The 115,343-nt window shown below is 62.1% G+C and carries 81 protein-coding genes, 3 tRNA genes and 3 CRISPR repeat arrays (2 of these 87 running past the window's edge); of the genes, 38 read left to right on the top strand and 46 right to left on the bottom strand.

The window, feature by feature from the left end; translation table 11 throughout:
* On the bottom strand, positions 1-599 hold the 5' portion of the coding sequence (locus QYE77_RS08955; RefSeq protein ID WP_315625052.1) for a hypothetical protein. It extends 409 nt beyond the left edge of the window; 599 of the gene's 1,008 nt are visible here — the first part of the coding sequence; it begins with the start codon at positions 597-599; its stop codon lies beyond the left edge, outside the window.
* Between the two features lie 3 nt (positions 600-602).
* Positions 603-1,262 carry a deoxynucleoside kinase gene (locus QYE77_RS08950; RefSeq protein ID WP_315625051.1) on the bottom strand — a complete coding sequence of 220 codons (660 nt, stop codon included), beginning with the start codon at positions 1,260-1,262 and terminating at the stop codon, positions 603-605.
* A 177-nt stretch (positions 1,263-1,439) separates the two neighbouring features.
* Here QYE77_RS08950 and QYE77_RS08945 point away from each other — a divergent pair, with 177 nt between their 5' ends.
* The 7 genes from QYE77_RS08945 (at position 1,440) to QYE77_RS08915 (ending at position 15,298) form a co-directional block, all read left to right on the top strand.
* Positions 1,440-2,720, top strand: a complete 1,281-nt coding sequence (locus QYE77_RS08945) for a glycosyltransferase family 87 protein (protein WP_315625050.1) — start codon at positions 1,440-1,442, stop codon at positions 2,718-2,720.
* The gene (locus QYE77_RS08940; RefSeq protein WP_315625049.1) at positions 2,717-4,642 is read left to right on the top strand and encodes an ArnT family glycosyltransferase; all 1,926 of its coding nucleotides are present in this window, start codon (positions 2,717-2,719) and stop codon (positions 4,640-4,642) included. The genes QYE77_RS08945 and QYE77_RS08940 overlap by 4 nt, the downstream gene beginning before the upstream one ends.
* 160 nt (positions 4,643-4,802) lie before the next feature.
* Positions 4,803-6,680: direct repeats of the CRISPR family, unit length 37 nt; unit sequence GTTGCAGTCACTTCGATCCGTTAGTGGATACTGAAAC.
* Positions 6,681-6,990: 310 nt separating this feature from the next.
* The gene (locus QYE77_RS08935; protein WP_315625048.1) at positions 6,991-8,796 is read left to right on the top strand and encodes a TIGR04190 family B12-binding domain/radical SAM domain protein; all 1,806 of its coding nucleotides are present in this window, start codon (positions 6,991-6,993) and stop codon (positions 8,794-8,796) included.
* 22 nt (positions 8,797-8,818) lie between these two features.
* Positions 8,819-9,076 carry a hypothetical protein gene (locus tag QYE77_RS08930; protein ID WP_315625047.1) on the top strand — a complete coding sequence of 86 codons (258 nt, stop codon included), beginning with the start codon at positions 8,819-8,821 and terminating at the stop codon, positions 9,074-9,076.
* A 24-nt stretch (positions 9,077-9,100) separates the two neighbouring features.
* Positions 9,101-9,901: a 5'/3'-nucleotidase SurE gene (surE, locus tag QYE77_RS08925; RefSeq protein WP_315625046.1), complete on the top strand. Its 801-nt coding sequence runs from the start codon at positions 9,101-9,103 to the stop codon at positions 9,899-9,901.
* Between the two features lie 43 nt (positions 9,902-9,944).
* On the top strand, positions 9,945-10,751 hold the full coding sequence (locus QYE77_RS08920; RefSeq protein ID WP_315625045.1) for an ADP-ribosylglycohydrolase family protein: 807 nt from the start codon (positions 9,945-9,947) through the stop codon (positions 10,749-10,751).
* A gap of 20 nt (positions 10,752-10,771) precedes the next feature.
* Positions 10,772-15,298: an AAA domain-containing protein gene (locus QYE77_RS08915; RefSeq protein WP_315625044.1), complete on the top strand. Its 4,527-nt coding sequence runs from the start codon at positions 10,772-10,774 to the stop codon at positions 15,296-15,298.
* Here the strand turns inward: QYE77_RS08915 and QYE77_RS08910 are convergent.
* From QYE77_RS08910 to QYE77_RS08880, 7 genes are all read right to left on the bottom strand, one after another.
* Positions 15,287-16,762 (bottom strand): LysM peptidoglycan-binding domain-containing M23 family metallopeptidase, encoded by a 1,476-nt coding sequence (locus tag QYE77_RS08910; RefSeq protein WP_315625043.1) that lies wholly within the window; start codon positions 16,760-16,762, stop codon positions 15,287-15,289. The two genes, QYE77_RS08915 and QYE77_RS08910, sit on opposite strands and share 12 nt — an antisense overlap.
* A gap of 33 nt (positions 16,763-16,795) precedes the next feature.
* Positions 16,796-18,448 (bottom strand): M23 family metallopeptidase, encoded by a 1,653-nt coding sequence (locus QYE77_RS08905; RefSeq protein ID WP_315625042.1) that lies wholly within the window; start codon positions 18,446-18,448, stop codon positions 16,796-16,798.
* Positions 18,369-19,898 carry a LysM peptidoglycan-binding domain-containing protein gene (locus tag QYE77_RS08900; protein WP_315625041.1) on the bottom strand — a complete coding sequence of 510 codons (1,530 nt, stop codon included), beginning with the start codon at positions 19,896-19,898 and terminating at the stop codon, positions 18,369-18,371. Before QYE77_RS08900 ends, QYE77_RS08905 begins: the two co-directional genes overlap by 80 nt.
* A 12-nt stretch (positions 19,899-19,910) precedes the next feature.
* Complete coding sequence (locus QYE77_RS08895; protein ID WP_315625040.1) at positions 19,911-20,267, bottom strand: histidine triad nucleotide-binding protein; 357 nt, start codon at positions 20,265-20,267, stop codon at positions 19,911-19,913.
* A gap of 5 nt (positions 20,268-20,272) precedes the next feature.
* On the bottom strand, positions 20,273-21,439 hold the full coding sequence (locus QYE77_RS08890; protein WP_315625039.1) for a polysaccharide deacetylase family protein: 1,167 nt from the start codon (positions 21,437-21,439) through the stop codon (positions 20,273-20,275).
* Positions 21,440-21,466: 27 nt separating this feature from the next.
* Complete coding sequence (locus QYE77_RS08885) at positions 21,467-22,552, bottom strand: inositol-3-phosphate synthase (RefSeq protein ID WP_315625038.1); 1,086 nt, start codon at positions 22,550-22,552, stop codon at positions 21,467-21,469.
* 101 nt (positions 22,553-22,653) lie between these two features.
* Positions 22,654-23,382, bottom strand: a complete 729-nt coding sequence (locus QYE77_RS08880; RefSeq protein ID WP_315625037.1) for a YceI family protein — start codon at positions 23,380-23,382, stop codon at positions 22,654-22,656.
* A gap of 125 nt (positions 23,383-23,507) precedes the next feature.
* Between QYE77_RS08880 and QYE77_RS08875 the strand changes: the two genes are divergently transcribed.
* From QYE77_RS08875 to QYE77_RS08850, 6 genes are all read left to right on the top strand, one after another.
* Positions 23,508-24,371: a TapB family protein gene (locus QYE77_RS08875; protein ID WP_315625036.1), complete on the top strand. Its 864-nt coding sequence runs from the start codon at positions 23,508-23,510 to the stop codon at positions 24,369-24,371.
* 278 nt (positions 24,372-24,649) lie between these two features.
* The gene (locus tag QYE77_RS08870) at positions 24,650-25,351 is read left to right on the top strand and encodes a TadE/TadG family type IV pilus assembly protein (RefSeq protein ID WP_315625035.1); all 702 of its coding nucleotides are present in this window, start codon (positions 24,650-24,652) and stop codon (positions 25,349-25,351) included.
* A gap of 1 nt (position 25,352) precedes the next feature.
* On the top strand, positions 25,353-27,173 hold the full coding sequence (locus QYE77_RS08865; protein WP_315625034.1) for a VWA domain-containing protein: 1,821 nt from the start codon (positions 25,353-25,355) through the stop codon (positions 27,171-27,173).
* 86 nt (positions 27,174-27,259) lie between these two features.
* The gene (locus QYE77_RS08860) at positions 27,260-29,461 is read left to right on the top strand and encodes a TadE/TadG family type IV pilus assembly protein (RefSeq protein WP_315625033.1); all 2,202 of its coding nucleotides are present in this window, start codon (positions 27,260-27,262) and stop codon (positions 29,459-29,461) included.
* An 88-nt stretch (positions 29,462-29,549) separates the two neighbouring features.
* On the top strand, positions 29,550-30,329 hold the full coding sequence (locus QYE77_RS08855) for a CPBP family glutamic-type intramembrane protease (protein WP_315625032.1): 780 nt from the start codon (positions 29,550-29,552) through the stop codon (positions 30,327-30,329).
* A 915-nt stretch (positions 30,330-31,244) separates the two neighbouring features.
* Positions 31,245-33,956, top strand: a complete 2,712-nt coding sequence (locus QYE77_RS08850; RefSeq protein WP_315625031.1) for a transglycosylase domain-containing protein — start codon at positions 31,245-31,247, stop codon at positions 33,954-33,956.
* A 113-nt stretch (positions 33,957-34,069) separates the two neighbouring features.
* On the opposite strand, the gene QYE77_RS08845 is transcribed toward QYE77_RS08850, so the two are convergent.
* Positions 34,070-34,933: a pirin family protein gene (locus QYE77_RS08845; RefSeq protein WP_315625030.1), complete on the bottom strand. Its 864-nt coding sequence runs from the start codon at positions 34,931-34,933 to the stop codon at positions 34,070-34,072.
* 70 nt (positions 34,934-35,003) lie between these two features.
* The gene (locus QYE77_RS08840; protein WP_315625029.1) at positions 35,004-35,381 is read right to left on the bottom strand and encodes a carbonic anhydrase; all 378 of its coding nucleotides are present in this window, start codon (positions 35,379-35,381) and stop codon (positions 35,004-35,006) included.
* A 270-nt stretch (positions 35,382-35,651) separates the two neighbouring features.
* Positions 35,652-37,369: a CRISPR direct-repeat array (repeat unit 36 nt; unit sequence GTCTTAATGCCCTTTCGGGCATTTGATGATTCTGAC).
* Positions 37,370-37,966: 597 nt separating this feature from the next.
* Here QYE77_RS08840 and QYE77_RS08835 point away from each other — a divergent pair.
* From QYE77_RS08835 to QYE77_RS08785, 11 genes are all read left to right on the top strand, one after another.
* Positions 37,967-38,263 carry a hypothetical protein gene (locus QYE77_RS08835; protein WP_315625028.1) on the top strand — a complete coding sequence of 99 codons (297 nt, stop codon included), beginning with the start codon at positions 37,967-37,969 and terminating at the stop codon, positions 38,261-38,263.
* Between the two features lie 8 nt (positions 38,264-38,271).
* On the top strand, positions 38,272-39,840 hold the full coding sequence (locus QYE77_RS08830; protein ID WP_315625027.1) for a phage terminase large subunit family protein: 1,569 nt from the start codon (positions 38,272-38,274) through the stop codon (positions 39,838-39,840).
* A 14-nt stretch (positions 39,841-39,854) separates the two neighbouring features.
* Positions 39,855-41,270, top strand: a complete 1,416-nt coding sequence (locus QYE77_RS08825; protein WP_315625026.1) for a hypothetical protein — start codon at positions 39,855-39,857, stop codon at positions 41,268-41,270.
* A gap of 19 nt (positions 41,271-41,289) precedes the next feature.
* A complete protein-coding gene (locus tag QYE77_RS08820; RefSeq protein WP_315625025.1) occupies positions 41,290-43,182 on the top strand; it encodes a phage major capsid protein in 1,893 nt (630 codons plus the stop codon).
* A gap of 62 nt (positions 43,183-43,244) precedes the next feature.
* A complete protein-coding gene (locus QYE77_RS08815) occupies positions 43,245-43,472 on the top strand; it encodes a hypothetical protein (RefSeq protein WP_315625024.1) in 228 nt (75 codons plus the stop codon).
* Positions 43,453-43,635, top strand: a complete 183-nt coding sequence (locus QYE77_RS08810; RefSeq protein WP_315625023.1) for a hypothetical protein — start codon at positions 43,453-43,455, stop codon at positions 43,633-43,635. Before QYE77_RS08815 ends, QYE77_RS08810 begins: the two co-directional genes overlap by 20 nt.
* Positions 43,632-44,375, top strand: a complete 744-nt coding sequence (locus QYE77_RS08805) for a glycoside hydrolase family 25 protein (protein WP_315625022.1) — start codon at positions 43,632-43,634, stop codon at positions 44,373-44,375. The genes QYE77_RS08810 and QYE77_RS08805 overlap by 4 nt, the downstream gene beginning before the upstream one ends.
* A complete protein-coding gene (locus tag QYE77_RS08800) occupies positions 44,372-44,824 on the top strand; it encodes a hypothetical protein (RefSeq protein ID WP_315625021.1) in 453 nt (150 codons plus the stop codon). The genes QYE77_RS08805 and QYE77_RS08800 overlap by 4 nt, the downstream gene beginning before the upstream one ends.
* Positions 44,821-46,155 (top strand): hypothetical protein, encoded by a 1,335-nt coding sequence (locus QYE77_RS08795; protein WP_315625020.1) that lies wholly within the window; start codon positions 44,821-44,823, stop codon positions 46,153-46,155. The genes QYE77_RS08800 and QYE77_RS08795 overlap by 4 nt, the downstream gene beginning before the upstream one ends.
* Positions 46,152-47,657, top strand: coding sequence for a choice-of-anchor R domain-containing protein (locus QYE77_RS08790; protein WP_315625019.1), 1,506 nt, complete (start codon positions 46,152-46,154; stop codon positions 47,655-47,657). Before QYE77_RS08795 ends, QYE77_RS08790 begins: the two co-directional genes overlap by 4 nt.
* A 213-nt stretch (positions 47,658-47,870) precedes the next feature.
* Positions 47,871-50,525 (top strand): hypothetical protein, encoded by a 2,655-nt coding sequence (locus QYE77_RS08785; protein ID WP_315625018.1) that lies wholly within the window; start codon positions 47,871-47,873, stop codon positions 50,523-50,525.
* A 310-nt stretch (positions 50,526-50,835) separates the two neighbouring features.
* On the opposite strand, the gene QYE77_RS08780 is transcribed toward QYE77_RS08785, so the two are convergent.
* From QYE77_RS08780 to QYE77_RS08760, 5 genes are all read right to left on the bottom strand, one after another.
* On the bottom strand, positions 50,836-51,297 hold the full coding sequence (locus QYE77_RS08780) for a rhodanese-like domain-containing protein (protein ID WP_315625017.1): 462 nt from the start codon (positions 51,295-51,297) through the stop codon (positions 50,836-50,838).
* 96 nt (positions 51,298-51,393) lie between these two features.
* Positions 51,394-54,054: a PKD domain-containing protein gene (locus QYE77_RS08775; protein ID WP_315625016.1), complete on the bottom strand. Its 2,661-nt coding sequence runs from the start codon at positions 54,052-54,054 to the stop codon at positions 51,394-51,396.
* A 182-nt stretch (positions 54,055-54,236) separates the two neighbouring features.
* Positions 54,237-55,637: a glycosyltransferase family 39 protein gene (locus QYE77_RS08770; protein ID WP_315625015.1), complete on the bottom strand. Its 1,401-nt coding sequence runs from the start codon at positions 55,635-55,637 to the stop codon at positions 54,237-54,239.
* Between the two features lie 18 nt (positions 55,638-55,655).
* The gene (locus QYE77_RS08765; RefSeq protein ID WP_315625014.1) at positions 55,656-56,408 is read right to left on the bottom strand and encodes a rhomboid family intramembrane serine protease; all 753 of its coding nucleotides are present in this window, start codon (positions 56,406-56,408) and stop codon (positions 55,656-55,658) included.
* Positions 56,405-57,040: a guanylate kinase gene (locus QYE77_RS08760; protein WP_315625013.1), complete on the bottom strand. Its 636-nt coding sequence runs from the start codon at positions 57,038-57,040 to the stop codon at positions 56,405-56,407. Before QYE77_RS08760 ends, QYE77_RS08765 begins: the two co-directional genes overlap by 4 nt.
* 97 nt (positions 57,041-57,137) lie before the next feature.
* Here QYE77_RS08760 and QYE77_RS08755 point away from each other — a divergent pair, with 97 nt between their 5' ends.
* The gene (locus tag QYE77_RS08755; RefSeq protein WP_315625012.1) at positions 57,138-57,539 is read left to right on the top strand and encodes an FmdB family zinc ribbon protein; all 402 of its coding nucleotides are present in this window, start codon (positions 57,138-57,140) and stop codon (positions 57,537-57,539) included.
* A gap of 9 nt (positions 57,540-57,548) precedes the next feature.
* Here QYE77_RS08755 and QYE77_RS08750 read toward each other — a convergent pair whose 3' ends face one another.
* The 3 genes from QYE77_RS08750 to QYE77_RS08740 all read right to left on the bottom strand — a co-directional run bounded on the left by QYE77_RS08750 (position 57,549) and on the right by QYE77_RS08740 (position 62,437).
* Positions 57,549-58,838 carry a hypothetical protein gene (locus QYE77_RS08750; protein WP_315625011.1) on the bottom strand — a complete coding sequence of 430 codons (1,290 nt, stop codon included), beginning with the start codon at positions 58,836-58,838 and terminating at the stop codon, positions 57,549-57,551.
* A 274-nt stretch (positions 58,839-59,112) separates the two neighbouring features.
* Positions 59,113-61,517: direct repeats of the CRISPR family, unit length 37 nt; unit sequence GTTTCAGTATCCACTAACGGATCGAAGTGACTGCAAC.
* A gap of 178 nt (positions 61,518-61,695) precedes the next feature.
* Complete coding sequence (locus tag QYE77_RS08745) at positions 61,696-62,154, bottom strand: iron chaperone (protein ID WP_315625010.1); 459 nt, start codon at positions 62,152-62,154, stop codon at positions 61,696-61,698.
* A 70-nt stretch (positions 62,155-62,224) separates the two neighbouring features.
* Complete coding sequence (locus QYE77_RS08740; RefSeq protein ID WP_315625009.1) at positions 62,225-62,437, bottom strand: hypothetical protein; 213 nt, start codon at positions 62,435-62,437, stop codon at positions 62,225-62,227.
* A gap of 210 nt (positions 62,438-62,647) precedes the next feature.
* Between QYE77_RS08740 and QYE77_RS08735 the strand changes: the two genes are divergently transcribed.
* From QYE77_RS08735 to QYE77_RS08715, 5 genes are all read left to right on the top strand, one after another.
* A complete protein-coding gene (locus QYE77_RS08735; RefSeq protein ID WP_315625008.1) occupies positions 62,648-64,222 on the top strand; it encodes a histidine kinase N-terminal 7TM domain-containing diguanylate cyclase in 1,575 nt (524 codons plus the stop codon).
* Positions 64,223-64,459: 237 nt separating this feature from the next.
* Positions 64,460-66,034 carry a DUF4153 domain-containing protein gene (locus tag QYE77_RS08730; RefSeq protein ID WP_315625007.1) on the top strand — a complete coding sequence of 525 codons (1,575 nt, stop codon included), beginning with the start codon at positions 64,460-64,462 and terminating at the stop codon, positions 66,032-66,034.
* 186 nt (positions 66,035-66,220) lie between these two features.
* Positions 66,221-66,309: transfer RNA gene (locus QYE77_RS08725), tRNA-Ser, on the top strand.
* Positions 66,310-66,323: 14 nt separating this feature from the next.
* Positions 66,324-66,418, top strand: a tRNA-Ser gene (locus QYE77_RS08720).
* 272 nt (positions 66,419-66,690) lie between these two features.
* Positions 66,691-70,161, top strand: a complete 3,471-nt coding sequence (locus QYE77_RS08715; RefSeq protein ID WP_315625006.1) for an HD domain-containing phosphohydrolase — start codon at positions 66,691-66,693, stop codon at positions 70,159-70,161.
* An 86-nt stretch (positions 70,162-70,247) separates the two neighbouring features.
* Here QYE77_RS08715 and QYE77_RS08710 read toward each other — a convergent pair whose 3' ends face one another.
* Entirely contained in the window at positions 70,248-71,618 is a 1,371-nt protein-coding gene (locus QYE77_RS08710; RefSeq protein WP_315625005.1) for a hypothetical protein, read from the bottom strand.
* Entirely contained in the window at positions 71,593-72,174 is a 582-nt protein-coding gene (locus tag QYE77_RS08705; RefSeq protein WP_315625004.1) for a hypothetical protein, read from the bottom strand. Before QYE77_RS08705 ends, QYE77_RS08710 begins: the two co-directional genes overlap by 26 nt.
* A 198-nt stretch (positions 72,175-72,372) precedes the next feature.
* Here QYE77_RS08705 and QYE77_RS08700 point away from each other — a divergent pair, with 198 nt between their 5' ends.
* Genes QYE77_RS08700 through rnhC form a run of 3 tightly spaced genes read left to right on the top strand, consistent with a single transcriptional unit; the run spans position 72,373 to position 76,031 of the window.
* A complete protein-coding gene (locus QYE77_RS08700; RefSeq protein ID WP_315625003.1) occupies positions 72,373-73,332 on the top strand; it encodes a DUF1848 domain-containing protein in 960 nt (319 codons plus the stop codon).
* Positions 73,333-73,349: 17 nt separating this feature from the next.
* Entirely contained in the window at positions 73,350-74,246 is an 897-nt protein-coding gene (locus QYE77_RS08695; protein WP_315625002.1) for a hypothetical protein, read from the top strand.
* 24 nt (positions 74,247-74,270) lie between these two features.
* Positions 74,271-76,031, top strand: coding sequence for a ribonuclease HIII (gene rnhC / locus QYE77_RS08690; RefSeq protein WP_315625001.1), 1,761 nt, complete (start codon positions 74,271-74,273; stop codon positions 76,029-76,031).
* Between the two features lies 1 nt (position 76,032).
* On the opposite strand, the gene QYE77_RS08685 is transcribed toward rnhC, so the two are convergent.
* Positions 76,033-78,897: a LuxR C-terminal-related transcriptional regulator gene (locus QYE77_RS08685; RefSeq protein ID WP_315625000.1), complete on the bottom strand. Its 2,865-nt coding sequence runs from the start codon at positions 78,895-78,897 to the stop codon at positions 76,033-76,035.
* Between the two features lie 194 nt (positions 78,898-79,091).
* On the opposite strand from QYE77_RS08685, the gene QYE77_RS08680 reads away from it, so the two are divergent.
* Entirely contained in the window at positions 79,092-81,368 is a 2,277-nt protein-coding gene (locus QYE77_RS08680) for a GAF domain-containing protein (protein ID WP_315624999.1), read from the top strand.
* On the top strand, positions 81,271-82,206 hold the full coding sequence (locus tag QYE77_RS08675; protein ID WP_315624998.1) for an HD-GYP domain-containing protein: 936 nt from the start codon (positions 81,271-81,273) through the stop codon (positions 82,204-82,206). Before QYE77_RS08680 ends, QYE77_RS08675 begins: the two co-directional genes overlap by 98 nt.
* 5 nt (positions 82,207-82,211) lie before the next feature.
* Here the strand turns inward: QYE77_RS08675 and QYE77_RS08670 are convergent, their stop codons facing one another.
* From QYE77_RS08670 to QYE77_RS15355, 7 genes are all read right to left on the bottom strand, one after another.
* A complete protein-coding gene (locus tag QYE77_RS08670; RefSeq protein WP_315624997.1) occupies positions 82,212-82,820 on the bottom strand; it encodes an HD-GYP domain-containing protein in 609 nt (202 codons plus the stop codon).
* Between the two features lie 70 nt (positions 82,821-82,890).
* Positions 82,891-84,270, bottom strand: a complete 1,380-nt coding sequence (locus tag QYE77_RS08665) for a glycerate kinase type-2 family protein (RefSeq protein ID WP_315624996.1) — start codon at positions 84,268-84,270, stop codon at positions 82,891-82,893.
* Positions 84,245-87,493, bottom strand: coding sequence for a diguanylate cyclase (locus tag QYE77_RS08660; RefSeq protein WP_315624995.1), 3,249 nt, complete (start codon positions 87,491-87,493; stop codon positions 84,245-84,247). The genes QYE77_RS08665 and QYE77_RS08660 overlap by 26 nt, the downstream gene beginning before the upstream one ends.
* A complete protein-coding gene (locus tag QYE77_RS08655) occupies positions 87,490-88,641 on the bottom strand; it encodes an ABC transporter substrate-binding protein (RefSeq protein ID WP_315624994.1) in 1,152 nt (383 codons plus the stop codon). The genes QYE77_RS08660 and QYE77_RS08655 overlap by 4 nt, the downstream gene beginning before the upstream one ends.
* Before the next feature lie 213 nt (positions 88,642-88,854).
* A complete protein-coding gene (locus tag QYE77_RS08650; RefSeq protein WP_315624993.1) occupies positions 88,855-90,954 on the bottom strand; it encodes a heavy metal translocating P-type ATPase in 2,100 nt (699 codons plus the stop codon).
* Positions 90,955-91,005: 51 nt separating this feature from the next.
* Complete coding sequence (locus QYE77_RS15360; RefSeq protein WP_399390574.1) at positions 91,006-91,293, bottom strand: zinc ribbon domain-containing protein; 288 nt, start codon at positions 91,291-91,293, stop codon at positions 91,006-91,008.
* 87 nt (positions 91,294-91,380) lie between these two features.
* Positions 91,381-91,575, bottom strand: a complete 195-nt coding sequence (locus QYE77_RS15355) for a YHS domain-containing protein (RefSeq protein WP_399389967.1) — start codon at positions 91,573-91,575, stop codon at positions 91,381-91,383.
* A gap of 605 nt (positions 91,576-92,180) precedes the next feature.
* Here QYE77_RS15355 and QYE77_RS08645 point away from each other — a divergent pair.
* The 3 genes from QYE77_RS08645 (at position 92,181) to QYE77_RS08635 (ending at position 94,797) form a co-directional block, all read left to right on the top strand.
* Positions 92,181-93,392 (top strand): LCP family protein, encoded by a 1,212-nt coding sequence (locus QYE77_RS08645; protein WP_315624992.1) that lies wholly within the window; start codon positions 92,181-92,183, stop codon positions 93,390-93,392.
* Positions 93,393-93,409: 17 nt separating this feature from the next.
* Complete coding sequence (gene hutI / locus QYE77_RS08640; protein WP_315624991.1) at positions 93,410-94,657, top strand: imidazolonepropionase; 1,248 nt, start codon at positions 93,410-93,412, stop codon at positions 94,655-94,657.
* Between the two features lie 54 nt (positions 94,658-94,711).
* Positions 94,712-94,797, top strand: a tRNA-Leu gene (locus QYE77_RS08635).
* 79 nt (positions 94,798-94,876) lie between these two features.
* Here QYE77_RS08635 and QYE77_RS08630 read toward each other — a convergent pair.
* The 17 genes from QYE77_RS08630 to QYE77_RS08550 form a co-directional block, all read right to left on the bottom strand.
* Positions 94,877-95,074, bottom strand: a complete 198-nt coding sequence (locus tag QYE77_RS08630) for a hypothetical protein (protein WP_315624990.1) — start codon at positions 95,072-95,074, stop codon at positions 94,877-94,879.
* Between the two features lie 200 nt (positions 95,075-95,274).
* Complete coding sequence (locus tag QYE77_RS08625; protein ID WP_315624989.1) at positions 95,275-95,742, bottom strand: GNAT family N-acetyltransferase; 468 nt, start codon at positions 95,740-95,742, stop codon at positions 95,275-95,277.
* 54 nt (positions 95,743-95,796) lie between these two features.
* On the bottom strand, positions 95,797-97,359 hold the full coding sequence (locus tag QYE77_RS08620; RefSeq protein WP_315624988.1) for an N-6 DNA methylase: 1,563 nt from the start codon (positions 97,357-97,359) through the stop codon (positions 95,797-95,799).
* Entirely contained in the window at positions 97,346-98,302 is a 957-nt protein-coding gene (locus tag QYE77_RS08615) for an AccI family restriction endonuclease (protein ID WP_315624987.1), read from the bottom strand. Before QYE77_RS08615 ends, QYE77_RS08620 begins: the two co-directional genes overlap by 14 nt.
* Positions 98,303-98,484: 182 nt before the next feature.
* The gene (locus QYE77_RS08610) at positions 98,485-98,619 is read right to left on the bottom strand and encodes a hypothetical protein (RefSeq protein WP_315624986.1); all 135 of its coding nucleotides are present in this window, start codon (positions 98,617-98,619) and stop codon (positions 98,485-98,487) included.
* A 79-nt stretch (positions 98,620-98,698) separates the two neighbouring features.
* Positions 98,699-99,871 carry a M20/M25/M40 family metallo-hydrolase gene (locus QYE77_RS08605; protein WP_315624985.1) on the bottom strand — a complete coding sequence of 391 codons (1,173 nt, stop codon included), beginning with the start codon at positions 99,869-99,871 and terminating at the stop codon, positions 98,699-98,701.
* Positions 99,872-100,178: 307 nt separating this feature from the next.
* Positions 100,179-103,979, bottom strand: coding sequence for a pre-peptidase C-terminal domain-containing protein (locus tag QYE77_RS08600; protein WP_315624984.1), 3,801 nt, complete (start codon positions 103,977-103,979; stop codon positions 100,179-100,181).
* A 76-nt stretch (positions 103,980-104,055) separates the two neighbouring features.
* A complete protein-coding gene (locus QYE77_RS08595) occupies positions 104,056-104,715 on the bottom strand; it encodes a hypothetical protein (RefSeq protein ID WP_315624983.1) in 660 nt (219 codons plus the stop codon).
* Between the two features lie 41 nt (positions 104,716-104,756).
* Positions 104,757-105,578 (bottom strand): bifunctional DNA-formamidopyrimidine glycosylase/DNA-(apurinic or apyrimidinic site) lyase, encoded by an 822-nt coding sequence (mutM, locus tag QYE77_RS08590; RefSeq protein WP_315624982.1) that lies wholly within the window; start codon positions 105,576-105,578, stop codon positions 104,757-104,759.
* An 11-nt stretch (positions 105,579-105,589) separates the two neighbouring features.
* A complete protein-coding gene (locus QYE77_RS08585) occupies positions 105,590-106,579 on the bottom strand; it encodes a ribose-phosphate diphosphokinase (RefSeq protein WP_315624981.1) in 990 nt (329 codons plus the stop codon).
* A 19-nt stretch (positions 106,580-106,598) separates the two neighbouring features.
* Complete coding sequence (locus QYE77_RS08580) at positions 106,599-107,141, bottom strand: GNAT family N-acetyltransferase (RefSeq protein ID WP_315624980.1); 543 nt, start codon at positions 107,139-107,141, stop codon at positions 106,599-106,601.
* Positions 107,142-107,177: 36 nt separating this feature from the next.
* Positions 107,178-108,497, bottom strand: coding sequence for an aspartate--tRNA(Asn) ligase (gene aspS / locus QYE77_RS08575; RefSeq protein ID WP_315624979.1), 1,320 nt, complete (start codon positions 108,495-108,497; stop codon positions 107,178-107,180).
* A gap of 28 nt (positions 108,498-108,525) precedes the next feature.
* The gene (meaB, locus tag QYE77_RS08570; RefSeq protein ID WP_315624978.1) at positions 108,526-109,554 is read right to left on the bottom strand and encodes a methylmalonyl Co-A mutase-associated GTPase MeaB; all 1,029 of its coding nucleotides are present in this window, start codon (positions 109,552-109,554) and stop codon (positions 108,526-108,528) included.
* Positions 109,555-109,571: 17 nt separating this feature from the next.
* On the bottom strand, positions 109,572-109,988 hold the full coding sequence (locus QYE77_RS08565) for a cobalamin B12-binding domain-containing protein (RefSeq protein WP_315624977.1): 417 nt from the start codon (positions 109,986-109,988) through the stop codon (positions 109,572-109,574).
* A 263-nt stretch (positions 109,989-110,251) separates the two neighbouring features.
* Positions 110,252-112,294: a chloride channel protein gene (locus QYE77_RS08560; RefSeq protein ID WP_315624976.1), complete on the bottom strand. Its 2,043-nt coding sequence runs from the start codon at positions 112,292-112,294 to the stop codon at positions 110,252-110,254.
* 302 nt (positions 112,295-112,596) lie between these two features.
* Positions 112,597-115,128, bottom strand: a complete 2,532-nt coding sequence (locus tag QYE77_RS08555) for a DUF2298 domain-containing protein (protein WP_315624975.1) — start codon at positions 115,126-115,128, stop codon at positions 112,597-112,599.
* 155 nt (positions 115,129-115,283) lie between these two features.
* Positions 115,284-115,343, bottom strand: the final stretch of a protein-coding gene (locus QYE77_RS08550) for a DNA-processing protein DprA (protein ID WP_315624974.1). The gene runs 1,287 nt beyond the window's last position; 60 of the gene's 1,347 nt are visible here — the last part of the coding sequence; the start codon falls outside the window, past its right edge; it ends in the stop codon at positions 115,284-115,286.

The following is a 115,343-nucleotide window of genomic DNA, read 5'->3' as shown; positions in this document are numbered from 1 at the left end:
GGCCGGCCCACGGCCTGGGCGCGAGCGGGGAAGTTGAGGACGAAGCGCCGCTCGGTCAATGGGGCGCCGTTCAGGCAGGCGATGGCGTTAGCGGCCTGGGTGAGGGCCTCGAGCAGGCGCCACGCCGTTTCGAGCGCGGGGGCGGGGGTTTCGATCAGGTCGCGCCAGATCTGGCGGGCGGTGGCGGCCAGGCGCTGGGCGCGGGGATAAACGTTCTCCGGCAGGGTGAATTGGGCGGTGGCGCCGGCCTGGGTAAATTCAAACCAGTGCTGGCGGTCGTAGAGCACCAGCGGGTTGTACCACAGCGCCGAACCCAGCCAGGGGTCCTGGCGCAGGCGGCGGGCCGGTTGGAAGGCTGCCGCACCCAGGCGCGCGATATCGAGCGTGATCTCATCGCTCAGGCGCTGCACCTCGCGCGGGTTCAGCGGCTCGCTATCGTGGACGATCACCAGGTCAATATCGCCGCTCCCGCCCAGCAGGGGCTCCTCGTCCAGGACCGAGCCGATGAGGAAGATGCACAGCACATCGCGCTGACGGCGGACGGTGCGTTCCGCCGTCTCGCGGGCCAGGTTGAGCAGCATCTCACGGGTGATACGCATGGGCTAATCCTTGGTCAGGGAAGGTAGGGCGGAGGCCAGAGGCAGTTCGGGCTGGTAGGGCGGCAGGCGCAGGGCGCGGCGGATGGCGGCCTCAATGGTTTCCAGATCGGCCTCGTTTTGGACGAAATCCATCTCACCGCTCTCGATGACCAGGACCGGCGGCCCCTGGCGCGGGCCGAGGAACTGCGCATCATAGGCGCGGTTGAGGGCTTCGATGTACTCGCGTTCCATGTGGCGCTCGTAGGGGCGGTCGCGCAGGGCGATGCGCCGCATCAGGCAGTCGGTATCGGCGCGCAGGTAAACGATGAGGTCCGGCAGGAGCATCTTCTCGGCCAGGGCATCGTGCAACCGCAGGTACACCTCCCACTCGTCGCCGCTGAGGTTGAGGCGAGCGAAGAGTTGATCCTTCTCGAAGGTGTAATCGCTGATCAGGGGTTGGCCGGTGGCCAGCCACTGCGCCGCCTGGCGGAACTGGTGGTAGCGGCTGAGCAGGAAGAAGACCTGGGTCTGAAAGGCATAGCGGGCGCGGTCGGTGTAAAACTGGGCCAGGAAGGGGTTCTCCTCAAAGGCTTCCAGCAGCAGGTTGGCGTTGAAGCGGGGCTGGAGCAAGCGCGCCAGGGTGGTTTTGCCGACGCCGATGACACCTTCGATGGCAATGAACATTGTTCCCTCGCAAAACTCAGAGTCGTGATGGTATGGGGTTAATATACCATAACTTGGGCGGGGGGCAGGGGGCGCGGCCGGCGGCGGAATTTGAAAACCGTTTGCAAGGGGGGCGTGGCAGCAGCGCGTCTATAATAGAGGCAATGCGGGGATATCCCCGCCGTTTTGGGGTGAAGCGTGCAGTGTGGTAAGCCTTTCTTGCGCTGTTTGCCGACGGGCTTAGGGCGTTATCGCCTGCCTGTGACGCTGCTCTTGGCCCTGCTGGCGCTGGTGGGGTATGGGATTTATACCGTGCAGCAAGTCTGGGCACGCGGAATATTCGAGTATGTGGGGATAGACTTTCGCCTGTTCTATGCCAGTGGGCAGATTGCCCGAGACATAGGCTTAAGCGCCGTATATAATCCGCGCCTTCAGGCTGTTTATCAGCAGCCTCTTTATGAAGGCTTTTCGCGTTTCGTGCAGGGGATTTCAATGCCTTTTTGGGCGCTTCCTATTCCTTACCTACCTATCTTTGTGGCGCCTTTTACGCTCTTATCCTTGCTTCCGCCACTACCGGCCTACGTGCTTTGGGTGGGTATAAACGCCGGGGGTACCCTGGGTTACCTTTACCTTTGGGTCAAGCGCCTGTCATTTGATCGGGCGGCATGGGTTGCCGCGGTCGCCCTTTTTCTGAGCGTCGCCAATTTCCTCAATCTGCTCTTTGGGCAAGTCAACGTGCTGTTGCTGATAGCGATTGGTGAGGCGCTTTTTAATCTCCAGCAGGGGCGCGAAGGACGGGCAGGTTGGTACCTGGCTTTGGGGTGGATTAAACCGCAGATGATTTTGCTGCTGGTTTTCCCCCTGTTGTTGCGTCGCACCAGGCGTTTTGGGGCCGGATTTCTGGGAGGGTCTCTCCTGATCGGCGGGGTTTCTTTAGCCCTGGGAGGATGGGAGGGCTTGAAAGGGGTGGTCGAAGGCGTGCACCATTGGCCCTCACTCTTAAGAGAAAGTGGAATGACCTGGCTTAGCGCTGTGGATCATCTCGTTTTGCGCGGTGTTCACTCAACGCTCGGCCTGGGGATAGGGATTGTGATGGTGCTGGTGGTGCTGCTGGCCTGGCTGAAGATTTTATATGCTATGGGCGGTCGAGACGATAGGGAGACCTGGGCGGATTTCTTTCTCGCCACCCTGGTCACCCAAACGATTGTAATGCCCCATGGAAACGTTCACATGGCGCTGGCATTAGGTATTCCCTGGTTACTCGTTTTACGTCACCCCTCCCGGGAGGGTATCTGGTGGGGCCTCTTTGTGATTTGGGCGCTCTTAAGCGGGATAATTTTCGTCGGATATGGGCTGTACTCGCCAGGTCATGCCCATGATCTGCTAGGAATTTTGATGTTACTGATCCATTTAGAGATACTGATCCTCCTCTACCGCGCTTGGCAGGTGAAGAGGGCATTCGATTTCTCAGAATCATGAACCCTGTCATACCCTTTGCGTTCAATGCTGGGATAGGGCTGGGGCTGCTGACCTTACTGGGGTTGAGTAGCCTGGGGGTGGGTCGGCATTTGCTGCGGTACTTTGGCGGTGAGGCGCTGCCCACTGCGGATCAGGCGCTGATCGGGGTGGCGCTGGGGATGGGGGTTGCGGCGCAAGGTGTCCTGGTCCTGGGATTGGTAGGGGCGCTGAGCCGCGCAGCCCTGGGGGCCTGGTTGATCCTGCTGGTATTCGTGGGCCTGCCCGGTGGGTGGCGCTTTTTGAGGCAGGTGTGGCCGATCTGGCGCCGTGCCTGGGCCGATGAGTGGGCAACGTCTTCGCTGCACCCGCTGCGCTGGATACCGCTGCTCCTGGGGCTGATCGGGCTGCTGCTGTTCCTGACCGCGCTGACCCCACCCTGGGATTACGACGGGCTGATGTATCATCTGGAAGGGCCGCGGCAGTTCCTGGCGGCGGGGCGGCTGATCCTACTGCCGGAGGTGTGGCAGGCGAACGGGCCTTCTAACGGCGAGATGCTCTTTCTCCTTGGTTTGAGCCTGGGCAGTGATCTCTTCCCTAAACTGGTGCATGGGCTGTTCGGCATGCTGTGGGTGCTGGTGGCGCTGCGGCTGGGGCGCTGGTGGGGTGGTCCGCGTACCGGTTGGCTGGCGGCGGTCGTGTTGGGCAGTATGCCCTACTTATTCCTGCTGGCCAGTTGGGCGTATATTGACCTGATCTGGTTCACCTGGGAGGGGCTGGCGTTTTACCTGCTGGCGCGGTGGGGGGAGAGCACGGCACGCCCCGCGGGCTGGGTAAGCCTGAGCGGAGTGCTGTTGGGGCTGGCGTTGGGCAGTAAATACACTGCTCTGGCCGCTGTGCCCGCTTTGGGTTTGTTGCTGCTCCTCCTGGCCTGGCGGGGAGGCGGACGGCGGTGGTTGGGGCTGGGGCTGCGGTTGGCGCTACCGGCATTGGTGCTGGCGCTGCCGTGGTACCTGAAAAACCTGGTGCTGGGGGGCAACCCCTTCTACCCCCTCTTCTGGGGTGGGGTGGGCTACCCGCGGGAGCGCTGGGAGGTGCTGGCGACCTATCTATATGACTTTGGCCTCGAACGAACGCCCCTCAATCTAGTGCGCCTGCCGGTAGCGCTTTACCTGCAACGAGAACGCCTGGCTACGTTTATGGGGACCGCTGATGTGCCCCCCTTGCTGCTGCCGCTGGCCGTGCTGGCACCGCTGCGGCGGCGCTGGGGGCGGCGGGAGGCGGTACTGGTGGCCCTGCTTTTGCTGCGCACCCTGACCTGGTGGGGTGGAACGCAACAGACGCGGTTTCTCTATCCCGTTTTTCTCGGGTTGAGCCCGCTGGCGGCAGAGGGGTTAGAGGTTTTGCTGGAGCGCGGACGGCGCCTGGGGCGAGTTGTGGGGCTGGGCCTGATGGCCGGTTGTCTGATCGCAACACTGGCGATCCAGGTGACCACCCTGGGGCGAATCTTGCAGCCCGGGCGCCTCTGGCTGGGGCAGGAAAGCCCGCTCCAATGGCTGGTACGCCCATGGCCGGACTTCGCCTTGCAGCAAACGCTGCGCGCGGGGTTACCGGGAGAGGCACGGGTGCTACTGCTCTGGGAGGGGCGGGGGTATTACTGTGCACCGCGCTGCCTGGCGGATGCCGATCACACCCGCGGGGTGCGGCTGGCCGAGGCCGCCGCAGGGGATGTGGCGGTATTGGCGCAGGAATTGGCTGCGCAGGGGGTGACGCACGTCCTGCTGGATCGCGAGAGTGCGCTGTTCAGCGTCTGGCATGACCCGAGCGGGCGGCAACGCCGGGCGTTGGATTTTTGGGAGGGGGTGTTCCTGCCGCGTTGTGCCGCGGTGGTGCAGACGGGGGATTGGGCGCGCCTTTACCGCCTGACGACCTGCGCCGGGGAGTAGGCAGAGAGGTTTTTTCGCAAATCCCCCCTGTTTTTAAGCAAAAACCGATTTGCGAAGCGCCGTCCGCGCGGGGGGCGGCGAAGGGGTTAAAACAGCCCTCCAGACGCACGTAGAGGCTTGATTTTTATTTAAAGTGGGCTATAATAAGGTCAAAATCGGGGTTGCAGTCACTTCGATCCGTTAGTGGATACTGAAACTCAATGGGGCCAAAGACCGTGCGAACAATTGGCACGCCGGTTGCAGTCACTTCGATCCGTTAGTGGATACTGAAACCCTCCAGCAGCCGCGCCCGAACGGTCGTCACTGGTGGTTGCAGTCACTTCGATCCGTTAGTGGATACTGAAACTTTTCAGATACTTTATAGACCGTTAGATCCATGGACGTTGCAGTCACTTCGATCCGTTAGTGGATACTGAAACGTTTGGATCGCTTAGTAATTCATAAGCCTCTTTGATCTGTTGCAGTCACTTCGATCCGTTAGTGGATACTGAAACGGATCAGATATACCCGCCATGCTGTTTCGACATCTGTTGCAGTCACTTCGATCCGTTAGTGGATACTGAAACGCTTCCACAAGATATTGTCAATGCAGCTACACTCTTGTTGCAGTCACTTCGATCCGTTAGTGGATACTGAAACCCGTGTTGGGTTTTACTTCGCGTATTAGTGAATTTAGTTGCAGTCACTTCGATCCGTTAGTGGATACTGAAACGAAACAGTAAAACCATTTTTAGATGATTTAGCGATGAGTGTTGCAGTCACTTCGATCCGTTAGTGGATACTGAAACGACGCTGAAAGTCACGCTGCATGCGTTGCAGATTAAGTTGCAGTCACTTCGATCCGTTAGTGGATACTGAAACATTGTAAACGGTATCGTTTACAAAAGTAAACTTCGTTGCAGTCACTTCGATCCGTTAGTGGATACTGAAACGGACGATTTTAAAAATCTCCCCGGCATAAATTTTCAAAGTTGCAGTCACTTCGATCCGTTAGTGGATACTGAAACATGCGGCTTCCTGGACGAACTCTGACGCGCTAACCGGTTGCAGTCACTTCGATCCGTTAGTGGATACTGAAACGTCTCCAAATCTACATACTTAACATACTGCCCGCCGTTGCAGTCACTTCGATCCGTTAGTGGATACTGAAACTTCACCAATATCGCCACGCATAGACAATGGTAACCGGTGGTTGCAGTCACTTCGATCCGTTAGTGGATACTGAAACCAGCTCGCGTTATACCACTGTGACCACCAAACAATAGTTGCAGTCACTTCGATCCGTTAGTGGATACTGAAACACCCACTCTTCATCAATTCCATTCCTCATAATATTGTGTTGCAGTCACTTCGATCCGTTAGTGGATACTGAAACATCTGGCAACCCCCATAATACAATCATCCTGAAAACCGTTGCAGTCACTTCGATCCGTTAGTGGATACTGAAACGTTCATGTAATTGCGATAAACGGGGCGGCCGCAAGAGTTGCAGTCACTTCGATCCGTTAGTGGATACTGAAACGACAATTAGGGTCGGGTGTTTATTGGTATGACGACGGGTTGCAGTCACTTCGATCCGTTAGTGGATACTGAAACGACAAGCCACAAGTGCGCCAGCCACATTTTGATCATGTTGCAGTCACTTCGATCCGTTAGTGGATACTGAAACTCACCAAGAAGGGTTGCATTGCCCTCGATCTTGTAGGTTGCAGTCACTTCGATCCGTTAGTGGATACTGAAACAGGCTTTGGATATCGGTATTGCTTTACGTGCATTGCTGTTGCAGTCACTTCGATCCGTTAGTGGGTACTGAAACAGGCTTTGGATATCGGTATTGCTTTACGTGCATTGCTGTTGCAGTCACTTCGATCCGTTAGTGGATACTGAAACGCAACGGAAGATAGGAATTCAGTCATTGTGACCTCCGTTGCAGTCACTTCGATCCGTTAGTGGATACTGAAACTATGAGGGCATTCCACATTTGCTCCAAGATGTAGAGGAGTTGCAGTCACTTCGATCCGTTAGTGGATACTGATAACCATCCGGGCCTCCTGCCGGGGCGCTCATTCTCTCATTCCACCGATACAGGCGACTACCGCCTGCGGGGCGGAGGCCTACCAGCCCCGACAACGGCACAACCGCCTCGGGGGTTGCTCATGCAATATCCCCCTGCGCCAGCCGACGTGCGTTGATGGCGTCGCCCTTCTAATTCTTTACCCCTCGCATTGTGAAATTAAGCACAATTCCTCGGGGAATATCTCGTTGGCGTGATATAATCGAACGCGTATTGCGCCGTTTCCCCGCCCGTTGGGGGAACGCAGTCCGTTCGACCTGGAGCGAGTTTAACCATGGCAACCCCTGATCTGATTTTCCTGCACGCTCCCAGTGTCTATGACTTCCGCCGCGAGGCCATCCTCTTCGGCCCGGTCAGTGATCTGGTGCCCTCCACCCCGGTTTTCGAAATGTACCCGATTGGGTTTACGACGATGGCCGAGTATCTTGAACGCCATGGGTTGCGCACGCGCATCCTCAACCTGGCCGTGCGCATGCTGGATGACCCCGCTTTTGACCCCGAAACCTACCTTAAACACCTGGATGCGCTGGCGTTCGGGATTGATTTGCACTGGCTCCCCCATGCCCATGGCGCCATCGAGGTCGCCCACATCGTCAAGCGCTTGCACCCGCACCGCGCGGTGATTTTCGGCGGCTTCTCATCCTCGTATTTTCACCGCGAACTGATCACCTACCCGGCGGTGGATTTTATCCTGCGCGGCGATTCAACCGAATACCCTCTGCTTGTGCTGATGCAGTACCTGCGGGCCGGGGGCGACCTGCACCCCGCCGCCACCGGTGCCGCCGCGCGCGCCCTGGAAGCCATCCCCAACCTGGTGTGGAAGGATGCCGAGGGCGAGGTGCACGTCAATCCCCTGACCTATTCTCCGGATACGCTGGACGACCTGCTGCTGGATTACACCCACGTCCTGCGTTCGGTGGTGCGCTACCGCGACCTGGCCTCCTACAAGCCATTCCGCAACTGGCTGCGCTATCCCATCACCGCGGCGCTTTCGGTGCGTGGCTGCCGCTACAATTGCGTCACCTGCGGCGGCTCGGCTTGCGCCTTTCGCCAGATTCACGGGCGTACCCGCCCGGCCTTCCGCTCGCCGCAAAAACTGGCCCAGGATATCCGTCGCATCGGCGAATACAGCCGTGGGCCGGTCTTCATCCTCGGCGATATCCGCCAGCCCGGCGAGGACTATGCCCGCCGCTTCCTGGACGCCATTGCCGGCTACGATAAACCGGTCTTCATTGAACTCTTCGATGCCGCCCCGGCCGAATTTTTCCAGCAGGTGGCGCGCGCCCTGCCCAACTTTACCGTGGAAATCTCGCTCGAATCGCACGATGAGCGCGTGCGGCGCGCCTTTGGCCGCCCCTACTCCAACGCCGAGATCGAAGCCAGCATGGAAGCCGCCCTGGCCGCCGGCTGCCAGCGCCTGGATATCTTCTTCATGGTCGGGTTGAAGGAACAGACCTACGATTCGGTGATGGCGACGGTGGCTTATGCGCGCGATCTGCTGGAGCGCTTCACCCCTCACTACGGCCCGCGCCTGATCCCCTTCATCTCCCCGCTGGCGCCCTTCCTCGACCCCGGCAGCCAGGCTTTCGAGCAACCCGAAAAACACGGCTACCGCCTCTTCGCCCGCACGCTGGAAGAGCATCGCCGGCGCCTGCTGGCGCCCTCCTGGAAGTACGTGTTGAACTATGAGACGATTTGGATGAATCGCGATCAGATTGTGGATGCCACCTACGAGGCCGGATTGCGCCTGAACGACCTTAAAGGGGCCTTCGGGCTGATCGAGCCGGCCCAGGCCGCCGCCACCGACGCCCGCATTCGCCGCGCGCGCCAACTGATGGCCGAGATTGACCGCATTGTCGCCACCACGCCCGAGGGCGAGGCGCGCCGCCAGGCCCTGCGCGCGCTCAAGGCCGAGGTGGATCAGGCTAACCTGAGCACCGTGTGCGATAAGCGCGAACTGGAGATCCCCGTGCGCGGCCCGCGCATCAACCTGCTCCAAGCTGCTCACACCGTGATCTCGGATTGGTGGCAGAGCCGCTTCGCCCAGCGCCAACTCCCGCTGCGCCACCCGCCGGAGTAGTTTCGCTCTCCGGGGTAAAAGCATGACCATCACCCGCCCTGGGGGTCGCGGGCCGGGGGAACGCGATCGCGTTGCTGAGGGTAGCCACGCTTGTGACCAACCCATCAATGCCTTCCACCGCACCCCTGGCGCCCCCGTGTGGCAGGGGTGTGATGGCGAACACAGCCTCAACAACCCTCGCGGCGATTCGGCCCACCGGGCCATGAGCCTCTGGCGTTGGATGCCGTCCCGGAAGGTGTTAGTAAATTGTCAGGTCATACCCCTGCCTCTGCGGGTATAATTCTTCCCAGAGGGAGATGGATCAATGACACATATCCTGGTCACCAATGATGATGGCGTAACTGCGCCGGGTCTGCTGGCATTGGCGCAAGCCATGCGCCGCTTCGGGCAGGTCACCGTGCTCGCCCCCGATCACAACTGGTCGGCATCGGGGCACGTCAAAACCCTGCACCGTCCTCTGCGGGTCAAAGAGGTTACCCTGGCGGATGGCACCCCCGCCCTGGCCAGCGATGGCGCGCCTTCGGACTGCGTCGCCTTGGCCGTGCTCGGCCTCATCCCCACCAAGATTGACCTGGTCGTCTCGGGCATCAACCCCTACGCCAATGTGGGCCATGATGTGACCTACTCCGGCACCGTCACCGCCGCCATGGAGGGCACCATCTGGGGCATTCCCTCGATTGCCTTCTCGCTGGATTCCAAAGAAAGCAACCACCTCGACCGTCTGGATTATTCCACGGCGGCCCACATTGCCACCCTGGTGGCCGAGCAGGTGTTGACCCATGGCTTGCCCCCCAACGTCTTGTTGAACGTGAATATTCCCTACGCGCCCCTGGACGAACTCCGCGGCCTGCAGATCACCCGCCAGGGCCTGCGCATCTACCACGACGAGTTGATCCGCCGCGAGGACCCGCGTGGCCGCCCCTACTACTGGATCGGCGGCGATGCGCCGGGCGGCGTGGCCGAAGAGGGCACCGATATCGGCGCCCTGGCCCAAAATTATGTTTCGATTACCCCGATTCAGTTAGACCTGACCGCGCACCAGCATATCGAGAGCCTGCGCCAGTGGCCCTGGCCGCAGTGGAAGCGGCAGCCCCCGGCGCCTTAGCACCGCCAGAATTCGCAGCACGGCTTAGGGAGGAACTGATGGCGTGAGCGAGGCGCAAGAGCGGGTCAAAGGGGTGCTGTGGGGCTTGGCTTACGGCGATCGCATCGGCGGGCCGGTGCGCATGGCGTGCATCGTGGCCGAGAGCCTGGTCGCCTGCCGCGCCTTTGACCCCGCCGACCTGCTGGCGCGCTACCTGGCGTGGTGGCAGCGCGAGGGGTTTGATACCGGCCCGACTGCCGCGGGTGTTTTTTCGCGCCTGAGCCAGGGCTGGGCGTTGGAAGCCGCGGTGCAGGTTGTGGATCGCCAGGCGGGCGGTAAGACGGCGGGGGTCAACCCGGCCCACCGCAGCGCGCCGTTGGCGCTGGCTGCCTTCCTGCCCGATGAGGCTTTGGCTGAAGCCGCCCAGGTTGAAGCCCGCCTGACGCATGCCCACCCTCTGGCCGGAGATGTGGCCGCTGCGGTTGTTCGGCTTTGCCGTGCCCTCATCCGTGATATGCCCTGGGAAGACGCGCTGGCATGGGCTGCCACCGGACGCCGCCCCGAAACCCAGGATGCGTTGTACCACCACCACGATCCACTGCGCCTCTCGCGCGGCGGGTTTGCCCCCGAGGTCTTGCGGGCGGCGCTGTACTTTTTGGAGCGCGAGGCGGATTTTTCCACCGCCATGACCGCTGCGGTGCGCTTTGCCGGCAGTGCCAACTACTGCCCGATCCTGGTCGGCGGTATCGGCGGCGCCCGTTGGGGGCTGACCGCCGTCCAACCATTGGGCGCCCACCCCCACCCGGGCTTATCCCCAACTCTCACCGCCCTGGCTGAGCAATTGGCCGCGACCTGGCGTGATTCATCCTAACCCTCAGGAGCCGTTTCTCTATGCCCGACTACCGAGCCTTGATCAACCGCGCCATTCAGAATAACCTCACCCTGACCATCCGCTACCGCAACCGCATGGGTGAGGTGCGCGAGCACGAGATCCAGCCCTTGAAGTGGAAAAATCAATGGCTGTTTGAAGCCCGTTTACTAAATACCGATAGCACCCTGACCTTTAATATCAACAACATTTTAGCCTGCCGCGAAGATGGGGGGCAGTTCGTGATGTCCCCGAACTCGAAAGACTCACCCCCATCGGCAAAATCCCCCGCCGCGATGGAAACGACCCGCACTTACGGCAGCACCGCTCGTCCCTTGCGGGTGGCGCGCAAAACGACCGCCGCTGACTCCCCCACCCCGGCGCCGCAGGTAAACGCCATCACCTCACCCGAATCCTGGGGAGCGCTGGTGACCTACCTGCGTAACTGCCTGGTGCGTGAAAACCTGCAGCAGTTTGTGATCGAAAATCACGACAATATCGTTCCCCTGCCCACTGACGAACGCCATGAGTGGCTTGAGGTCTATCATGGGCGCAAAGCCTGGGAAGTACCCCAGTTAGCGTTTTTAGGAGGTCGTCAGGGGGATGAGCCTCAAGGTCAACTGCCCTATGTGCAGTTTATCAACGAGAAAGTGCAGAACCGCCGCCAACTCTGCTTAGGACAGCACTTCCTGGTTCTGGATCACAACAAGATTGTGCCCCTGCTCTACGTGCCGCTCTCGGTCGAACGTAAGGAACGGATCGTGGAAAAGGATTCGATCGTAGCCTCTCGCCCGTTCTATCTGCTGAGCCCCGAATCCCTTGAAGTCAGTTACGCCGCGCTCAAAGAAATGGGGTTGAGCGAGGAAGAGATCGAAGCCTTCCTGGCCGAACTCGAACCTCTGGGCGGGGATTATGACGCCGTCGAACAGGCTGTGCTGAATAAAATCGCCGAACTGCTCGATTTTGAGCCACCGCAAGTGGATACCGAGATCATCGCCGGTACGATTTACCGCGGCTTGAGCCTGTTCGCGGTTTCCGATTCCAGCGCGACGATCAACCTGCTCTTGGAACTCTCCGACCTGGCTAAGACCGGGGAATGGGCTAAGATCCCAGAAGCCCTGCGCCTCCTGTTGAATTCAGTGCCTGCCCATACCCTCGCCGCTGACGATGCCCCGCACCAGGATGACCTCTTCGTCACCCCGCTGTATCCCAACCAGATCCAGGCGCTGCATGCCGCGCGAAGCGAGCCGGTGCTGGTGGTAACCGGCCCGCCCGGCACCGGCAAGTCCCAACTGGTGCTCAACCTGCTGGTGGATGCCTTCCTGCGGGGTGAGCGGGTGCTCTTTGCCAGCCGCAACAACCAGGCGGTGAACGTGGTGATGAACCGCCTGACCGAGACGCTGAAATTTCCCGGCGCGGTGCGCGTGGGTAACCGCCAGTACCTGCGCGAAGCGGTTCAACGCATGCGGCAGGCGCTGAACGAGATCGGGACCACCGCTACTCAGTCTCCACCGCGGCTCAAGGATGAGGTGGATGCTACCTGGGTCGCCTGCCGCGCCGCTCTGGATGACATGCGCGCCGATGAAGAAAACCTCAAGACGGTGCGCGACCTGAAGGGCCGTCTGGCTTCGTACCGCGAAGAGCGCGCGTTATATCTGCGGCGACTGCCCCCCGACCTGCAAGCCCTTTTTGACCCCGCCCAGCCGCTCCCGCGCCTGCCCCGCCGGGATGCCGAAGACCTGGAACGCGAACTGAGCGACCTGCTCATCACGGCGCTGCGCCTGGCCGAGCAGCAGCAAACCCTGAAATCCCACCTGGCGGTGCGGTTAGAGTTCACCCCACCCGAGGAAAGCCCCATCCCCCAGCACCCCCTGGTCGCCGCCCTCCATGCAGCGCGCCAATATCACGGGGAAAGCACTGCCTGGTTAGACCTGGCGCCCACTCCGGAACCCCTTGCCCAGGAACGGACGCTCGTCCAGCATTGGCTGAACCTGATCGGGCGCATTGAGGCTGAGGGGCAAATCTCAGCCCTCACCCGCACCTTGAACGACCTTCAGCAAGAGCAACAAAAGGCGTGGTCACGGTTGCACCACATCGGCGACGATGAAACCCCGGCGCGCCTGGAGTCCCTCCCTGCAGAGGTGATCCAGCGCATCGAAACGACGGCGGCGGCGACCCTCACCCTGGCGACCGATGCTGTGGAAGGGCGCATGCCGTGGTGGTGGCGTCTGGTGAACCGCTTGAGCGGCAACGGGCTGATCAAACGCGCCGGACGGGCGTTAGCCCAGGTGCTGGCGCCGCTGCCCCTCCCCGCGCTCACCGCGGCCCTGCCCACCCTCACCCCGGATGACCTGCGCACCTGGGCTGAAGATGCGCTCACCTGGGCCCACCTGGCGCGCCTGACCCAACAGATCCACCAGACGCAAGCGGCGCTTGCTGCCGCCCAGGCCGAGACTGAACACTATCGCGCTGCGTTGCCCGCCGCCGGCGAAGCGCTGCTGGCTGACCTCGCAGGCGTGTTCGATCCCCTTCAGCCCACCGGCCTGCGGTTTGATCCCACGCCGCTGAAGCAGGAGCTGACTGCCGCGCTGGCAACGTTGGACCAGTTACACGCCGGGTTAACACGCCTGGCGGAACAATTGAACGACCTCATCGGGCGCAATCGGCGCGGGCTGGTGGCGTTGAAACAACTGGCCGCATCCCCCGCCTGCGCTGTGTCCCGGCTGTGGCGTTTTGATGGGTTTGAACACCCCCAAGACGCCGTGCAAGCCGTGCAGGATTGGTTGAATTTTCTGCGCGCCTGGGATGTCGAGTCCCTGTGCCGCGATGATCAGGCCAAACTGGAACAACTGGGTGAGGAAGAGCACATCATTCAGCGCCTGAGCGCGACGCAAGAGCGCTTGTTTACCCTCAGCCAGCAGGTTTTACGCGCGGTGTGGCTCAAACAGGTGTGCGACCTGCCTAATGAGGTGATCAAGCAGGTTAGCCAGTACGTAACCGCTCTGGAGACGTTGAACGATCCGGATCTCCAACCCTTCGAAATCAATCGGCGCGAGTTGAGGGCCATAGTGCATAGCCACTTTGAGGCCGCTCAGCGCGTCTTCCCCATCTGGGCAACCACGAACCTGAGTGCGCGGCAGAGCATTCCCCTGGAAGGCGCGCTTTTTGACTTGGTGGTTATTGACGAGGCCTCGCAATGCGATATTGCCTCGGCCTTGCCCCTGCTTTTCCGCGCCAAACGCATCGCCATCATCGGCGATCCGCAGCAATTGCGCCATGTGGCCACCATTCAAGCCAACGTTCATCAGGACCTGGCCCAAAAAATCGGCATTGATCTCAGCACCTACAATTATCTCAAACAATCGCTCTATGACCTGGCCGAGCGCAGTATCGGCACCCAGCCGGGGGTGATCCTGCTCAACGAACACTATCGCTCAGATGAACGCATCATCACCTTCTCCAACCAGAATTTCTACCAAGAACGGCTGCAGATCAAAACCGACTTGCGGCGGCGCTACCGCGATCCCGAGTTTATAGTTCGCTGGGGCGGGGTGTACTGGCTGGATGTGCCGGCGGGCGATCTGATGCACCGGGGGAGCAGTTGGGGCAATCCGACCGAAAGCGAGGCGGTGTTCCAACTCATTGCCCGAATCCGGGAACGCTTGCAAACCCGGGGCCTGGAGCGCGACATCAGCCTGGGGGTGGTAACGCCCTTCCGCTTGCAAGCCGATCACCTGCAAAACTACTTGCAAACCCTGGATGGCGCGATCACGGTGGGCACGGCGCATACGTTTCAGGGGGATGAGAAGGACATTATCCTCTTTTCCACCGTGATCGGCCCGGGGATAGAAGAAGGCACGCTGAATTGGCTGCACAACACCGAGAACCTGCTCAATGTTGCCGTCACACGTGCCCGCCTGGCGCTGTTTGTGATCGGCGATTACGAGTTCTGCGCCCGCGCGCTCCCTGAGGCACATCCCTTCCGCAAACTCGCCGATTATGTGCACCAGCGCGGGCGGGTACACCGCGATCCCGCAGCGTTATTGGAGGCGCACACGCCATTCGAGATTGTCGGCCTGCGCACCGATCCCAGCGACCCCGAGACCACGCGGGCAACCCTGCGCCGCTTCCTGACCAGTTGTCAGGATTACATAGATTGGATGGATCCCTATTTCAACGACCGCGTCTTTGATCTGCTGTTGGATGTCTTCCAGGAAGGGGCGCCGCGCGTGCGTTCGGTCCGCCTGCTGACGGCGCGCGAGCAGACCCAGCCGCGTGATCCGCACCCGCCGCAGATTACACCAGAGAAATACGCCACCACCCGCGCCGCACTGGCCCATAAAGGGGTGTGGTTGGAATTCCGCTTGCTGGGGCGGCGCGACATGCCACACGACCGCTTCTTTTACAGCGTAGGGCGGGCGGTCAACATGCCGCCGTTCGACGCGGCCTACGGCAAGCACATCCGCCTCAGCGAATACACCCTCTCCACCACCGACCGCTCGCTGTTTGAAACCTACTGGCAGCAGGCGGAAGAAATCTCACGGCCGTGATTCCACCTGGCTGGCGCGGTCGGAACAGAGGCAAGCGCGGATGCGCTGGCCGCGCTGCACCAGGTAGCCCTCATAGGGCGCTGCGCCGTTGACGGCCACCCAGCCTTCCAGGTTGAATGCCAGCGGGCCATCGGCAGGGATCCACTCGCCGTTGTAGCGGCGGGCGATGTGCACGTGCGTGCCGGTTGCCGTGCCCCCTTCGCATGAGGGCACCCCGATCGGGTCTCCCGCCTTGAGCACCGTGCCCACGGCGGGCAAACTGGCCTGCGCCAGGTGCAGGTAGTAGATCGTCCAGCCAGTGCGCTCATCGCCATCCCCGTCCAGGTCGAGCACCAGGCTGGCCGTGTCCACTCGCGCAATCACACCGTCGGCCACGGCCGTTGCCCATTCTTCGCTGGGCTGGCAGCCCCCCACCACTGCCGGCGGGGCAAAATCCAGCGCCGCCAGCGGTTCACCACTGCCCCATGCCGTATGCGGGCCACCGGTGAATGACCAGCGCTTGCCCGGCGCAAAGGGGAAACGCAGTGCCGGCTGCTCCAGACTGCCAGGCAGGTGGGGTTGCACGTCCTGCCAGGGATCGCCGAAGAGGGCGCGGTAGGTTGCCGCCAGCCCCTGCGGGCCGATAGCGCGATCGTAATCCGTGCCGCCGAGCAGGCGCGAGAAGTAATAGTGTAGCGCCGCGCTGGCCGCGTTCTGCCAGGGGTCAATCGTTTCCTCCCGCCCGTCCGGCAGTTCGATGCTGATCAAATAGCCGCTGCGCCAGGCGTAGTAGCCGTTGTTGAGGGTATTGGCCGCCCAGGTCAGTTGCTGGCCCAGTCCCGGGTAATTGCGGTCGGCGTAGCCCAGGGGATACGGCCCCAGGTCGGCCGGCATCTCGGGCTGGGTGAGCGCGCCGGTGTGATACTCCAGCAGAGCCAACAGCAAGCGCGGGCTGAGGCTGAAATTCTTGGCGATATGGGCGATGATCTCCCCCCCGCGGCGGTTCTGGCCGCCCAGATACGCGGTGTAGGACTTGAACCAGCCGGGTTGGGCATCTACGAAGGCAACCACGTCAAACCCTTGCTGGGCCGGCCCGTTGATGAAGAGGCTGTCCGGTAAAATCTGGTAGGGGTTTCCCCACAGCGGGCGGTAGTAGATGGGAATTTTCAGCGGCAAGCCCGGCGGCAGGGTGGTGACGCGCTCGGGCAGGATGGGGTTGGCGGTGCGAATCTCGGCCTCGGTGGTGTTGAAGCGCGCTGCCAACGCCGGCAGGGTATCGCCGGTTTGGGCGGTGTAGTCCACCAGGGTGCCGGGCGGGTAGGGCGGGCGGGTAGGGAACGCTGTAGCAGTCGTCGCCGGGGTAGGCGTCGCGGCCGCACGGCGGGTGGCGGCCAGGTCGAGCAGGGGGGACGGCATCGGCTGTGGCGCACACGCCACCACCGCGCCGATCAATAGAATCACGCTCAGAAGGCGAAATCGGTACATAATTCGGTGGATCCCTCGCCGCGCCCAGGACGCTCAGGGGGTGCGGCGGGTAATATGGGTTTCAAATGACGCGCAGGTACAGGCTTCCACGACCTCATCGCCTCGCACCAGGCGGCCCTGGTAGGGGGCACGGCCGGCTTGGGCTTGCCAACCGTCCAAAATGAACGGCAGGGGGCCATCGGCCAGCACCCATTCGCCGTTGTACTTGCGCGCAATGTGGATGTGGGTACCGGTGGCCGAGCCGCCCTCGCAGGACGGGTGCCCGACCAGATCGCCCTGTTCCAGCCAGGTGCCGACCGGGGGGCGGCCCTCGCTGGCAACGTGCAAGTATAACACGACCCAGCCGGTTTGCTCGTGCCCGTCGCCGTCCAGGTCGAGCACGACCACCCCCTTCTCCGAGCGCACCACCAGCCCTGCGGCGACGGCGGTCGCCCATTCCTCAGAGGGAGAACAGCCGCTCTGGGTGGAAGAGGGGGCAAAATCGAGCGCAGCCAGGGCGCTATCGGGGCCCCAGGCTGAATGCGGCCCGCCGGTGAACGCCCAGGTGTGCCCGGGCAGGAAGGGCAGGATGAAATCGGGCTGAGTGGTGCCCGGCGGGATCAGTGGCTCCACCGTCTGGGCGCGCAGCCATGGACTGCCGAACATGCGCTCGTACAGCGCCGGGAAGGACTGTTCTCCGTAGAGCACCTCGGCCCAGCGTGGATAAGGGTAAAGTTGGGCGAAGAGGTACTGCAATGCCACCGAGCCGGCGTTCAGGTTGGGCGCCAGGCGCAACGTACTGCCATCTTTGAAGGTCAGGGTGGTCAGACGGCCCTCGCGCCAGCGGTAGTAGCCGATAAACAGATTCTGCACCGCCCAAGTGAGTTGTTTGTAAAGCCCCTTCCGCTCCAGGGCTACCCATCCCAGCGGGTAATCCACTTTTGCCGGAGAATCGGGCTGTCCGTAGACCCAACCGCTCTGATATTCCACCAGCGCCAGCAACAGGCGCGGGTTAACCGAATTTTCAATCGCCACCCGCTCGATCACCCCGGCGCCGGTGTAGGTGCGGTCGGTGAGGTATTCGCGGTAAGCCGCCAGGTACCCCCCGGCGGATTTAATGTAAGCCTCCAGATCGAACCCCAACGCCGAGGGGGAGTACACCACCTCGCTATCGGGCAGCAGGGGCTGATCCGGCCCTAGGCCGTCGAGGCGATTGGGGATGACCAGCAACTGCCCCGGCGTGATCAACCCGGTTGGGTCAAGTGGATCGGGTGAGGTGATCTCGTCCGGCGCGACGCCGTAGCGCACTGCCAGCGCCGGCACGGTATCCCCGGCCTGGGCATGATAGAGGATAGGCGGGCGCGGGGTGCCGACTTCGGTCGGGGTAGGGCTGAGGGTGCCCGTGGGGGTGGGGGGAAGCGCTGTCGGCGGCATGGTGGGGTCGGTTTGCTCGCCCTGGCCCGGGGTGGGGAGCACCGGCCCGGGTGGCGTGATCTCACTGCCGCCACCGGCACTGCTGTGCCAGGCTGCGGTGGCGGTCAATTCGGCCGCGCTGAAGTAGGCCTGTCCCCCGCAGGCCAGCGCGCTCACCAACCAGACCATCAGGATAGCCAAAACCCCCAGCGGCCTAGCGCTGGATTTGATTCTGGGGGCTGCGCCGTTCTGAGGCTTCCAGGACCACACCATCACGCACCAACGTTCCTTCATATTCTACCCCCTTCCCCTGCGAAATCCAACCATCCAGGTTGAAGGGGAGCGGGCCATCGGCAGGGATCCACTCGCCGTTGTAGCGGCGGGCGATGTGCACATGTGTACCGCTGGACACCCCGCCCTCGCACGAGGGGTGGCCGATGCGGTCGCCGGCTTTGAGCTGCACCCCCGCGGCCACGCGGTCAGCCGTGGCAAGGTGCAGGTAGAACAGGCTCCAGCCGGTTTGCTCGTAACCATCACCGTCCAGATCAAGCACCACCACCGCCGGCTCGGAACGCACCACCAACCCATCCGCGGCAGCGGTGACCCAGGCATCGCTCTCACGGCAGCCGTACTGGCCATCCGAGGGGGCAAAATCCAATGCTGCCCAAGCCGAACCATCCCCGTAGCCCCCGTGCGGCCCGCCGGTGAACGACCAGGTCACTCCCGGCTCGAAGGGCAGGTGCAGAGGCGGTTGGGTCAGGGCGGGTGGGAGCAGCGGTTCAATTGCCCAATCGAAGGGGTAGCCGAAGAAGCGCGCGTAGGTGGCGAACAGGCCGTTCTCACCCACCGCCGCTTCCCACTCGGCCCGCCCGTAGAGCAGGCCGAACAGATACTGCACCCCAGCCGTGCCGGCGTTGATCGTGTTGGCTGCCGGCACGATACTGCCATCCGCCAGCAAAAAGTGTCCCAGCCCATTCACCCGCCACAGGTAATAACCGCGGTTGAGGTTGTTGGCAGCCCAGGCTAACTGGCGATACAGCCCTTTGCGGCGGGTGTCCACGTAGCGCAGGGGGTAATCCAGCCAGGCCGGATCGGGTTGGGCCTGCGTCACCCAACCGCTCTGATGCTCCAGCACGGCCAGTAACAAGCGCGGGTTGACCGAGAAATTGCGCGCAATCTCGCTCACGATCTCCGCCCCGCTCAGCGTCACCTCGCCCAGGGTTTCCTGATAGGTCGCCAGGTAACCCCCTTGCGCGGCAATCCAGGCCGCCACGTCAAAGCCTACCGTAGCCGGGCCGTAAACCAGTTCCGAATCGGGGATGATCTTGAAGGCCGGCGCGCTACCGGCGGGGGTGGGGGCGGGGATGACCAGCACCTGCCCCGGGTAGAGCAGGTCGGGGTTGGTGATCTGGTTAGCCGTGATCAGGGCCTCCAAGGCAAGGCCGTAGCGGGCGGCAATTTGTCCCAGGGTGTCGCCGGACTGCACGGTGTAGGTCTCTTCCTCGACGCGCAGGGTCGGAAGCACACGCGGGGGGTCGGGGGTGGGGGTGTAGATCGGCGCTCCCGGCGGGCGGGTGGGGGGTTGAAAGGGCAGGGGCGGGGTGAGCGTTGCCGCGGCAGAAACAGGAACCGAGGTCGAACCCGCCGGCACCCAGGCCGGAGCGCGGTCGGCATAGCGCACGCAGGCCAGCAAGAGCAGGCCCAGCCCCCACAGTAACGTGATCCAGACACCCTTTCGCCGCATGCCCGATCTCTTTCAGGCGCGGAACGGCATGTGCCGCCCGGCGATGAAGTGCATGTGCAGATGGAACACCGATTGCCCGGCGTGCGGGCCGGTGTTGACGATCAGGCGGTAACCGCTGTGGGTAACGTGGTAGTCTTCGGCCAGGCGGCGCGCCACGCTGAACATCCGCCCCAGCGCCGCTTCATGCGCCGGTTCAACCTCGTTGACCGACTCCAGGTGCACGTTAGGCACGATCAGGAAGTGATAGGGCGCAATCGGGCGGATATCCGGGAAGGCGGTGACCAGGTCGTCCTGATACAGGATACGGGTGTCGGTCTCACCGCGCACAATTCGGCAGAAGGGACATCCGTCCATCCAGGCATCGGTCATGGCGCTCACTCCACAGGCAAAGGATCCTCAGCCGAGCAGTTCTGGCGGTACCAAGCCAGTTCCTGCTCGCGTTGAGCGGCGGCAAAAGCCTGCGCGGCCTCGGCAATGGCGACCGCCGCATCCAGGTTGACGTAGGCGGTGGTGCCCCAATAGCGGGGCAAGACCATCAACGGGTCGTGCATGGCTTGCTCCGGCTCACCCAGGGGAACCCAGTTGAACATCAGCGGGCCGCGGGCGTAGGCCGTAAAGCCCAGGTCGTAGCCAGCCTGACGGGCAATCTGAATGGCGCGGGCGGTGAAGTTGCCGCCGGGCCAGATGAAGGCGCGGGGGCGGGTGCCCAGGTGGGTTTCCAGCGCCGTGATCGGGCCCTCGATTTCCTGATGCAGGATGTCTTCCGGGGTGGTCTCGGTGAAGTAGGTTTCAGCATTGTGCAGGAAGCCGTGCGCCTGCACATCCACCCGCCCGGTGGCGACCAGGTCACGGATCTCTTGCCATTCGCGGTCATTTCCCACGCCGGTGATGTAGGCCATGGTCAACGTCCAATCGTATTTTTCGAGCAGAGGTAGAAAATGGTTGCGCACGGTGCCCTGCGAGCGATCGTCCACAATGATCAGCAGGGAACGCGGCGGGATGTAGGCGTTATGGTGCAAGAAAGCGGCCAATTCGGCCATGGTGATGGTCTGAAAGCCCAGGTCGTGGGCATGGTTGAGGCTTTGCGCCAGGTAATCGGCGCTGACGGTGATGTTGTCGCGGATGGGGCGACCGCTCTGGCGCACGCTGTGGTACATAAAGGGCACCACGATCGTGCCCGGCGCGGCGTTGCCGGGCGTCCAGCGCAGGCGCAGGTAGGTGCAGGGGTCGAGATAGCTCTGGGGGATAACCCCGCTGAGCAACTGGCGGGTCTGGAAGAGCGGCGGCGGGGATGAGGTAGGACGGGCGGTGGGAGAAAAAGAGGGGGTAGGGGCCAAAGTAGGCGGGAGAGAGGGTGTGGGCAGGACCGAACCGTGGGCGGCCGTAGCGCTGGCCGTTGGCGGCGCCAAGGCGGTGGGCGTCACCCACGGCGTTGCCCCCCAGGCCGTGGCACAGGCGCTCAGCCCCAGGCTGATGACCAGCAGGAGCACCCCCCAACCGTAGCGCCTGTGCCCAGGACCCAGAAAGGAGAGGCCTTTCATCGTCGTTACAGGATGCCCAGGAAGAACTTAGACCTTCTCGCCGCGGATGAAGGCTTCGGTCATCTCGCGCGCGATTTCATCCTTGAACTGCTTGGGCGGGGTCTTCATGAAGTAAGCGGCCGGGCCGTAAAGCGGGCCGCCGATGCCGCGATCCAGCGCCAGTTTGACGCAGCGAATGGCGTCAATGACCACCCCGGCGGAGTTGGGCGAATCCCACACTTCCAGTTTGGCTTCCAGATTGAGCGGCACCTCACCGAAGGTGGTACCTTCCATGCGGATGTAGCACCATTTGCGGTCGGTCAGCCAGGGCACGTAATCGCTTGGCCCGACGTGGATGTTCTCCTCCGGCAGGGTGTAGGGCAGCATGCTGGTTACCGCGCCGGTCTTGGAGATCTTCTTCGATTCCAGGCGCTCGCGCTCCAGCATGTTCAGGAAATCGGTGTTCCCGCCGAAGTTGAGTTGATACGTGCGATCCAGGCGTACGCCGCGATCCACGAAGAGGCTGGTGAGCACGCGGTGCAAGATCGTAGCCCCCACCTGGCTCTTGATATCATCGCCGATAATGGGCAGGTTCTGATCCACGAAGCGCTTGGACCAGTATTCGGAACTGGCGATGAAGACCGGGATGGCATTCACGAAACCACAGCCGGCATCCAGCACCTGCTCCACGTACCACTTGGTCGCCATTTCCGAGCCCACGGGGAGGTAATTGACCACGACGTCGGTGCCGGTATCCTTGAGGATTTTGACGATATCGGCGGTCGGGCCGGGCGCTTTGCGCACGATCTGGCTGAGGTATTTGCCCAATCCATCGTGGGTCATGCCGCGGTAAACCGGCACGTTAAGGTGGGGCACATCGGCAAACTTGTAGGTGTTATTCGGGTAGGCGAAGATGGCTTCCGAGAGGTCTTTGCCTACCTTTGTATCCACCACGTCGAAGGCCGCCGAGAATTCGATGTCGCGGATATGATAGCCCCCCAGGTTGACGTGCATCAGCCCGGGAATGCGGTCGGTATCCGCCGCGTTGCGATAAAAATAAACCCCCTGCACCAGGGATGAGGCGCAGTTGCCAACGCCAATGATGGCCACGCGGACTTTTTTGCCGTCACTCATCGGTTACTACTCCTGCACGAAGATTATTAATTTGGAAAGGGGTGCTGAGCCACAGCACCCCTTGATTATACCCTCCGCCGGAGGGGAACGGGAGGGCGGATCTAGGGTCGGGCGACGAATTTCAACGTCAGTTTCACCTCATCTTCGGTGCGCAGGATGCCCACCAGGTCAATCGGGCCGACATCGAAGTCGCTCATGCGGATCGTTGTGGTGGCCGTGCCGCGCAGGGTCTGGCCCTCCAACCGCGCCGTCACGTCAAAGGTGACCGGGCGGGTGATTTCGCGCACGGTCAGGTCGCCGCGGACGCGGAAGGTGTAATCCTGCCCTTCGGCGTAAGTCGTGGGCAAACCCTCAATGGCGGTGGGAACAAAGGTGACGATGGGGTAGCGCGCCGACTCCAGGGCGTTATTGCGGAGGTAGTTATCGCGGCGCGTGCTGTCGGATTTCAATTGGCTGACGTCAATCGTGATCGTCCCGATGCGGCTGGCCGGGGGATCGGCCAGGTTGGCTTCAATTTCCCCTGCAACGGCGGTGGTCACCCCCACGGCGAGGTTGAAGCGGTTGTTCTGGTTGAAGAAGGTCTCGCCGACCTCGTAAGAGGCTTGTGATTCGCCCGGCACGATCTTGAAGATCACGATGTTCCCGCCGTCGGCAGCGGCGGTGGGGGTGGGCTCAGCGGGCGCAGGGGCGGATTGGGTGGGCGGCAAGGGGGTGGCGGTGGGCGGGGCAACGGCGAAGGTGGCGGTAGGGGCAGTGGTGGGGGTTGCCGGCGTGCAGGCCAGCAATCCCAACCCGATGAACATGATCCAAGTCCATGGTCTGCGTTTCATGCGAACCTCCATCGGCAAAACAGAGAAAAGACCCGCACCTGTAATGCCTCATAGTTTACCATAATTATCAAAAATTGATTTTCATCCCCTTTTTTCCTATAATGGTCAAAAAAGGGGTGGTAAATATGAAGACGAGATTTTGGCTTTCTCACCTGCGGCGTGTGAGCCCAATGATCGGGCTGGCGATGATGGTGTTGGCGGCCTGTGCCGCACCGGGTCGGGAAGCCCCGACCACGCCGCCCACACCTAACCCAACTTTGACCGTGTCTGGTGGCGGCGCGCTGCAGCCCTCGCCCGTTCCGCCGACCGCCGCGTTCCCTGCCGCAACCCCCACCCTGCCGCCCCCGCCGGGCGGGTTTGGCAGTCCGGCCTGCGAGAATCCCTATCTGCCGGTGCGCTTGGGGGCGACGTGGGATTACCAACTGATCCATGAGACCACCGATACTTTCACCCGCTCCGTTATCGAGGTAACCGCGGACGGCTTCGTGGATCAGGACGAGTTCGCCGCCGGCGCGGTGCGCCAGGGCCGCTGGCAGTGCCAGGATGGTAACCTGATCTACCTCACCCCCGGGCCGGTGGCCGGCTCGGTCTTCGCCGGAGAAATGCAGACGGATGTCACCCTCGAGTCGAACGAAGGGTTTTACCACCCGGCCGATCTGCGTCCCGGGCAGACCTGGCATCAAAAAACGGTCTTTCGCGGCCAGAGCACCCTGGAGGGGGAGATCGTCGTTGAGACCCGTACCGAGGTGAATTATGCCTGCCGGGCTGAGGATTTTGAGACCATCACCGTGCCGGCCGGGACCTTTGATGCCTTGCGGGTGACGTGTGAAGTTCATTTCACCACCAGTGTCGCCGAGGGAATGACGTTCGAGATCGAAGAACAAAGTACGCAATGGTTGGCGCGCGGTGTGGGTATGGTGAAAAGCGTGGGCCAAACCGAAGGCGCGCCCCCCTACACGATTGAATTGCTCTCCTATCGCCTGCCGTAGGGGAGATAAAAAGTATGCCCGATACCGATGTCTTCCCCGTTGCCCCATGGCACGGGGAAGCTTCGGTTTTGTCTCTATCGTGAGTCCTACTTCAATTAACTGTGAAAATTAGATGAAAAAATGGTGATAAAACCATGACAATTACCTTACAGAATCCTAAGAATGGCTTGACAGATCAACCCACTTTCGGCTATTGTAACATCAGGCCGCGGTAGAGGGTTATCCCAGGCTAAGGCTGCTGTTGGCCGATGTTCAAAAAACTTACGGAGAAGGTCAGGGTGAGATTATCCATAAGGCGCGTTCGCTTTCCCCAACCACGTGGCCAGTCGTTCATTGAACTGGCGCTGGTGTTGCCCGTCCTGCTGATCTTGCTGTTGGGGGTCGTTGAGGTGGCCGTTTTCATCGGGCGTTACCTTGACTTGCTCGACCTGACCCGCGAGGCGGCGCGTTTTGCCTCAGTGCGCGATCCATTCCAAACCGCCCACATTGGGGCGCGGTCGTGCAGTAACCCGGATTACTACGATTTCTGGTTTACCACCTCGTGCGTCTTCTCGCCCCCGCAGGGATCTTCCTCGTGCACCGACCCCGACTTTTGCAACGGTATGAATCCGTTTGTTTATCTTAACCCTGCCACCGATGATGTGGTCATTTCGGTCTATACCGTCTCGGGTAATGTTGTGACCGATGTGTGGCCCAAACCGAACGGGTACTACTCGCTCTACGGTAACTGGAATAAAGACTGTCAGGGCAACGTGGTGCGCACGACCCCCCATTTCACCCGTGATGTCGTTCAAAGTCTGCTCTCCGACTATTCCACCCCCAACAAAGGATTTGTTGCGGTTGAGGTATATTACTGCCATGAGCAAATGCTTAAACTCCCCGTTTTCACCGCGTTTGTCCCCGACCCGTTCCAGATCACGACCTATACCATTATGTCTTTACCGGCTGCACAGCCAACGCCTACTCCAGGAGCACCATGAGATGAACCGTTTTCGCCCTCGTGGTCAGATTCTGGTGGTCTTTGCCGTTACCCTGCTGGCGTTGGTCTTCTTCGTCGGACTGGCGATTGATGCCGGCTCACTTTATGTGACCTACGGGCATCTCAAGCGCGCGGTGGATGCGGCGTCGGTTGCGGCCGCCAATTCGTTTAAGCGGGGCGAGGTCAACCGCAATCCCGATGGCACCATGGACTTGAGCCGCATGATCGGCTCTGCCGAGGAAGCGCTGGAACTACACAACCTGGATATGAGCCAGGTAGACCTGGTGGTGCGCATTTGCGATGCTGATGGCATCCTCGGTCCGGACCCGGACCTGCAAACCGTAGCGCCGTTCTTTTATACCCGCTGCCCGGATACTTTGCACGGCGAGGCGGCGCGCCGTCTGGTCTATGTGCGCGCAACCCAGCATGCGCCGCTGTATTTCCTCAGTTTGCTCGGCTTCCGCAATATTCCCTTGACCACCGATGCCATCTCCGAAGCGGCGTCGGTGGATCTAGTGCTCGTGATTGATATTTCCGAATCTATGGCCGAAGGTACGCCCGGCTACGGCCCGGACTACGACCCCGATGGTCCCGGCGGTTGTAACCTCACCAATACCTGCAAATCCCTGCGCGACGCCAAAGAAGCGGCTAAGGTGCTGGTGGATAAACTCTATGATGGCTATGACCGGGTTGGTTTGGTCACATTTGATTCTCAAGCCGTTATTTACCCAATCCCGGATAAGAGCGGCAACCTAGTCATGATGAGCGATGACCTGGAGCAGGTAAAGGCGGCCATTGACCGCATTAAACTGCATGATGACCCGCCTTTCGGCAAATTATGGGCGCCTTGGCGCGATAAGAAGTTATACAACCCGGTCAACCCCGAAGACCTGGACGGCGACGGCGCGGATTATGATAACCCGACGAAACTGGGCTACACCTGCCCGCCGATGACCGATCCCCGCGTCGCCGACCGCTGGTGGGGCACCGATGAGGGCGCGCCGGATCCTTTCGGCGCCGGTGGGGTGCCTTGCGATGACAACGGCAAACTGGATGCTTTCGATTGGGATGGCGATGGCGTCTTCACCCAGGCCGATCATGATGCCAGCGTTGCTTACTATGACAAGGAGCGTGCCAAATACGGTGTTCCGGGCCTCAAGCCCTCGCTGTCCTTCCTCTCGACCTGCACCGGATGCGGAATCCGGGCGGGCACACGCGTCTTTGAGGATGCCCGCCCCGATAGCATCTGGGTTATGGTCCTGCTCTCGGATGGTTTTGCCAATCTCAGTGATACCTATGGTAGCGGCGGCACCGGTATCGGCGATACCCCCAACACCGGCGGTGCGGTGCCTTCGGCCTATCCCAACGGTTTTTGCAACGGCAAGTTGAATCAGGGCTGGTGGCCCTTGGCCTGCAAGGACACCTCGCTTACCCCGCGCTATTGTGTGGATACGAGTGCCTCCACCTGCCCGCCGGGTACAACGTGGGTGCTTCAGAATCCTGAGGATTATCGTTATAGTGTCATGGATTATGCGATGGATATGATTGATCAACTGGCCTTGACCAAATCAAATAACCCCAATGAACCACGGGGTAACGACGTGGCCATTTACTCCATCGGCCTGGGCAATGTGGCATTAGGTGAGAAATTGCTGCGTTATGCCGCGGCGGTGGGCGATGATGGCGACCGCACCACCGACCCGTGTGCGGCGACGCCCGCTTACCGCAGCTGCGGTCAGTACTACTACACCAGCACCAGCAGTGGGCTGCTCAAGATCTTTGAGGATATTGCTTCGCGCATCTACACGCGCATTACCGACTAGAAGGGGAAGGCTATGCTTGTGCAAGGCAGGATGTCCGGACAAACGGTGTTTGGTAAACCTCCCGTTGGGGAGGGAGGAGGGGCGTTATGATAACCATCGGGAAACGTTCTCGCACCGCGCGGCGCCACCGCGCCCAGGCGTTGGTGGAGTTTGCGCTGGCGCTGCCGCTGTTCTTATTATTGATCTTTGGCATCATTGAGTTTGGGCGCTTCATGCAGGCCTGGCTGGCGCTGGAAAATGGGGCCCGCTTTGGTGTGCGCTACGCTGTTACCGGGGCTTATAACCCCGATTACTGCGATGAGGCGGACGCCATCTACGGGCTGGGCGACGAGGACCTGGCCGATGGCAAGGTGGATTGCAAGGTACCGGCACGCCGCGATTGGAACGGCGATGGACGGGTAACCACCGAAGACGACCGCATGGCCGAAGAGATGACCAACCGCCTGCAAGACTGGGCGCGCCTGCCCTCGATTCGTGATGCCGCTCTGGCCGGGGCGATGGGGATTGCGGCGGCGTTCGATGATTTTACCATCGCTCAGGATTATCTCGGCTACCTCAGTCATCCCCTGACCTCCTTCAGCACGCAATATCGCGGTAACCCCAACCGCACTGGGTATTTTGCAATTTCCATTTGCAGCAGCCGCCACTATGATGGGGGGCAACCACAGTTTGGTTTCCTGACCGCCGAACGCCTCGACCCTCAGTACCACAGTTACCTGCCGGTGTGTATCGAGATGGACGAGAACGGCAACATCATCCGTTACATGGACGACCCCGGTGGGCCGGGAGACCGCGTGCGCGTCACCTTGACCTATCGCCACGCCCTAATCACGCCGCTGCCCAATATCGCCGCCCTGTGGACACCGGGTGCCAATGGATGGTGGGATGGGCTATTGGTCAGCGCCCAGCGTGAAGGCATTGTGGAAAAATTCCGCGTCTCGCGCGTTACCGGCCTGGCGGGGGCCATCGGCATGGCGGCGACCTTCACCCCTACCCCTTCTGAAACGCCCACGGCCACATCCACCCTCACCCCCACGGATACCCCTACCAGCACGCCCACCCGCACCAGCACGCCGACGGCTACTCGTACCCCTACCCCGGTGCCGGACTGTTCTCTGCTGCAGAACATCGGCGAAGAAGACCTGATGTTCCAACTGCTGAGCAGTGGGGGCTATGTGCTCGAATCCCAGTTGCAGAACACCGGGCCCTATCTGATCCAATTCAGCGGCGCGGCCCTGGATTGGAGCGGCAACTGGCATAATCAGATGCAGGGTCCACGCCCCGGGCACATCTTCAACTGGTACGCCAATAACGGCAATACGACCAAGATTTACGACCCGCCCGATACCGGTACCTACCCGTTCGCCCATACGTTTATCAACCCCAGCAACCAAAACCTGGGCGCGTTGGGTAGCACCTACTTCAAGTGGGTTTACGGCTCGCCCAACCCCGGTTCTAACACCTTCACCTTCTGGATCACGCCTTATGTGAATTCCTACCCGGTGGTTGGTGCCGGCACGCCCACGCCGCGTATGAGTGTGACCCCGGTTCCGGCGATAGAAGCCCAGAATTTCTACTGGAGCGGGGAATTTAACGGTACCATCTACTACAACCTGATTCCGCCCACACCGGTGCCCACCCTGTCCTGCGCCATGAATGTGAGTGGCTTGATGGGCCCCAACATTCAGCCTACACCGATTATCTCCGGGCTTAACTTCAGCCTGCGGGCGCGGGTGGAAGGGCATCAGGGTAGCGGCGACTGGGATCGTAACATTAACTACGTCTACTTCTTTGTCTACAACAGCAATGGCGACCTGGTACATTACTTCCGCGATACCTCGCCCATTTACTGCCTCTTCGGCGATAGCGGGGGCAATTGCACCACCCGTCGCGTGGGCATTGATACCTGGTGGCAGGGAGCTTCGAATAAGCCCGGTCAGGTGATCCAAAACGGCACTTATACGGTTGCCATCCTGGCCCGCAACACCGATGGCCGTCCGAAATCGAGCCTGATTCTGACCACGCTGGTGCTTCAGGCGCCGACACCCACGCCCACCTACACCCACACCGTCACGCGCACGCCCACCATCACCCGCACGCCCACGCGCACGTTCACGCCAGCGCCGCCAACCGCCACGCGCACGATCACCCCGACCCGTACGATTACGCCTACACCCACGATTACCAGAACGCCTACGCGCACGCCTTCGCCGACCAACACGGTAAAACCCACGGCAACGCGTACGCCTACACCCTGCCAGACGCCGATTGAATTGGGTGGTTGCTAATGTCATGTGACCAGGGGCGGTCTCCGTAGCCGAAGCGCCGTTCAGACAGCCCGGAGGCCGACCCTGGTCCCGCATCCTCTGCCTGCCGATGCCCAATGCTGCCGAACTGCGCCCACTGCTGATCCTGCTGCTCCCTATGCTGGGGCTGCTGGGGCTGGCCCTGGTGGGTTTACGGCGGTTGCTGGTGTGGTTGCAGCCGGATTCGCCCCGGGCAATGTTGGGGATCTTCGTTCTGGCGTATGGATTGCCCTGGCTACTCTATTTGGGTGTGCTCATCGCTGGCACCCGCGCATCGGTGGGCACGCTCCCCAAGCCAACCCAGATATTAATGCTGGGCCAGCCGTGGTTATATGTGTGGCAGGTTCTGGCCCTGCTTTTGGCGACGCCGCTGCCGCGGGTCAGGTCGCTGCTGGTAGAGGGCTGGACATCGCTGCGTGACCAGGGTACAGGTTTTCTGCTGGGGTTGGGACTGGGTGGGTTGGCCGGCCTGGTCTATGCACTGCTATTGGCCGGATTCGAAAGCCGCTGGCCGGACGCTAGTGCGCTCATCCCCACCCTCCCCCCGCTGCTCTTGGGGCTCTGGCTGGGGATTGGCGTAATTCTTGCACCCTGGGTGGAAGAGCGCTTCTTCCGCGCCGCGCTGCTGGAACTATTCGCCGCCCGGTGGGGCCGCCCGCGCGCGGTGGTGCTCTCGGCGGCGCTGTTTGCCCTCGGGCAGGGGCGGCCCCTGTTGCTCCTCCCCGCCCTGGGCCTGGGACTGGCGCTGGGCGGGTTGTGCCTGCGCCGCGGCACCTGGCACGCCGCCGCCTGGGCGCATATGGGCCTCAACCTCGTCCTGGGCGGCCTGGCGTGGTACCTGCTCCTCTGACGTCGCGCGCCTTTCATCTTGTGATAGAATGAGGACAACCCGGCCTGCGATAGAGGCGAGTTGAATCACTCTGTCCCGGCGAAGGTGATTAGGATGAATGAAGACGAGAAGACCCCTCTGGAAGATACCCAACCCACCCGCCCCGGCGAACGCCTGCGCCGGCTGGCGGCTGCGGCGGAAGAACAGCCTGCCCCAACCCCTACCGCCGCTGAACCATCCCTGCCCACACCGCCATCCGCAACCGCCCCGGTAGACACCCCTGCTTCCCCGCGCAACGCAGACGCCGCAGTGGAGGGCAGCGCCGAACCCGGCCCAACGCCCCCCCCGCCCCCCGAATCCCCCGGTCTATCCGCCGAAAACGCGCCTGAACCCGCTGCGGGAGGCGGCCCGGTTTCGCCCGCGGGTGAAGCGCCGACCCAACCACCCCCAACGACCCCGCCGGCCAGCGAGACCCAGGCCCTGCGCCATCACCCGACCGGCCTCCCCGAGCGCACCGGCGGTTGGTTCGGTGACGACCTGCTGGCAGCCGAAACGCCACCCCCGCCCGTCCCGCCCCCGGATGAGCAGGCCACGCTTCCCCCGCCACCTCCACCCCCACCGGCCCCCCAACCCGTGCGCATCACGCCCGCGCCCGGGCCGACGCGCGTCAGCCGCCCGGCCTCACCCCCGCGGCCGCCCCAAACGACGCCGCCCCAACCCCGCGCGGGGGCGAGCACCCCCTCGCCCTCACGTCCGGGCGGCCCCCCGCCTTCCACTCCGGCGCGCCCTGCCCGCCCAGCCGCAGCCGCGCCCGCTCCTTCCCGTCCGGCCGGGGCGCCTCCCCCCGCGCGCAATGCTGCCGGCAACCCGCCCACCCAGCCCCCACCCCCGCCGGGCAACGGCAGAAAGCGCGCCCTGGGCTGCCTGCTGCGCGCATTGATCGCCCTGCTCTTCGCCGGCGTGGTCGTGCTCATCGCCATCGGCTCGTTCCTGATCTACCGCTACTTCACCATCGCCGCCAACCTGCCCAGCGTGGATGATCTGCAGGCCCGCGCCTCGCAGTTCGAGACCACCCGCATCCTCGACCGCAACGGCAACCTGATCTACGAAATCCTGGACCCCCGCGCCGGGCGGCGCACCTACGTCCCGCTGGAAAAAATTTCCCCCTACCTCATCGCTGCCACCCTCGCCACCGAGGATAAGGAATTCTACAACCATCCCGGCTTTGACCCCTGGGCCATCGCGCGCGCCCTGTGGCAGAACTACACCACCGGCGAGGTGGTCTCCGGCGCTTCGACCATCACCCAGCAACTGGCGCGGGCGCTGCTGCTCTCGCCGGATGAACGGGCCGAGCGCACGGTCGAACGCAAGGCGCGTGAGATCGTGCTGGCGGCTGAGATCACCCGCAAGTATTCCAAAGAAGAGATCCTCGAACTGTATCTGAACGAGATTTACTACGGTAAATTGGCCTACGGCGTGGAAGCCGCCGCCGAGACCTATTTCCACACCACCGCCGAGAAGTTGACCCTGGCGCAGGCAGCCTTCCTGGCCGGGCTGCCCCAATCACCGGCGGTGTACGATATCGAGACCAACCGCGAGGTGACGCTCAACCGCTTCCGCCAGGTGCTGCGCCTGATGTACGAGATGAGCCAGGAAAAGGGCTGTATTGAGGTCAGCACCAGTTTGCAGCCGGTGTGCGTCACCCAGGAAGATGTGGCCCTGGCGGCGCGGGAGATGGAAACCTACCAGTTCCAGGCGCCGACCAACGTGATGCGCTTCCCGCATTGGGTGACCTACGTGCGTTCCCTGCTCGAAGCCCAATACGGCGCCGATGCCATCTACCGCTCCGGCTTCACCGTCTATACCACGCTCGACCCCGACCTGCAACAACAGGCCGAAGAGATGGTCAAGCGCCAGATTGCCCAACTGGCCGACCGCCACGTGACCAACGGCGCGCTGGTGGCCATCCGCCCCACCACCGGTGAAATCCTGGCCATGGTGGGTTCGGCGGATTTTTACAACGAAGCCATCTCCGGCCAGGTCAACATGGCGCTGGCGCCGCGCCAACCCGGCTCGGCGATCAAGCCGCTGACCTACGTGGCCGCCTTTGAAAAGGGCTGGACGCCGGCCACCCTGATCTGGGATGTGCCGAGTGAGTTCCCGCCCTCAGGCGACCCCAACGATCCACGCGAGCCCTATCGCCCGGTCAACTACGATGGGCGCTTCCACGGGCCGGTGACGGTGCGCGTGGCGCTGGCCAATTCGTACAACGTGCCGGCGGTCAAGGCGCTGCAGTTCGTGGGCATTTACGACGACCCCAACACGCCCCAGCCGGATGGGCTGATCAACTTTGCCAAGCGCCTGGGCATCACCACCCTCACCCGCCCCGACTACGGCCTCTCGCTCACCCTGGGCGGCGGGGATGTCAGCCTGCTTGAACTGACCGCGGCCTACGCCGTCTTTGCCAACGGCGGGCGGCGCGTGCCCCCGGTGGCGATCACCAAAATCGTGGATTACAAGGGCAACCTGGTCTATGAGTACCAGCCCCCTGCCGGCGATCAGGTGGTGCGCCCGGAGCACGCCTTCCTGATCTCCTCGATCCTCTCGGATAACCAGGCGCGCGCGCCGATGTTCGGCACCAACTCGGTGCTCAACCTGCCCTTCCCGGTCGCCGCCAAGACCGGCACCACCAACGACTTCCGCGATAACTGGACGCTGGGCTACACCCCCGACCTGGCCGTAGGGGTGTGGGTGGGCAATGCCGACTATACCCCCATGCAGAACACCACCGGCCTCACCGGCGCAGCGCCGATCTGGGCCGAGTTTATGCAGGCGGCGATCCAAAAACTGACCGATGGCCGCCCTACGCCGTTCATCCGCCCGGCCGGGATCGTGGAAAAGATCATCTGCGAGGTCTCCGGCGCCGAGCCTTCGGAGTGGTGCCCCTCACAGCGCCTGGAGTACTTTGCCTATGACCAGCTGCCCCGGCCCAAAGACGACGACCTGTGGAAGAAGGTGATCATTGATACCTGGACCGGGTTGCGCGCCACCTCAGCCTGCGCCGATTCGATCAAAGAGGTGCTGGCGCTCAACGTCACCGACCCCTTTGCCATCAAGTGGATCCGTGAGACCGACGAGGGGCGGCGGTGGGCGGAGCAGTACGGGTTCAAGGAGCCGTTGGTCTTCGTCCCCGAGCGCGAGTGCCGCCCGGGTGATCCCCGCCCGCTGCTGCTCTTCTCGAACCTCAGCGAGGGGCAGACGATCACCACCAGCCCGCTGGAGATCTACGCCCTGGTCACCGTGCCGGAGCCGTTCCGCGAGTTTCGCCTGGAATACGGCCGGGGCGATGACCCGGATGAGTGGACGGCGCTGGCGATCGGCAACACCAGCGAGAATCAGCCGCGCCTGCTGGCGACCTGGGATCTGCACGAGGTGCCGCCCGGGCGGGTGACCCTGCGCCTCTACGTGGAAAGCCAGCGCGATACCTACGCCGAACGGCGCATCCACCTCAACCTCCAGGTGCCGACCCCGACCCCCACCCCCACGCCGACCGCCACGGTGACGCCAACCGCCACGCCCACGCTGACGCCCACGCCACCCCCTCCGCCCACGCTGACGCCCACGCCCACCGATACGCCGACACCCTAGGACGGGGGCGGGGTTGATGCCCGCAAACGAAAACAGCCGGAGCGGCGCCTTGGAGGCTGCTCCGGCTTTCATTTGGGATGACGTTGAGATGACGTCCGAGAGGGGTTTTGTATCTAGGGTTGGACGAAGGTGCCGTTGCGCAGATCGCGCAGGGTTTGCTCGATCTCTTCGCGCGTGGTCATGACGAAGGGCCCGTAGGGGTAAATCGGTTCGCGGAAGGGGCGCCCGCTGATGAGCATGAAGCGCGCGCCGTCGGCCGTTGTGATGCGCACGCGCTCACCCGCATCGTATACCAGCATGCACGGCGCTGCTACCTGCACCGCTTGCCCCTGGGCATCGGCTCCAAAGTGCCCCTTGCCTTCAAACAGGTACACCAGCAGGGTGTGCTCGGGGTCGGTGGCCCACTCGAAGACCTGGCCGGCCGGCAGGGAGACGTCCAGGTAGACCGGCTGGGCGGCAATCGCGCGCACCGGGCCGCTCACGCCGTTGACCGCGCCGGCGACCAGGCGCAGGCGCGCGCCACCGTAGGCGACCTCGGGAATGGCCGCCGCCGGCACATCCTGATAGCGCGGCGGGCCCATCTTGAGCGCCGCCGGCAGGTTGACCCAGAGTTGAAAGCCGAGCACGCGTCCCTGCGGGCTGCGGGTGGGCATTTCTTCGTGCAGGATGCCGCGCCCGCTGGTCATCCACTGCACATCGCCCGGCCCGATGAAGCCCAGGTTGCCCAGGCTATCGCGATGGCGCACCTGGCCCTCGAGCATGTAAGTCACGGTCTCGATCCCGCGGTGGGGGTGAGTGGGAAAGCCACGGAGCGGCCCTTCCCGAGGATCGTTGAAGGCAAAATGGTCAAAGAGCAGGAAAGGATCGTAGGGGTTGGCGCGGCTGGGCGCAAACGCCCGCAGCAGCAACACCCCCGCGCCCTCGATGACCAGCTGAGGGGTGATGATCTCCCGTACCGTACGTATCTCTGAACGCATGTGCCCCGCCTTATCCTCGTGATTTTGGATGTATTATATCCTATTAAATCCGAGAGGGGCGGGTTTGGGTCTAAAGCGGGATCTCGGTCACGCTCCAGGTTTCATCCACCCACAGGGCGAGGATGGGGCGGGCTTCGGAGTGGGTTTTGAGGAAGCGAACGGCTTCCTGGAGATGGGCGATTTGGACCTCACGCGGGGCGGGGTTGCCGGCGCAGTCGTGATGAGCGACGACCGCGATGCCCACGGCGGCGTGGTTGTGGATCGAGATGGCGAGCCGTTCCAGGATGGATTGGACTTTAACCGCGTTGGAGCGGTCGGCGAGGATCAGACTGGGTCCCGGCTCGGTGATCATATCCACGAAGGGGACACCGAAGCGGGCTTGCAGAAAGCGGATCACCGGCTGTTGAACCCGGCCATCCATGCAGTTGATCGCGGCGCAAAAGGACATAGGCCTCCTTTTCAGCGGGGGGTGAAGCGGGTCAGTGCTGCGGGGCGGGTTTGCGGGGGTGGCGGACAGCGGCCGGGGTGATAGCCCGCCACCGGGAGCGCGGGGGCGGCGGGGCGAATAGGAAAGAAACGGGCTGTGTGAGGATCACGCAGCCCGGATTTTGAGAGGCGGGGCGGTTCACGCGGACACCCGCACAGCGGCCCGGGTGGGCATTGGATGATTATGATCGTCAATTTCTCGGTCGCCTCGAATGACGGGAAAGGAACCACGTCTTTAATGCCCTTTCGGGCATTTGATGATTCTGACGTATTAGGGGAGAAGGGTATGCCCCTTCTCGGAACAATAATCTTTGCCGTCTTAATGCCCTTTCGGGCATTTGATGATTCTGACAATATTTCACGGTTGATAGTCCAGAAGTTGTCGAGTTGAGTCTTAATGCCCTTTCGGGCATTTGATGATTCTGACAATATGCGCGAATGATTTTGACGACAATCTTAGAGTGTAAGGTCTTAATGCCCTTTCGGGCATTTGATGATTCTGACTGTTCAGTCCAAATATTATTTGCCGCAATATGAACACTATATGGTCTTAATGCCCTTTCGGGCATTTGATGATTCTGACCTTCGAGACCGCCTTGCGCAAGGGCAAGACCATCCGACACGGTCTTAATGCCCTTTCGGGCATTTGATGATTCTGACCGCATGAAATATGTTGTTGAATTTTACAACATGCTAGAAGTGTCTTAATGCCCTTTCGGGCATTTGATGATTCTGACCGATCCAAAAGACAATGGTGGTGGAGGTCTCTTGACCGTCTTAATGCCCTTTCGGGCATTTGATGATTCTGACGGAGACGCTATCAGCGCCAGCAGCATTGATCCTAGCGACATAGAGTCTTAATGCCCTTTCGGGCATTTGATGATTCTGACTTTGTCAACATCTTCGGGCGCACTGGCCTTGACACGGTCAGTCTTAATGCCCTTTCGGGCATTTGATGATTCTGACCGATCGTCGAGGTCGCCGGTGACAAAACCAATGTCTACCGTCTTAATGCCCTTTCGGGCATTTGATGATTCTGACGGGCTTATTCAGCCTCCACGGGAATGGGTCGTTCCGCGGGTCTTAATGCCCTTTCGGGCATTTGATGATTCTGACTATATCGTGTCTGCCCTCGTGGCAGACAGGGTAAAAGTCTTAATGCCCTTTCGGGCATTTGATGATTCTGACAAACTAAATATTTTGTCCATGACAATACCGGTGCGGAATTGGTGGTCTTAATGCCCTTTCGGGCATTTGATGATTCTGACGAGGAAATAAAGATGCTGAAACCAATATTGGCAACGGTCTTAATGCCCTTTCGGGCATTTGATGATTCTGACTCTTCGGTTGCTTCTCTGGAAGCAATCGAAAAATGGATAGTCTTAATGCCCTTTCGGGCATTTGATGATTCTGACATATCAACAGTGTGGTTTGTGTATAACTGAAAAACTCTGTCAGTCTTAATGCCCTTTCGGGCATTTGATGATTCTGACATCATAATCGGGATTTTGGTGGCTCTTGCTGTAATTATGAGTCTTAATGCCCTTTCGGGCATTTGATGATTCTGACATAAAGGAGGACAAAATGTCAAAGGTTCTAAAAATAAAGTCTTAATGCCCTTTCGGGCATTTGATGATTCTGACGAAACAAAAATCAAGATTGCCAAGGGGCGCAAGCCCACTGCTGAGTCTTAATGCCCTTTCGGGCATTTGATGATTCTGACTTAAAATCTTCCTGGTTATTTTAAAGATATACATTAAGTTGTCTTAATGCCCTTTCGGGCATTTGATGATTCTGACATTCAGAGCGCATTTTCAGAAGTCGGATCAGTGCATAGTGTCTTAATGCCCTTTCGGGCATTTGATGATTCTGACTATCTGATTCAGACCGGTGAAACAAGAATGGGTACATCATGTCTTAATGCCCTTTCGGGCATTTGATGATTCTGACTGCAGACATCTAGACAACTGAAAGTGGGAGAAACTGCGCTTCTCCAAGCCCATTTCACGGGCTAAAGTGGGAGAAAACGCCCATGCTGCGGGCTGTTTTTCGCCCTCAAGTGGGAGTTTAATATTCAACCCTTGAATTTTGCGTACCCCCCTCCCATTTTGAGCCTTTTTGGCCTCATTTTCGAGGGGGGGTGCGCAAAAGTGATAATTTTCACAAATTGCACCCTGGCGGGCATTGAAACTACGTCTTGCGGGGTGTCCCCGCACGCTCTGGCCCTCCTCTCAACCTATGCACTTGTTAAGGTGCAGCGCAGGTTGTCTCTATTATAGGGATTTTCCCGCATTAAATCAAGCGCCCGGCGGGGGGATTTTGGAAAATCCGCCCGGTTTTCTGCCGCCGGGTGGGGTGAAGCGGGTCGGCCCTGCGCGGCGGTTCCTTCCGGGATCAAACTCTCGTTCTTGTCAAGCCCTCACTTTAACGAGGGTTAGGCTCATTAATCCGGCGTTTTCCTCGTTAAAGATGCAGGTTGTAAACGCCGCCCCTTTGTGGCATCCTTGGAGCGTAAGATAGAACATAATTTCTAACCCCAGGAGGCCTATGGAGCAACCCCTTCCCCCCACTCCCCCCAAACGCCGCCGCAACGGCGCCCTCAGCGACGAAATCCGCCTCTTGCGCACGCTGGTGCGCCGGGTGGAGGCCCTGGCCGATGAGGGCCGCACCCTGGGCGAGATGCTCTCCATCGTCGAAACGCTCGCCCGTGCCAGCGCCCACCTCGCCACCCTGCTCAAAGCCGAGCGCCAACTCGAAAGCGGTCAGACCATGGCCGACCTGCTCAACCAGATGCTGGACGAGGTCATTGCCGAGATGCAGGCCAACGGCCAGCCGGCGCCCTGAGGTGCGGCATGGATGACGCGCGCGCCCTCACCCTGAAGAAACTTCTGCTCGATCCGGTGCTATTCATCCGCTATGCCTCGGGCCTGCGCCTGCGCCGCTACCAGGAAGCGGTCGTGCGCGCGGTGGTGGATTCCGTCCTGCACGGGCGCGGGCTCAGCCTGGTGGTGATGTTCCCGCGCCAGGCGGGCAAGAACGAGTGCCAGGCGCAGATCGAAGCCTACCTGCTGACCCTGCTGATGCAGACCGACGCCGAGATCGTCAAGATCAGCCCGACCTGGAAACCCCAGGCGCAGAACGCCATGCGCCGCCTGGAGCGCGTGCTCCAGCGCAACCGCCTCACCGCCACGCTGTGGCAGCGCGAATCCGGCTACATCTACCGCGTCGGGCGGGCGCGCATCCTCTTCCTCTCCGGCGCGCCCGAAGCCAACATCGTCGGGGCCACGGCCAACACCCTGCTTGAGGTGGACGAGGCCCAGGATGTGAGCCCGGCCAAATACGATAAGGACATCGCTCCCATGGCCGCCTCGACCAACGCCACGCGCGTCTTTTGGGGCACCGCCTGGAGCCACGAGACCCTGCTGGCACGGGAACTGCGCGCCGCCGCAGCCGCCCAGGCCGCCGATGGCCGCCGCCGCGTCTTCCGCCTCAGCGCCGAGGAGGTCGCCGCCGAGGTGCCGGCCTACGGGCGCTTTGTGGCTGAACAGGTCGCGCGCTTAGGGCGCCAGCACCCCCTCATCCGCACCCAATTTTACAGCGAAGAAATCGAGACCGAAGGCGGGCTGTTCCCGCCCGAACGCCGCACCCACATGCAGGGGACGCATGCCCTCAGCCTCACCCCCCAGCCGGGGCAGAGTTATGCCTTCCTGCTCGATGTGGCCGGTGCCGACGAAGGGCTGGCTGAAGGCGAGAGCCTGCACCACCCCCAGCGCGACCATACCGCGCTCACCGTGGTGGAAGTTGACCGCAGCACGCTGGACGATCCGGCCCGCCGCGCCCCCACCTACCGCTGTGTCTTCCGCCGCGCCTGGGTGGGGGTCAAACACCCGCTGATCTACGACCAGGTGGCCGACCTGGCGCGGCGCTGGGCTGTGCGCTACCTCGTGGTGGATGCCACCGGGGTCGGTGCCGGGCTGGCTGCTTTTCTGGAGCGCGCCCTGCCCCGGCGGGTCATCCCCTTCCAATTCAACGCCGCCAGCAAGAGCCGCCTGGGCTGGGCCTTCCTCAGCCTGGTGGATGGCGGACGCTGGCAGGAGCCGCAACTGCCCGCCGAGCCGGCTCTGCCGCTCTTTGCCGGCGCCGAGGCCGAGGCGCTCAACACCGCCGTGGGCCACTGCCGTCGCTTCTGGCAGCAGGTGGCGCACTGCCGCTACACCCTCCAACCCGGCCCGCAGAAGCACCTGCGCTGGGGGGTGCCCGAGGGTTACCGCCTGCCGGGCGAACGGGAGCCCCTGCACGATGACTGGCTGATCTCCGCCGCCCTGGCTGCCCTGCTGGATGCCCAGCCCTGGGGGGCGGGCGGCGAGGCCCTGATCGTGCCCGCCCGCGACCCTCTGGCCGACCTGGATCTCGGTTTTTGAAAGGAACTCGGACCATGCCCCCTTCATCCTCTGCCCCTCGTTCCACCTGGTGGGAGCGCCTGCGCCGCCGTCCCACCCTCGCCCAGCACCAGGCGCTGACCACCCCGGCCGAATGGCGCGATCCCTGGGAAGGGCCGCTGCTCACCACCCGCGACCGCGGCTTGCCCGACCGCCGCACCAGCCTGGAGCAGGCGCTGGAAGCCTGGCGGGTCAACCCGCTGGCGCGCCGCATCGTCGAACTGACCACCCAGTACGTGGTCGGCGGGGGGATAGCGGTGAGTTGCCCCCACGCCTCTACCGCCCGCTTCCTGCGCGCCTTTTGGGAGCACCCGCTCAATCGCATGGCCGTGCGGGTGATGGAATGGTGCGATGAACTGACCCGCAGTGGCAATCTCTTCATCCTGCTTTCCACCGATGCCGCCGGGATGAGTTACGTCCGCGCCGTCCCCGCCAGCGAGATCGCCGAGATTCGCGCCCGCCCCAACGACCTGGATCAGCCGCTGGCGTTCTGGCCGCGCAGTGGCGCCGAGGGTGCGCCGCCGCTCACCCCCTGGCCGGCCTACGACGCCCTCAGCGATGCCCCGCACCGCGGCGGTGGCTTTGCCCCGGCCATGCTCCACTACGCCATCAACCGTCCGGTTGGCTCGCAGTGGGGCGAATCCGACCTGGCGCCGCTCTTGCGCTGGCTCAGCCGCTACAGCAACTGGCTGGAAGACCGCGCCCGCCTCAACCGCTACCGCACCGCCTTCCTTTACGTGGTGCGCGCCCGCTTCGGCAGTGAGGGCGAACGCCTCACCCGTCAGCAGCGCCTCAACGCCACCCCACCCCCGCCCGGCTCAATTTTGGTGACGGATGAAAGCGAGACCTGGGAGGTGCTGGCGCCCAAATTAGAGGCGGATGAGGCCGGGCAGGACGGCCTGGCCCTCAAAAAGATGATCGCCGCCGGGGCCGGACTGCCCCTGCACTTTCTGGCCGAGCCGGAATCGGCCACCCGCACCACCGCCGAAGCCGCCGGCGGGCCGACCTACCGCCGCTTTGAACAGCGCCAGCGCTTCTTCCTCTGGCTCTTGGGCGACGTATTGCGCGCGGTGGTGCGCCGCCGCGCCCAGGTTGACCGCGCCCTGCCGCCGCGTCAGCGCGTGGACGCGGAGGCCGAGATCACCCTGCACGGGGCCGACCTCTCGGCGCGCGATAACGTCGCCCTGGCCTTAGCCGCCAACCACATCCTGGCCGTGCTGGGCGAACTGCGCGACCGCGCCCTGATTGACGATGCCGAGGTGCTGCGCCTGGCGTATCGCTTCTGCGGCGAAACGGCGGACATCGCCGACCTGCTGGCCCGCGGGCGCGCCGCCGGTCCGACCGCCACCCCTTTCCGCCGCCCGCCCACCCCCAGCGGTAAGGTGGATTTGCTCAGCGGCGACCCGAAATAACCCCCTCTTGGAGCGCTCTATGCCCGAAACTTCCCCAACGACCCATTCTCATGTGACCTGGCAGGCGCACCTCAGCGCCACCCCCAGCGCCGGCTTTGAGATCTTGGCCATCACCGCCGGTGAGGGCAACGGCTGGCGCTTCAGCCCGCAGGTGCTCCAGGCTTCCCTGCCCCTGTGGGAAGGCGTCAAGTGCTTTGTGGATCACCGCGCCGGCCCCCGCTCCCTGCGCGACCTGGCCGGGGTGGGCGAGAGCCCCACTTACGACCCCCAGGCGGAGGGCATCCGGCTGCGCCTGCGCCCGCTCGGCCCGGCTGCCGACCTGCTCGAACGCCTGGGTGAGCAGGTGCTGGCCGATCCGCTTCCTCGCCCCGCGCTGGGCTTTTCCGCCGACCTGATCTTCACCGCCGAGGGCCGCCAGGTAACCCGCATCGTGCGCGTGCTCTCGGTGGACCTGGTGCTCGACCCGGCCCGCGGGGGTACCTTCGTGCGCCGCCTGGCCGTGGCATCCCTTTCTACCTCTGACCCCCTAAAAGGAGACCCCATGGACGACCCAACCACCCCAACCCCCCAACCGCAGCCCCAACCCCAGCCCACTCCCGCTCCCAGCGCTGAGGTGCTCTGCCAGCACCTGCTGGAAAGCACCCTCGCCGCCGCCCACCTGCCCCCGGCGCTCACCGCCCAGGTGCGGGCGCGCTTCCAGGGGCGCACCTTCGCCCCCGCCGAACTGCAAACCGCCCTGGCCGAGGCGCATCATCTGGTTGCCAGCCTCAACCAGGCGGGGGTGGTGCAGGGCCCGCCGCGGGTGGAAGGCATGGCCAGCAGTGAAGATCAGATCACCGCGGCGCTGTTTGACCTGCTGGGCGTGGAGCGCCCGCCCGAACTGCGCCCCCTGCACGTGGCGCGCCTCAGCGGCATCCGCGAACTCTACCTGCGCATGACCGGCGATCAGGACTTCCGCGGCGGCTACGATGCCGAGCGGGCGCAGTTTGCCACCACAGCCGACCTGCCCGGCGTGCTGAAGAACGCGCTCAACAAACTCATCCTGGCCGAATGGCAGGAACTGGGGCGCTCCGGCTACCGCTGGTGGGAGCCCATCGTCAGCGTGGAGCACTTTTCCACCCTGCACCCGGTCAGCGGGGTGCTGGTGGGCGAGGTCAGCGCCCTGCCCACGGTGGCCGAAGGCGAAGCCTACCCCGCGCTCAGCCTGCGTGATTCCACCGAGGTGGGCAACTGGGTCAAAGCCGGTGGCTACATCGGGCTGACGCTGGAGATGTTCGAGCGCGACGAGACGCACAAATTGCGCCAGGTGCCGCGCAAACTGGCCAACGCCGCCCTGCGCCGCCTTTCGGGGCTGGTGGCGGCGGTCTTCACGGCTCAAAACGGCGTTGGCCCGCAGATGGCGGATGGCTACCCCGTGTTCGAAGCGCCGCACCACGCCAACCTGGGCAGTGCCGCGCTCTCAGCCGCCGCCTGGGAAGCTGCCAGCGCCGCGATCTACGAACAGCGCCTGCTCAGCCCGGAAGGGAGCGCCGGGCCGAAACTGGCGCTGGATGCGCGCTACCTTTTGGTGCCGCGCGCCCTGCGCCTGACCGCCATGCGCATTCTCTACCCCGCCTTTGAGCGTGAGGTCAACATCTTCTCCGAGAACCTGCAGCGCGGCCAGTACGGCGATGTCATCACCGTGCCCGAGTTCGAGGATGCCAACGACTGGGCGGCGGTCGCCGACCCGCGCCTGGCGCCGGGCATCATCATCGCCGAACGCTTCGGCCTGCTGCCCGAGATCATCCTCGCCGATGATCAGCACAGCGGCGCCCTCTTCACCCACGACGAGGTGCGCCTCAAGGTGCGCCACTGGTGCTCGGTCTTCGTCGCCGATTACCGCCCGCTCTACAAGAGCAACGTCACCGCCTGATCCACCGCGGGGAGCGGTACACCTCGCGCCGCTCCCCCTTTCACCCTTCACGGAGGTTCACCATGGATTGGAAAACCCAACTGGGACATCTGCTGCGTTCGCGCAAGTTCTGGGTGCTGCTGGCCTCGCTGGCGACCATCGCCGCCGGCCTCAGCAGTGGGCAACTGGATATCTGGCAGGCCGTGCAAGCCACCATCGCCGCGCTGGCGGTTTACTCCACCGGCGTGGCCATCGAAGATGCCGGACGCGCTCGCCCGACGGAGCCGCCTCATGACCGCCCCACGCCCTAACCCCCGCCGTCGCACCCTGCCCGCGCCCCTGCGCGAAGCGCTGGCGCGCCTGGGCATCGCCCCGGCCGAGGTGCAAGCCTGGGCGCGCCGCCCCGATGGGGAGATCGTCCTGCGCCTGACCAACGGCATGAAACTGGTGCTCAAGCCGGAGGTGAAGCCATGACCTGGGAAGAAGCCGCGCTGGGCGTGGACGTGAGTCACTGGCAACCCGAGGTGGATTGGACTACCCTGCGCGCCGGTGGGGTGACCTTTGCCGTGCTCAAAGCCACCCAGGGCACCGCCTTGCGCGATGCCTGCTTCATCCCGCACCTGGAAGGCGCCCGCACGGCCGGCCTGCGCGTGGGCGCCTATCACTGGTGCGACCCGATCCGCCCGGCCATCCCCCAGGCCGATCACTTCTTGCGCACCATCCACGCTCAACCGCTGGATTTCCTGGCGATTGACGTGGAACAGCAGTGGGCCTCGTGGCGGGAATGGGAACAGCGCCATGTGGTGCGCCTGATCTCTCCCGAGCGCATCAGCCGCGTCGCCCAGGCGGTGGCCCAGCGCGTGCGCGCCGCCACCGGCTTGCCCGTGCTCATCTACACCCGCGTGTCGTTCATCGCCGAGTTCGCCCGCCCCATGCTGACCTGGCTGGGCGCGTGGCCGCTGTGGCTGGCGCAGTACCCCTACCCGCGCGGGCGCATCACCTGCACCTGGGAGGCCCTGCGGACGCACTTTCTGCCCACCGCTGCCCGCCCGGTTCTGCCGCCGGGCTGCGCCACCTGGCAGATGTGGCAGTTCAGCGCCGGGCGCTTTATCCTGCCGGGAGTGCCCGCCCCGCTCGACCTCAACCTCTTCAACGGGACGCCGGCGGCGTTCGAGGCCTGGCTGGCGCAGGAGCGGGTAGGAGGGACGGCATGAGCGATGTCGCTACTCTGCTCACCCGCCTGCGCGCCTGGGTGCTGGATGCCGAGGGGCGGGTTTGGACGGACGATTTGCTCACCGAGGGCCTGCGCCAGGCCCTCAGCGACCTGATGCAGGCCAGCGGGCAGCGCTACGTGCTCAACGGGCTGGATGGGGAGACCGCCCCCAGCGACTTGCCGCGCGACCTCTGGCCGCTGTTGCTGCGTGGGGCGCTCGGCTATGCTCTGCTCGGGCGCGCCGCGGCCCGCCTGGAGCCTTTTAACCTGCGTCCCGACCTGCCCAAGGCGCTTCAAGACCTGGCCCTGGCCTGCCTGCGCGCCTTTGCCCAGGCCCTGCCCGCCCTGGCAGCCGCCCATCCCCGCCAGTTCCAGCAGGCAGCGCAAGCCCCTTACCCCACCAGCGGCTGGCCAGCCGACCCCGCCCCTGAAACGGAGGATGCCCCATGATGGAAAGCCTCTACCTCTGCGATGCCCAGGGCTTGGCGCCCTTGTGGTTGCACGGGAGCGGCGCGCAACCCCCGCTGGTGGGTGCGGTGCGGGCAGCCCCGCGCCGCCTGGATGCCGAAACGGTGGAAGAGACGCTCACCATCGCGCTGGAAGGCAGCGGCATCACCCCCTGGCTGGAGGCGCTTGAGGCACGCCTGGCCGATGGGCGCGACGGCATTACCCCCTCCTATCTCACCCTGCAAACCGCGCCCGGCGCGCCGTTCTGGCGCAGTCCCCTGCGCGGTGGCGACCTGACCCTGCTCGAGGGCGATGCCGCCAGCCGTGGGGTGCGCCTGACCCTGCGCCGCCCGCCGTGGTGGGAGGGCAGTTTGCAGGCCCTGCCTCTGAGCAACCCCAATGGCAGCCGCCTCACCACCGGGCTGACCCTTTCCAACCACCAGGACAACCACGCCGGGCACGTGAACTACGCCAGCCTGGCCGCCGCCGATCTGCCCGGCAGTCTGCCGGCGCCGTTTCAGGCCGTGCTGCGCGCCACCGGGGCAGGCGAGAGCCTGCAAACCGTCCTGCTCGGGCTGGGCAGTGACCTGGAGGATGCCGACGGCGCGCTCTGGCATGCCCTGGAAGGTGAAGACGCCCAGCCCGGCGCGGATGCCACCCTGAACGTGATCACGGCGGGCCCGGCCAGCGGCGGTGCCTTCGCCCGCCTGACCTGGAGCGCCCCTGTTTGGGCACACCTGGCCACCTGGACGGTGCCCGCCACGGATTTGGGCTACTTGCGCGGGCGGCGGGTGCACCCGGTGCTCTGTCTGAATACCCCGCCGGCACAGGCCGGCCTGACCCTGGCCTGGCGGGTGACCGCAGCGCCAGGGGCGACCCCTCTGGCGCAATCGGCGCCTTTCCCGGCCCAGGTGGGGCACGGCTTGCAGGTCGGCGCCGCGCTCCACCTGCCCCCGCTGGCGCTGGGCGGTGGGCCCTACCCCGCGCTGTACCTGGAACTGTGGGCCGAAAGCACCCCGGCGGCGCCGTTTACCCTGGACGTGGACGCCGTTCACCTGCTGCCGGCGGAGGGCTGGCTGCACGCCTATCCCCTCGGGGGCACGCCCGCCGGCTGGGATCTGGTGCTGGATGGGCTGGAAGAGTTGGTGTACAGCCGCGAGCCCGCCACGGGCGCCCGCGCTTTGACCCACGTGCTGGGTGGGGAGTGGCCGCGCCTGCGCCCCCCGCATGCGCATCGCCTCTACCTGCTGTGGGAGACGCAAGACGGCGCCGCCCCGGCCGCCCAGATTACCCTGCGGCTTTTCCTGCGCCCCCGCAGTGAGGGGGTGGGATGAGCGCGCCGGGAGTGGTGCTCTGGGCGCGGGATGAGGGCGCGCCCCAACCCCTGCGGCTGCCCATGCAGGTAGCCCGCCTGACCTGGGGACTGCCGGGCGGGGCAAGGCGGGCGCGGTTGCAGGCACCCCTACCGCCGGGCTGGTCGCCGCGCCAGGCCGCCGAATGGGGCAAAACCCTGCTGCGCTGTCCGCTCACCGTGCTGAATGCGGCCGGTGATCCGTGTTGGTGGGGGTATGTGCATGCCGTGCAGGTAGAGCAGGGGCAGGTGGGCTACCGCCTCAGTCTGGACGACCTGGCTAACCGCATTGCTGCCACCTACCGTCTGTATGCCCCGCCCCAGGATTGGGTGGGCGAGACCCAACAAACGCCCTGGGTGGAGGACGGGCGCAGTCAAGCGCTGTGGGGAATCAAAGAGCGCTTGCTGGAGGTGGGCGCATCCACCCCCACCCAAGCGCTGGCCATCTGCGCCGCTGTGTTGCGCCGTTCTGCCGACCCCTCAGGCGGAGCGGTCACCTTGACGGCCCGGGCTTCACCGCGGATCGTGCTGGAAGGGCGCGGCTGGTGGGAGACCCTCACCTGGGTGCACGTCCCGCGCGATCTGACGTTTGAGGGCTTTACCATGCCCACGGAAGCCCTGCAAAACCTGGGGCGCTCCACCACCGAGACCTACCTGGCGCAGTCCTTCCGCCTGGAAAACGGCCCGCAACAACTGGCCACCGCGGCTTTCCACGGAGGGATGGTCGGCAGTCCCACCGATGGCCTGACCCTCAGTCTGTGCCAGGATGCCGGCGGCATCCCCGGGGCGGTGCTGGCAAGCGCCACCTTGCCGGCCAACCAGATTTACAGCGGGCGGGCCTGGCTACGCTTTGCGTTTTCCACGCCACCCCTGCTCCAGCCCGGGGTGACCTACTGGCTGCGCCTGGGGCGGAACGGAGGGTTTTCCAGTACGGCTTATTACCGCTTTAGCATGGAGGATACCAATCCTTACCCCCGCGGGCAGTGCCTGGTGTATAACGGCAGTGCCTGGGTGGCGCGTGCCGGCGGGCTGGGGGATAGCGTGTTCTACCTCAGCGCCGCGGCCAGTCCGGCCGAACGCCTGACGGCCTGGCTGAGCGGGGCAGCGGGGCAGTTCCTGCGTCGCCTCGAGCTGCGTGCAACCCTGGCGGCAGTGCCACCCTGGCCACAGGACGGCCTGCGTACCTGCGCCGCGGCGATCCAGGATCTGCTGGATGCCGGCAGCGCGACCGGCGATGCGCTCACCGCCGTGGTGACGGCCGAGCGGGCGCTGGTGATCACGCCCATGCCGGCGGCGGAGGCCGGCGTGGCGGTGGGCGTGGATGGCCGGGGGCAGGTGGTGACGCCGGAGGGGGCGCCCTGGCCGCTGGGCCCTACCGCGCTCGGGGAATGGGCCCGCCTGCGCGGGGATTGGCCGCCGCAACCCCTGCGCCTGACCCACCTGGCGTGGACGCCCGAGCGCGGCCTGCACCTTACAAATTTGTAAGGCCGGCTCAGGCTGCACCTGACAGGATTGTTAAGTCGGTCGGGCGTCTTATTTGTTACAATGCAAGTAACCCCGCAGATAGTGGCAGTTCGGTCGCACGGCCGGACTGACCACCTGAGAGAGACCAGGGGGCGCCGACCAGCGCCCCCTTTTTTGAACCCCGCAGAAAGACGGAGTACCTGTTAACTGGAGAGGGTCAGAGGAATGGGAAACATGCGTATGTGGATGGTAACCGGTCGCAGCCTGAAATGGAGCACCCTGCTGGGCTTGTTGCTGGTAACGTGCATTGGGGTCTTTACCGTGCAGGCGGCTGAATCCTACATCGGCACGACGGTGTTGGTGTCGAAGGTGAGCACTACCGGGGGGGGGTATGAGTTCTCGGGCGCCGATCAGGCTGCCAACTACGCCTCGATCACCTGGTTCAACGAGGACTGCGATGCAAGCCAGTCCAGCGATGCCCCCTATAACGCTTACTGCAACAGCGACGTGCTCAATGCGCCGCCATTGATCGCCTTCGCCTCGCGCGCTACGAACCTGGTGGAAGGGATGCCAGAGGAGGAGTGGTGTGACACAGACGTATATTGTGCCGATATCTTCATCGGCTACAAAGGACAGGACTATGTGCGTGCACTAACCCTGGATAGTAGTGTTACCCAATACCCCAAGGGCGATGCGCTGTTTCCCACTCTCGCCCGTGATGGGCGCTTCCTGGTGTTCCAATCGGCCAGCGAATACACCGAGGTGGAAGGGGGAGACGAAACGCCGGAGACCGACATCTGGCTGATGGATTTGAGTAATCTGAACGCCCCGACTGGCCCCTACCGCATCTCAAACTACAGTACAGCCAGTGGAGGAGTGGAGCAGGAAGCCAATGCCGATTCGGGCAATGTGGCCTGCAGTATTACCGATCCTGATCAATCCCCGGTTTGCGAGGCTTACCACAACGGCACGACCAAGCCCAACCTGAACTACCCTCATCCGGTGGCCGATGTGTACTGGCGGGATCTCAATGCCAACGGGAGCGTGGATCTTTTTACCGACGTCTTTGTGGCGTTTGAGTCCATCGCCAGCAACCTTGATCAGAGCGACGGCAACGGGCACATCAAGGATATCTTCCTGGGGCAGCCTTCGGATAAGGGTTATACGAATCCTCCCCAATACGGGCGCAGTGAGGGTTCACTTCTGCTGACCCGCGCGCCAACCTGCTCAGACGGTCAACCCACCACATACGATCAACCTACCAACGGCGATTCGTATCACCCGGTGTTTGTGGATTTACCCGGTAAAACGCAGGACGGGCGCTTCTTGCTTTTCGTCTCGCGTGCCACCAACCTGATCTGTGGGTTGAGCGATAACGACTACCAGAGCGATAACCCAAACGCCAGCCCGATGGAGCGGCGCGCCAATGTCTTCCTGCTGGATCGCGATTACGACGGCGACGGTAGTTATGATGAGTTTGATCAGTCCGGGGGTGTGCATATTTACTTGCTTTCGCAGGCGCCGAATGGCCTTCCGACGAACGGGACAACCGAGTATCCGGCCGTTGCCTATGTCGAAGAAAATAACCATCCCTATCTGATGGTGGCCTTCCAATCCCGCGCCACCAACTTGGCACCCGAAAACCTGCCCACGGGTAAGGTCAGTGACGATAACGGCTTCAGTGATGTTTACCTCTTCCGCTTCGATTTTGACCCCACTAGCCCCGACTATATGGACGTTGTAAAGCGCTACCTGGTCTCGGTACCTTCGGTGCCGTTGGGGGCGGATCGGCCCTCGGCGCTGGCCAATCAGGCTTCCTATGCGCCCTCTATCTCGCGCGATGGGCTGGTGATTGGTTTCCATTCCTATGCCAGCAACCTGGTGGAAGGGGATACCAACGAATGTCCCTACACCGGCGCCCAAGGCATCGAGGGTCAACCGGCGCCCTCGTGCCCGGACGTCTTCGGACATGACTGGAATGCCCAGCAGACCTGGCGCGTTTCGCTCACCTCGCTCGGCCAGCAGGGAGATCGTGATGCGGTCTATGCTGCACTCTCGGCGACCGGCCAGTTCGCCGCCTTTGCGTCCTACTCTGACTTAGACCTCAATGCCAGCGTGTTCATTCCTCAAAACGTCTCGCAAATCTACCTGCGCGATATGGGTAACCCACCCGGCAATCCTAACGTCCAGCCCACCTATTGGGATTGGGGCACCCTGCATCTGAACACCCCCGGCGAGGCTAAGACGTTCAGCGTGCGCTTTTTAGGCCCCCTTCGTATCGCTGGTCTCGGATTTGAGGTCACCTCTCCGGAGACACCGGCTGAAACTTTCAGTTTCAGCCATACTTGCCAATTAAATTATGAATACTCTCGTGGTAATTATTGCACCTTTAACGTTATCTTTGAGGGTGGAAGCACGCCGGATAAGGAATACACCGGAATGGTTTGGTTAGAGGTTAAACGCCAGGAGAACGACAGCCCGCGCAGGGTGCGCATCGGGGTGCGGGCGCGCACGGCTTACTATTACCCGCTGGCCGACGTTACCGAGTTGAGCGCCAGTGGTGTGCCGGGCAGCACCGTAACCTACACGTTCAACGTAAGTAATGCCGGCGATCTGGCCGAGGACCTGACGTTACACGATCCCAACAATGGTAACGGCACCTGGATCACCGCCTTCCCGCCCACGCTAAGCAACGTCCTGCCCGGTGGGTCGGATCAGCGTACGGTGCAGGTACAGGTGCAGGTGCCCTCGAGCGGGGTCAGCGTAGGGCAGCAAAACCATGACTACATCTACATCTGCTCCGCACATGCCCCCAGCGCCTGCTGGATGGTCGAATTGACCACCACGGTGGATAACTTCCGCGTGTTCATCCCGGCGGTGATGCGCTAACGTGGGCGGATTGCTCGGGCGCTCTCGATCGCAGGGCCCGGCTGGGGAGAGCGCCCGTGCGCCGGTTTGATCAGATTGGGTGGGTTGCCGTGCCGGGGGGAGAACAAAGGGGGATATTTTGCAAATCCCCCCGATTATTAGTCGCCGTCGCCTCGATCCGTTCCCGGAAAAGCCGGATGCCTTTGACCTGATACAACCTTTCCCCCGTTGGGGTTGAGATAGACGCAGATCGCCGCTCCTTCCAGCGATAAACCAAAAAGCGCTTCCCAGGTCCAGGGAAGCGCTTCTGGGCTTTTTTTACCCTTCTCCCCTACGGCCCGCTGACCGTGGGCAGGCCCGCCGCTGCCCAGGCTTTGATCCCGCCGCGCAGGCTGGTCACCTGGGTGAAGCCGGCCCGCAGCAGGATATCCCGCCCTTCCTGGCTGCGGTTGCCCGAACGGCAGTAAACCAGCACCGGGCGGTCGCGCGGCACCTCATCCACCCGCGCCGCCAGTTGCCCCAGCGGGATCAACGTGGCGCCAGGGATGTGATAGTCCGCCCATTCCTCCGGCTCGCGCACATCCAGCACCAGCGCGCCCTGATCACGCAAGGTTGCCGCCTGTACCACATCCACCTCCGCGGGCAACGCAGTGGTCGGCTGGGCTCGCAATAGGTTGGGCAATGCGATCACGCCCAACGCGATCACCCCGATCACGGCAATCCACGCCCATGGGGGTAACCCGGTTCTCGACGCACGCGTTGATCGTGACGTCCCTTTGCGCTGTCCCATCATCTGTACTCCTGGACAAAAAGAGTGTGCTCTGCTCTTTAGATGAGGCGACAGGGCAAAGGTTGCACCGTTGCCGGTTGGTCATGGCCATGCAGAGGGCTACCACCCCTCGGGCACCGTTTTCACCACGGTTCGATTGATACACAGCACATCCACCGACCAGGTTTCTTCGCGGTCGCTATGGGTCGCGATATCGGTGGCAAGGCCCCAAACCGGACCTTGCGGTACGATCTCCGCCTCCAGCAGGATGGGCCGCTTCCCGGATTCGAGCAGATCGCCGCGCCGGGCATCCACCCCCACCACCCCACAGACATAATCCCGGGTTGGTATATCCTCGGGGAGGAGGTAGAGAGGGTTACCGCGGGGAATGTCAAAATGCTCAAATCGGAAGGTGGGTTTCTCGGTCGCCAGATAACTACCGCGGCGGATACAGAGTAGATTGGCTTTCCAGGTCTCTTCCGGCCGGTTGTGAGTGACAAAGTCTAGGTAGAGCATCCAAGTGCCCCCGCTGGGGGCAGTATAGGCTTGCCACACCACGTCGTGAACGTTATTTTCGTCAATATCCCCCCACGCTGCCTCCTGCCCCACCACGCCGCAGTAGATGTAGGTATCCTGGTTCAACTGGGGGTCAGAGAAGACTGCTTTGCCCTCACCCTCCCCGCCCGGTAGATTGTTATACGTAAAATAATCAAAGACCCCACCCTCCCCCTTTTTATCCAGACATAGCACCGTGATTTCCCAACTCTCTTCGGCCTGATCGGAATGGGTTCGGAAATCGGCCGTCAGCCACCAGGTGGATTCGCGGTAGGTGTTGCTGTATTGGGGGTAGAGGTAGGCTTTCAAGATATCGCCATGGCCATTTTCATCCATATCCCCATTCCTGGCCACCATGCCCACTACACCGCAAACAAACCGATTCGCCGACCAGCCGGTATCCAGCGTCTGCCCGCCGGGGAGCGAAAATTTCGCAACGTGTGCTTCAACGTTATTCAGCAGGGCAAATATGGGATCGAGGGGAATCAGGCCGGGCCGCCACATCCCCAACAATTTGTACGCATTGATGAAGCCGGGTTTGCTCTCGGTATCCGAGCGGCCCTCTGCCGTGGTTACGGTCAAGCGGACGTCGTAAAGGTTATGGGTAGTGTAGGTATGCACCGGGTTGCGCTCGGTTGAGGTCGTCCCATCGCCGAAATCCCATTCCCAGGCCACGATGTGGCTACCGCGCGAGGTATCCTGGAAAGCCACCGTAAGCGGCGCCTGCCCAGAGGTGGGTGTGGCGGTGAAATCGGCTTGCAGTTTTTCCAGCACAATGACGCGGTCGGGGGCGGTGTAGGTTGAGGTGCCCTCCGCGTTGCTCACGCGCAGGGTCACGCTATATCCCTCGGGTCGTGGGGTGGTGTAAATGTGGCTGGGATTCTGCTCGTTCGAGGTTTGCCCATCGCCGAAATCCCACGTCCAGGCGGTGGGGTTGCCGCCGGAGCGATCGGTGAAGTTCACCACCAGCGGCGCCTCGCCCTGGCGGGGGCTGAAACTGAAATTAGCCGCCAGAGCTTCTCCCACCACCAGCACTTCTGAGGCGGTGGATGAACCGAGGGGGTTGCGCACGGTCAATTGCACCGTGTAGCGCCGCGCTTCCATGAAGGTGTGGGTGGGGTTGCGTTCGTTCGAGGTTGCCCCGTCGCCGAAATCCCATTGCCATTCCGTTGGATCGCCGCTGGACGCATCGGTGAATTGCACGGTGAGCGGCGCTCCGCCGCCGCTGGGGGCGAAGGTGAAGCGGGCCACCGGCGGGTTCGCCACCGGCATCAGGATCGCCACACCGGTGGTTTCGGGCACGTTCGGCCAGGTGAACACGATGCGCGAGCGGGGTGGAATGGCGCTGAAATCTATCCCCTGGAGGTTGAGTTGAATCTGATATGGGCTGGTACGGTAGGGGAAGAGTTGCAGCCCGGGGATGGGGTTGCCGGCCTCATCGGCCACATAGGCTCGCGGGGCATTGGCATCCACGTAGTTGTAGCCGGTGAGCGTGATCAGGCCGGCCGGGAAGATCAGTTGCTCTCCCACCCGCACCACCTCAACCCGCTCCGGGATCACCTGGCACACCCAGGGAGTGGGAATGGGTTCGAGTGCCGCTTGGCCGCTCAGGATGTTGCGCAACTTGCCCACGATGGTGTGGCCGATGAACTCTTGCAGGGTGGCGCCTGCTTTAGAGCCGAGGAAATCCACGTTACAGCGGAACTCGACCCCGGCGATGGCGGTCATTTGCTGCATGTTGAGACGCGCCTCGTTCATCACCCCTTTGATCTCAGCGGCCATGCGCCCGGCCATCGTCCCACCGGTGCGCTCCAGGGTGCGGATGATCTCGGTGCCGGCGCTTTCCCACTGGCCCGGCTGGCGGTCTATCACCTCAACCAGGCCGTTGAGGGTAGCCAGGGTATCCTCATCCAGCCCGATCTTCAGCCCATCTTCGACTACCCGTAGCAAATCATCCACCCGTTTCAGCGTTGCCTCATCAAAACCGGCTTTCATCCCCTGGCGGATGGTCTCGTTGAGTTCGCGGATCACCTGGCGCGTTTCCGGGCCGACCTCCATGCCGGTGGCCAGGGTGCGGTTGACGGCGTCAATCCGCGCCAGGGTTTCCGGCCCGAGATCACTGGTCGTTTCGATATCTAATTCATAGCTGCTGGGGATGTCACAGCCCGCGGCGAGCACGATGAGGGCCAGGACAATCAGGAGATTCAGGAACCGGGTCTTGTTCATGCTCCCCTCCTAAAGAGAGAAAAAGCCAAATAGCCGCAAGCACCTGACTGCGCTGCGGGATGCGCGCAACTCTACCGACAATCGCCTATTCAATTCACTAGTAAGGAGGGGGGAAGTTGAAGGAACCGTGCTCGATTTTAATCATAGCACGGGCTTGGTGGCGATTCAATAGGCCGGATATTTCATCGCCGCACCCACAGGGTTTTGGGGTAAAGGGTGTTCCAGGGCGATTGATCAGACCGGATAAAGGTGTCGCTCAAGTCCAGGCCTGGGTCGGCCAGCACAAAGCGCACCGCGAGGTCCTGGCGGGCGCTTGACGCTGTACAGGGACGGATTGCCCGGCCTAGGTTGTTCTGCCAGTAATACCAGAAAACCACCGTGTCATAATCGGGGATAACGCAAATGCCCTCACCCGGTTGCCATAGACCGGCCAGCACTGGCTCCAGGTCACGCACGGGGTTTTTGTGCAGGGTGTAGTATTGAACCAGCGTCGGGACGGCACTCCATCCCACCACCAACAGGGCAACTGCCGTGAGCGGACCGACCCGCTGCCGGTGGCATTCCATCCAAGATAGCGCCGCGGAGATTCCCCGCGCCGCCAACAGTGCCGTCCAGAAGGTGAGAAAGAGGATCTGCCGGCTGTGAAGAAAGTAGTGGCGGTAGGCATTCATCGCCACGATCAGCCCCACTGCCAGCAGGTTGATGCCTAACGCGCTCAGCAGGCCACCTCCGCGCTCTCTTACCACGATGACAAGCCCGCCCAAGGCCGCCAGCGCGACCAAGACAAACCACAGCCACCCCCATCCTTGGAGGGGAAATAAGGGTAGTATCCCCATCCCCCCTAGCAGGAAAGTCACCAACGTGGTTTGGGCAAAAAGGGGCACGCGGTAGCCCGGCACGCCGCCAAAATAAAGCGCGCTACCGGCCAACCCCAGGGTCAACCCAATCGTGCTGAGCAGTAAAAAGCGCCAGGCGCGGCGATCCCGGGCCCACAAGCGGCGGCGTAGCGCCTCGCTCCACACCGCCCCCAGCCCGAAAATGGTGTAAATGTGGAACAGTAAACCGATAGCGCCGATCAGGGTAAAGACCAGCCAGGCGCGGGCATGGCCGGTTTGGAGGGCATTAAAGCCGGCCAGAATCACCGCCAGATAGAAAAAGACCAGTGTAGCGTAAAAACGCAGTTCCTGGGAATACATGATCAGGGTGGGCGAAAGCGCCAATAACCCGGCGGTCAGCAGAGCCGTGCGGCGGTCGGCGTAATGGCGCGCCAGGCCATAGCCCAGGTAGATGCTGGCGGTGCCCCATAGCGCATCCGGCAGGCGCAGCCACTCGCCGCTCAGCCCCAAACGCGCTACCAACCAGGTTTGCAGGTAGTGCAGCGGCATGGCCATGACGTGCCCCTTGGCCACTGCCAGCGCCCCCGCCAGATCGGGCTGGATCGAAGCGCTCCATACCCCGATTTCATCCACCCAGAAGGGCTGGGCTGGCAGACGGTAAAGGCGCAGCCCCAGCCCGACCAGCAGGACGGTCAAGGGTCCGAACGCGTCATGTAACGAGGCGGAACGGGAACTCGCCGCAGGCATACCCCCTGGTCGTCCCCCCTAAAGCCATCCCACCCGCAGCACCACCAGCAGGGTAAAGACCACGGCCACCCCCAGCCCCACCCACAACGCCTGGCTGCCCTTGCGCCGATTGGTCAGGTGGTAGCCGTTCATCTGATAGGTCGTCTCCCACACCGGCCCGGCCGACCAGGCAAACGCCAGCCCGCCGATCAGCCCGCCGAGGTGACCCCAGTTGTCAATCTGCGGCGAAAGGCCCAAAATCAGGTTCACCAGCAGGATCCCCCCGATGTTCATCAGCATCCCTCGTGCGTTCTGAAAGAGGTGGCGATTCTGGTAGATGAAGACGGCTTCCGCCGCCAGCAGGCCGAAGATGGCGGTGGAAGACCCCACCGAAGGTTCCGGCGACATCAGGAACGAGACCACGTTGCCAGCGTACCCGCTGAGCAGATACAGTGCCAGGTAGCGCCCGTGGCCGTAATAGCGTTCCAGGCCGGCGCCGATCACCCACAGTGCGTACATGTTAAAGGCCAGGTGCAGAATTGAGCCGTGCAGCCACAACGGGGTGAGCAGGCGCCAGTATTGCCCTTGCACGATGGCGCTATTGACCTTGGCGCCCAGCGCAATCAGCAGGTCGTCGCCGAAGAGAGTCTGGCTCAGCCTCTGCCCCAGGTAGATCAGGATGCACGAGGCCAGTATCAGATAGGTCACATAAGGACGCCGCGCCGGCAGGTGCCAGTAGATGCGCACGGCGCCGGGGGTTTCGGGGGAAGGTTCAACGGGGGGTTGGGTCATAGCGTAATCCGGCGGGGGTGGACGCGCAGGTGCTCCACCTGGATGATGGCCACGATCTGATCCACGGCTTGTTCCAGGTGATCCTGGCGGTTGACCACCACGTAATCGAACATATCCAGGTAGGTCAGTTCACGCCGCACCGCTTCGATGCGCCGCTGGAGCGTTTCGGGCGTCTCGCTGTGGCGGTTGATCAGGCGCTGGTACCACTCGCGCACGTTGGCCGGCGCGAGGAAGATCAGCACGGCCTCGGGGCAGAGCGCGCGCAGGCGTGCCGCACCCTGCACATCCACGCGCAGGATGACATCCTTGCCGCTGGCCAGCGCCTGGCGAATCTGCGCCTTGGGCACGCCCTTGTAATCGCCGTAAACCACAGCATATTCCAGCATCTCATCCGCGGCGATCATGCGCTCGAATTCCTCGCGCGAGACGAAGATATAATCCACGCCATCCACCTCACCCGGGCGCGGGGGGCGGTCGGTGGCGGTGACCACGAAGTGAAGCGGCAGGTTGCGCTTTTTGAGCGCCTGTAAGACGGTATCCTTGCCCACCCCGGAGGGTCCCGAAAGCACGATCAGCAAGGGTTGGGGGCGGGTCAGTTCGAAGAACAGGGGTTCATCCAGCGCAGGTTCCATCCGATGTCCTCAGCGGGGCGGGCGTTCTTACTTTTTTCTGATATACCATTGATTATAATTGATTTGATTCATTCTCATTCTCCAAGGAGTACCATCCGTGCCAACCTACGAGTACCGCTGCCTGGATTGCCGTAAACGGTTTGAGGTGTTCATGACCTACGCCGAATACGGAACGCGCGCCGTGACCTGCCTGCATTGTAGCAGTAGCAACGTCCAGCGGCGCATCGGGCGGGTGCGGGTGGCGCGTTCGGAGGAAAGCCGCCTGGAAGACCTGGCCGACCCGAGCAAACTGGCCGGCCTGGAAGATGACCCCAAAACCCTGGGGCGGATGATGCGCCAGATGAGCAAGGAGGTCGGCGAAGACCTGGGCGACGTGTTCGATGAGGTGGTCAGCCGCCTGGAAGCCGGCCAGAGCCCGGAGGATATCGAGCGCGAGATTCCCGAACTGGGGAGCGACGAAGCGGGCGGCGACCTGGGCGCAGACGATTACGACCTTTAGCCCTGCCGATCAGCTGCCCGTTTGCGCCAGCAGGTGTTGCAGCGCCTGATACGAGGTGACCCAGGCAATGCGGCGCAGGAAGGTCGCCAGGTCGGGGGAACGGGCGCGCAGGGTGCGCACGGCCTCGCCCACCGGGTCTTGTCCCTGGGGGCCGAGGGGGGTATCGGCATAAGCCCCGTAGAAGGCAAAGTAGGCCTGGTTGAGGCGGCGAATGGGGTAGCCATGCTCCCAGAAGAAGCGCCGCCGCGCTTCCATGTACGCCTCGGCCTCGTCCACCTTGCCCGCGGCGAGCAGGGCGTCCACGGTGACGCGCGTGGTGTGCATCTCGGCGCGAAAATCAAACGCCTTGGCTGCACCGCCATCGGAGGAGGGCGGATGGGCTTCGTTTTCCGTTTCCGAGGGTAGAAATTCGGGGTAATAGCGGGCCAGGACGGCGCGGGCGATCTCTTTGCCGGCCAGGCTGGCGGTGGTTTCGTTGATCGTGCGCATTTCGGGGGAGGCTTCGTAAAGCAGGCCGAGCGGGTGCAGGGTGAGGTAGTTGTGGATCCACTCGTGCGCTACCGTTTCCACCAGCCAGGGCAGGTTATCCGAACGCATCACCATGGTGGGGTAGATGCCGATACCGCCGACCGGCACCACCAGCGCCGAGACGTTCAACCCGCGCTCGACGACCTGCTCGAGGTGGGTGATGGTTTCCAGGGGGAGGTCGGGCTGGAGGGAGATATCGGCCTCCTGGCGGATGACCGTGCGTGGGGAGACGATGAGCGCCATCGGCAACGGGGTGACGTGGTAGAGCAAGGGGGGGATGGGCTGCCCTCCCACGCTCAGGCCCAGATCGGCGATCACGGTGCTGATCTGATGCTCGAGGACAGCCTCGGCCAGCAGGCGCTGGCGCTGCCACTGGGCCAGCAGGCGCTCGCGTCGTGCCACCAACGGGGCCGTGAGCACCTGTGGGTTTTTGACTGCGGGGTTGGCGTAAAAATCGGCGATATCGGCTTCGACCCGATCGAGTTGGCGCACCAGGTCGAGGTAGTCCAGCACGGCCTGGCGTTGTTGGGCGGGGGTGAGGTAACGCGGCAGGTCGAGCACGGCCTGCCGTTCTTTTGCCCATAAGGCGTCCAGCGTCCAGGAGACGTAATCGAACTCCCAGGGGCGGGTGAACTGGCGCACCTGGGAGGGCACATCCTCGCGAATGAGATCGCCGGCCCGGAGGGAAAGCAGCGCCGCCAGGAGGAGGGCGAGGTACAAAAACGTCCGACCCACCCGGGCGAGGCGGCGGAGGAAGGAACGCAGGAACATAGACAGGCTTGATTATACGCGCTTTGGATTAAGCCAGCCTGAAACGGGGGAAACCTATCCTGGAAACCGAATGGAGAGCAACAGACATAAAAAACGCCGCGCACTCTTACGCCCGGATTGCATCTCCCTTTCGGGCGTGCTGTGCGGGTCACTTGCACCTCGGAGTTTTTGCGCTTGCCGGAGCGCCCACCATCCCGGTCCTCTCAAGGCGTGCTCTGGGCGGCTACACCCCAGGCGCATAAATTTACTAGCAGATCCGAAGGGGAGATTCAAGGTTTCAGTATCCACTAACGGATCGAAGTGACTGCAACCCTGGGCGGTGAGGCGGTGAACCTCGGGCCGGATGAGGTTTCAGTATCCACTAACGGATCGAAGTGACTGCAACTCGCACCGACGGCCGAACAGAGTGCAAAACTCCGAAGTTTCAGTATCCACTAACGGATCGAAGTGACTGCAACTTGACAACCAGTCAGCGCGCCGGTCAGGGAAGCGTGGTTTCAGTATCCACTAACGGATCGAAGTGACTGCAACGACAAAGCATGATCAAGAAGGTGTTACCGTATCTACGTTTCAGTATCCACTAACGGATCGAAGTGACTGCAACACGCCAACGGCTGTGGTGATGTCGTATGATGTGTGTGTTTCAGTATCCACTAACGGATCGAAGTGACTGCAACCAAAATGGAGCGTGCACGTAAGGCATTTGAAGAGGATGTTTCAGTATCCACTAACGGATCGAAGTGACTGCAACATATTACAATGTTTTGTTCGACAAAAAGTTGTGGCGTTTCAGTATCCACTAACGGATCGAAGTGACTGCACCGGGGGGTTATAAGAGATTTTTCGTCGAGATCTCGGAAGGTTTCAGTATCCACTAACGGATCGAAGTGACTGCACCCGTACTCCGCCCGCATAAACCGATGAAATGCTTCCTGGTTTCAGTATCCACTAACGGATCGAAGTGACTGCACCGTTCGCAACTTTAGGATTAGGCGGCGTTGTGCTTGGTTTCAGTATCCACTAACGGATCGAAGTGACTGCACCCGGTCTGTACCTTTACCCAGGAACCATTCAACTGCTTGTTTCAGTATCCACTAACGGATCGAAGTGACTGCACCTGAGGGCGCTGGATTTGTTCTGTGGTTGCGGCGGTGCTGTTTCAGTATCCACTAACGGATCGAAGTGACTGCACCCTGTCTGGTGGTGGAATAACGGAGTTTTATATAGATGTGTGTTTCAGTATCCACTAACGGATCGAAGTGACTGCACCAAAGAGGTGTAAATGAAAACAGTGAGATGCGAAAGATGGTTTCAGTATCCACTAACGGATCGAAGTGACTGCACCACTCAGCAATCAAGTACATGGCAGCGAACTTTAGTGAAGTTTCAGTATCCACTAACGGATCGAAGTGACTGCACCAAATCCCGGCCGGAATTACTGCGATTGGACTTTGGTTTCAGTATCCACTAACGGATCGAAGTGACTGCACCCAGACGATCTATATCCATGGAAGGGGAGGAAGGGTTGTTTCAGTATCCACTAACGGATCGAAGTGACTGCACCCTGGAAACCGGGCGCATCGCAATGATCTGCATGACAGGTTTCAGTATCCACTAACGGATCGAAGTGACTGCACCTGCTGAGCAAGGCTATTCAGGAATTGGTGAGACGATAAAGTTTCAGTATCCACTAACGGATCGAAGTGACTGCACCTCAGCCGGAAAACGCAATTTACCTCATTGGAGCGATAGTTTCAGTATCCACTAACGGATCGAAGTGACTGCACCAGACACAAATCGGGGTAGCATACTGAGTAACATGAGGTTTCAGTATCCACTAACGGATCGAAGTGACTGCACCTCCAACCTGGGGTTCATAGCCCTTTTTCTCAGTACCAAGTTTCAGTATCCACTAACGGATCGAAGTGACTGCACCCCTCCCCGGCTGCTAGCGCATCCGCCACCGAGATAGCGTTTCAGTATCCACTAACGGATCGAAGTGACTGCACCGGACCGGCCGGTTCGGGCAAAACATATACCGCGCTAGTTTCAGTATCCACTAACGGATCGAAGTGACTGCACCCGTTTTTACATCCTGAAGTGACTTCATGATTTTTGCATAAGTTTCAGTATCCACTAACGGATCGAAGTGACTGCACCTTCTCTGTCCTGCGCATCCAGACTTAACTCAATTGTTGTTTCAGTATCCACTAACGGATCGAAGTGACTGCACCGCATTTCCCGCTTTGATGGCACGGTGTACACCCTGGACGTTTCAGTATCCACTAACGGATCGAAGTGACTGCACCGCCGTACATTTTCACATTATTATCTTGACAAGCAATGTTTCAGTATCCACTAACGGATCGAAGTGACTGCACCGAGTTCCGCTGGTTCTGGTGGTGATTGGACTGGTGGAGGTTTCAGTATCCACTAACGGATCGAAGTGACTGCACCTAATTCCATTGTAACGAGGACAACATGAGTTGCGAAATTGTTTCAGTATCCACTAACGGATCGAAGTGACTGCACCCCGGATACGAACTTTTGCAGTAAAAAACCGCCCTGGCGTTTCAGTATCCACTAACGGATCGAAGTGACTGCACCAGACCGCAGCGCAGAAGAAGCCATCCGCGCTTTACGTTTCAGTATCCACTAACGGATCGAAGTGACTGCACCCCCCGATTTTGACCTTATTATAGCCCACTTTAAACAAAAATCAAGCCTCTACGTGCGTCTGGAGGGCTGTTTTAACCCCTTCGTCGCCCCCTGCGCGGACGGCGCATCGCAAATCGGTTTTTGCTTAAAAACAGGGGGGATTTGCGAAAGAACACCTCCGCTGCCGCGCGGTTTGACATCATCCCGCCGGGCGCACGGCTCTGCGCACCAGCGCAGCAACCTGTTCCTCCACCGCCGGGGTCAACGCCAGCAGCGCAAAGGCGGTAGGCCACATTACGCCCTCATCGAGGTGCGCCGCATCGGTGAAACCGAGGGTGGCATAGCGCGTCTTGAATTTCTGCGCGCCCTGAAAGAAGCACACCACCTTGCCCGCCCGGGCATAGGCGGGCATGCCGTACCACAGCCGCGGGGTGAGTTCCGGCGCTGCCGTGGTGATAATTTCATGCAGACGCAGGGCCATCGTGCGGTCGGGTTCGGGCATCTCGGCAATCTTGGCGCGCACGGCTTCCTCACCCGCGTCCTTGCCGGTGCGGGCAGCTTTCAATTCGGCCGCCCGTTCGCGCATGGCAGCGCGCTCTTCGGCACTGAATTCCTGCTCGGCAGGGGTGGAGGTTGGATCGGATTTACGCGGGGACATACGTTTCTCCCAATGTCGGTCTATGGCTCCAGCGCGGGAAAGCCGCGCCGGTTGAACATGTGGATCATGATCAAGTATATCCTGTTTTCACCGTCTCGCCAGCGGTTTCCCAATGCTGTTTCAAGTCACCAACATGGCGGGCGTGGGGTATCGCCTGGGCGGTCAACACCCAAATCGTTCCGTTCTTCTTGCGCTGGAGGTGGGGGCGGTCATCCCCTGGCAACCAGCCGGAACGTTCGCGCTTGGCATGCTCCGAATCGCCGCGTGAAAGCCGGGGGAACAAGGGCGGCCGGGCGCGCTCCCAATCCCCCCGGGATATGCCACTCCGCTGCCCCTGGCTTGGGCGGGATTGGCGTCCCATCCCCGCGTGGGCGCTGGGCTCCAAAACGGGTTGGGGTCAACGTAAAGCGATAGAGGTTGGACCTGCTGCCGTTGTGGCGCGCGGTTCGGGTGTAAAATAACCGTACCAGTACGTAGTGTGGGTGGGTCGGGGATGAATGTTTACCTGGTCTTTTTAATCCTGGCGGGGGCGGCGGAGGGACTGCTCCTTTACCCCCTGGCGCTCAATTTGCGCGCCCCCGCGCAGCGCACCTCCCTGGCCCTGTTCTGGTTCCTGGCCGGCGGCACCGGTCTGCTGATCACCTACAGCCTTTCACTGGCGCTGGCATCACCCACGGTCACAGTGCTGGCAGCGCAGTTGCAGTACGCCTTTCTGGGGGCACTGCCGGTGTTGTGGCTCTTCTTCGCCCTGGAGTACAGCGGGCAGAAAACGTGGTTACAGCCGATGCGGGCCTGGCTTTTCGGCGTGGTGCCCCTGCTCACCTTCCTGCTGGTGTTGACCAACCCCTGGCATCGCCTGATTTGGGAAAGTTACCGCCTGGTCGAGCAAGGGCGCTTCCTGCTCTTTCGGGTTGAGCATTACGGCGCCTGGTTCTGGGTGCATCTGGCGTATTCCTACGCCTTGATGCTGGCCGGGGGGTACTGGATCCTGCGCGAGTGCGGTGGTCGCCACCTGCCGCGCTACCAGATGGCGCGCCAGATGGTGGCCCTGGCCCTGCTGCCGCTGGCGTTCAACCTCTTTGACCTGTTCTACGCCCTGCCGCACTGGGGGCAGGGCCTTACCCCGTTGGGGTTTGCGCTCTCTGGCATTGGGTTGGGCGGGTTGCTGCTGCGCTACCGCGGGTTGAACCAACTGCCCATCGCCCGCCAGGCCGTCTTCGATCACCTGAGCGAGGGGGTGATCATCCTGGATCATCAACTGCGGGTGGTGGATCTCAATCATGCCGCTCAGCGCTTGTTCCAGTTAGAGCGCGTAGCCTGGGTGGGTGAAAGCGTGGCCGTCCTGTTTCCCTTTTGGCATGCCGGGTTGATCCCGAGCACATCCGACCCGCTGGATGTGGATCTCTGCCTGCGCTCTGCCGAGACCGATGTGGCTACCTACTATCAGGTGCGGGTGATCATGCTCACCAATGCCCACGGGCGCGGGTTGGGCTACGTGATCACATTGAGCGATCAGACCGAGCGCATAACCTACCTGCAGGCCATCGAGCAAGAGGCCCAAACCGACCCCCTGACCGGCCTGTTCAACCGTCGCATGTTCTGGCAGATCGCTGCCCGGGCGGTGGCGCACAGCCAGGTGACCCACCAACCCCTGGCGTTGATTGAGATTGACCTTGACCACTTCAAAGCCATCAACGATGCCTGCGGTCATCTGATCGGTGATGCGGTGCTGGTGGAGATCGGTCACCGCATTCAGGGGGTGCTGCGGGCGACCGATGTCCTGGGGCGATTGGGCGGCGATGAACTGGTGGCGCTGCTTCCGGCGGTCACCATGAGGGATGCCGAAAGCATTGCTCAGCGCATGCGGCGCGAGGTTGCCGACCGCCCGATCCAGATCGAGGGTTGGGCGGTGATGTGCACCATCAGTTTAGGGGTGGCCGTCACCGATGGCGCCTGCCCGCTGACCCTGGAGCAGTTGGTGGATCAAGCCGACCGCGCGCTTTACCGCGTCAAACGGCGGGGCGGCAATGCGGTGGAGATGGAGATCATTGCGGCGCCGCCGTCCTAACTCCGGCCGAGAGGTTGCGAGCAAGGCAAGCCCCAAGGAGGTGCAAGGCGGGGGTGGTGACGTTGGGGAGAGAGGTTTTGAGACCGCCGTGATAGGTTTTGAAAGGACAGGCCATCTATCCTGAGCCGTAGCCTTTGAAGCGCACTCGGCCCATCCGGATGATCCTGGGGGTAACATCGGGGCCGAGGCGGGGCCGATTGTCGCGCCCCGCAGACACCACCACACAGGAGGTTGACCATGCCGAAATCGCACACGTCATTTTGGATCACCGCATTTCTGATTGCCGCCGGGGTAGACCTCTTATTCTGGCGCAAGCCGCTTGGGGTCTCGTTTCCGCTGTGGACGTTGCTGGCCATGGGGGGTGCGCTGGTGCTGGCGCGGCGGGAAGGACAGCGCCCAGCCCGCGCCACCCTGGGGCTGGGGGTGATTATCCTGGGGTTGGCGTTCCTGCCGTTCTGGCGCGCCGAGCCGTTCACGCAGGCCGTGGGCGTCCTGCTGACCCTGATCGGGCTGATGTTCTGGGTGGCCACGCTGCGCACGGGCGACTGGTTGCACTATACCCTGTGGGATGACCTGCGCGCGCTGGCGGTGTTGGGGTTCGCGGCGATCACGCGCCCGTTCCGACGTCCGCCTGCGGAAGAGGACACGCCGCCTGCGCCCGCCGGGGCTGTTTTTTGGCGGCGGGGTGGGGCCATCTTGCGCGGGGTGGCACTGGCGCTGCCGGTGGTGGGCGTGCTGGCGCTGCTGTTAGCCTCGGCGGATCTGGTCTTTGCGGCCCGTTTGCAGGCCATGCTCGATGCCCTGCGGCTGGAGCGCCTGCCCGAAACGCTGTTCCGCCTCTTTTATGTGGGGGTGCTGACGATCCTCTTCTGCGGCACGCTGCTCCATGCTGTTCATCCGACCTGGGCGGTGTGCCCTACCGCAGCAGATCAGGGGATCATTGCGCCGTTCCTGGGGTGGGTGGAAACGGCCATTGTCCTCGGGAGCGTTAACGCACTGTTCCTGTTCTTTGTGATCCTGCAATTCCGCTACCTGTTCGGCGGGCAGGCTAATATCCACGCCGCTGGCTTCACCTATGCCGAGTATGCCCGCCGCGGCTTTGGCGAGTTGGTGGTAGTGGCGCTGATCAGCCTGGGTTTGATCCTGGTGTTGCACACCCTCAGCCGACGCGAAACCCCGCTTCACCGGAATGGGTTTATCGTCCTGAGTGGCCTGTTAGTGGTGCTGGTGCTGGTCATTTTGGCTTCGGCGTGGCAGCGGTTGAGCCTCTATGAGCAGGCCTACGGCTTCACGCGGCTGCGCACCTACGCCCACCTGTTCATCCCCTGGTTGGGGCTGGCGCTGCTGGTGATATTGGGCTTATTGCTCACCCACCAGATGCGGCGGGTGGCGGCGGCAGCATTGCTGTGGGGGCTGGGGTTTGGGCTTTTGGTCGGGCTGTGGAATGTGGATGGTTGGGTGGTGCGCCAAAACGTGCAGCGTGCGGTGAGCGGCCAGGAACTGGATGGGGATTACCTGCAAACCCTCTCTGCAGATGCCGTGCCCGAACTCATCCGTCAGGCCCAAAGGCCCGCTGTGCCCGCTGCGGCGCGCGAGGCGCTGTTGATCGGGCTGGCCTGCCGCGCGACGCAGGCGCAACCCGTGGTGACGCCCTGGCCCGCGTTCCATCTGAGCAAGGCCCGCGCGGCGCAGGACCTAACGCGTTATGCGGCACTGTGGCAGGCATATAAGGTTGAGAGCGGCGCCGAGGGCCGCTTTGTGGAGCGAAACGGCGTGCGCCTGTTTTGCCGCACGGGGGGCGGGTGGGATTGAGCAGCGAGCGACGCGCCCCGCGGTGGACGCGGGCCGGGGGAGAGGGGCAAGGACAGGCAACGAGGGGGACATCAGCGTGTCGGCGTCCCAACCGCAGGCGAAACCACCTCTAAGAAAACCCGCTCCACCAGCGCGCCCGCTTGCCGATGCGGTCAATTTATGCTAGAATCTAATACGCCAACAGCCGGAGGGATGGCCGAGTGGTTTAAGGCGCCTGTCTTGAAAACAGGTGTGGGGCTGACGCCTCACCGTGGGTTCGAATCCTACTCCCTCCGCTGGCCCTGATTGTGGGGAGGTGCCAGAGAGGTCGAATGGGGCCGCCTGCTAAGTGGTTGTCGGGGGTTAAAACCTCGACCGCGGGTTCGAATCCCGCCCTCCCCGCCATAAAATGCCCGCCATCATGGCGGGTATATTTTTTTCTAACCCGGGTAAAGGCTGAGACCGCATTCGGTTCCAAATGTTAGGCGATTGTTAGGCAGATGGGCTTGCTTATCCCTTTGCTCTGTGGGAGAATTACAAATGCAATGGTGATTGTCTGGTCAGCGCAAGCGAGCGAGGGTGGTCTTTAATGGTGTATTAGAATCACCTGGCGTTCTTGCAACGGATCGAATACCGCCACTTAGTCGCCGGGTGTAGAGAGGGGAAAGGCCCACACCATGCGTTGGTTGGGGAGTCTGCGCTTTCGATTGGTGGTTTTAGTCTTGATGGGGGCGCTGCCGCTGGTTGGGCTGGCGCTCGTTGGGATGGCTCAAAGCCGCTATGAAGCCTTGCAACAAACCAGCCAGATGGCGCTCAACCTGGCGCAGTTGGCCGCTACGTCCCAAGAAGCCATCATCAATCAGGGGCGCGAGACCCTGATGCTGATAGCCCGGATGGAGGCGGTGCAGAACCTGGATCATCCCGCCTGTAGTACGCTGTTGCGTGAACTCTATTATGCCCATCCTTACTACACCCTGGTGGGAGTCACCGATAGCGAGGGTCGTCTGGTGTGTTCCTCCATCCCATATGGACAGGCGGTGAGTTTCAGTGACCGGGATTGGTTTCAGGCCGCATGGCGAAGCGGTGGGTTCACCGTTGGCACCTTTGTGATCGGGCGTATCACCGGTTTACCGACCCTGCCCCTGGCTTACCCCCTGAGAACGACCGAGCGGGGCACCATCGGGGTGGTTTTTGTGGGCCTCAATACCCGCTACCTCAGCAACCTGCTGGCCACCCTGGATTTACCCCCCGGCAGTACGGTAACCCTGCTGGATCGTCACGGCACCGTCGTGGCGCGTTATCCTCAGGACGTGGTCATGTTTGGTCGTTCGCTGGCGGATCGTCCGCTGGTGCAGCAGGTGATGGCCCAGCCCCGCCCCGGCGTGGGCGAGGCTGAGGGTTTAGATGAGGTTAAGCGCCTCTACGGTTACACCCCGCTCATGCATTCACAAGAGATTTGGGGTTATCTCTACGTCGGCATTCCCACCACCGTGGCGTATGCCGCGGTCAACCGCACCCTGGGTACCCTGATCTGGCTGATGGGGGGCGCCACAGTGTTGACGATGATCCTGGCCTGGGTGTGGGGGGAGTGGCTGGTTACGCGGCGGGTGCACCAGATTCTGGCTGCGGTGCGCCGCCTGATCGGCGGCGATCTGACTTCACGCACCGGCCTGAAAACCAGCACCGATGAGGTGGATCAGATCGGGCGCGCCTTTGACGCCCTGGCCGATGCCCTGGAACAGCGCGAGGCCCTGCGCCAGCAGGCCGAGGCCGCCCTGCGCGAAAGCGAGGCGCGCTTCCGCCGCCTGGCTGAAAACGCCCCCGATATCATCTACCGCTACCGCTTCTGGCCCGAGCCGGGGTTTGAGTACGTCAGCCCGGCCGCCACGACCATTATCGGCTACACCCCTGAAGAGCATTACCGCGATCCCGATTTGGTGGCGCGGTTGATCCATCCCGAGGATCGGTCGCTCCTGGAAAAAATTGCCCGTGGCGAGATTGTCCCCGGCGCACCACTGGAACTACGCTGGATTCATAAGGACGGGCATATCGTGTGGGTTGAGCAGCGCAACGTCCCGGTCTTTGATGCCGAAGGCCGCCTGATTGCCATTGAGGGCATCGCACGGGATATAACGGCGCGCAAAGCGGCGGAAGAAGCTCTGCGCGAGGCACACCGAGCGCTGGAACGCGCGCAAGCCATCGCGCACCTGGGCTCGTGGGCTTTTGATTTGGCCACCAATCGCCTGACCTGGTCCGGCGAGATGTATCGTATTCTAGACCTGGACCCTCGCCACGAACCCTCTTACCTGACCTTCATGGAACGGGTGCACCCCGAAGACTGCGAGCGGGTTGAGCAGGCCTGGCAAGCCGGGCTGGCCGGTCAGCCTTCCACCCTGGAATTTCGTCTCATCCTGGGAGACCGCATTAAATGGGTAGAGGAGCGGATTGAGATCGAACGCGACGATGACGGCGTGCCCCTGCGCCTGGTGGGCTATACCCAGGACATTACGGCCCGCAAAGCGGCGGAACGTCGGATTCAAACTCAGTTGGAGATCCTGCGCGCGCTTTATGAGGGCGCACAACGCCTGGCGAGCAGTCCCAACCTGGAAGATGTCGCTACCGCCGCGGCGCAGGCCTGTGTTGAGATTTTCGGCTTGCAGGTGGCGTGGGTCGGCCTGGCCGAGACCGACGGGCGGGTGCGCCTGCTCAGCCAGTATCCCCCCGACCACCCTTACCCCCGCAGCATCCGCGTGCGCTGGGATGAGACCCCGGAAGGCATGGGGCCGGTGGGGCGCGCCATTCGCAGCGGCCAGCCTCAAATCACGCCAGATCACGCCACCGACTCCCGCTTTGTGCCCTGGCGCGAAATTGCCCTCAGCCTGGGGCTGCGCAGTAACGCCGCCCTGCCGCTGATCAACCGCGGGCGGGTGCTGGGCGCGCTGGCACTCTACAGCGACCGGGCCGACTTCTTTGATGACGAGCACCTAGCCACCCTGCAGACCTTTGCCCACCAGGCCGCGGCTGCGCTGGAAAACGCCCATCTCTATGAAGAAGCCCAACGGCGCCTGGAACGGGTGCAGGCGCTGCGGCGGATTGATATGGCCATCACCTCCAGCCTGGATTTGCGCCTGACGCTGGAAGTAGCCCTGGATGAGATTATGGAGCAGTTGCAGGTGGATGCGGCATGCGTGCTGTTGCACGACCCGCGCACCAGCACCCTGGATTACTTCCTGGGGCGCGGTTTCCGCACCCCCGCCTTGCAGTACACGCATCTGATGTGGGGGAAGGGACTGGCGGGGCGGGCTGCTGCCGAACGGCGGCTGATCCACGTCCCCGACCTCAAGGCCCGGGATGACGTCTTTCCTAATTCACCCGATTTCGCCGCCGAGGGGTTTGTGGTTTACTACGCCGTTCCGCTGGTCGCCGAAGGGCAGGTGAAGGGGGTGTTGGAACTCTTCCAACGCCAAGCGATTGAGCGGGATGACGAGTGGCGCGAGTTCTTGGATGTGCTGGCCGGGCAGTTGGGCATTGCCATTCACAATGCCACCCTGCTGGCCAACCTGCAGCAGACCACCCAGGCGCTCTTGCGCGCCTACGATGCCACCATTGAGGGCTGGTCGTATGCCCTCGACCTGCGGGATAAGGAGACCGAAGGGCACACCCAGCGGGTGACCGAACTCGCCCTGCGCCTGGCGCGCGCGCTCGGCCTCAGTGGTGAGGCCCTGGTGCACCTCCGCCGCGGCGCCCTGCTCCACGACATCGGCAAGATGGGCGTGCCCGATAGCATCCTGCACAAGCCCGGGCCGCTCACGGACGAGGAATGGGTGCTGATGCGCCGGCACCCGGTGTTTGCCTATGAGATGCTCTCGCGGATCGAGTACTTACGCCCGGCGCTGGATATCCCGTACTGCCACCACGAGAAATGGGATGGGACGGGCTACCCGCGGGGGCTGAAGGGGGAAGAGATTCCGCTGGCGGCGCGCATCTTTGCCGTGGTGGACGTGTGGGATGCGCTGACCAGCGACCGGCCCTACCGTCCGGCGTGGACACGGGAGCAGGCCATGGCCTACCTGCGCGAGCAGGCGGGGAAGCATTTTGATCCCCACATTGTCGAGGTCTTCCTGCGCGAGGTGCTGGGAGAGGGATGAACGACGGTGCCCCCATGAGGTGCACTATCTGGTGATAGGGGGAGACGTCATTGCCCGGCGCGGTTACCTGCGGTTATATCAAATCCTCATTTCTCTTCTATTTCCCCTAACATAAAATACCCCGCCACGAACGCCGCAGCATTCACCCCCAGGAGGGTGCGGCTGATAGAGGTGCGCAAATGCCAGTTCAGATCATGCGGGGTGGCCAGGTAAATAGCCAATAATCCCAGTAGATAAAGTCCAGCCGTCAGTAAGGCCACGTGTACCGTCGAGGGTAACGCACGCCGTTGTAGAATCAGCACAGTCACACTAAATAAGAGAACCAGGATACCCCCTTGCAGGTAGGGATAAGCCATACGCAGGATGGTCTCTAATGACCCATCGCCCAGGCGGGTCAGCAGTCGCGCTAAACTCCCTGCACTGCCGAGTTGCAAATCATTGTTTAACCCCCACAGCGCCTTTTTTACGTTCCACAACCCCATTGGCAATGCTATCAGCCCGCAATAGAACCAGGTCACTTTTGGCGTGAGAGCCTCTAGCCAATGTCCTACCCGGCCGAATTTTCTTCCCTGCCAAGCCGCGATTCCCCAGGCGATCAAGGAGACCAGGGAGGCAAGGTAGCCCTCATTCTTAATGTTGGGAAGGAAAGCCAAGGTGGTAAACCCGAGGAAAAAATCGAGGTCATCTTCGGAGCGCAGCGCTCGCCCAATAAAAAGCAACCCCAGCGCCAGGTAAAGTGCCAGGTGGGCGTCCATATAACCGTTCCAGAGCCACCCTCCCAGGCTGAACGGCAAGGCCGTCAACAGGAAGAGAAACGCGATTCGTTGACGCGCCAGGGCAAACAACCCCAGGAAGGCCGGCCCCAGCGCCGCCTTGGGCAGGTACTCGTTCCAGAAGCCGCGCAGGGTGGTCAGTTGTGCCGCCAGGGCCGGGATCAGGTTGGGGTAATCGGGGTGCGAAAAGACCAAGGCAGGGTGCTGCAGCCCGGTTTCCGGCCCCAACGCCCCGGCCACGTAGATCATGCGAGCATGGAAAAACCAAATTGACCGCGCATCCCAGGCCTGCAGGGGCTGGGTCAGGATGGGCACGACATACAATAACAGCATCAACCCTGTTCCAAGCCAGGTCAGGCTCGATCCCGGCGCCAGATTGCCCGCCTGCACCGCACGGTGGAGCGTGAATCCCAGGTGCGCCAACCCCATCACGGCTAGGGCGGTACCTATGCCCAGGGCCAGGCGCAGGTCAGATACAATAAGCACCAGGCTGTAGTTCACCAGTAAGCCGCAGAGCCAGGCCAACGCCAGCAGGGGCAAGAGGGCAATGCAACCATCCCGGCGCACCAGGCGCCGCCACAAGGGTGCCAGGCCCACCCAACCCAAGCCTATCAGTGCCAGCGCCCAGCCGGCCAGATAAAGCATGGTTAGGATGAGATCAAGGGCAATGTGCCAACGCGACATGTTCCCTCTGAGCCATTAGGGTGCACCCGGCGGGTAGGGCCTCGCTTTGGTGCAGGTACAGCCAGTATGGTGAGGTGTTTTCCAGGCGCCGCGGCCAGGTGATCTCGATAATGCGCTGTTGAAAGAGTGCGTTGTCCATCAGTGCGGGGGAGAGACGATAGGTGGTCGCATCCGCTTCGGTCAACAATTCGGCGGCCTGGCGGGCTTCTTGAGGCACGGCGTCTAACCCGCTTCCGGGTGTATTGATGACAATGACCAGATCTTTAATATCCATGGCCAGATTGAGCGTGCTATCACGTAAGGCTGCCCAGGTATCCACCACCCCGGTGGTCAGCAAGATGACCGCGGCCAATGACGCCATCAGTAAAGGCTTCCGGTGCCGATGCAAGAGCACCAGCGCCAGGGCTAATCCCACAAAGAACACCCCTATCACCTTGGGACCAAAGCGAAAATGGACTACCAGCCAGGCGCCCCAAAGGCCGCCAAGGAGCAGGTAAGGTGTCCAATGCCGAAAGCAGGGCTTTAATCTTAATTCACGGGGTAACCAAGAAGCCATGAGGATCGTCCTTTTCGCCTAGGAACACCCCCAGAGATTTGATCGCGCCCCATTATACTACATCTAGCGAGACCCTAGGGGCTGTAAGAGGTATAATATCTTAAGGTTTGCCTGCAGTTAGATGACGCCGGTAGGCAACGCCATCCACAATCTCTTAGCGTGTTAGGGGGTGTCCTCTTAGCCCCGCCGGAGGTTGCCGTGATCATCAGCGCTAGCCGCCGCACCGATATCCCGGCATTCTACACGCCCTGGTTCATAAATCGCGTGCGCGCCGGGTATTGCACCGTCCCCAATCCCTTCAACCGCCGCCAGGTGAGCTACGTCTCACTGCGGCCCGCGGAGGTGGATGTCATCGTCTTCTGGACGCGCAATCCTGCCCCGCTCATCCCTTATCTAGATGAACTGGATGAACGGGGTTTGCGCTATTACTTTCAATACACGGTGCTGGATAACCCGCGCGCCCTCGATCCCAAGTCGCCACCGTTGCCGGCAGCCTTGAACACCTTCCGCCGCCTGGCTGAAAAAATTGGGCCGCAGAAGGTGATCTGGCGCTACGACCCCATCGTCTTCACCCCTCACACCGATGCGGCGTTCCACCGCGACGCCTTTGCCCGCATTGCCGCGGCACTGCACGGGTATACCCGCCGCGTGGTGATCAGCATCCTGGATCGTTACCCGAAAGCCGCCAAGCGCCTGGCCGCGCTCGAGCCCCACGGCTACCCACTCGATGAAGAGGTCATCCAGACCCCTGCTTTCGAGCACCTGGTGCGCGATTTGGTCGCCCTCGCCGCTCAGCACGAGATGGAGATCGTCAGTTGTGCTGAAGATATCGACCTGAGGCCCTACGGCGTGCGCCCGGGCAAGTGCGTGGATGATGACTACATCCGCCGCGTGTTCGGGATTGAGGTAACCCACACGAAGGATCCCCACCAGCGCAAGGCGTGCGGCTGTGTGGTCAGCAAGGATATCGGGGCCTATGACACCTGTCTTTTCGGTTGTCAGTACTGCTACGCCACCCGCAGTTTCGACCGCGCGCGCCAACAGCACGCCATGCACAACCCCGAATCGCCCTCGCTGATCGGGTGGTATGAGGCGCCGCCACCGACCAAGGATGAGACGCCCACGCCCGACGCACAACAGTTGGGGCTTGGTTTTTAATCGGCGGGAAGATGAGCATGATCTGGCATGACCCCTACACCCCCCTGCTGGCCGAATTGCGCCTGCGCAACGACGTCGAGGACGAGGAAACCTTTGCGGATTCCCTGCAGCGCTTACAACCGTACGTCACCCGCCTGCGCGAGAGTTACGCCGCTTCGCCCTCGCGGGTGGATTTTTCGTGCGAGCACACCCGCGCCGCCTACATGCTGGTCTATTATCCGCACTACATCGAACCGCTTTATCATATCCTGTGCGCCCTGCCTCAAGATGTGACTCAGATTTGCTTCAGTGGTGAGAAGATGCGCGCCGCCTTCCTGGGGGCCGGCCCGGCGCCTGAGGTCTTGGGCTGGGTGGCCTTTCTGAACCGGCACGTGCCACAGGCCAGGGTGGCGCTGGCGTACCTCCTGGATTGGCACGTGCACGCCTGGCGCATCGGGCAGGAAATCACGGCCTACACCCTGGCGCCGTGCTACTGGCCGCGCGGGAAGACCCTGCTCCAACCGTTTGAATTCGACTTGCTGAACCCCACGGCGCTGGAGCAACCGCGGCTCCAGCAGGCCATTCGACGTTCCTCGCTCATTGTGATGCAGAACTGCCTTAACGACCTGCTCCATGCCCGAGAGGCCGTCTTGGAGACCTTCCTGCGCATCCTGGACTTGGCGACATCGCCCACTCTGGTCGTGGTGTGTGATCTCTACTTTCCGGGCGTGCACGATCTCATGGCTGAGATGCTTGACGCTATGGAACGGCGCCATTGGGGAGAGGTCGTCCTGCCATTGCAGTATCGTGAGGTGACTTCGGGCATCCTTCTGCCGGAGGTCATCACCCGTTATCTGCTCACCGGCGATGGAGCCCAACGCCTTTTCCCGCGCAAACATACCCGTTTTTATGCCCTGGCCGTCTGGCATGTTTAACCCTTTGAACAGTGAGCATGACGGATGAGCGAACGCCTAAATGTCCACCTCTCTGCTCTGGAAGAGCTGTTGCGCGAGAGCGGCCTGCAGATTGTAGAACGGAAAGCCATTCCCTTCGGCGTGCAAATCGTGCTCACCGATGGTCTGAGTAAAGTGCCGCTTAATATCTTTACGAGTGGACGCATCTCCGTCCAGGGTAAACCCTCGGATTTGCAGGCCAAACTTGATGCCTGGGCTAAACAGCAGGAAGCCACCTTTCGCGGCCAGGCGCCCGAGGAGGAGCGCAGGTCGCAGGTCAACATCCTGGTGGTGGCGCCGTCACGTTTTTATCAGGTGCGCAACCTGCTGGCGGCCCTGCCCGGCGCGCGCTTCGTCCCGCCGCGCGGCTCGGCCCTGTTCCGCGCCGAGATCGAACGGGAGCATCAGGACGTGGCGGTGATGCTGTACCCCTCGGGTTCGCTGGTGATCCAGGGGCTGGCTTCGCGCTTGCTCGATGAGATCACCCAAACCCTGAGCGCGTACGTGGTCAAGCCGTTGGATTGGGCGCTGGTGGAAGGCGCACCGCCGGCGGAGGATGAGCGCTACGCCGTCCTGGAAGACGGTGAGGCCTCGCCCGCCCTGGCGTGGCTGCAGATGCACTGCGACCCGCAGGTGCTGTGGTTCGCCCGCCCGTCCCTTTTCTACACCCTGGTCGCGGCGGCGCAACTGCGCGAAGCCTGGCTGAGAGAAAATTTTCACCTGGCCGAGGCGCGGGTGCTGGTCTTGCCTTTTGCGCGGGCACTGGGCGGCTTTGTGACCCAGTTGGCCCTGCACCTGGGTTGGGTGGAGGGTGGCGCGTTTACAGCGTCCCCAACCCTCGATGTCTTACGCGGCTGGTGGGAACGCCTCGCCTCTGCCGCCCCTGACCCGCCGGTGCAGGACGCGCTGGCGGTGGCATGGGAAGCCCTGTGCGATGCCCTGCGCCCCGAGGTTGTCCTTCAGCCCACGCCGCCGCTCCGCCCTGAAGACGCCGAAGCGCAGATTTCCGCCGTGTTGAAGACCATCACGCACTTCTACCGCACCTGGGTAGCGCCCCAAAATACGCCCGCTGCGTCTTCCTCAGCCCCGGCGGAGGACGCCAACGACCACGCCGAAGCCTGGATCGGCACGGACGAGGCCGGCAAGGGGGATGTCTTCGGCCCGCTGGTGGTGGCGGGGGTGGCCGTTACCACCGAAACCCTGCCTCAACTGCAGGCGCTGGGGGTGCGCGACAGCAAAACCCTGGATGACGCCAGCATCCTGCGCCTGGCGGAGGCGATCAGGACACTATGCCCGCACGAGGTGCTGGTATTGGAGCCGCAGACTTATAACGCGCTCTATCCCCAGCACGGCAGTAACCTGAACCGCCTGCTGGCCTGGGCTCACGCCCAGGTCATCGTCCGCCTGGCACGGCAAACCGGGATCAACCATGCCCTGAGCGATCAATTCAGCGCGGCGCACGAACTGGAAGCCGCTGTGGCACAGGAAGCCCCCGCGGTGCACCTGCAGCAGTATCCGCAAGCCGAGCGTGATCCGGCTGTAGCGGCGGCGTCCATCCTGGCCCGGGCGGCTTTCCTGGAAGGTCTGCACGCCCTGCAACAGCGCTTTGAGGGCGTTTCCATCCCACTCGGGGCGACCGATCCGCGGGTGCGCCAGGCCGTGCGCAATATCTACGAACGGTGGGGTATGGATGGACTACGCGCCGCGGTTAAGTGCCACTTCCGCACCGTGACCGAGGCGCTGGGGGATGCGCCCCTGCACTGTTAGATCAATCCAGCAACCCCAGATCCCGCGCGCGGGCGACAGCCTGGGTGCGCGTGCGCACGCCCAGTTTCAAGAAGATGTTGTTGAGGTGCCGTTTAACCGTGTTGAGCGCCAGGCACAGGGCCAGGGCAATTTCGCCGTTGGAGTAACCCTGGGCTACCAGGCGCAGGATCTCACGTTCGCGCGGGGTAAGGATTTCAACGGGGCCGAGTTCGGTAGCGGCGGAAGGATGGGTTTGAAGCGAGGCGAGAGGGGATTTGAGTGGGTTGCTATTGGTGGCTTCGGCCGGGGTGGCGTGGGGGGTGAAGGAGGCCATTAGGTGCTGAATGAAGGCCGGGCTGGGGAGCGCCTGGTCTGCGGGCCGGCGACGCAGGGTGGCTAAGACCTGACCTAATAAGGGCAGCAGAGGTGGTCCTTCATCCAAGAAGGGGCGGCGGAATCCCTCCGGTTCGGCCAGGGCCAGCGCGCAGCGCAAGGCGGTGAGGGCGGCCTTGTGTTCACCGCGGTGATCGAGCGCCAGGGCACGTAGCAGATGGGCTTCGATTTGAGCCTCGACGAAATCGGCCTGCTCCAGGCGCGGCAGCAGGGCTTCCAGCAAGCGGATGGCTTGGTCAATCAAGGCGGATTCCCTCTGCGCCTGGCCCAGCGCGATTAACAGGCGCGCCAACGTGAGGCGGATGTAACTATCCAGCAGAGGGGGTTCGGCAACCGCCGCCGGGTTGAACCCATCCCCGGCCAGCCAGCCCTCGCGTTGGGCCCATTCCCAGGCCGGCAGCCATTCTCCGCGCAGCAAACTCAGGCGCAGGCGATAGAGGTGGACGATGCGGTCATCCAGCTCGCTCTGCGTCAGGTGAACCATGGCGTGCGCCTGCTCCAGTGCATCTTGCGCCCCTTCCAGATCGCCCAGGCTCTGACGCAGGTGCGCCAGGTGCAGGTAGCCCTCGAGGGCAATCGAGGTGGGCAGCCAGGGTTGGACCAGGGCTAACCCCCGCGCCAGGTAGGTTTGGGCGGCGGTTAACGCGTTACGCTTGAGCAAGATCTCGCCGATTTCGATGTGCAAGTCACCGCGAAAGCCCAGCGGGTCATGCGCCAGGTTGGCGGTGAGCGCCAGGGCCCGCTCGAACGTTTCCAGCGCCTGGCTCAACCGCCCCCGCGCGGCCTGCACCTCCCCCAGGTGGCAATGTGCCATCATCAGCAGCATCCAGTTGCCGCTCGCCTGAGCCAGGGCAATGGCGTCGTTGAAAGCAGCCTCGGCCTGGGGAAAAGCGGCATTCAGGGCGTGCTGCAGAGCCTGATTGAAGGCGACGTAACTGCGCGAGAAGGCATCTTCGGGGGGCAAGACGTCCAGGGCGCGGCGGGCTAACGCAAGGGCGCGTTCTCCGTCTCCCCGCAATGCCGCGATCATAGACTGCACCGCCCAGACCGGCCCCAGGGAGTCCGGAGTGAAGGCAGGGTGGGCGCGAAGATGGCGTTCGGCGCGGCTGGCCCAGGCTGCGGCGCTCTCCAGATCCAGTGCCAGGGCCAGGCAGGTGGCGTAGAGCAATGCCAGGCGCGCCTCGTTGGCCAGGGCATCCTCGGGGAGGCCGCGCAAGGTCTGCAACAGGAAGGGCAGGTGTCCGCTTTTGAGCAGCCGTTCGCCGTGGCGGGCCAGCAGGTCGGCCACCAGGGTCAGGTCGTCACCGGCCAGCGCGTGCTGGATGGCGGCCTGCGGGTCGCCGTGGTCGTCCAGCCAGGCCGCCGCCCGGCGGTGGAGCGCAGCGCGGGTGGCCGCGGGGTAGAGGTCTCGCAAGCGGCGGCGCAGGGCTTCGGCAAAGAGGGGGTGGTAGCGGTAACAACGCCCCTCGGCATCCAGGGGTTGGAGGAAGAGGTTGGCATGCTCCAGGTGGTGTAGCAGGGCCTGAGCCTCGCTCTCGGTCATGGGTTGGGGACTCACGGCGGCGCACAAGGGGGCGGTCAGGGTGTCCAGGATGGCGGTGTGCAGCAAGAAGGCCTGGATTTCCGCCGGCTGGTTCGCCAGCACCTCTTCCAGCAGGTAGTCCACCACATAATCCTCACCGCCGGGCAAGGGCGGGGTCGCGGCTGCAGGAGTGCGGCGGCCCAACGCCAATAACTGCAAACCGGCGATCCAGCCCTCACTGCGCTGATACCAGGGGTCGGCTTCGGCTTCGCTCAGGTGCAACCCCATCACCTGGGTGAGAAAGGCGTGGGTCTCGTGGCGGTCCAAGCGCAGCTCTGCCGCGCGCAGTTCGGTCAGGCGGCCGCGCCCGCGCCAACGGGCTAAAGGGAAGGGGGGATCGTGGCGAGTTGCAATCAGCACGTGCAGGTGCGATGGCAGGTCTTCGATCCAGTCCGCCATGGCGCGGTGGAGCGCCGGGTGGGTCACGAGGTGATAATCGTCCAACACCACTGCCAGGGGGGTGGTGAGGGTTTCAAGGGCGTTGGTCAGGGCGATGAAGGCATTCTCGAAGGCGGCCTCCGGGCTGGGGTAAGCCCACAACTCGGGGGTTGGCGGAAGGTCGGTCAGCCCCGTCTGGCGCAGAGCTTCCACCAGGTAGCGCAGAAAGAGTTGTGGATCGTTATCATCGGCATCCAGGGTGAGCCAGGCCAGGGCATGTGGCCAGGTGCTGGCCCATTCGGCCAGCAGGGTCGTCTTGCCAAAACCCGGTGGGGCGGAGAGCAGCACCACCCCTTTTTGCAAGCCGGTGTGAATCTGCGCGACCAGGTGCGGGCGGGGCAGGCGCGCATGGCGCAGGTGGGGCGGGCGCAGTTTGGCGCGGCGCAGAGGGATGACCACGGCGGAGGGCGGGGTTGCAGCGTCGCCGCCCGCGGCAGGAATCAAATGAACGCCACCCGAAAAACGATAGCGCATGATCTCTCCTTACCCGCACCGTTCAGAGCGGGTTTGCCCATTCAATAGTATAGCACCGCGCGAGCGGCAACGGACGATTCTTGTCCGCCGCCGCAAGATATGGCATACTTATACTTACTTACTCATCGTATTCGCCGGACCGGTCTGAAGCGGGTCGCCAATTTTTCTCCCCTCTACTCAAAAATACCCCCAGCATGAAGAATTCCTCCTGGCCAAAACGTCATTTCCTCAGTTTGCGCTATCAACTGCTGGCGCTGGTGCTGCTGGTTATCCTGCCTTTGGCGCTGCTGGCGTTTGTCAATGCCTGGGAACAGCGGGAGAATGCGCTAATGCAGGCGCGCCAGACCGCGATCAACCTGGCCCGCCTGGGTAGCGCAAGTCAACTGCGCGTGGTCGCTACTGCCCGTGACCTGCTGCGCACCCTGGCGGCGGTGGAAGTGCTGCGTGCCGATCCAGCGGCTTGCAACGCGCTACTGCAACGCCTCTTTGCTAACCGGCACGAGTACTCCATCGTTGGGGTGACCGACGTCCAGGGCAACCTGCGCTGTGCCTCCCTCTCCCCCAGCGGGCTGGTCAATTACGCCGACCGCGATTGGTTCCAAAAGGTGCTTCAAACGCGCAGCGCTGCCGTTGGGCGTTTTGTCATCGGACGGATCAGCGGACGCCCGGTGTTGCCTCTGGCCTATCCCCTACTCACCGCTCAGAACGAGGTGGAGGGCGTGCTCTTCCTGGGGATTGACCTGGAACCGGTCAGCCAGGTATTCGCCGCTCTTGACCTGCCGCCCAACTCCACCGTAACGCTGATTGACCCCGCGGGTACCGTGCTGGCCCGCTACCCCCTGGAAAGCACGGCCTGGCTGGGCAAAAACGTAGCCGACCAGCCCTTGATTCAAACCGTGTTGGCCTCAGGCGGTAGCGGTCACACCGAAGATGCTGGCCTGGATGGCTTGCGGCGCATCTACGGCTTCACCCCACTGACCCTGGATGACCAACCCTGGGGTTATTTGCTGGTGGGGTTGAAAGAGGAAGAAGCCTACCGGCCAGTGGTGCAGATATTCCAGACCAACTTGCTGCGGGGCGGGTTGTTGATGCTGCTGGCGCTGGTGGGAACCTGGTTGTTCAGCGAACGCCTGGTGTTGCGGCGCGTGGCGCACCTAGTGACGGCTGTGCGCCAGCTGGCCGCGGGGGATTTCACCGCCCGCGTCGACCTGCCCGCCGGCGGTGATGAGATCGGCTACCTGGCCCGCGTCTTCAATGAGATGACCATGGCCCTGGTCGAGCGGGAACGCGCGCGTCAGGAGACCCTGGCGGCGCTGCAAGAACGTGAAGCCACCCTGCGCCGCGCTCAGGCGGTGGCCCATGTGGGATCATGGGTGTACGAGGTGGCTTCACGTCGCCTGGAATGGTCGGAAGAGACCTACCGCATCTTCGGACTGCCCCCGCAGGCCGCGGTGGACGAAACCACTTTCTTTAACCTCGTCCACCCCGAAGACCGCGCCCGTGCCGAAACCGCCTGGCGGAACGCCTTGGCTGGCGCGCCGTATGCCCTGGAGTTGCGCATTCGGGTGGGGGATGAGGTGCGCTGGATTTACGAACGTGCCGAGGTGGAGCGCGATGCCCACGGCCAACCCCTGCGGGTGCTGGGTGTCACCCAGGACATCACCGCGCTGAAACAGGCCCAGTTACAGGTGGAGCAGCAGATGAAAAACCTGTCTGCCCTCTACGCCGGGGCACGCCAACTGGCGCTCAGCCTGGATCTGGACGAGGTGGCTCAAAGCGTGGTGCGGGCTGCGGTGGAGGTCTTTGGCGCCCGCCTGGCCTGGGTCGGGTTGGCGGAACTGGATGGCCGCGTGCGCGTGGTGGCATGGTATCCTTCGGATTCTCCTTACATTGCCACCCTGGAGGTGCGCTGGGATGAAACCCCGGCCGGGATGGGCCCGACCGGGCGCGCCATCCGCAGCGGCCAGCCTTACGTGGTGGAGGATATCGCGACCGCCCCTGAAATGAGCATCTGGCGGGAGGCGGCGCGGGTACGCGGGTTCGTCACCAGCGCTGCCTTTCCGCTGGCCACGCGGGGTCATTTCGTCGGCGCGCTGAACGTTTACAGCGAGCAGCCCGGCTTCTTCAACCCCGAACGCCGCAACCTCTTCCAGGCCTTCGCGCACCAGGCGGCTGCGGCATTAGAAAATGCCCGCCTGTTCGCGGAGACTAACCGCCGCCTGGCGCGGATTCAAGTCCTGCGGCGGATAGACCTGGCCATCACCAGCAGCCTCGATCCGCGGGTGACCTTTAACGTAGCTCTGGATGAGATCACCACCCAACTGGGCGTGGATGCCGCCTGTATCCTGCTCTTAGATCCCCACACCCGCATGCATGCTGGATTTTGCCGCTGGGCGCGGTTTCCGCACCCCGGCTTTGCGCCAGACCCATCTGGCCTGGGGACAGGGCTATGCCGGGCGCGCCGCCGCTGAACGGCGTATCCTACGCATTGATAACCTGAACGCGCACAAGACCGATTTCCTGCGCTCGCCTCACTTTGCTGCCGAGGGTTTTATCACTTACTTCGCCGTGCCGCTGATCGCCGAGGGACAGGTGAAGGGGGTGTTGGAACTGTTCCACCGCGCTCCGCTGGAGGTGGACGTCGAATGGCAGGAATTTCTGGAGATCCTGGCCGGTCAACTGGCCCTGGCGGTGGAAAACATCCGCCTCTTCCGCGATTTGCAAGAGAGTAATCAGGCTCTGCTCCAGGCCTACGATGCCACCATTGAGGGCTGGTCGTATGCCCTTGACCTGCGGGATAAGGAAACCGAGGGGCACACCCAGCGGGTGACCGAGCTTGCCCTGCGTCTGGCGCGCGCGCTGGGCCTCGGCGGCGAGGCCCTGGTGCACCTCCGCCGTGGCGCCCTGCTCCATGACATTGGCAAGATGGGCGTGCCTGATCGCATCCTACACAAGCCCGGGCCGCTCACGGAGGAGGAATGGGCGCTGATGCGCCAACACCCGGTGTTGGCCTACGAGATGCTGTCGCGGGTCGAGTACTTACGGCCGGCGCTGGATATTCCGTACTGCCACCACGAGAAATGGGATGGGACGGGGTATCCGCGCGGGTTGAAGGGGGAGGAGATTCCGCTGGCGGCGCGCATCTTTGCCGTGGTGGACGTGTGGGATGCGCTGACCAGCGACCGGCCCTACCGCGGGGCGTGGACACGGGAGCAGGCCATTGCCTACCTGCGCGAGCAGGCGGGGAAGCATTTTGATCCCCACATCGTCGAGATCTTCCTGCGCGAGGTGCTGGGAGAGACAGCGTAGCCCGGTCAATCCGCCGGTTGCGGAACCGAGGCAGCCGCCAAATCGCGTCCGTTGCGGCGCAGTACCTCCCAGAAGGCATCCACCACCTGCGGGTCAAACTGTCGCCCGCGGTTAGTCAGAATATACGACCAGGTCGCCTCTTCACTCCACGCCGCGCGATAAGGGCGATTGGAACGCAGGGCGTTCCAGACATCCACAATGGCAAAGATGCGCGCGGTCAGAGGGATGGCTTCGCCGGCCAGGCCGAAGGGATAGCCGCTGCCATCCCACTTTTCGTGGTGGTAAAGGGCGACCTCCAGGGCCGGGTGCAGTTCGGGCAGGGGAGCGAAGAAATCGTAGGCATAGAGCGGATGACGGCGCATGATGCGCCATTCCTCGGCGGTGAGCGGGCCAGGTTTGTAGAGAATGCTGCGGGGAATGGCTAACTTACCGATGTCGTGGAGCAAGGCACCACGGCGCAGGTGGCGCAAGGACTCCCCACGCAGGCCCAATTTTCGCCCCAGCCAGGTGGCCAGCTGGCTGGCAACCTGGCTATGCCAGGAGGTTTCCTGAATCTCCTGCTCCATCAGGCGAACCCAATAGTTGACCCATTGATCGAGGCGACGCGCGTTCATGCACAGTCCAGGGCGAGAAAAATCTACCCCTGGTATGTGCAAGTCCTATGCCAGAACAGAAGAAAGAGGGTCAGAAGGCGAAGAGGAAAGCCAAGTCGTTGACGTTGGTCTGGGTGGGGCCGGTGATGAGCAGGTCTTCCAGCGCCGCGAAGAAGGTATAAGAATCGTTGCGCGCCAGGTAATCGTAAGGGTCAAGCCCCCGCGCTTGTGCCCGTGCCAGGGTTGTGCCGCTGACGGCGGCGCCGGCAGCCTCGGTTGGACCATCCCCGCCATCCGTGGCGAGGGTGAGCAGCACCACCTCCTCCAGGCCGGCCAAGTCGGCCACGGCGCCGAGCGCCATTTCCTGATTGCGCCCGCCGCGTCCATTGCCGCGCAGAGTCACCGTGGTCTCTCCGCCGGTAATCAGGCAGGCCGGGCGGGGGAGCGGGTCACCGCTGGCGGCGATCTGGCGCGCCAGGGCAGCCAGGAAACGCCCGGCCTGACTGGCCTCACCCTGCAGATACGTGGTCAGCAACAGGGTCTGGAAGCCTTCGGCCTGAGCCTGCGCCTGTGCGGCCTGCGCCGCCTGCAGGTTATTGCCCACGATGAGGTTCTGCACCTGCTCAAAGCGCGGGTCGCCGGGCTTGAGCGTCTCGGGGCGCTCACCGGCCAAACCGCGTCGTAGATGATCCAGGATCGCCGCGGGCACCTGCGCGGTCAGGCCATAACGTTCCAGGATGGCCAGCGCCTCGGCGTAGGTGGTTGGGTCGGGAACGGTTGGGCCGGAGGCAATCACGTCCAATGGGTCGCCAACCACGTCCGAGAGGATGAGTGCCAACAAATGGGCCGGCGCCGTCAGGCGGGCCAGGCCGCCACCCTTGACCCGGTCGAGGTGCTTGCGCAGGGCGTTGATCTCGTTGATCGTGGCGCCGCAGGCCAGCAAGGCTGCCGTCAAGCGCTGCAGGTCATCCAGGGTGATACCGGGTGCCGGTGCGGTGAGCAGGGCTGACCCCCCGCCGGAGAGGACGAGAATGACTAAGTCCTCGCCGTTGCAGGTCGCCAGGCGTTCCAGCAGAGCCTGGGTAGCCGCCACGCCCTGAGCATCGGGTAAGGGGTGGCCGGCCTCGTACACGTCCACCCCCCGCGCGCGCAGGCGCTCGGCTTGCGCGCCACCATGGCCGTATTTGGTGATCACCAGCCCGCCGCTGAGGTCATCGCCGAGCAGGTCGGCTACTGCCCCGGCCATGGGGACGGCGGCTTTGCCCGCCCCCACCAGCCAGAGGTGGCGCAAACGGCGCAGGTTGTAGGTTTGGCCGCCGGCGCTGAGGGTATCGCCCTCACGGTGCATATGGCGTCGCACCGCCTGAGCCGGCTCGACGGCTTGTAATGCCGCACCCAGAACGCGCAACACCGCCTGAGCACGGGCGTCACCCAGGGCGCGCAGGCTATGAGGAAGGTGATGCAGTGCCATCGTCGTCCGCCTCACCCTCCCACAAGACGGCGCGGTTGCGGCCGCTTTCTTTGGCGCGGTAGAGGGCCGCATCTACCCGCATCAACCACTGGTTGAGGTCGGGGTGGTCGCGATCAAAGGCGACTACACCCAGCGAGAGTGTGATCTGGATAGAATGCTCGCCACCGTTGAAGGGCGGGTTGGCCACGGCCTGGCGCAGGCGCTCGGCCACTCCCAGCGCGGCTTCGGCATCGGCTTCGGGGAGCACCATCAGGAACTCTTCGCCGCCGTAGCGCCCCAAGACATCGAAATCGCGCAGCTGGCGGCGGCAGCGCTGGGCCAGGTCGTGCAATACCTCATCCCCTACCAGGTGGCCGTACGTGTCGTTCACCAATTTGAAATGATCAATATCGGCCAAGATCATCGCCAACGGGCGCCGGTAGCGCCGCGCGCGTTCGATTTCGCGTTCGGCTAATTGGAGCGCGTAGCGGCGATTATAGACCTGGGTCAATTCATCGGTGATGGCGAGGTGCTTCTCGCGTTCGTAGAGGCGAACGTTGTGAATGGCGATAGCGGCCTGGTCGGCAAAGGCTTTCAGCAGGTCAAGGTCTTCCGAGGTAAACGCATGGGTCTCGCGGGTGCAATCGAGGGTGATCACACCCACTGGTTGTTCGTGCAGGTACATCGGAGCGGCGATGGCGGAGCGCACCTGGCGCATTTCTTCGATCTCACCGTCATAACGCACCACTGGGTCAGCGCGGGCATCCGGAATCAAAATGGGGCGACCTTCGCGCAGGGCTTTGGCAGCGTAGCCAGCCTCGCGTGGGAAGCGCAGCGCATAAATGCGCGGGTCGGTATAGCCATAGAGGGCTTCGATCACCAATTCCCCGCTCTGAGGATCAAGCAAGAGGACGCTGCCGCGGTCGGCAGCCGGAATGGCCTCCGTGGCGGCCTCGAGTACCCGCAGCAGCAGGGGCTTGAGTTCCAACGAGGCGGTCAGCGCGGCATTGACCTTGGCCAGGGCTTCGGCGCGGCGGCGCAGGCGTCGTTCGTTGTCCAGGATGCGCGCATTGCGGATAGCGATGGCGGCCTGGATGGCAAACAGATTGAGCAGGTTGACCTCTTCCTGGCTGAAGGTGCGTTCCTTATAAGTAGCGACGTTGAGTACCCCCAGGAATTCATCCCCCCACTGCACCGGCAGGCCGATGACGGCATGGACCTGAGATTCTTGCGGCAGGTGAGTCAGACGCCCTTCCCAATGGCGATAATCGGTGATGAGGATCGGTTCGCGGCTCTGCAAGACACGCCCTGAGAGGCTCTCGCCGCGGCGGATGATCAACCCCAGCGGCAAGGCATGCTCACCCAGGCTGACCACGCGCACCAGGTAGTCATGAGCGGGTTCGTAGAGGTAGAATCCACCAGCATCGGCGTTCACGATTTTCACCGCATGCTGCACCAAGGATTGAAGCAGGCTGTTTAAGTCCAGGTGTGTGGTAAGTTCCAACGTGGCCTGGCGTAGAGTTTCCAATTGTTGTTTCTGGCGCTGCAAACGCTCCTGGGAAACATTGCGCTCGTTAAGGCTAAGCAAGAGTTCCCGATTCAGGCGGCGCAATTCCTGGGTGCGCTGGTGGATCCGTTCTTCCAGATCGGCATGAGCCTGGCGCAAGGCTTCCTCAGCACGGCGGCGCTCGGCTAATTCCTGGCGCAGTTGTTCGTACAAGGTTAGGGTCTGCATGGCGTGGGCCAGTTGATCACCCAGCATTGCCAGCCAGCGCTGCTCGGCTTCGGCCCAGGCCTCGGGGGTATGAGCTTCCACCCGCAGCAAGCCGAGCCGGTCCTGGCGCCCCTGGAGCACGATCATGGCGTAGGGGCCTTCGATGTAGACCCGCGGCGTCGTTGCCGCCAGCCAGCGGTGGGGGTTGGGCGCGGTGGAGGGAAGGGTTTCTTCTGTGGCCGGGGCGGTGGGGGCACGTCGGGATGCCGCCAGGGTTAAGTTGCCCTGGTCATCGCGCACAAAGATATACGCCGCGCGAGTCTGGGGAAAGAGGGTAAAAAGAGTCTCTAGGGTTGCGTTATAGGCGCTTTCGAGGTTCTCCGCGGCATGGAGCAGGGTCGCCAGTTGGTAGAGATGCGCCAGCGCCTCGGCCTGGCGGGCCAGGGCGGCCTGTTGAGCCTGCAAAGTTTGGGCCATGATGTTGAAGGCCTGTGCCACCTGGCGCAGTTCCTCCGGGCGTTGGAGGTTCAAGCGGTGCTCCAGACGCCCGGCGCTGAGCGCCAGTGCGCCCTGGCGCAGGTGCTCCAACGGGATTAAGATCTGGCGGCGCAGGTGGGCATCTGCACCGAGCGAAAGCAGCACGCCCAGGAGCAAGGTGCCGCCGCCCAGGATGCCCAGGCTGAGCAAAGTGCCAGCGTGCACCTCGTGGCCGGGAACCTCGGCTACCACCACCCAGTCGCTATCGGGGATGGGTAGCACCGTGCGTTCCACCCACTGCCCCGCCGCATCCAGGTTCCATTCCAGGTGCTGGGGCTGGCCGGCAGCCGGAAGCACGGCCAGCACTTCTGGCGGCAGAACCGCGCCGCGCAAAACCACCTCGGGATCCGGGTGGGCCATGATGCGCCCGGCGCTATCGGCCAGGTAAACCACGCCGCTGTGGCCCAGGGAGGTAGTGCGCACCCGCTCCCACAGTGGTTCAAGCGAAATCTGCGCTGCCACCACCCGCCCTTCCACTGCGGGCATGGCCAGGAGCAGGTAGGGCTTACCCTGGGGTGAAATCTGGAAGGGGCTCAGGTAGGTGTGCCCGGCGCGCGCTTCGGCCAGCCAGCGCGCCTGGGGCAGGGTTACCAGTTGGATGGTCGGGGTGGCGGCACGGCTCAAGGAGAGGATCACCTGGTTGTCCGGCCCAATCACCTGCACCAAATCGTAATCCGGATAGAGATCGAAAAGCCGCTGGGCTTGCTGGGGATGTTGGCTGGCTTCGTCCAGGCCGACCAGGGCAAAGGCTTGCAGGTTATTTATGGTTTGTTGCAGGTAGGCCTGAACGCTCAGGGCCAGGTTGTGGGCAACCTCGGCCTGGCGCCCATGCCAGGAACGGCTCTCGTTTTGGTAAATCAGGGTGGCGGTAGCAAGAAGGATGAAGGCCAGGCTGAGCAAAATCAGCCCCCGCAGCAGGCGTTGGAAGGTGCGGCGTAACGAAGCCGGCGCTCGAGAGGGCGCAGGAGAGGGGGGCCGAGGCGTGGACATCATGGTGGAGTGGGCGACGAAATCATTTCAGGAGAGGGCGTACGCAGGCGCACAAATTGCTCCCACATGCGATTATACGCCATTTCGGCCTCGGGGCTGAGGGGCAGGATCAATTCGGCGTTGGTCAGCGCCTCGGCAGGCGGGAAAACGAGCACCTGCACGTCGGGGTCAAGTTTTACCTGCGCCCAGGAGGTCTCATTGGCGGTCGCCCACAGGCTCTGGGCGGTGATTTGGGCGGCCACCTCGGGACGCAGGAGGTAATCCAACAGGCGCAGCGCGGCTTCGGGGCTGCGGGCCGAGCGCGGGAGGACGAAATGATCCATCCAGAGGATGCTTCCTTCGGCGGGCAAGGCATAGACCAAGTCCGGAATCTCGCGACGGGCCAGCAGATAATCCCCGACCCAAGCCACCGCGACCTGCGCCCGGCCGGAGCGGAAGGCTTCAGCCAAGGCTTCGGGTCGGTAGGGGGCAGGCGGGAGCGTTTGCCAGGTATTGAGTTTAGCCGCAGCCAGGTTGAGGGCTTGTAAATCTTCGCTATTGACCGAATAGCCTAACGATTTCAAGGTCAGACCGATGACCGTGCGCGGGTCCTCCCAGAGAAAGATGCGCCCGGCATAATGTTCGTCCCACAAATCTGCCCACTGTATTAGCGAAGAGGTAACGTGAGCAGGGTGATAAACGAACCCCGTTGTGCCCCAGGAATATGGCACGCTGTAACGGTTTTCGGGGTCAATAACCAGGTCCCGGAAGGCCGGGGCGATGTGGCGGAAATTGGGCACCTGGGGCAGGTCGAGCGGCAGCAGGCGCTCGGCGCGGATCAGCCCCGGTACCTTATCGTTGGCCACAATTGCCAGGTCGCATGTTTCCCCTTCCAGGATGCGGCGGTAGGCTTCCTCGGCGGAGTAGTAGTAATGCAGTTCCACCGGGATGCCCGTCTCGGCGGTGAAGCCCTGCAAGATTTCCGGGGTGATGTCGTTCTCCCAATCCAGCACCACCAGCGGCAGGGCCTCAGGGGCAGGTGAAGATGCGGCTTGAGGGGGAAGCGGGACACACCCAACGCTTAACAGGGCCAGTGCCACCAGCCAGGTCAGCCAGCGGTAGATCGGTGTTTGTCGAACCGGGGTAAGGATACAGGCGGGCTCGTCGTTCACAATGCACTCCCCCGAAGCGGACGGCGACGAGGCAAAGACGCGCAACAAAGGTTGGGGTTGCCCTGATTATAGCAAAATTCAATCGCACAGGGAATGTGTGCAAACTTAACAAAAGTGCAAAAACAACGGTCGCTTTGGGCACGCTTATTGCATGTACAGCCTTTTCCCCCGCTGTGGGGTTGCGCCAATTGCCTCTAGGTGAGGCGCGCCCTTTTAATTCAAACGCGTTCTTCGCAACAATTGCGCATTAAGGGCGACAATGAGCGTGCTCAACGACATCAATAAGGCCGCCAGGGCTGGGGAGAGAAAAAGGTTCCAGGGAGCCAAGGCCCCCGCGGCCAAGGGCAGGGCAAACACATTGTAACCGGTCGCCCAAACCAGATTTTCAATCATCTTACGATAACTGGCGCGGCTAAGCGTAATCACGCTGACGACGTCCAGGGGATTGCTATGTATTAGGATGATTCCGGCAGACTCGATGGCCACATCGGTACCCGCGCCGATGGCGATGCCGACATCAGCGCGCACCAAGGCCGGGGCATCATTGACCCCATCACCGACCATCGCCACGCGCTTGCCCTGGCTTTGCAATTCGGCGATCTTCCGCTCTTTATCCTCCGGCAGGACCTCGGCATAAAAACGATCAATGCCCAAGTCCTCGGCAACCGCCTTGGCGACCGCCAGGCTATCGCCCGTCAGCATGGCCACCTCAATGCCCATTTGATGGAGCCGCTGCACGGCCTCGCGGCTCTGAGGTCGAAGCGTATCTGCCACCGCAAAGGCCGCCCACACCTGCGAGTCTGCGCAGAGATACACCACTGTCCTCGCTTTGGCTTCTTCAGCGCGGGTAAACGCGGCAATTTCCTCGGGCAAATCCAGATGCAACATTTCCAGCAAGCGCGGCCCGCCCACATAAACCTCCTTGCCATCGTAAAGCGCACGCACGCCACGACCTTTGATGGCTTCGAACGAGGATATTTTCGGTAATATGAGACCGCGTTGATGGGCCGTATGGCGCAATGCCTGAGCAATCAGATGTTCTGAGTCACTCTCTATGGCCGCGGCCAGGGCTAAGGCACTGGCCTCATCCATACCTGCCACCGTCTTGATACCAACGATGCCGAATCTCCCCTCGGTCAGGGTTCCGGTTTTGTCAAAGACCACCACATCCACCTGGCGCACGATCTCTAGCGCGAGACGGTCGCGAATCAGAATGCCATTGCGGGCGCCGAGCGTGGTGGTAATGGTGACAACCAAGGGCACTGCGAGGCCTAAGGCGTGAGGACACGCAACGACCAGGACGGAAACCACGCGCTTGAGTACCTCCACGTTGAAACCAACGGCCAGGCTCCACACCAGAGCAGTCAGCAGGGCAACCCCTAAAGCAATGTAGAACAACCAGCCCGCCGCTCTGTCGGCCAGCACTTGGGTGTGGGATTTTGACCGCTGGGCTTGTTCCACCAGGCGCATAATGCCGGCCAGCGCCGTCTGTTCCCCAACTGCCATCACCCTGACGCGGAGACTTCCCTCGCCGTTCAAGGTGCCAGCGATGACTTTATCCCCTATGCCCTTTTTAACGGGTCTGGATTCACCGGTCAACATAGATTCATTTACGCTGGATTCCCCCTCCACCACCTCGCCGTCCGCCGGAATGCTTGTGCCCGGGCGCACCAGCACCAGATCCCCCGGGCGTAGTGCCGAGACCGGGATGGTCTCAACGTTCCCTTCTGCGTCAATGCGCTCCGCAGTATCGGGCAAGAGGCGAGCCAGTTCATTCAATGCCCCTGAGGCCTGACGAATTGAGCGCATCTCCAACCAGTGCCCGAGCAACATGATGTCAATCAGGGTAACCAACTCCCAAAAGAAACCCTCCTCGAGGCGGGTAACCTGCGCCAAAACGCTGTAGACAAAGGCGACCGTGATGGCCAGAGAGATGAGCATCATCATCCCGGGTTGCCGGTTGCGTAGTTCCGGCACTGCCATGCGCAGGAACGGTACACCGCCATATATGAAAACGGCCGCCGCAAAGGCCAAGGGTATCCATTCGCTTGCGGGAAATTCCGGCATTCGGAATCCTAACCACCTCTGAAGCGCAGGGCTATACAAAAGCACCGGAATGGAGAGCATTAGGCTGCCCCAGAAGCGCCGTCGGAACAGCTGCTCGTGGCCGTGGTGATCCACCTGATGGGTGGCGTGCTTATGAGGGGAACGCTCGTGTTCAATCGGATGTCCCTGCCCCTGGGCATGTTCACGACTGCCTTGATCGGGGGTGAGCTTCCTTTCATGAGGAGGCTCATGGTGGTGATGTTCCATGGCTGCTCCAATCTCCAATCCTTTACATAGTCGGAATTGCTGACCCACTTTTTAAGGCTGGTTGGGGCTCTCCTGGGCTTCAATCAGTGGATAACCGCAAAATCCACAGTGCTTCCAGCCTGCCTCGATCGTCTGACCACAGGCCGGGCATTGCATTTTCGGGAGTCTCATGCCACACGCGGGGCAAAATGCATACTCAGGGCGAAGTGGAAAGCCGCAATGGGGGCATAAGCGCGTTTCAGCACTGGACACTTTTGTTGGGCTCTCGCTGGTACCAGGGCTCGTGCGCTGGTGTTCTTCGTGAGACTCACTCTGATGCCCGGCATGGCCGGTTACCATGTGCATAATCATACACCCGCACATCTTAATCCTCTCTTTTTACGCCTTCCTCATGAGATGAAGCGCTGACCATCTCAAGACGAGGCGTCAATGGGAACCGTGAGAATGGGGGCCGGGCTGGGTTGGGCCGAGATATTTTTCAGGGTCGCGCTCAAAGGCTTGTTTACAGCCCCGTGAACAAAAGTAATAGGTCACACCTTTATACTCATACTGATCAGCGGCCTTAGAAGGGTCCACCGACATACCACACACCGGGTCCTTAAAAACGGCAGGGGTATTCATGATCTCAACTCCTTTTGGAAACACGATCCTATCATAATCTATTGGTTCCTCGTCAACTATACCAGAAAGCCAGGGAGACTCGAAGCGCCGAATCTTGTACCCCGATATAGGTGTAATGGCGTATATGTTCTGACTTAGCAGGGAACTTTTTGCCTCCGTTCAACGTATTAATGATTGAACCAAATCGCCTTACAGGTCTGTCAGGCCCGGCACGCGTGGGCTGACAAAAGTGTTGGGAAACGGCGAACGGCCGTTAATTACAATAAGAGTAACCAGCGACGCCGAGGCGGGTTTAACCCTACAAAGGTGGTCGGTTGTGTCGTGGTGCGGAAGGGGAAGAAGGAGGTCAGGATGGCGTTCATCGTCTATGCAGTGGTTGCGTTAGTTGGGATTGTGTTCCTGGGGTGCAGCCTGCTCGGTTTACGCTCTTCGGAGTAGGCACGCGCTGTGAGTAAGGCTGATCGTCCCTGGAAGGCCGTTATCCGTCCCCGGCAACGCCGTTAGCCGAGGGTGTAGAACTATGTCACCTTGTGAAGCGCAGTGGGTCGCCCGGGCGGCCCACTGCGGCTTTTCCTTGGGTGCGGCTGTGCTATAATGCCAGCAGGATGGCTGAGGCTCAGGCACGAGTCACGCGCACCGGCTGGCGTGGGTTCGTCCGCGGGTTAAGCGGGCTGATCCTGCTCGTGTTGACCGCCTGCACCCGCCCTGCGGCGACGGCAACGGCAACCCTCACCCTCGCTTCGCCAACGCTCAGCGCCACCGCGCCCCCCTCCCCTGCGCCCACCCCTGTCACGTTTTCCACCCCGCAGGCCACGGCTGCCCTGCCCATCCCACCGCCGCTGACGGTGGACCTGCCCGCCGAGGTGCGCACGCTGGTGCTCTTGGGCAGCGACGCGCCTGCCCCGCATCTGGGGCGTACCGATGCGATTATGCTGGTGTTCTACCACCCCCGCCTGGGGCGCGCCAGCCTGCTTTCCGTCCCCCCGGATCTTTACGTCTATCTACCGGGGTTCACCCTGCAACGCCTGAATGTGGCTTACGCCCTGGGCGGATGGCCGCTGGTGGCCGATACCTTGGCCTATAACCTGGGAGTGCGCCCGCAAGACTTCGCCCTGGTGCACCTCCCCGATTTCGTTTACTTGATTGATGACCTGGGCGGACTGGAACTGACGATCCTCTCACCTCCACCGCCGATGTGCGGCGATATTCCCCTCGGCACTCACCTGCTCAGCGGCGATCAGGTGCTGTGCTACCTGCGCGTGCGCGAGGGGGAAGGTGAAATTGAGCGCAATGCCCGCCAACAGCAGGTGCTGGAGGCGCTCTTCCTGCGCCTGGTGCAGGGGGGTAACCTGGTGCGCCTGCCGGACCTTTACCGCACCTATCGCAACAGCGTGGAGACCACGTTGGGGTTGGAGGATCTACTTACCGCCATTCCCCTGGCACTGCGCCTGGGTGATCCGGGCCACCTGGGATTTTTCCGCTTTTCACCCCAGGCGCTGAGCCCCTATCTGCTCTCAGAGCAACCGCGGGTCAGCGTCTTCCTGCCCAATCGCACAGCGTTTCAAGGCGAGATCCAGGATGCCATTAATTATGTCCTGACGCCGGTGCCGTTCTCCGCACGCGTGTTGACCCTGGAATATGAACTGACCATCTCGCCGACGCCGACCTTGACCCCCACACCCACCCAAACGCCCACCATCACCCTTACCCCCACCCCCAGCCCGACCCTTGTCACCACACCGACGCCCTCGCCCACGCCCAGTCTCAGCCCCACCCCCTCGCTCACCGTTACATCCACCCTGACCCCCACCCCCTGATTCGCGGAGGTAACCCCATGCTCATCCATTCAGCTAGCCAGTTGTTGACCCTTGCCGGTGGTCCCCAGCGCGGGCATGAATTGGGCCGCCTGGGGTTGATCGAGGACGGCGCCGTGCTGGTGCGCGGGGGTTTGATCGAGGCCGTCGGTCCCAGCGCCGTCCTGCGCGCCGCCTATCCTAACGAAGACCTCTGGGATGCCGGCGGGCGCGTGGTCATGCCCGGTTTCGTGGATCCGCACACCCACCTGGTCTGGGCCGGCGACCGCGCTCAGGAATTCGAGTGGCGCACCCAGGGCAAGACCTATACCGAAATCGCGGCCGCGGGCGGGGGCATTCTGGCCACGGTGCGTGCTACCCGCGAGGCTCCCCTGGAAACGCTGATCGAACAGGCTCGCCAGCGGGCCTGGACGATGCTGCGCCACGGCACCACTACCGCCGAGGCGAAGACCGGTTATGGCCTGACGCCCGAATCCGAACTGCGCCTGCTCGAGGCCATCCTGCAACTGAATCAGGAGGGCCCGTTGGAACTGGTGCCGACCTACCTGGCCGCGCACGATGTGCCGCCCGAGTTCCGCTCTGATCCTCAGACCTACGTGGATCAACTCTGCACCGAGATGCTGCCCGCGGTGCGGCAGTGGTGGCAAACCCACGCTCCGGGGCGCCCGTTGCCGTTTGTGGATGTCTTCTGCGAGCGCATTGCCTTTGATTTAGCCCAATCGCGTCAGATCCTGGTACGGGCGCGGGAATTGGGCTTTGGGCTGAAAATCCACGCCGATGAGTTCGAAAGCCTGGGCGGGGCACGCCTGGCGGTGGAACTGGGGGCGACCTCTGCTGATCATCTGGTCAAGACCCCCCCGGAGGATATTCAGGCTCTGGCCGTTAGCGGGACGGTCGCGGTTGCGCTACCCTGCACACCCTTTGGCCTGGCACAGCCCGAGTACACCCCGGCGCGGGCGATTCTGGATGCCGGGGGATTGCTGGCGTTGGCTACCGACCTCAACCCCGGCACAGCCTGGTGCGAGAGCATGCCTTTCGTCATTGCCCTGGCCTGCCGCTACCTCAAACTCACCCCGGCCGAAGCGATTGCCGCTGCCACCATCAACGCTGCCGCAGCCATTGGCGCCGCCGACCGCCTCGGCTCGCTGGAGCCGGGCAAGCAGGCCGATTTAATCGTCCTGGATGTGCCGGATTATCGCCACCTGGGCTATCGCTTTGGCACCAATCCGGTGCTGCGGGTGATGAAACGGGGGCGCTGGGTGGTTTAGCCGCGCCGCGGACGCTTGACGCAGGGACAGCTTGGGGTAAAATCTAAGATGTAAGGGGCGGTGGCGGAACAGGCAGACGCAGTGGACTTAAAATCCACCGGTGCGGGAGCACCTTGAGGGTTCGAGTCCCTCCCGCCCTACACGGCAAAATCACCTCACGGCGTCCTTCGCGGCGCCGTGGGCCTTTTAATGGCTTCTCGTGACCGGAGACCATCCACCTCACTCGGCCAGCGGTAACGGCATTTGCTCGCGCAACACCTGCAGTACGCGCTCCAGCGCCGCCTTGCGCTCCTTGAGCATGGCCTTGTAACGGATGTTATCCGTCTGTGAAATTTCCATGCGCATGTCTGAGACGCACGCTTCCAACACCTGCATCAGAACGCGGGCTTCTTCCGGGGTCAGATCCAGGGTCAACATGATACACCTCCTCACAGCCCGTTAAACAGGCACAGCCCTCCGTGTTCATCACCACGGACGGCTGTGCACGCTTTCGTGATCCGGGGGAGGCCCGGCTCCGCGGACCTCAGCCATGCGCTGTGCAACGAGTTACATTTTTATTATACGAAAAGCGAGGGGTAAAAGTCAATGGGGTGCCACGGCGGCGATTCCAGGGCTGGTCAGGCACTGCCCCGCCGGAGGTATTTGACAAACACCAGTTCAGGGTCATTCTCATCGAGGTGATAAATCACACCGCTCAGGATGTAACCCAACTTTGTCAGGAGGGCTTGCATCGGCAGGTTAGAAAGGTTCGTGGAGGTAAAGAGTTTGGGGGTGCGGCAAGCCTCTTCCAGGTACTGCATCAGCCTGGTGGCAGCGCCCTGGCGGCGGTGCTCGGGGTGAATATAGAGTAAGGAAATAAAGCCTTGCCCGAAAAAGGATGTATCGAGCACGGCATACCCGATCACCTGCCCCTTGGCCTCGATCACGTAGCCATGCCCGTCTTCCACCGCGCGAGCGATAAACGCGCGCCGGCTTTCGTCCTGCTGGGCGAGGACGTCTAAAGCGCAGAGGGCGGGCGCGTCACTGGCGGTGGCGGGGCGAACGGCGAAAAGGTCGGGTTCAGAGGGGGAGGTAAAGGGGGGCAAGGGGAGGGGCGTGCGGAGAGTGAGAAAGCAGTTTCTATATGAGGCACATAAAATTCACCTATCTGACCAATCATCTGAATTGGTTATGTAAGATGCGCTTTGCTCAAATAATCGCATTTGCTTTGGCACACCATACTGCTCTATCACGTGATTTGGGATAGGCAATTTTTCCAACAAGCGCGGTTCAACCTTTATGGCACCATTCCCATAACTTTTTCCAACCTTAGACAAGTTTGCCAGTGTATCTGGATGAGTGAGAACTTTCCAGATCTTCTCCAAGTATTCCTCGCTAGTATCTTTCGGATATACACATAAAAAACCTGTCAATGGAACAACCCCCGCAGTATTACGAATAAACCTTGAGTTACGACGACCCAGATAAGCAAACAGGAAGGGTGGAGGTATTCGCATCTCCATTCTATACCAGGGTTTGCGCTGCGCAATTAGGGGACGTTTAGGCAAGCCTAGAAGTTCACCACTTCTAAGATATCTTTTTACAGGATCCGGAAAAGTTTCTATATCATCACCGCTCAATGACAAGAGTAACGTAGGCCTTCCTTGACGATCAAGTCTCTCAAGGATCTCATGAGTAATTTCATTACCTGGAACATCCCGAGTTCTTCCAATAGCCTTAACAAAATACTCTTCGGGAATCCCTAAGATCCTAGCTTTTTTCTTCGTCATGAAGAAAAAGTCATTAGCCCCCGTTGCAATACCTCGAACCACCTTAACAAAATCACCCAATACATATGTTTCGTTAAGATGCCGTGCTGGTTCACGCGAAAGCCCAGTGGAGAGACCCTCTCTCAAGTCTCGGATTGTGACATATAGATCCTTTTCAGTAACATTTATGAACCCGGACCTTACCCACATTTTAAGTGCGTTGGTGTTTGGATGATAAACCCTAGTCCATAAAAAATGAGGCTTTGGGGGTACCTTACGAATAAAGAAAATAAGAGGGTTTGTATCAACATTTGGGAATGGAGTGGCTTCAGGAGTAAATGTGATGACGGCCTCGAGAGCAAAATTGCCTGTAATCCAAGACCACAAATCATGGGCGAATTTTCCTTCACAAGTATCCGCTGGCATAATAAACGCTAGTCGCCCGTTCTCCTCAAGTAAAGATAGTGCGCGGATCAGGAAATAGATATGTAAACCAGCTCGCCCGTCCAATTCCTTACCAATGAGTTGAGCAGCAATCTGCTTAAGTTCCGTTTTTTTCTCTGGACTAAGGCGATGATGCCGAATAAATGGGGGATTAGCAACAATGGCTTGAAATTTTCTCTGTGGTGGATCCGATACAAAATCGCTAATTTTTACCTCAGCAAGCTCAACAGGATCCAAGCCTTGCTCAATGGCTTGTGTCAAAGTATTAGGGTCAATCTCCATACCAGAAAAACTAACAGCCAGACCCTTTTCGCTAGCAATTTTTATAGCCGCACGGAAAAAAGCTCCTGTTCCAACGGCAGGATCAAATAAGAGTCCACCATGGTCGGCCAGAACGTATTCAACCATTGGCTCCGCAATCCAAGCGGGAGTCCAAAATTGTCCCTTTTCTCTAAAGTGCTCTCTAGTTTCCCAAGATGAAGGTAGTCTGTATGTATCAGCCCTTAGCATTTGCAATCTCCCTTAATACATTTAGAGCTTCATCTCGCAAATCCATTTTTCCACCCTCAAAATGCACATACGGTAAAATGTGCCCGTTCTTGTCCTGGATAAATTTCGCTTTTAATCTCGGTTCACGAACTGCATCGCAAAGGGGATAAGCATAGTGGTAATAAATTTTATATATAGTCTTTGTTGTAGTAGCTCCACCTGGTGATTGGAAGGTCTGCTTTGTTGGTATGATAAATCCTTGATCAATTAGCTCTTGTGCTCTGTCAAAGGAAATACCAAACGCGATATCATAAAAGACGTGCCAAATATGAATTGGGATTCCATTATTATCCTGCCATATTTGCAATGGTTTGCGATCCTCTTCCTTCAATATCAAAGTTGGTAATACAGCGCCTTTTTTTACCCCAGGCTTACCACCCAACCATTTTTGTGGTCTTAATTCCGAACCGAAATCTGGCATTTGTTTTGCGATCCAGAGACTATTTTCGCACTCAACTGCGATAATCGCATGCGCTAGTAACTCTCGCAATACGCTACTATCTTCTGGGGTGAAGGGTAGCTCGCTGATGCCCCCTATTGAATCCACGAGACCTTCCACGATCTCGCGTGAACTTTTCTTGAATATTAACAGGTCTGGACGCTTGATTTTGCCTAGACCAGCCGCTTCAAGCCGTTCGAAGTAGAGTTCAAATGCTCTAACATCACTGTCTGGTGCTGTTCCGCTTGGCCCATAAGGAATTGCAAAGAATTCGTTTGTATTATTAACAGCCTGAATGATGCGTTCTTCACTCCATAACCCTTGAGACCAACGCATTAAAAAGTCGCTCCCACGAAGACGGCGAGGATTAAGCACAAATTCCAACCAATCAAGATTTGAGAATCCTCGAAACTCAAACTCGATTTCTTCGGCACTGATGCTTAAGAGTTCTTCAAATAAATGCATACGCTCAACTCCCTCAGGGTTGATTATATCTAATTTGAGAGTGGAACTAAATAAATGCAGGATTTATGTAAATTATCGAATAGATATTTGATAATACAACTATGCTCTTAAAGTAACTAAACGAAATTGCTCTGGATAGCCGTTAACATCAACCAAAAAGCCGACAATCTATTCCTTGCTCATTATGGCTGTTCAACTACCTTGATGGTAACCTGAAACGCGCCGTTGCGGATAAGGCACTGCCCCGGCTGTACCCCCTCAAAGCGCACGGTGCCGATCATCCCGACCAAAATGATAACAGGAAGCCTTCTCATCATAGGCAACGACCAAACGTTTCAGAGGACAAGCAACCCTGAAAACCGGACAAACCTGTTAGGTCTCCCTTGTTTGTCAAGGTCAACCTATCTCCCTCAGCCCCTTTGCTAATGCCTGGTAACCCAGCACCGCGGCCAGGACGTCATTGACCTCAATGTATTCATTGACTTTGTGCGCCAGGGCAATGCTGGAAGGGCCGTAAATCAGGGTCGGGAGGCCCAGTTCGCCGGCGGTAGTGCTGGCGTTGGTGCAGTAGGGGGCGATGAAGGTCTCGGCGCGCAGACCTGCCGCACGCAAACTCGCTAGCGCCTGCTGTACCCAGGGCGTGCTCTCTGCCCACAGCCAAGCGGGGTGGAAATCCGGGGTGCGCAGGGTGGCGCCGGTGTAAGTGCTCAGGGTGACCTCTTCAAAGCCAAAGGTCAGGTCTTCCCGCCCGCCGAAAGCCTCGCGATAGGGTTGCAGGACGCTCTCAGGTGTCTCTCCAACCACCAGGCGACGGTCGTAGCGCACCAGACAGGTGTAGGGGATGGTCGAAGCGCTGGGGTAGGGCTCGGAGTGAATATCCAGCGCTTCCATCACCCCTGCCCCCAGGATGGGATGCGTGAGTAGCGGCAGGGCACGAATACGCTGGACGACCTCGGCGGCGACGTAGATGGCGTTGTGGCCCTCTTCAGGTGTGGAGGAATGCGCCGGGCGGCCCTGGGCGCGGAACCACAGTTTGGCCCGTCCCTTCTGGCCGATGCCCAGGCGGCCCTCGGTCGGCTCGCCGATGATGACCAGATCCGGGCGTAACTGGGCGCAGACCTGCCCCAGCGCCGCCCCCTCCAGGGTCTCTTCACCCACGCTGGCCACCACGGTCAAGGTGCCGCGGAATTCGGTCGCGGGCAGGTGACCAATCGCGATCAGCATGGCCGCCAGGCTGCCTTTGGTGTCGGTAGCGCCGCGCCCCCACACGCGTCCCCCCTCCAGGCGACCGCTGTACGGATCACCCCCGGCCCAGGCTGTTGCCTCACCCGGGGCCACCACATCCATGTGGGCATCGAAGAGCAGGTGTGGGCCGGGAGCATACCCCTGGCGGCTGGCAATGACGTTACCCCAGGTATCACGCTCCACGTGATCGAACGACAGCCGGCGCAGCCTGGCTTCCACCAGATCGGCCAGAGCCCTTTCCTGACCGGAGAGGCTGGGCGTGCGCACCAGGGCTTGCAACAAGGCAACGACTTCATCTTGCAAGGTGGGGGAAAGCGTAGGCATGGCAAACTCCATTGTGTAAGTGTCCGAAAGCTTTGGGAAGACGTCCCTGGATTCCCTCGGCACAGCGGGGCAGAAATGCCATATGTTCTTAATGAATGTGTAAGAGCACCTTGGGTCTAATTATAACCATCTCAAGATCAAGGCAGTGGAATCCCCTCGCTCAATCTAGCCGCCATAAAAGGAGACCCGGGCTTTTCCGGAACGCCATGATGAACAGCGCGTCAAAGGCTTGATTCTTTACGCTTCCACAGCGCGCGGGGAGGCCGAGGCAGAGAGGGACATTGATCTTACACCCAGGGTTGAGCGTTCATCGGCTCACCAGTGGCAGGTAGAGGAAAGCCGCTTCATTGTAACTAACGCTATAACGCGCAGCGCTCCCGGCCAGACCGGTGACAAGCGGTGTGAGGCGGAGGGCATAACGACCGGCCTGCGGTGGCGTCCAGGTGAAGAGCAAATCGCGGCCCAGGTCGGGGGCGGCGAACGTCGCCAGGCGGGTGCTGCCATCCGCGGCATAAATTTCGACCCGCACGGCCGCGCCACCGTCCAGCGAGCGCACGGCAAAGAGATAAGGCTTGGGGTCGGCGATCTCGACGGTCAGCCAATCCTCATCGTTCACCCCGCTCCCTCCGCGACAGAGGGTATGTTCCTGCGCCACGCCTACCCCCAGGGAGGTGGCGCCGTCAAGGGTGTCATCGCCGGGCTCGTAACCATCGGGCTGGCAGGAGGCTTCGATTTGGGTGCTGCGTTCTTCCGACCAGGCGCTGACGTAACCCGCATAATCCCATACCTGGGCGCGGAAGGACAGCGTTTGCCCCCACGTGCCCACATACCAGGCACTGCCGCGCGGGACGGTGAGGCTACCGCTGAGGGGTTGCCAGTCACCTCCGCCCACGCGGGCTTGCAAGGTTATCCCGGCCACGCCGGTTTCGGCATCCTGCGCCGCCCAAGCCAGGCGCACCGCCGTGCTGCGGTTAGGTGTGGTCAGCGGGTCAAGAGAAACGCTGGGCGGGTTGGCATCCACGCGCAGGCCCAGGCGCAGGTCGCCGCTGCGATTGCCGCCGAAATCCACCGCTTCCACATATAGGTCACCCCCGGCCAGGGCAGTGCTGGAGGTCGCCCAGGTCCAGCCGTCGCGCCCGTCCCAATCCTGGCCCATTAACTGCCAGGGCGCGCGGGGATTAGCCCGCCAGTAGAAGTTGACCAGTGCAACGCCGCTCTCGCCGTCGCTGGCCTGGGCCTGCATGGTCAGTGCCCCGTTCGGCACCCAGGACGTGGCCGGCGTGGTGAGATTCAACGTGGGCGGCGTGCTGTCAACCTGCACCTGGAGGGTGTAGGTCTGGTCGGCGTCCCCCACCCCGGGGTGCCCCCAGGCGCGCACCTTGAGGTAGTACGTGCCGCTGGTGGGCAGGGTGTAGCTGAGGGCGGGGTCGTTCATCTGGTACAGCACCAGGTCGTCGTTCTCGGCCAGGCGGTTGCCCTGGGCATCGTAGAGGGTCAGGATGGCATCCAGGGGCGAACCGTTGCGCTGGGCATCCAGGCGGATAGCGAGGCGTTGACCGGCCTGCCCGCTGAAACGATAGTAATCCACATCCCCTGCCGGGCAGATGACGCCGCTCGCACTCTGCCCAACGGTGAGGGGGGTGGCGGTGTTCAGGGTGTCGTTAGGCGTGCTCTCACCGCACGTCGGCGGGGTCTCCGCGGAGATGCTCAGGTCATCCACCACCCAGCCCAAGCCACCGTTGTAGTAACTATCCAGTGGGTTGAAATGAAACCGCACCCGGATCGTTTGCCCGGCGTAGGCGGCCAGCGAGATAGCCGGGCTCTCCACCCAGGTGCGCGGCGGGTCGTCGTAGAACTGCCAGACGTTACGGAAAAGGCCATCCGCGCCGGCGATCTGCAACCAGCGCTGATCCCAATAGGGTTCGGGGGATTCGGTATCAGCGTAATAACGAAAGCGCAGGTAGTAGGTACCGCTGGCCGGGATGTTGATCGGCGGCGAGGTCAGGTCACCGCTGGTGTTGCCGCTGGCCACCCACGCCGCGCTGGCGCCGCTGAGGGCGGGCGTGCGCCACTGCCAGGCGCCCGTAGCCAACCAGCCTTCACCATCGGCATCGAACGAAGCCTGATAAGGGAGCGCTGGCGAGGTACCGCCGGAAAGATAGGGCGGAAAAACCTCAAAGGATTGCTCTTGAGAGACACCGCCGGCGGAAGCTGAGTTGTAAGCCGTGACCCGCCAGACGTATTTGGTGGCCGGGTTGGCCGCCGGCAGGGTGCCTAATACCGCGGCCGGGCTGCGCAAGCCATCGGCGGTGAACACGTTTTGGTTATCCGCGTGGCGGCGCACGTCCAGGCGGTAGCGGGTGGCGCCCTCGCTGCGGAAAGTGAAGTAGAGGGTATCCGGCTGGTTGAGATCTGCCGCGTAAGCCGGGGTGATCAACGTGGGGGGGCCCAGCGTGGTGCTGCGCGTCTGCACCTTGAGCGAGGAAAGCCGCCCCCTGCCGAGCGGGTTATCGCCTAGATTGGTGTCGCTGGCTTCGAGGGCTTCGGTGCGCCCCTGAAAGTCGGGTAGATCGTAGAGCAGGGCGCGCACGCCGCTCCCGACCAGGATGGAGGCAGTGTTATTGTCACCTACTGCACCAAAACTACCGGCGTTACTGTATTCGCCCAGGCCCAACACCACGCAGGCGCCCTGGTAGTCGGGTTGGCTGAAGAGCGCCACCTGGGTACTGGAGATCGTGCAGGCCGGTGGGGGTGGGGCGCAGTTGGAACGGTTGAGCACCGTGCGCATCCCCAGCGGTTCGGGGGAACGGTTGCCTTCGTAGTCCCAGGCGTAGAAAGCCACATCCACCGGGCCGTTGGGCAAGCCCAGGCTGCATAGATCAATCTCGCCCACAAAGGGCGTGCTCGTGAAAGGGCTGCCGATCTCGCGCCATTGCCCATCCAGGCCGCGCACGATGGGCTGAACGCGGGTGACGGCAATATCATCGCTGGCGGTGCCGCCGATCAACACCCGCCCATTGGTGATCACCTCACCCGCCTGGGGCAGGGTCAGGTTGCCGCTGGGCGGGAAGGCACCGTAGTTCCCCGAAACGTATTCATCCTGGCACTGGGTGCCGTAACTCGGCCAACGGCTGGCCTCGTAGCAATTGCGCGGCGTGCCGTCGTTGATGCTGACATCATCAAAGCGAATGTCCACCGACGAACCCCAGTACCAGGTAGGATTGGTGTGGACGTGAAAGTGCAGGTGATGGCCGGTGCTGTAACCGGTATCATCGGCATTGCCGATAAATTGCCCCTGGCGCACGATAGCACCCACCTGGCGCAGGTTCGGCGGAATGCTGTCATAGGCCAGGTGCAGGTAAAGTTGGTACGTAGTGGGCGCGGTGGTGACGTCTTTGAGCACGATATAGTTGCTGCACGTCTCCGAGCCGTTGGGGCAGTCCCATTTCGCCATATAGACCGTTCCCCCGCGGGCCGCCAGGATGGGGAACATGGTGCCATCGGCAAAGTCATAGGCATAACGACAGTAGTCAATGCTGCACGAGTAATACCAAAGGAAATGACCGATGGAGCCGCTGAGCCGCTTCTTCAACCCGCCGGCCCAGGGCAGTTTGTAGCCGCGGTACACGGTCGCCAGGGCCTGCAGTTGCTCGGTGCTGGGGGCGGCGTAGCGAGCGCGCACTTCGGGATCGAGCAGGTCATCCGGAACCGCGGCCAGGGTTTGTGCCCAGTCGCCATCGGCCTGCAAGGTGACCTGCCAGTCGGTGCTCAGCGCTCCCAGGGTATCGCGGCGGGCAATGGCGAGGCCCGGCTCGGCAGGGATGACCTCTCCGCTCTCCGCATCCACCAGTGCCAGCCAGAGCACTGCCAGCCGGCCATCCGGCGACTCGACCACGCGCTCGATCTTGACGCGATACAGGGTGAACGCCAGCACCTCAAACTGGTGCTGGTTGATTTTCGCTTCCAGTGCGGCGGCAAGGGCCGGGTCAACCAGGGGGGTGGTTTGAGGTTGGGGCGGAGGTGGACTGCCCCAAGCCGGTTGCGTTATGCCAGTCAGCCACAGGGTGAGGAGGACAACCCCGAACGCCAGAACGCGGAATTTGGGCATGGTGAATCACCTTTACGTGTAAATTTGAGCCGCGCTACGCCTGGGGTTCGAGATCCAAGTGACTAACACGGCGGAGTCAGCCTTCCCAACGGCGCACCGCTTCCTGAATCAGGGCGCGGATGCCCTCATCGGGCACGTCATCAATGCTCCCATAGCGTTCCAGGCCCACCCACACCACCACGCCGTGTTGGGGCTCCTCGACCAGACGCACGCGGCGGTCGGCATAAGGGGAAGTGGCCAGTAACTCTTGGAGGATGGCATCAATCTGTTCCACAATGCTGCCCTCACGCGGGGGTTCAGCCGGGGGAGTTATGAGCGTCTCGATGGGCACGGTGAAGACACTGGGTGGTGCAGGGGGCGGGGGTGATACGGGAGGGTTGGGGGAGTGCAGCCCCAGCCAGAGCGACCAAGTCTCCGCCGCCGTGCACAGGCGCTGGCGCTGCTCATCGGTCAAGGTATCTGGAGTTGCATGAAGCATGCCATCTACCTCGACCAGCAACTGCCCGGTGCTGCGGTCACGCCAGAGCCGGGTGACAAAGACGTGCGAGGCGTCGCTGAACGGGGGTTGCCGCGAGGGTGCAGCCGTGGATGATGCAGTCTCGGTTTTTGACGCCGGTGCTGTAGGTTCACCCGCGGCAGCGGACCGCCGCTCGCGCTCACCCCACAGCCAGACGACCAGCGCCCCCAATAAAAAGCCCAATATACCAACGAGGATAAGGAGAAGAACTTGTTGCATCACAACCCACCTCACTCACAGTTGACCTACAATGGTTCACATTACACCTGGCAGTGGGGACAGAAGTGCGTGCTGCGTTGACCTACAAGTTGCCGTTGAATCGGTGTACCGCAGCGCAGACAAGGCTGGCCGGCACGCCGATACACCGCAAAATGATTCTGAAAATCGCCCCCGCGGTAGACCCAATCAATGCTGGCGCCGTGGTGGGCAATGCCAGCCCGCAGTACCTGCCGGATGGCGTGCAAGAGACGTTCCGCCTCGGTGCGGGAGAGGGTGTGGGCCGGGCGCAGGGGATGCAAGCCAGCCTGGAACAGCGCTTCATCGGCATAGATATTGCCCAGGCCGGCCAGGAAGCGCTGGTCGAGCAATAGCGGCTTGAGGCGGGCGCGCGAGGCCTGTAAGCGGGCATAAAAGTCCGCAGCGCTGAGGTCGGGGTCGAGGGGTTCCGGCCCGAGGTCGCCGAGGACGCTTGTCTCATCCTCCACCAGCCACACCCGCCCGAATTTGCGCGGATCGTTGAATGCCAGGCGCCACCCATCGGCAAACGCGAACACCAGGCGGTCATGAGGCTGGGGCGACGCAGCCGGTGGGGGTTGCCAGCGCAAATCACCGCTCATGCGCAGGTGCAGCAAGACCACCCCACCCCCGGACAACACCCAGCGCAGGAACTTGCCGCGCCGGCCAATGGCCGTGACGTGCTGGCCGGTGAGGCGCTGGGCAAAAGTGGCCGGGTCAGGCGCGGCGAGAGTGCGTGGCCAGTGCACCTCCACCGCGGTAATGGTGCGCCCGAGCAGAGGCGGTTCGGTGGCGCGGCCCTCCCGCAACCACCGCGCAATCGTCTCCACCTCGGGCAGTTCCGGCATGAGCGTTACCCTCACTCGTTGAAGAGTTCACCCACGCTGCGGCCTTCGTTGGTGCGGCGGATCACCTCGCCCAGCAAGGGGGCAATGGTCAGAACCTTAAGCCGCTCGCCGAATTTAGCCCGCTTCTCCGGCGGGATGGGAATGGAATCGGTGGTCACAAACTGACGCACCGGCAGGGCAGCCAGACGATCGGCGGCGTCCAGTGAGAGCACCGGGTGCACGAACGAGACGTACACATTGCGCGCGCCGTTATCCTTAACCAGGTTGACGGCCTGCACCACCGAGACGCCGGTATCCACCTCATCATCCACCAGGATCACATCGCGATCATAGACATCCCCGATCAGGGTTAGCGCTTCGGCGCGGGCATCGTTGGCGACGCGTCGCTTTTCGATGAAGGCCAGGGGCAAGTGCAATGCCTGAGCGTAGTTGCGCGCCTTCTTGGCGAAGCCCAGATCCACCGTCACGACGACCGGGTTGTACATCTGCGGCAGTTGGGTCTTGAAGTAATCGGTGAGCAGGTAGAAAGCGGTCAGCACATCGCCGGGGATGGAGAAAAAACCCTGAATTTGCCCGGCGTGCAGGTCCATGGTGATATAGCGATCCGCCCCAGCCACCTCGATCATATCGGCGACCAGACGGGCAGTGATGGGCACGCGGGGCTGGTCCTTCTTGTCCGAGCGGGCGTAGCACAGATAGGGCACCACTGCCGTGATGCGCGCCGCCGAATCCAGGCGCAGGGTCTGGATCATGATTAGCAGTTCCATCAGGTTACGGTGCACCGGCGCCGAGGTGGTCTGGATCACATAACAATCTTGCCCGCGCACGCTGGAATGGAGGCGGACGAAGAGGTTGTCGTTGGGAAAGGTGATCACATCGCGCCCGCACAGGGGCAACCCCAGATATTCCGCAATGGCTTGGGCCAGTTCGGGGCACGCCGTCCCGGCAAAGAGGCGGATGCCGCCGTACATCATACGTTCGTGTCGGGTGTGGTTGGGCATGGGCTACCGACCTCCTCTCCTAGTCCTCCACATCCTGCCACTCACTGCGCAGGACGCTCATGATCAATTCGTCCACATAGCGCCCGTTCTGGAAGCGCGCCTGGCGCAGGCGTCCTTCCAGGGTGAAACCGGCGTGTTCATACGCCCGGATCGCACGGGGGTTCGTCTCATAGACGCGCAGGTAGACGCGGTTAAGGTTAAGGGTATTGAACGCATGGCGTAACAACAGGCCGACCGCACGCCGTCCATACCCACGGTTCCAGAAGGCTTTATCGCCGATGGAGATGCCCAGTTCGGCCTGCCGATTGACCCAATCCACGTTATGCAGGCCGCAGGTGCCGATCAGCGTCCATACCCCCCCAATCTCGACCTCAATCCCCAGCACCTGCTCGGCCGGATGGCGCTGGAGCATCTGTTCAAACCAACGTTCTTCCTGCGCCATAGAGAGCGGGTAAATCAGGTTCAGCCCCTGGCGCACCTCAGGGTCATTCATCCAGGCGACAAAACGGGGCAAATCCTCCCGTTCGATGGCACGCAAACGAATTCCTTGACCAACGATCACGCATTCCCTCCAGAGGTTAAAGTGCAAGTGCGCGGCTTACGGATGCAAGCGATTGGGACCGCGGAAGAGGAAGACCGCCTCGCGGATGTTGGGCAGGTTGAGCATGACCATCATCAACCGCGAGAGGCCGAGACCAAACCCGCCATGCGGCGGACAACCGTAGCGGAAGAAATCCAGGTAGAACTGAATCGGCTCGAGCGAGAGCCCTTTTTCCAGCGCCTGCTCGCGCAGGATAGGGTAGCGATGCTCGCGCTGGGCGCCGGTGACGATCTCGGTGCCCTTCGCAATCAGATCGAACGAGCGGGTCAGGTCGGGGCGCTCGGGGTGGCGCATATGGTAAAACGGACGTACCGTCCAGGGCCAATCGGTGAGGAAGAAGAAATCATGGTTGAACTCGCGGCGCACGTATTGCGCCAGGGTGCGCTCGCCGCCGGGGTCAATATCGCCTTTCTTCTCCGGGGGCAGGGTGTAGCCCTCGCGTTTGAGGATCTCCACTGCCTCGGCCATCGGGATGCGTGGGAAGGGCACGCTGGGGGCCTCGATTTGCACCCCAAAGTGGGTTTCGATGTCGGCGGCGTGCTTCTCGGCGACGCGCTGATAGACGTAATGGAGCATGTTTTCCAGGAAGCGCATGACGTCTTCATGCGATTCGATGTAGGACATCTCCATGTCCAGGCCGGTGAACTCGGTCATGTGGCGCGAGGTGAATGAGGGATCGGCGCGAAAGACCGGCCCAATCTCGAAGACGCGCTCGAAGCCCGCCGCCATCGCCATTTGTTTGTAGAACTGGGGCGATTGGGCCAAGTAGGCCTTGGTATCAAAATACTGCACTTCAAACAGTTCGGCGCCGCTCTCGCTGGCGGAGCCCATCAGTTTGGGCGAATGGATCTCGATAAAGCCGTGCTGCAACCAATATTCGCGGAACGCCATCTCCAGCGTCGTCTGAATCTCGAAGAACGCGGTGACCGGCTCACGGCGCATATCCAGGAAGCGCCAGTCCAGGCGGTAATCCAGGGAGGGCAAGACCTCTGCGGTCGGATCCAAGGGCAGAGGTGCTTCGGCCAGGCTCTCCACCTGCAGGGTTTCCAGTTGCACTTCCAGCCCGCCCAGTTTGACGATGGGGTTCTCGACCACCGTGCCGGTGATTGTCAACACCGATTCGTTGGTCAAGCGTGAGATCTGCTCGGCCAGGGCAGGGTCGGCCTTCTTGTAAAAGGCGACCTGCACCATGCCGCTGCGATCGCGCAGGATGAGAAACTGCATTGTCTTCTGGTCGCGCAAGGTGTGCAGGAAACCCTGGATCTTGACCTTTTGACCAATGGCCTGGGGGAGATGGGCGATAAGTGTGCGTTCCATGCAGATCACTCCTCACAAAAGATGGCTTTCAAGGCACGAGGCGGGAATTTTCCGCACTCGGGATGGGCATTTGATTGAGCAGAACCTCCAGGGCTTGATGCGGGGAGAGTTCCCGTCGCAGCAGGCGCTGGACGACCTCCTGGTAGAAGCCGTGCGGGAGACCGGCCTGCCAGCGGGCCAGCAATGCCGCCTGCAGCATATGATCGAGGATATCCTTGAGGCGGGCCTGTTCGCGCGCCTGCCACTGACTGCTGGCACGCAGGTAGTCGGCATGGGCGCGCAACGCGCGCACCACCTCCGGAATGCCCTTGCCCTCGGTAGCGACCGTGCGCAGAATGGGCGGCACCCATGTCTCTTTCGGCTGGGTCGTAGCGACCGCCCACTCCTCAGGGTGGTGATGCCCGCGCGGATAGCCCAATTCGAGCATGCTGCGCAGCGCGCGCTCGGTCAGATCGGCGCCGGGGCGGTCGGCCTTATTGATCACCAGCAGGTCGGCGATTTCGAGCAGGCCGGCCTTGATGGCCTGGATGTCATCGCCTCCGCCAGGGGCTTCGACCACGATTGTGGTATGGGCCAGACGCGCAATTTCCACTTCGGCCTGGCCGGCACCGACCGTCTCGATCAGGATGACCTTAAAGCCGGCCGCATCCAACACCTGCACCACCGCGGCGGTGGTGGGGGCGAGGCCGCCCAGCGCGCCTCGCGAGGCCATCGAACGGATGAACACACCGGGATCGCCGCTGAGATCTCGCATGCGCACGCGATCCCCGAGCAGCGCTCCGCCGCTAAAGGGACTGGTGGGATCCACGGCGACGATGGCTACCGTTTGGGGCGGTTCGCCATCCTGGGGATGGCGCAGTGCCCGCGCAATCTGGTTGACCAGTGAGGACTTGCCCACGCCCGGGGCACCGGTAACCCCGATCAGGTGGGCCTGCCCGGTGCGCGGGTAGAGCGCATCCAGCATAGCCCAGCCCTCGGGGGCATCATTCTCAATCAGGGTCAGTAGGCGGGCTAGTGCCAGCCGCTGACCCGCCAGAATCGCTTCCACCATCTGCATCGGTGCTTCCCCCGGCCCTAAACCGCGCTGCCCTGAGTTGCGAGCACGGCGCGGCGAATATCCTCGACGATGGTCTGGGTCGGTGTGCCCGGCCCATAGACCGCTTTGACCCCCAGGGCGAGCAGGGCCGGCACATCTTCTTCAGGGATAATGCCACCCACAAAGACCAGCACGTGCTCCTGACCATTGGCCCGCAGCAGTTCGAGCACGCGCGGCACCAGGCTCATATGCGCGCCGGAGAGGATGGAGAGACCGATTACATCCACGTCTTCTTGCAGGGCGGCTTCGGCGATCATCTCCGGGGTCTGGCGCAGGCCAGTGTAGATCACCTCCATGCCGGCGTCGCGCAGGGCACGCGCCACAATCTTGGCTCCGCGGTCGTGTCCATCCAGGCCGGGCTTGGCGATCAGGACGCGAATCTTGCGTTGCTCCATGCGTTGCTCCAAACGAGGGTTTTCATAATTATTATACCCCCTTGAACGGGTGAATTGTTGGGCAATCTACGGCTGGAGAAAAGCAGTTGGGCTTTGAGCGCGAGAGAAAAAGCCGGGTGCGGAGTTTTCGGTCTCACCAATGCACTTATACGTATAGGAAGATCGGTTCTACCTGGCGCGGCGGCCGATCGAGGCCTGGCACACCTGGCAAGACGTCGCCACCTTTTTGCCCCGGACAACCTGTCGAGAGGATCTTGGGGAAGTTACGCCGGCTCCGCGGGCGGCGGCGCCTGACAGATCGCCAGCGCTTTCGGCAAGACAGCGTCCTCAGCCACCAGGGTTAACACATCCCCGGCTTGAAGGCGTGTCTCACCATTAGGTACCTCAATCTGATCGCCACGGCGAACCGAAGCCACCAGACACCCCGGCGGGAAGGGAATATCCCGTAATGGCTTGCCCTCGGCAGCCGCGCCCGGGGCGATGGTGACCTCGTGGACCCGCACAGTGGCGGGGGTGAAGGCATCCAGGCGAGCCGCTGCTTGCCGTTGGGCCTGAGCCACCCGGCGGGTGAGGGCGATCTCATAAGCCCGAATGGCATCAGAGCGCCGCAAGATCCCCACCAACTGCCGCGGGTTGGCCGGATCCACCACCGGCAGGCGCCCCAGGTCGCCCATACTCATACGCCGCATGGCTTCGGCAAGGGTATCGGTGGGGGTAACGGTAATCAGACGGCGGGTGCAGGCTTCACCCACGGTTTTCAGTCCCCGCTCTAACCCGCGATCCAGATCGGCCAGGGTGAACATACCCACCAACCAGCCTTGTGAATTCACCACCGGCATACCGTGCCGGCGCGTGTGAGCGAGGATCTCGGCGGCGGTGTCCAGGGGCATGTCTTCGGTCAGCGCCTGCCGGTTGGGTTGCATGACCTCGCCCACGGTCAGGGTGGCGAGCACATCCACCGCCCGCCCGCGCTCCAATCGAATGCCCAGGCGCGAGAGCCCGAGGGCGTAGACCGATTGCGGTTGCAAGTGTTGCGAGATCAGCAAGCTGACGGCTACGGCGAACATCAACGGCAGGATGATGCGATAATCATGGGTCATCTCAAAGAGCAGCAGGATGGCGGTCAGCGGGGCGTGCACGGCGCCGGCCAGCACGGCGGCCATTCCCACCAGCGCAAACGCCGCCGGGTTGATCCCCAGGTTGGGCCAGAGCAGGGTGGCGAGGATGCCGAACGCATCCCCCAGCATCGCCCCGATGAACAACGCCGGGGCAAACACCCCGCCCACGAATCCCCCCGCCAGGCTCAAAGGGGTCAGGATGACCTTGCCGATCAGCAACAGCAGGACCACCCGCAGGGGCAGGGCCTGTTGCTGCAAGACGGCGCCGATGGTCTCATACCCTACCCCCAGCAACTTGGGCAGAAAGAGGCCCACCCCGCCGATCACCAGGCCGGTAAGCGCCGTCTTGAGCCAGCGCGGTGCCGACCAGGCGGCTATGAGGTCGTGCAGGGCATAAAGCAATCGCCCATAGGTTGCGGCCAGAAGGCCTGCCAGCAACCCCAGGATGAGATAGAGCGGCAGTTCCCACACCGAATTGAGGGTATAGGCCGGGATCATGAACGCCGGCATGCTCCCCACCAGGGCCTGGGTGAGCACCGCTGCCATCACCGCAGCGGTCAGGATCATTCCCAGGGCCGTGGTGCCGAGTTCGCCCAGGATGATTTCCAGGGCGAAGAAGACGCCGGCAATCGGTGCGTTGAAGGCCGCGGCAATGGCCGCCGCCGCACCGGCAGCGACCAGGGTGCGGGTGCGATCCTCGGAAAGGTGCAAGCGCTGTCCCACCCACGAGCCCAGGTTGGCCCCGATTTGCACCGAAGGGTCTTCCGGACCAACCGAAGCGCCGGCGCCGATAGAGAGTGCGGCAGCAAGGGCTTTGAGCGGTGCTATCCGGTAGGGTAGCCGCCCGCCGGAGAGCGCTACCGCCTGAATGATGCTGGCGGTACCGTGCAGTTTTTCGTGCGCCCAAAAGCGCTGCGCCAACGCCGCTACCAGCAGTCCCCCCAGGACCGGCACGAGGATGCGCGGCAAGGGGCCCAGAACGGCGAGGGGATTGACCCACAAGGTGGAGAATCCCCACTGAAAGAGCGTTATGGCTTGTTTGAACAACCAAACCCCGGCCCCGGCCGCCAGACCGATCACGAGGCTGAGCAGGGTCATGGGCAAGGCCGGGATGGCTAGCAAACGCCCTGCCAGGGCGGCAGCGCGATGTCCGATGGAAGCGCGAGGTGGAGGCGGTAGATGGCTCATGGGGTGTTTATCTTGTGGTGCTAATTTTACTGCTTTACGCGGTGTAAAACATTTCATCCCCCGTCAGAAAGAAAATTTTAAGATGTGGGGATAGGACGAAGTGATTAGAATCAAGGACATGGTGGGATTGCGAGGGATTCACGTATGCCTACCTGGATGCCCGCACCTGGCAACAACTTCCACCGGCGCTCCAGGCTGCCTGGCAAATGCCTTGCGTTCAAGAGGTGGATCGGCTCGAGAACCGAAAAGGTGACTTCCGCTGGCTGGTGGACGTGCGAGCCTGCTCGTGAGGGGGTACGACCTCACCGCTGGTAAATCACCACATCTCCATGCTGAAAGACACGGCGCATCAGGCGCTCAAATTTGGTTTCATCCAGCGGGCGATACCACTGGCGTTCCAAATCGCTGACGATCACAAAGTCAACGTGGTAGCGTTCAAGCAGGAGGCGCGCTTCCAGGTCATCCCGCGTCTGGTAAAGGGTTTGGATGTCTTGCAATCGTCTGGCCACCTGACCAAAGTAATTGCCGCGCCACTGGGCTTCGTGGTTGGCCCAACCCATCAGCGTCGGGATGCCGGTGGCCATGGCAAAACGCGAGGAACGCCCTTCAATCCAATAAGCCCCGCGCGAACCCTCGAGCAACACGGCGGTGGCGGGAGCATTGTCCTGCAACCAGCGGATGGCTGCCCAATCGTTGGGGTAGGTCGCGGCAAAGTAGGCCATGCCGTCCAGCGTGGGCGGGCCGGCGAAGTTGCCCGTCTTAGCCGGCAGGCTGCCGATCAGGTAGTACCCGCCCAGCAGGAATCCCACCGCACTCAGCCCCACCCCCAGGACGCGCGCCAACCGTCCAGCGTGTTGCGCCAGAAACCATACCCCAAACGCCCCGCCCAAACTCCACAGCACCCAGGTTTGAAAGTAAAACTTGAACAGCGTGTTCATGCGGGTGCCGAAATTATCGCGCAGATAGATGAATTCCGGGGCCAGCCAGAGCAGCGCGCCGCTGAAAAACAGCGCCAGCATCAACCACAGCGCCGGACGCTCGGAAGGGGAGGGCCAGGGGGCGCGTTCGCCCCGCCGCAGCCAGCCCACGGCCAGCCCGCCTGACCAGGCCAACCCCAGCGCTGCCACCAGAACCGTCAGCCCATCCACTACCCGCCGCTGGAGCAGAAAACCAAGTGCCTCGTCCCAACGCAACGGGCTGAGTGCCTGAAAGATCAACCCGCGCAGGTCGGCGTTCAGGCTTAAGAGCATGGCCAGGCCCACTGCCAGAGCAGCCAGGCCGATCACGCTTCCCATCCCTAGGGTCCAGGCGGCACGGGGATCAAAGCCGGCCCGCCCGCGCCCCCGCAACCAGAGCAGGGTGATGAAAAGCGGCAGCAATAGTGGCCCAAACATGACCACCGCCTGCTGGAAGCGGGTGGGGTAGATCAGGTTAGGCAGGATGCCACCGGCCTGCGATTGGAATGTGACCAGGAAGTAAGGCCAGTACAGGGCCAGGCTGGCCAGGCCCAATAGCGCCCAGATTCCTACCCGTCGCCAGAAACTGCTGCGCACAGCTTCCCACCCGTCACGCAGCCCCAACCCGCCCAGGTCGGCCAGCGCGATCAGGAAGAGATAGATCGGGAAATCCCAGGTATTCAGGAAGGCCAGCCCACCCAGGATGAGGGCGGAAAGCACGGTAAAGGGCCACTCCCGGCGCCAGGTCATCGGCCTGCCGCCCAGGCCACGCAGCAGCCAGGCCAGGGCCAGCCCCACCCCCAGCACATCAAAGGGCAACGCCAGGAGGTGCGGATGCAGGTCTCCCAGCAAGAAGGAAAAGGCCGGGAATTCGTCTATTGCCTCGGTCTCGCGCCCAAGCAGATCGCGGTCATGCAGGGTGCGGGCGGCGAAGAACCAGTTACCCAGGTCCCAATGCCAGCCGCTGGTGGTCGAGGGGGGCAAGGGGTCAGGTTTGAGATCCAGCCAGGCCCATAGGTTGAGCGGACCAAAACGCACACCGGGGCGCTGGCTGCCCCCTTGCGCCAGGTCGCCGAAATCGTAATAGAGGACGGGAATCTCGGCCTCGGCCAGGATGCGGTTCTGCCGGGCCAGGTCGAGGATGCCGTAAAAATTGCCGACCACCAGCAAGAGCAGGGGAGCAAGCAGTGCCGGCGCGAATCCGCTCAGCAGGGGTGGCGGGGTCGGACGGTGCGCCGCCTTGACCATCAGGATCAGGTTGAGCACGACCCCCAGCGCTGCCTGAGCGCTGAGGGCGAAGAGCGCGGCCAGCGCCAGGTTAAAAGCCACTGCTGCAGGCACCGCGGTAAGGCGGGTCAGCAGCGCCACCAGGTAGTAGCCGAAGTAGTAGTAACTGATGGCATGATCCGAAAGCCAGGCATCCTGCGGGGGCAAAGCGGGGCTGCGCAGGATGGCGTTGAGGAACATGTATTCCATGGGTTTTTCGGTGCCCAGGATGGCTGGGTTATAAGCACGCACCAGCGTCCAGGCGAGGAAGGCGGCCAGAAAGAGGCCCTCCACGGCCAGGATGTAAGATCGCTCACGGCGCAGCCAGGTGCGCAGATCGGCCCAGCCCTGAGGGCCCAGCCATAGGGCGCCGGCGCCGGCCACCAGCAGTGCCCCCAGCAGGATGGCGCCGAGGTCGTTGCCGGCTAAGCCCAGGGAGCCCAACAGCCAGGTGAGGTAACCCAATGCGAGCCAACCCACCAATTTCGCCAGGGCATAACCGCGCTCGGGCAGGCGGGCAAAAAGCCGAAACGCCAGCGGCAAGCCCAGTGCTTGCAGGGCCGCCAGGGCTAACACCCACTTCAAAAAAGCCAGCCAATCGCTCAACGGCACGGTGTCACCTCAGTCGAGTCGGATTGACCCGAAAACAGGGCCTGATCTTGGTTATTATACTGGAAGGGGAAACGGCGCGTGAGGTGGGGAAGGGGGTGAGACAATTGATGGGGGGTTCGCTTTGCCTACCCCCTGGCGCACAGATAGGAAATCCCCTAAGGTAAATTCCTTAATAAGGGTGGAGGCGGCTCGTCGCGGTCCTTTCCCGAGTCCGC

Origin of the sequence: Thermanaerothrix solaris (assembly GCF_032334255.1) — a bacterium.
Taxonomy (GTDB): Bacteria; Chloroflexota; Anaerolineae; order Anaerolineales; family Anaerolineaceae; genus Thermanaerothrix; species Thermanaerothrix solaris.
The sequence above is the reverse complement of the archived record's forward strand: the minus strand, read 5'-3'. Positions and strand labels throughout refer to the sequence as shown.

Coding starts and splice junctions, on each gene's coding strand:
- QYE77_RS08670 (WP_315624997.1), bottom strand. CDS start 82,820: ATGAACGCGCGTCGCCTCGATCAATGGGTCAACTATTGGGTTCGCCTG.
- QYE77_RS08560 (WP_315624976.1), bottom strand. CDS start 112,294: ATGAGCCATCTACCGCCTCCACCTCGCGCTTCCATCGGACATCGCGCT.
- QYE77_RS08705 (WP_315625004.1), bottom strand. CDS start 72,174: ATGGCTTCTTGGTTACCCCGTGAATTAAGATTAAAGCCCTGCTTTCGG.
- QYE77_RS15360 (WP_399390574.1), bottom strand. CDS start 91,293: ATGGTAACCGGCCATGCCGGGCATCAGAGTGAGTCTCACGAAGAACAC.
- QYE77_RS08685 (WP_315625000.1), bottom strand. CDS start 78,897: ATGCGCTATCGTTTTTCGGGTGGCGTTCATTTGATTCCTGCCGCGGGC.
- QYE77_RS08645 (WP_315624992.1), top strand. CDS start 92,181: ATGGCTGAGGCTCAGGCACGAGTCACGCGCACCGGCTGGCGTGGGTTC.
- QYE77_RS08730 (WP_315625007.1), top strand. CDS start 64,460: ATGCCGAAATCGCACACGTCATTTTGGATCACCGCATTTCTGATTGCC.
- QYE77_RS08620 (WP_315624988.1), bottom strand. CDS start 97,359: ATGCTAAGGGCTGATACATACAGACTACCTTCATCTTGGGAAACTAGA.
- QYE77_RS08665 (WP_315624996.1), bottom strand. CDS start 84,270: ATGGCACTGCATCACCTTCCTCATAGCCTGCGCGCCCTGGGTGACGCC.
- QYE77_RS08940 (WP_315625049.1), top strand. CDS start 2,717: ATGAACCCTGTCATACCCTTTGCGTTCAATGCTGGGATAGGGCTGGGG.
- QYE77_RS08900 (WP_315625041.1), bottom strand. CDS start 19,898: ATGCGGCGAAAGGGTGTCTGGATCACGTTACTGTGGGGGCTGGGCCTG.
- QYE77_RS08895 (WP_315625040.1), bottom strand. CDS start 20,267: ATGACCGATGCCTGGATGGACGGATGTCCCTTCTGCCGAATTGTGCGC.
- QYE77_RS08675 (WP_315624998.1), top strand. CDS start 81,271: ATGCTGGATTTTGCCGCTGGGCGCGGTTTCCGCACCCCGGCTTTGCGC.
- QYE77_RS08885 (WP_315625038.1), bottom strand. CDS start 22,552: ATGAGTGACGGCAAAAAAGTCCGCGTGGCCATCATTGGCGTTGGCAAC.
- QYE77_RS08695 (WP_315625002.1), top strand. CDS start 73,350: ATGATCTGGCATGACCCCTACACCCCCCTGCTGGCCGAATTGCGCCTG.
- QYE77_RS08875 (WP_315625036.1), top strand. CDS start 23,508: ATGAAGACGAGATTTTGGCTTTCTCACCTGCGGCGTGTGAGCCCAATG.
- QYE77_RS08930 (WP_315625047.1), top strand. CDS start 8,819: ATGACCATCACCCGCCCTGGGGGTCGCGGGCCGGGGGAACGCGATCGC.
- QYE77_RS08815 (WP_315625024.1), top strand. CDS start 43,245: ATGGATTGGAAAACCCAACTGGGACATCTGCTGCGTTCGCGCAAGTTC.
- QYE77_RS08825 (WP_315625026.1), top strand. CDS start 39,855: ATGCCCCCTTCATCCTCTGCCCCTCGTTCCACCTGGTGGGAGCGCCTG.
- rnhC (WP_315625001.1), top strand. CDS start 74,271: ATGAGCGAACGCCTAAATGTCCACCTCTCTGCTCTGGAAGAGCTGTTG.
- QYE77_RS08615 (WP_315624987.1), bottom strand. CDS start 98,302: ATGCATTTATTTGAAGAACTCTTAAGCATCAGTGCCGAAGAAATCGAG.
- QYE77_RS08735 (WP_315625008.1), top strand. CDS start 62,648: ATGAATGTTTACCTGGTCTTTTTAATCCTGGCGGGGGCGGCGGAGGGA.
- QYE77_RS08950 (WP_315625051.1), bottom strand. CDS start 1,262: ATGTTCATTGCCATCGAAGGTGTCATCGGCGTCGGCAAAACCACCCTG.
- QYE77_RS08775 (WP_315625016.1), bottom strand. CDS start 54,054: ATGAACAAGACCCGGTTCCTGAATCTCCTGATTGTCCTGGCCCTCATC.
- QYE77_RS08860 (WP_315625033.1), top strand. CDS start 27,260: ATGATAACCATCGGGAAACGTTCTCGCACCGCGCGGCGCCACCGCGCC.
- QYE77_RS08845 (WP_315625030.1), bottom strand. CDS start 34,933: ATGCGTTCAGAGATACGTACGGTACGGGAGATCATCACCCCTCAGCTG.
- QYE77_RS08745 (WP_315625010.1), bottom strand. CDS start 62,154: ATGTCCCCGCGTAAATCCGATCCAACCTCCACCCCTGCCGAGCAGGAA.
- QYE77_RS08585 (WP_315624981.1), bottom strand. CDS start 106,579: ATGCCCAACCACACCCGACACGAACGTATGATGTACGGCGGCATCCGC.
- QYE77_RS08790 (WP_315625019.1), top strand. CDS start 46,152: ATGAGCGCGCCGGGAGTGGTGCTCTGGGCGCGGGATGAGGGCGCGCCC.
- QYE77_RS08910 (WP_315625043.1), bottom strand. CDS start 16,762: ATGTACCGATTTCGCCTTCTGAGCGTGATTCTATTGATCGGCGCGGTG.
- QYE77_RS08660 (WP_315624995.1), bottom strand. CDS start 87,493: ATGATGTCCACGCCTCGGCCCCCCTCTCCTGCGCCCTCTCGAGCGCCG.
- QYE77_RS08765 (WP_315625014.1), bottom strand. CDS start 56,408: ATGACCCAACCCCCCGTTGAACCTTCCCCCGAAACCCCCGGCGCCGTG.
- surE (WP_315625046.1), top strand. CDS start 9,101: ATGACACATATCCTGGTCACCAATGATGATGGCGTAACTGCGCCGGGT.
- QYE77_RS08605 (WP_315624985.1), bottom strand. CDS start 99,871: ATGCCTACGCTTTCCCCCACCTTGCAAGATGAAGTCGTTGCCTTGTTG.
- QYE77_RS08600 (WP_315624984.1), bottom strand. CDS start 103,979: ATGCCCAAATTCCGCGTTCTGGCGTTCGGGGTTGTCCTCCTCACCCTG.
- QYE77_RS08840 (WP_315625029.1), bottom strand. CDS start 35,381: ATGTCCTTTTGCGCCGCGATCAACTGCATGGATGGCCGGGTTCAACAG.
- QYE77_RS08855 (WP_315625032.1), top strand. CDS start 29,550: ATGCCCAATGCTGCCGAACTGCGCCCACTGCTGATCCTGCTGCTCCCT.
- QYE77_RS08830 (WP_315625027.1), top strand. CDS start 38,272: ATGGATGACGCGCGCGCCCTCACCCTGAAGAAACTTCTGCTCGATCCG.
- QYE77_RS08630 (WP_315624990.1), bottom strand. CDS start 95,074: ATGTTGACCCTGGATCTGACCCCGGAAGAAGCCCGCGTTCTGATGCAG.
- QYE77_RS08805 (WP_315625022.1), top strand. CDS start 43,632: ATGACCTGGGAAGAAGCCGCGCTGGGCGTGGACGTGAGTCACTGGCAA.
- QYE77_RS08935 (WP_315625048.1), top strand. CDS start 6,991: ATGGCAACCCCTGATCTGATTTTCCTGCACGCTCCCAGTGTCTATGAC.
- QYE77_RS08595 (WP_315624983.1), bottom strand. CDS start 104,715: ATGCAACAAGTTCTTCTCCTTATCCTCGTTGGTATATTGGGCTTTTTA.
- QYE77_RS08820 (WP_315625025.1), top strand. CDS start 41,290: ATGCCCGAAACTTCCCCAACGACCCATTCTCATGTGACCTGGCAGGCG.
- QYE77_RS08770 (WP_315625015.1), bottom strand. CDS start 55,637: ATGCCTGCGGCGAGTTCCCGTTCCGCCTCGTTACATGACGCGTTCGGA.
- QYE77_RS08865 (WP_315625034.1), top strand. CDS start 25,353: ATGAACCGTTTTCGCCCTCGTGGTCAGATTCTGGTGGTCTTTGCCGTT.
- QYE77_RS08915 (WP_315625044.1), top strand. CDS start 10,772: ATGCCCGACTACCGAGCCTTGATCAACCGCGCCATTCAGAATAACCTC.
- QYE77_RS08810 (WP_315625023.1), top strand. CDS start 43,453: ATGACCGCCCCACGCCCTAACCCCCGCCGTCGCACCCTGCCCGCGCCC.
- QYE77_RS08785 (WP_315625018.1), top strand. CDS start 47,871: ATGCGTATGTGGATGGTAACCGGTCGCAGCCTGAAATGGAGCACCCTG.
- QYE77_RS08780 (WP_315625017.1), bottom strand. CDS start 51,297: ATGATGGGACAGCGCAAAGGGACGTCACGATCAACGCGTGCGTCGAGA.
- QYE77_RS08880 (WP_315625037.1), bottom strand. CDS start 23,382: ATGAAACGCAGACCATGGACTTGGATCATGTTCATCGGGTTGGGATTG.
- QYE77_RS08680 (WP_315624999.1), top strand. CDS start 79,092: ATGAAGAATTCCTCCTGGCCAAAACGTCATTTCCTCAGTTTGCGCTAT.
- QYE77_RS08565 (WP_315624977.1), bottom strand. CDS start 109,988: ATGGAGCAACGCAAGATTCGCGTCCTGATCGCCAAGCCCGGCCTGGAT.
- QYE77_RS08890 (WP_315625039.1), bottom strand. CDS start 21,439: ATGAAAGGCCTCTCCTTTCTGGGTCCTGGGCACAGGCGCTACGGTTGG.
- QYE77_RS08715 (WP_315625006.1), top strand. CDS start 66,691: ATGCGTTGGTTGGGGAGTCTGCGCTTTCGATTGGTGGTTTTAGTCTTG.
- QYE77_RS08800 (WP_315625021.1), top strand. CDS start 44,372: ATGAGCGATGTCGCTACTCTGCTCACCCGCCTGCGCGCCTGGGTGCTG.
- QYE77_RS08795 (WP_315625020.1), top strand. CDS start 44,821: ATGATGGAAAGCCTCTACCTCTGCGATGCCCAGGGCTTGGCGCCCTTG.
- meaB (WP_315624978.1), bottom strand. CDS start 109,554: ATGCAGATGGTGGAAGCGATTCTGGCGGGTCAGCGGCTGGCACTAGCC.
- QYE77_RS08750 (WP_315625011.1), bottom strand. CDS start 58,838: ATGTTCCTGCGTTCCTTCCTCCGCCGCCTCGCCCGGGTGGGTCGGACG.
- QYE77_RS08835 (WP_315625028.1), top strand. CDS start 37,967: ATGGAGCAACCCCTTCCCCCCACTCCCCCCAAACGCCGCCGCAACGGC.
- QYE77_RS15355 (WP_399389967.1), bottom strand. CDS start 91,575: ATGAATACCCCTGCCGTTTTTAAGGACCCGGTGTGTGGTATGTCGGTG.
- QYE77_RS08650 (WP_315624993.1), bottom strand. CDS start 90,954: ATGGAACATCACCACCATGAGCCTCCTCATGAAAGGAAGCTCACCCCC.
- QYE77_RS08610 (WP_315624986.1), bottom strand. CDS start 98,619: ATGATGAGAAGGCTTCCTGTTATCATTTTGGTCGGGATGATCGGCACC.
- hutI (WP_315624991.1), top strand. CDS start 93,410: ATGCTCATCCATTCAGCTAGCCAGTTGTTGACCCTTGCCGGTGGTCCC.
- mutM (WP_315624982.1), bottom strand. CDS start 105,578: ATGCCGGAACTGCCCGAGGTGGAGACGATTGCGCGGTGGTTGCGGGAG.
- QYE77_RS08710 (WP_315625005.1), bottom strand. CDS start 71,618: ATGTCGCGTTGGCACATTGCCCTTGATCTCATCCTAACCATGCTTTAT.
- aspS (WP_315624979.1), bottom strand. CDS start 108,497: ATGGAACGCACACTTATCGCCCATCTCCCCCAGGCCATTGGTCAAAAG.
- QYE77_RS08905 (WP_315625042.1), bottom strand. CDS start 18,448: ATGAAGGAACGTTGGTGCGTGATGGTGTGGTCCTGGAAGCCTCAGAAC.
- QYE77_RS08760 (WP_315625013.1), bottom strand. CDS start 57,040: ATGGAACCTGCGCTGGATGAACCCCTGTTCTTCGAACTGACCCGCCCC.